The organism is Mycobacterium sp. NGS41 (assembly GCF_059812725.1).
Genome location: NZ_JCALDF010000022.1, coordinates 1 through 85364 on the forward strand (window position 1 = coordinate 1; position 85364 = coordinate 85364).

The 85364-nt window shown below is 65.6% G+C and carries 70 protein-coding genes and 1 pseudogene; 37 read left to right on the forward strand and 34 right to left on the reverse strand.

Annotated features, from left to right (window positions below; translation table 11 throughout):
* Positions 1 to 186: 186 nt before the first annotated feature.
* From AC5Y21_RS18445 to AC5Y21_RS18455, 3 genes are all read left to right on the forward strand, one after another.
* Positions 187 to 486, forward strand: a complete 300-nt coding sequence (locus AC5Y21_RS18445) for a hypothetical protein (RefSeq protein ID WP_499914562.1) — start codon at positions 187 to 189, stop codon at positions 484 to 486.
* A gap of 137 nt (positions 487 to 623) precedes the next feature.
* Positions 624 to 2078, forward strand: a complete 1455-nt coding sequence (locus AC5Y21_RS18450) for a catalase (RefSeq protein ID WP_499914443.1) — start codon at positions 624 to 626, stop codon at positions 2076 to 2078.
* A 347-nt stretch (positions 2079 to 2425) separates the two neighbouring features.
* Positions 2426 to 4189, forward strand: coding sequence for a GMC family oxidoreductase (locus AC5Y21_RS18455; protein ID WP_499914444.1), 1764 nt, complete (start codon positions 2426 to 2428; stop codon positions 4187 to 4189).
* A gap of 54 nt (positions 4190 to 4243) precedes the next feature.
* Here the strand turns inward: AC5Y21_RS18455 and AC5Y21_RS18460 are convergent, their stop codons facing one another.
* A complete protein-coding gene (locus tag AC5Y21_RS18460; protein WP_499914446.1) occupies positions 4244 to 4576 on the reverse strand; it encodes a GNAT family N-acetyltransferase in 333 nt (110 codons plus the stop codon).
* 92 nt (positions 4577 to 4668) lie between these two features.
* A complete protein-coding gene (locus AC5Y21_RS18465) occupies positions 4669 to 5943 on the reverse strand; it encodes a PucR family transcriptional regulator (protein ID WP_499914564.1) in 1275 nt (424 codons plus the stop codon).
* A gap of 193 nt (positions 5944 to 6136) precedes the next feature.
* Here AC5Y21_RS18465 and AC5Y21_RS18470 point away from each other — a divergent pair, with 193 nt between their 5' ends.
* The 8 genes and pseudogenes from AC5Y21_RS18470 to AC5Y21_RS18505 all read left to right on the forward strand — a co-directional run bounded on the left by AC5Y21_RS18470 (position 6137) and on the right by AC5Y21_RS18505 (position 15423).
* Positions 6137 to 6298 carry a hypothetical protein gene (locus tag AC5Y21_RS18470; RefSeq protein ID WP_499914448.1) on the forward strand — a complete coding sequence of 54 codons (162 nt, stop codon included), beginning with the start codon at positions 6137 to 6139 and terminating at the stop codon, positions 6296 to 6298.
* Between the two features lie 98 nt (positions 6299 to 6396).
* On the forward strand, positions 6397 to 7500 hold the full coding sequence (locus tag AC5Y21_RS18475; RefSeq protein WP_499914567.1) for a PucR family transcriptional regulator: 1104 nt from the start codon (positions 6397 to 6399) through the stop codon (positions 7498 to 7500).
* Positions 7501 to 7690: 190 nt separating this feature from the next.
* On the forward strand, positions 7691 to 8584 hold the full coding sequence (locus AC5Y21_RS18480) for a lysophospholipid acyltransferase family protein (protein ID WP_499914568.1): 894 nt from the start codon (positions 7691 to 7693) through the stop codon (positions 8582 to 8584).
* A 14-nt stretch (positions 8585 to 8598) separates the two neighbouring features.
* Positions 8599 to 10091: pseudogene (locus tag AC5Y21_RS18485) on the forward strand (long-chain-fatty-acid--CoA ligase).
* A 227-nt stretch (positions 10092 to 10318) separates the two neighbouring features.
* A complete protein-coding gene (locus AC5Y21_RS18490; RefSeq protein WP_499914450.1) occupies positions 10319 to 11557 on the forward strand; it encodes a cytochrome P450 in 1239 nt (412 codons plus the stop codon).
* Complete coding sequence (locus AC5Y21_RS18495) at positions 11557 to 12561, forward strand: PDR/VanB family oxidoreductase (protein ID WP_499914452.1); 1005 nt, start codon at positions 11557 to 11559, stop codon at positions 12559 to 12561. The genes AC5Y21_RS18490 and AC5Y21_RS18495 overlap by 1 nt, the downstream gene beginning before the upstream one ends.
* The gene (locus tag AC5Y21_RS18500; RefSeq protein WP_499914454.1) at positions 12558 to 13610 is read left to right on the forward strand and encodes a Rieske 2Fe-2S domain-containing protein; all 1053 of its coding nucleotides are present in this window, start codon (positions 12558 to 12560) and stop codon (positions 13608 to 13610) included. The genes AC5Y21_RS18495 and AC5Y21_RS18500 overlap by 4 nt, the downstream gene beginning before the upstream one ends.
* 28 nt (positions 13611 to 13638) lie before the next feature.
* Positions 13639 to 15423 (forward strand): GMC oxidoreductase, encoded by a 1785-nt coding sequence (locus AC5Y21_RS18505; protein ID WP_499914456.1) that lies wholly within the window; start codon positions 13639 to 13641, stop codon positions 15421 to 15423.
* Between the two features lie 20 nt (positions 15424 to 15443).
* Here the strand turns inward: AC5Y21_RS18505 and AC5Y21_RS18510 are convergent, their stop codons facing one another.
* From AC5Y21_RS18510 to AC5Y21_RS18525, 4 genes are all read right to left on the reverse strand, one after another.
* Positions 15444 to 16886 (reverse strand): lipase maturation factor family protein, encoded by a 1443-nt coding sequence (locus tag AC5Y21_RS18510; RefSeq protein ID WP_499914458.1) that lies wholly within the window; start codon positions 16884 to 16886, stop codon positions 15444 to 15446.
* Positions 16887 to 16957: 71 nt separating this feature from the next.
* Entirely contained in the window at positions 16958 to 21202 is a 4245-nt protein-coding gene (locus tag AC5Y21_RS18515; RefSeq protein WP_499914569.1) for a DUF3367 domain-containing protein, read from the reverse strand.
* A gap of 49 nt (positions 21203 to 21251) precedes the next feature.
* Positions 21252 to 21425: a DUF2613 domain-containing protein gene (locus AC5Y21_RS18520; RefSeq protein WP_067239410.1), complete on the reverse strand. Its 174-nt coding sequence runs from the start codon at positions 21423 to 21425 to the stop codon at positions 21252 to 21254.
* Between the two features lie 108 nt (positions 21426 to 21533).
* Positions 21534 to 21752 (reverse strand): hypothetical protein, encoded by a 219-nt coding sequence (locus AC5Y21_RS18525; protein ID WP_499914461.1) that lies wholly within the window; start codon positions 21750 to 21752, stop codon positions 21534 to 21536.
* Between the two features lie 144 nt (positions 21753 to 21896).
* Here AC5Y21_RS18525 and AC5Y21_RS18530 point away from each other — a divergent pair, with 144 nt between their 5' ends.
* Genes AC5Y21_RS18530 through AC5Y21_RS18540 form a run of 3 tightly spaced genes read left to right on the forward strand, consistent with a single transcriptional unit; the run spans position 21897 to position 24992 of the window.
* Positions 21897 to 23057 carry a glycoside hydrolase family 3 N-terminal domain-containing protein gene (locus tag AC5Y21_RS18530; RefSeq protein WP_499914463.1) on the forward strand — a complete coding sequence of 387 codons (1161 nt, stop codon included), beginning with the start codon at positions 21897 to 21899 and terminating at the stop codon, positions 23055 to 23057.
* A 57-nt stretch (positions 23058 to 23114) separates the two neighbouring features.
* On the forward strand, positions 23115 to 23765 hold the full coding sequence (locus AC5Y21_RS18535; RefSeq protein WP_499914465.1) for a TetR/AcrR family transcriptional regulator: 651 nt from the start codon (positions 23115 to 23117) through the stop codon (positions 23763 to 23765).
* The gene (locus tag AC5Y21_RS18540) at positions 23766 to 24992 is read left to right on the forward strand and encodes a chloride channel protein (RefSeq protein WP_499914571.1); all 1227 of its coding nucleotides are present in this window, start codon (positions 23766 to 23768) and stop codon (positions 24990 to 24992) included. It abuts the gene before it with no gap.
* Here AC5Y21_RS18540 and AC5Y21_RS18545 read toward each other — a convergent pair.
* Positions 24987 to 25838, reverse strand: a complete 852-nt coding sequence (locus AC5Y21_RS18545) for a MaoC/PaaZ C-terminal domain-containing protein (RefSeq protein ID WP_499914467.1) — start codon at positions 25836 to 25838, stop codon at positions 24987 to 24989. The two genes, AC5Y21_RS18540 and AC5Y21_RS18545, sit on opposite strands and share 6 nt — an antisense overlap.
* Before the next feature lie 24 nt (positions 25839 to 25862).
* Entirely contained in the window at positions 25863 to 27239 is a 1377-nt protein-coding gene (locus AC5Y21_RS18550; protein WP_499914469.1) for a 3-oxoacyl-ACP reductase, read from the reverse strand.
* A gap of 185 nt (positions 27240 to 27424) precedes the next feature.
* Here AC5Y21_RS18550 and AC5Y21_RS18555 point away from each other — a divergent pair, with 185 nt between their 5' ends.
* On the forward strand, positions 27425 to 28747 hold the full coding sequence (locus AC5Y21_RS18555; RefSeq protein WP_499914470.1) for an acetyl-CoA C-acetyltransferase: 1323 nt from the start codon (positions 27425 to 27427) through the stop codon (positions 28745 to 28747).
* Positions 28748 to 29103: 356 nt separating this feature from the next.
* Here AC5Y21_RS18555 and AC5Y21_RS18560 read toward each other — a convergent pair whose 3' ends face one another.
* The gene (locus AC5Y21_RS18560) at positions 29104 to 30939 is read right to left on the reverse strand and encodes an acyl-CoA dehydrogenase (RefSeq protein WP_499914472.1); all 1836 of its coding nucleotides are present in this window, start codon (positions 30937 to 30939) and stop codon (positions 29104 to 29106) included.
* Positions 30940 to 31123: 184 nt separating this feature from the next.
* On the opposite strand from AC5Y21_RS18560, the gene AC5Y21_RS18565 reads away from it, so the two are divergent.
* Both AC5Y21_RS18565 and AC5Y21_RS18570 read left to right on the forward strand, forming a co-directional pair.
* Complete coding sequence (locus AC5Y21_RS18565) at positions 31124 to 32149, forward strand: isopenicillin N synthase family dioxygenase (protein ID WP_499914474.1); 1026 nt, start codon at positions 31124 to 31126, stop codon at positions 32147 to 32149.
* Positions 32150 to 32155: 6 nt separating this feature from the next.
* Complete coding sequence (locus tag AC5Y21_RS18570; protein WP_499914476.1) at positions 32156 to 32647, forward strand: flavin reductase family protein; 492 nt, start codon at positions 32156 to 32158, stop codon at positions 32645 to 32647.
* A 9-nt stretch (positions 32648 to 32656) separates the two neighbouring features.
* Here AC5Y21_RS18570 and AC5Y21_RS18575 read toward each other — a convergent pair whose 3' ends face one another.
* The 4 genes from AC5Y21_RS18575 to AC5Y21_RS18590 form a co-directional block, all read right to left on the reverse strand.
* Complete coding sequence (locus tag AC5Y21_RS18575) at positions 32657 to 33403, reverse strand: succinate dehydrogenase/fumarate reductase iron-sulfur subunit (protein WP_499914478.1); 747 nt, start codon at positions 33401 to 33403, stop codon at positions 32657 to 32659.
* A complete protein-coding gene (locus AC5Y21_RS18580; RefSeq protein ID WP_499914479.1) occupies positions 33403 to 35331 on the reverse strand; it encodes a fumarate reductase/succinate dehydrogenase flavoprotein subunit in 1929 nt (642 codons plus the stop codon). Before AC5Y21_RS18580 ends, AC5Y21_RS18575 begins: the two co-directional genes overlap by 1 nt.
* 38 nt (positions 35332 to 35369) lie before the next feature.
* Positions 35370 to 36197 carry a succinate dehydrogenase subunit SdhC gene (gene sdhC, locus AC5Y21_RS18585; protein WP_499914481.1) on the reverse strand — a complete coding sequence of 276 codons (828 nt, stop codon included), beginning with the start codon at positions 36195 to 36197 and terminating at the stop codon, positions 35370 to 35372.
* A gap of 78 nt (positions 36198 to 36275) precedes the next feature.
* Positions 36276 to 36572, reverse strand: coding sequence for an Rv0250c family protein (locus AC5Y21_RS18590; protein ID WP_499914482.1), 297 nt, complete (start codon positions 36570 to 36572; stop codon positions 36276 to 36278).
* 118 nt (positions 36573 to 36690) lie between these two features.
* Here AC5Y21_RS18590 and AC5Y21_RS18595 point away from each other — a divergent pair, with 118 nt between their 5' ends.
* Positions 36691 to 37455, forward strand: coding sequence for an isocitrate lyase/PEP mutase family protein (locus AC5Y21_RS18595; protein ID WP_499914484.1), 765 nt, complete (start codon positions 36691 to 36693; stop codon positions 37453 to 37455).
* A 319-nt stretch (positions 37456 to 37774) separates the two neighbouring features.
* Here the strand turns inward: AC5Y21_RS18595 and AC5Y21_RS18600 are convergent, their stop codons facing one another.
* Entirely contained in the window at positions 37775 to 38215 is a 441-nt protein-coding gene (locus tag AC5Y21_RS18600; RefSeq protein ID WP_499914486.1) for an Hsp20/alpha crystallin family protein, read from the reverse strand.
* A 215-nt stretch (positions 38216 to 38430) separates the two neighbouring features.
* On the opposite strand from AC5Y21_RS18600, the gene nirB reads away from it, so the two are divergent.
* Positions 38431 to 40980, forward strand: coding sequence for a nitrite reductase large subunit NirB (nirB, locus tag AC5Y21_RS18605; protein WP_499914488.1), 2550 nt, complete (start codon positions 38431 to 38433; stop codon positions 40978 to 40980).
* A gap of 13 nt (positions 40981 to 40993) precedes the next feature.
* Positions 40994 to 41350: a nitrite reductase small subunit NirD gene (nirD, locus tag AC5Y21_RS18610; RefSeq protein WP_499914489.1), complete on the forward strand. Its 357-nt coding sequence runs from the start codon at positions 40994 to 40996 to the stop codon at positions 41348 to 41350.
* Here nirD and AC5Y21_RS18615 read toward each other — a convergent pair.
* The 10 genes from AC5Y21_RS18615 to AC5Y21_RS18660 all read right to left on the reverse strand — a co-directional run bounded on the left by AC5Y21_RS18615 (position 41347) and on the right by AC5Y21_RS18660 (position 51751).
* Positions 41347 to 41796 carry a TetR/AcrR family transcriptional regulator gene (locus tag AC5Y21_RS18615; protein ID WP_499914491.1) on the reverse strand — a complete coding sequence of 150 codons (450 nt, stop codon included), beginning with the start codon at positions 41794 to 41796 and terminating at the stop codon, positions 41347 to 41349. The two genes, nirD and AC5Y21_RS18615, sit on opposite strands and share 4 nt — an antisense overlap.
* Before the next feature lie 10 nt (positions 41797 to 41806).
* Positions 41807 to 42601, reverse strand: a complete 795-nt coding sequence (locus AC5Y21_RS18620; protein ID WP_499914492.1) for a sirohydrochlorin chelatase — start codon at positions 42599 to 42601, stop codon at positions 41807 to 41809.
* Positions 42598 to 43752, reverse strand: a complete 1155-nt coding sequence (locus tag AC5Y21_RS18625) for a uroporphyrinogen-III synthase (RefSeq protein WP_499914494.1) — start codon at positions 43750 to 43752, stop codon at positions 42598 to 42600. The genes AC5Y21_RS18620 and AC5Y21_RS18625 overlap by 4 nt, the downstream gene beginning before the upstream one ends.
* Positions 43753 to 43841: 89 nt before the next feature.
* Positions 43842 to 45266: a nitrate/nitrite transporter gene (locus AC5Y21_RS18630; RefSeq protein WP_499914496.1), complete on the reverse strand. Its 1425-nt coding sequence runs from the start codon at positions 45264 to 45266 to the stop codon at positions 43842 to 43844.
* A 280-nt stretch (positions 45267 to 45546) separates the two neighbouring features.
* The gene (locus tag AC5Y21_RS18635; RefSeq protein ID WP_499914498.1) at positions 45547 to 46977 is read right to left on the reverse strand and encodes a nitrate/nitrite transporter; all 1431 of its coding nucleotides are present in this window, start codon (positions 46975 to 46977) and stop codon (positions 45547 to 45549) included.
* A gap of 128 nt (positions 46978 to 47105) precedes the next feature.
* Positions 47106 to 47651 carry a GNAT family N-acetyltransferase gene (locus AC5Y21_RS18640; RefSeq protein WP_499914500.1) on the reverse strand — a complete coding sequence of 182 codons (546 nt, stop codon included), beginning with the start codon at positions 47649 to 47651 and terminating at the stop codon, positions 47106 to 47108.
* Positions 47652 to 47681: 30 nt separating this feature from the next.
* Positions 47682 to 48593, reverse strand: coding sequence for a 5-oxoprolinase/urea amidolyase family protein (locus tag AC5Y21_RS18645; protein ID WP_499914502.1), 912 nt, complete (start codon positions 48591 to 48593; stop codon positions 47682 to 47684).
* 40 nt (positions 48594 to 48633) lie between these two features.
* The gene (locus AC5Y21_RS18650) at positions 48634 to 49305 is read right to left on the reverse strand and encodes a 5-oxoprolinase subunit B family protein (protein WP_499914504.1); all 672 of its coding nucleotides are present in this window, start codon (positions 49303 to 49305) and stop codon (positions 48634 to 48636) included.
* 125 nt (positions 49306 to 49430) lie between these two features.
* Positions 49431 to 50435, reverse strand: a complete 1005-nt coding sequence (locus AC5Y21_RS18655; protein WP_499914506.1) for an ABC transporter substrate-binding protein — start codon at positions 50433 to 50435, stop codon at positions 49431 to 49433.
* A gap of 32 nt (positions 50436 to 50467) precedes the next feature.
* Positions 50468 to 51751, reverse strand: coding sequence for a DNA polymerase domain-containing protein (locus AC5Y21_RS18660; protein WP_499914508.1), 1284 nt, complete (start codon positions 51749 to 51751; stop codon positions 50468 to 50470).
* A 66-nt stretch (positions 51752 to 51817) separates the two neighbouring features.
* Here AC5Y21_RS18660 and fadD2 point away from each other — a divergent pair, with 66 nt between their 5' ends.
* The gene (gene fadD2 / locus AC5Y21_RS18665; protein ID WP_499914510.1) at positions 51818 to 53497 is read left to right on the forward strand and encodes a long-chain-fatty-acid--CoA ligase FadD2; all 1680 of its coding nucleotides are present in this window, start codon (positions 51818 to 51820) and stop codon (positions 53495 to 53497) included.
* 369 nt (positions 53498 to 53866) lie between these two features.
* On the opposite strand, the gene AC5Y21_RS18670 is transcribed toward fadD2, so the two are convergent.
* The 6 genes from AC5Y21_RS18670 to AC5Y21_RS18695 all read right to left on the reverse strand — a co-directional run bounded on the left by AC5Y21_RS18670 (position 53867) and on the right by AC5Y21_RS18695 (position 59163).
* The gene (locus AC5Y21_RS18670; protein ID WP_499914512.1) at positions 53867 to 54220 is read right to left on the reverse strand and encodes an ATPase; all 354 of its coding nucleotides are present in this window, start codon (positions 54218 to 54220) and stop codon (positions 53867 to 53869) included.
* 148 nt (positions 54221 to 54368) lie between these two features.
* Positions 54369 to 56570, reverse strand: coding sequence for an acyl-CoA dehydrogenase family protein (locus AC5Y21_RS18675; RefSeq protein WP_499914514.1), 2202 nt, complete (start codon positions 56568 to 56570; stop codon positions 54369 to 54371).
* A 111-nt stretch (positions 56571 to 56681) separates the two neighbouring features.
* Complete coding sequence (locus AC5Y21_RS18680) at positions 56682 to 57083, reverse strand: type II toxin-antitoxin system VapC family toxin (RefSeq protein WP_499914516.1); 402 nt, start codon at positions 57081 to 57083, stop codon at positions 56682 to 56684.
* Entirely contained in the window at positions 57080 to 57349 is a 270-nt protein-coding gene (locus tag AC5Y21_RS18685; RefSeq protein ID WP_499914518.1) for a type II toxin-antitoxin system Phd/YefM family antitoxin, read from the reverse strand. Before AC5Y21_RS18685 ends, AC5Y21_RS18680 begins: the two co-directional genes overlap by 4 nt.
* A 36-nt stretch (positions 57350 to 57385) precedes the next feature.
* Complete coding sequence (locus tag AC5Y21_RS18690) at positions 57386 to 58519, reverse strand: alpha/beta hydrolase family protein (protein WP_499914520.1); 1134 nt, start codon at positions 58517 to 58519, stop codon at positions 57386 to 57388.
* Positions 58516 to 59163 carry a TetR/AcrR family transcriptional regulator gene (locus tag AC5Y21_RS18695; RefSeq protein ID WP_499914522.1) on the reverse strand — a complete coding sequence of 216 codons (648 nt, stop codon included), beginning with the start codon at positions 59161 to 59163 and terminating at the stop codon, positions 58516 to 58518. The genes AC5Y21_RS18690 and AC5Y21_RS18695 overlap by 4 nt, the downstream gene beginning before the upstream one ends.
* Before the next feature lie 89 nt (positions 59164 to 59252).
* Here AC5Y21_RS18695 and AC5Y21_RS18700 point away from each other — a divergent pair, with 89 nt between their 5' ends.
* Together AC5Y21_RS18700 and AC5Y21_RS18705 are read left to right on the forward strand one after the other, a co-directional pair.
* Positions 59253 to 59834: a VOC family protein gene (locus AC5Y21_RS18700; RefSeq protein ID WP_499914524.1), complete on the forward strand. Its 582-nt coding sequence runs from the start codon at positions 59253 to 59255 to the stop codon at positions 59832 to 59834.
* 6 nt (positions 59835 to 59840) lie between these two features.
* A complete protein-coding gene (locus AC5Y21_RS18705) occupies positions 59841 to 60389 on the forward strand; it encodes a hypothetical protein (RefSeq protein ID WP_499914525.1) in 549 nt (182 codons plus the stop codon).
* Here the strand turns inward: AC5Y21_RS18705 and AC5Y21_RS18710 are convergent.
* Positions 60346 to 61011 (reverse strand): TetR/AcrR family transcriptional regulator, encoded by a 666-nt coding sequence (locus AC5Y21_RS18710; RefSeq protein WP_499914527.1) that lies wholly within the window; start codon positions 61009 to 61011, stop codon positions 60346 to 60348. The two genes, AC5Y21_RS18705 and AC5Y21_RS18710, sit on opposite strands and share 44 nt — an antisense overlap.
* A gap of 91 nt (positions 61012 to 61102) precedes the next feature.
* On the opposite strand from AC5Y21_RS18710, the gene AC5Y21_RS18715 reads away from it, so the two are divergent.
* Both AC5Y21_RS18715 and AC5Y21_RS18720 read left to right on the forward strand, forming a co-directional pair.
* Positions 61103 to 62011 carry an oxygenase MpaB family protein gene (locus AC5Y21_RS18715; protein WP_499914528.1) on the forward strand — a complete coding sequence of 303 codons (909 nt, stop codon included), beginning with the start codon at positions 61103 to 61105 and terminating at the stop codon, positions 62009 to 62011.
* A gap of 134 nt (positions 62012 to 62145) precedes the next feature.
* On the forward strand, positions 62146 to 63711 hold the full coding sequence (locus AC5Y21_RS18720; RefSeq protein ID WP_499914530.1) for a PPE family protein: 1566 nt from the start codon (positions 62146 to 62148) through the stop codon (positions 63709 to 63711).
* 2 nt (positions 63712 to 63713) lie between these two features.
* Here AC5Y21_RS18720 and AC5Y21_RS18725 read toward each other — a convergent pair whose 3' ends face one another.
* Positions 63714 to 65195, reverse strand: coding sequence for a PPE family protein (locus AC5Y21_RS18725; RefSeq protein ID WP_499914532.1), 1482 nt, complete (start codon positions 65193 to 65195; stop codon positions 63714 to 63716).
* A gap of 184 nt (positions 65196 to 65379) precedes the next feature.
* On the opposite strand from AC5Y21_RS18725, the gene AC5Y21_RS18730 reads away from it, so the two are divergent.
* The gene (locus AC5Y21_RS18730) at positions 65380 to 67620 is read left to right on the forward strand and encodes a heavy metal translocating P-type ATPase (protein WP_499914534.1); all 2241 of its coding nucleotides are present in this window, start codon (positions 65380 to 65382) and stop codon (positions 67618 to 67620) included.
* A 107-nt stretch (positions 67621 to 67727) separates the two neighbouring features.
* Here the strand turns inward: AC5Y21_RS18730 and AC5Y21_RS18735 are convergent, their stop codons facing one another.
* A complete protein-coding gene (locus AC5Y21_RS18735) occupies positions 67728 to 68450 on the reverse strand; it encodes a DUF2275 domain-containing protein (RefSeq protein ID WP_499914536.1) in 723 nt (240 codons plus the stop codon).
* A 44-nt stretch (positions 68451 to 68494) separates the two neighbouring features.
* Positions 68495 to 69400: a class I SAM-dependent methyltransferase gene (locus AC5Y21_RS18740; RefSeq protein WP_499914538.1), complete on the reverse strand. Its 906-nt coding sequence runs from the start codon at positions 69398 to 69400 to the stop codon at positions 68495 to 68497.
* 320 nt (positions 69401 to 69720) lie between these two features.
* Here AC5Y21_RS18740 and AC5Y21_RS18745 point away from each other — a divergent pair, with 320 nt between their 5' ends.
* The 11 genes from AC5Y21_RS18745 to mycP form a co-directional block, all read left to right on the forward strand.
* Positions 69721 to 71406, forward strand: a complete 1686-nt coding sequence (locus tag AC5Y21_RS18745) for a PPE family protein (RefSeq protein WP_499914540.1) — start codon at positions 69721 to 69723, stop codon at positions 71404 to 71406.
* A gap of 240 nt (positions 71407 to 71646) precedes the next feature.
* Positions 71647 to 73488 carry a type VII secretion AAA-ATPase EccA gene (eccA, locus tag AC5Y21_RS18750; protein WP_499914542.1) on the forward strand — a complete coding sequence of 614 codons (1842 nt, stop codon included), beginning with the start codon at positions 71647 to 71649 and terminating at the stop codon, positions 73486 to 73488.
* On the forward strand, positions 73485 to 75125 hold the full coding sequence (gene eccB, locus AC5Y21_RS18755; protein ID WP_499914544.1) for a type VII secretion protein EccB: 1641 nt from the start codon (positions 73485 to 73487) through the stop codon (positions 75123 to 75125). Before eccA ends, eccB begins: the two co-directional genes overlap by 4 nt.
* The gene (eccCa, locus tag AC5Y21_RS18760; protein WP_499914546.1) at positions 75122 to 79105 is read left to right on the forward strand and encodes a type VII secretion protein EccCa; all 3984 of its coding nucleotides are present in this window, start codon (positions 75122 to 75124) and stop codon (positions 79103 to 79105) included. The genes eccB and eccCa overlap by 4 nt, the downstream gene beginning before the upstream one ends.
* Positions 79106 to 79139: 34 nt before the next feature.
* A complete protein-coding gene (locus tag AC5Y21_RS18765) occupies positions 79140 to 79448 on the forward strand; it encodes a PE family protein (protein ID WP_499914548.1) in 309 nt (102 codons plus the stop codon).
* A 2-nt stretch (positions 79449 to 79450) separates the two neighbouring features.
* A complete protein-coding gene (locus AC5Y21_RS18770) occupies positions 79451 to 80980 on the forward strand; it encodes a PPE family protein (RefSeq protein WP_499914550.1) in 1530 nt (509 codons plus the stop codon).
* Positions 80981 to 81037: 57 nt separating this feature from the next.
* Positions 81038 to 81331, forward strand: a complete 294-nt coding sequence (locus AC5Y21_RS18775) for a WXG100 family type VII secretion target (protein ID WP_499914552.1) — start codon at positions 81038 to 81040, stop codon at positions 81329 to 81331.
* A 38-nt stretch (positions 81332 to 81369) separates the two neighbouring features.
* A complete protein-coding gene (locus tag AC5Y21_RS18780; protein ID WP_499914554.1) occupies positions 81370 to 81660 on the forward strand; it encodes a WXG100 family type VII secretion target in 291 nt (96 codons plus the stop codon).
* A 10-nt stretch (positions 81661 to 81670) separates the two neighbouring features.
* A complete protein-coding gene (locus AC5Y21_RS18785; RefSeq protein ID WP_499914556.1) occupies positions 81671 to 82558 on the forward strand; it encodes an ESX secretion-associated protein EspG in 888 nt (295 codons plus the stop codon).
* 47 nt (positions 82559 to 82605) lie between these two features.
* Positions 82606 to 84057 (forward strand): type VII secretion integral membrane protein EccD, encoded by a 1452-nt coding sequence (eccD, locus tag AC5Y21_RS18790; RefSeq protein ID WP_499914558.1) that lies wholly within the window; start codon positions 82606 to 82608, stop codon positions 84055 to 84057.
* Positions 84054 to 85364: type VII secretion-associated serine protease mycosin (gene mycP / locus AC5Y21_RS18795; protein WP_499914560.1), on the forward strand; the 1311-nt coding region annotated here is incomplete at its 3' end. The genes eccD and mycP, both read left to right, overlap by 4 nt.

The window sequence follows — 85364 nt, forward strand, 5'->3', positions numbered from 1 at the left end:
ACAGTGGAATGCAGGGCGCCAAGCTACAGCAAGGAGGCTGACAGCGATATGCAAGCGAAGGGTGAAATCACGTCACGCGAGCTGGTGCGACGCGGGCTTCTGCTCGACGGACTCGGTCAACCTGTGGACTTGAATGCCGTGGATTGGCACGTCAAACAACGCAATCCGTCGGCAGCACCGTCGGAGGTGCAGAACGAGACCCTGGAGGTCATTCGATCCTTGGTGAACGACGGACTGGTCCGGCTGGGCGCCCAGGTCATGCTGGGTGAACACCTGGGCGGCGTGGCCACCGAAGGCGAACGATTCGTTCCGTGGGACCAGCCGCTGGAGAGATCGATGCACAAGATCTCCCACGTCTACCTCAAGCACTACGACGATCCGGAGAGATGGATGTATGCCGCGTGGATGCAGCTGACGGACAAGGGTGAACAATTCGCGCGGTCACTCGAACAGGCAGATATCGATTCATACCGAAAGTTTGAGTAGCCGCCTTCGATTCCCCTGGACCACCTAGGGTTTGGCGCTACTTCTCCTTCGCGGTCGGCGCGCTGACGTCGACCTCATTCGTCGATTTGCGCGAACTGTGTTGGTTATCTGAAGGTTTCGATCGGGAGAGGATAGTGATGACGGAGAATTTCACAACGACCAATGCGGGAGCTCCGGCGCCCAGTGATGAACTGTCGTTGACGGTGGGTCCCGATGGGCCGATCCTGCTGCAGGATTCCTATCTGATCGAGCAGATGGCCGCGTTCAATCGGGAGCGGGTGCCCGAGCGTCAACCGCACGCCAAGGGGGCTGGTGCGTTCGGTCGGTTTGAGGTCACCAATGATCTGAGCGCCTACACCAAGGCCGCGGTGTTTCAACCTGGGGCGGTGACGGATGTGTTTGTCCGGCTTGCCACCAACGCCGGCGAGCGTGGCAGCGCCGACACTTTGCGCGATACACGCGGATTTTCGGTGAAGTTCTACACCACCGAGGGGAACCTGGACATCGTCGGCAACAATGTGCCGATCTTCTTCATCCGCGACCCGATCAAGTTCCCGCAGATGATCCGCTCGGCCAAGCGCCGCGCCAACAACAATTGCCACGACCACAATATGCAGTGGGATTTTTGGACCCTGTCTCCGGAGACCGCGCATCTGGTGACGCTGGTGATGGGGGATCGCGGTATCCCCAAGACGTTTCGGCACATGAACGGCTATGGGCTGCATACGTTCAGCTTGCTCAACGCTGCCGGGGAGATCTTTTGGGTGAAGTTTCACTTCAAGACGAATCAGGGCATCGAGTGGTTGACCCAGGAAGAGGGAGACCGACTGGCCGGGACGGATCCGGACTGCTGCATGCGGGATCTGCACGACGCCATCGTGCGCGGGGAGTATCCGAGCTGGTCGTTGAAGGTGCAGATCATGCCGTTCGAGGGAGCCAAAACGTACCGCCTGAATCCTTTTGATGTGACCAAGGTGTGGCCGCATGCCGACTATCCACTCATCGATCTGGGCACCATGACACTGGACCGCAACGTCACCGACCACCACACGGAGGTCGAGCAGGCAACCTTCGCGCCGCACGATCTGGTGCCCGGGATCGGATTAAGCCCGGACAAGCTATTGCTGGGACGCAGTTTCGCCTACGCCGATGCGCACCGCTATCGGGTGGGGGCCAACCACAACCAGATTCCGGTCAATGCCCCAAAGTGCCCGGTGCGCAGCTATTCCAAGGATGGGCAGATGCGCTTTGTCAACTCCACCGATCCGGTCTATGCTCCCAACTCCGTCGGGGGGCCGAAGGCCGACCCGGCCCGGGCGTCGGAGATCGGCTGGTCGGCTGACGGACAGATGGTGCGCGCCGCCTACACGCCGCGACCCGATGATGACGACTGGGGCCAGGCCGGCGCCCTGGTGCGCGACGTGATGGACGATGCGCAGCGGGAACGCTTGGTACACAATATCGTTCACCATGTCTCCGACGGCGTGAAAGAGCCCGTGCTGTCCCGCGTCGTCGAATACTGGTACAACATCGACGCCGACATCGGCAAAAAAGTCGAGGACGGCATCCGCGCCGCTAACCTCAAGGGATAACCCGTTGCCGCGGCGCGCTTTTGGTCATCGGCACGACCTCGACGACACGTAAACCACGCACACGACACGCCACGGTTCGCAGTGGCTTAAGTTTCGGTGCAACCGCATCGTCGCTCGGGCTATTCGAGTCTGTTTAAGCACCTTTCAGCTCGCGAGGGCTTTGCCGACGACGCACTTGTAGCGGCCACCAAAGCGCGGCAAGGAATTTGGCCAAATTACGGAGCTGACTCCATGGAGATCCAAGCCGCATACGCACATGCTGCTAACTGCAGAATCCGCATCCCAATAGGAAACGACGGCTAGATGATGCGGCCCTGCTAAACACCCGAGATTTAGAGGAGGAACTCGTGTTAGAGGAAGAACTCAGCGCCCAAGATGGAGGTCGCTTTGACTTTATCGTCGTTGGTGGCGGAACGGCGGGCTGCGTCGTTGCCGGGCGTCTTGCCGAGAACCCCAACGTCAAGGTCCTGATCGTCGAGGCAGGTGTCGGCAACCCCTGGGATCTTGAGGGGGTTACCACTCCTTCATTGGCTATGGGCCTGCGCGGCTCCGAGTATGACTGGAACTACAAGGCCAAGTTCGTCGGCCGTCCCGTCTGGGAGCGCATCGACAAGCAATGCACCCGCGGCAGGATCCTCGGTGGCAGCTCGTCGGCGAATTACTTCAGCTGGGTCCCCGGCTGCAAGCCGACCTATGATCGATGGGCGGAGTACGGCGGCCAGGAATGGACTTGGGAGCCCCTTCTGCCGTATCTGCGCAAAAGCGCTACCTACCACGGTGATCCGAAGGATGCCAAACGCTACCCGGCCGAACTCGAGAAGATCGGCGCCGGAGGCCCCCTCCCGATTTCCCATGCCGACATCCCTGAGTTGGAGAACTTCCGAAAGGCTGTCATCGAGGCTTGGACGTCCCGCGGCTTGCCTCTTACCGAGAACATCTACGACGGTGAGATGAACGGCCTCACCCACTCCATCAACAGCATCTACAACGGCCAGCGCTCCGGCAGCTTCCTGTTCGTGAAGGACAAGTCCAACGTCACGATTGTGCCGCAAGTTCGTTCCAGGCGTCTGATCATCGATTACGCCGATCGCACGTGCAAAGGTGTGACGGTCATCGACGCGTCCGGCAACGAGCACAACTACTACGCCACCCGCGAAGTCATCCTCGCCCAGGGGGCGTTCGAGAGCCCCAAGCTACTCATGCTCAGCGGTATCGGTCCCGCCCGCGAGTTGGCCAAGCACGGTATCCCCGTAGTTGTCGACTCTCGCCATGTCGGCCAGCACCTTTTCGACCACCCCGGCGTCCCCTTCGTCATGCGGATCAAGGACGGCTTCGGCATGGACGACACCCTTATCCGCCAGGGTGCCAACTACCAGGCTGCTGTCGCCGCCTACCAGAAGGACCATTCCGGACCAATCGGCTCAGGTCTCCTCGAGATGATCGGTTTCCCCCGCATCGACGAGTACTTGGAGAACGATCCCATCTACCGCGAGGCCAAGGCGGCTAACGGCGGGCTCGACCCCTTCTCGCCGGAGGGGCAGCCGCACTTCGAACTCGATTTTGTTCCGATGTTCGGCAGTGCGTTCCAGTGGCAGTACCCGACTCCCGAGGAAGGCGACCACCTCACGGTGATGGTTGACCTGGTACGCCCGACGTACGAAGGCGGTGAGGTGACGCTGAATAGTGCCGACCCACTGGTGCAGCCCAACATCAACCTGAATTTCCTTGCCAGCGAGCTGGACATCATCGGGTTACGTGAGGGCATCAGGTTCGTCTACGACATTCTCACCAAAGGCGACGGCTTCAAGGACCTTGTCGTCAGCCAGTACCCCTGGGATATGCCGCTGCACTCGAACGAGCTGATGAGGACGTCGATTCAGGATCGCGTGCAGACGTCATACCACCCGTGCGGCACCAACCGGCTGTCCAAGAACATCGAGCAGGGTGTGGTTGACCCGAAGCTGAAGGTCCACGGCGTCAACAAACTCCGTGTTATCGATGCTTCCGTCTTCCCGATCATTCCCGACTGCCGCATCCAAAACACCGTCTACATGGTTGGCGAGAAGGGCGCGGACATGATCAAAGCCGACCACAACGATCTGTTCAAGTAGTAAGCCAACTTTCGGTTGGCCCGGCAACGGCGCCGGGCCAACCGATGCTCAAGCTCAAGAAGTTTCGGCTTGCACCGCCGCGTGCGACTGCGGAGTGATGGGATCGAGGATGTCGTCGTAGTCCTCGTGTTTGTCGGCGTAGGAGGCGACGAAGGGACACATCGCCACGATCCGTTTGCCCGCGGCGCGGGTATCGTCCAGCGCGAAGGCGATGAGCTTGTTGGCAAGGCCACGACCGGCAAACTTGTCGTCGATTTCGGTGTGGTAGAAGATGCGCTGATTGCGAGTGTCGACGTAGGCGGCTAAGCCGGCGTGCACACCGTCGGCGCTGATCTCGTAACGCTTGTCCTCGCTGGAATTGCTGACGGATACCTCGACGATATCCACATTCTCTGGTCCTCGACGTTTTCGTCGTCCTAGCACGGGACCTCCTATGGCAATCTTGTGCGCTGAAAGCGACGCTACCGCCTTCGAAACCCTCAGGCGAGGACGGCGGTGCCGAACCAGTGGCAGAGCAGCAATGCGACCTCGACATCCAAGCGGTCGTCGTCGATCGGCCGGCCGCGTCGTTCCATCGCCCGGTGCACGCGATATTTGACCGAATTGGAGTGCAGGTGGAGCTCCTCGGCGGCCGCTTTGTGACTGCCGCCGGTGCGCAGAAAAATCCGCAGTGTTTCGCGTAACCGCTCGTCGCCTTCGGTGTCGGACGCGAGCGGCCCAAGCACCTCGGCGATCCACGCCGAAGCGGATTCGACGCTGTCGCCCAACAGCGCCGCTATCTCCAGGCCCGGATCGTTGGGGGCGATGATCCGTCGGCTTGTCATACCTGACGCGATCGCTACCGAACGGCCATGCTGCGCCTGCTGATGTGAACGGCGAAAGCCGTCGATTCCCGGCAGCGGTTTGCCGGCCGCGATGGACGGCGCGTCCGTCACCGTCTCGGCGAACCGGCGCATCTTGGCCAGCACATCGGGCGCCGAGTCGGCCGGTACCGGAATCCATGCCCACGCGGTCACGCGATCCACCGAGATGAACAGCGGACTCTCCTGAGCGCCAACCGATTCAGATAGCTTGTGCACAAAACGCTCCATCGAGTCCAGTTCGCCTGCGTCGTTGGACTCGCAACACCAGGTGACGATCGCGACGTGCAGACGTCGCAGCGGGTACCGGATCGCGATGGTCGCAGCGTCGACGTCGGCGTCGCCACCAGCGAGCAACTCGCGAACATGCAGCGCGCGCAAGGTGTTTCGATTGCTCAGCCAGCGGTCGCGCTCGTCTTGATAGACGGCCACCACCCGCTGCGAGATGAAGTCGATGTAGGCGAACGACACCGCAGCCATTTCCTCGTATACGTCCAGGCTCAGTTGCGGATCGAGATCGGACGCCCGAATCTCATTGAGCACCACGCCTAGTGCCGCCCGATGGCCGAGCCGGTAGGCACGCACCAAAGCGTCCGCAGAGACATCCCGCTGTGCCAGCCGCCGCGAATACTCCAGTGCGGCGGTCGGCGGCTCGATGTGCTCAATAGGAATGCCGTTGCGAATCGCCGAGAAAAAGGTGTCGACGTTGGACGCGACGGTATCGCGCAACAACTGGACCAGCTGCGCGTCCCCGGCCAGGTCGGTGATTTCGGCGATCAGCAGTTGCTGGATTGACCGCGTGGCCGCCTCCAGCTGGTCATCAAGCCTGCTGGCGACCAATGCCGCGGTCTTTTCAACGATCGCGCGGTCGGTGCGACTGCCGTCCGCCCCCATGGTCCGAACGTAGTTGGCGTTGTCCCCGGAAGACAACACACCGCCGATAGTTGGTCCGCGCACGACGTCGACCCGCGGACGCGTACTCCGTAATTTCTTCACCAGCGCAGGGGGGCCTCAAATTCGGCACCGAGCGTTCTGAAAACCAGTAAATCCACATTGTCTCCGCGGCGCGGAGAGAGGAGAGACTTCCATGCTCGGCTTGTTCATCTACCTGATCATGGTTCTGCTGCCGGTGCTCATCCCGCTCGGCTGGACGGCCGGACACAAGCTCAACGAATTGCGGAACGGTAGGACGGCCGGGAAGTCCGCGCCGGCGATGGCCCGTCCGATTGCCGCCGCCGCTCCGGCGTGATGACACGACATCTGGTGTTGACACTGCCGGGCGAGTCGCAGGACGCGCCGCGGATCGGCGACTGCGCCGGCGAGGCCGCCGCGGTGCTCTTCGAGACAATGCTCGGCGAGTACCAAGAGCTTGCCGAGCGCATCCGCGAGGCAATGCAGGCACGGCTTCCCGCGTATCGCTCGATTCCCCGGCAGACGCTCGCCGCAGAAGTGGGACTACAGGTTCGACGGGTGTTGCTGTCCGCCACCGGCGGACATGCGGACGTCAGTTGCGACGAACTTGCGGAGCTTGCCGCTATCGGCGAGGCGCGAGCGCGCGAAGGTATACCCGTCGACGACATGCTCCGCGCCTGGCGGATCGGTGTCGAGGTGGTCTTCGGTTATGCGCGCGAGGTGGTCCAACGGCTCGCCGTCGGAGACGGCCACATACTGGAATTCATCCAGTCGGTCCTGGCGTGGTCGGACGTCGCCATGGTCGCGACCGCCAAGGCGCATCGCCGCGCCGAAGTCGCACAGGCGATCGCCGAAGAAGAGCGGCGCACCGCGTTTGTTCGCGGTGCGCTACTGGGGACGCTCCCCGTCGCCGAAGTTGCTGTGCACGCTGAGGTGTACGGGCTCGATCCGGCAGGCGAATATGTCGCGGTCCGGGCCCGGCTCGGTGACGGGGTGCACCAGCGCACGCTTGAGCGGGCGTTGGGTTTCGGTGACCCGGTGCAGCGCCGCCGCGGACTTTGCGCGGTCGTCGACGGCGACCTGGCAGGTTTCCTAAGCGAGCCGCCGCCCAACACCATCGACGGTGTCGCCGGATTCGGCCCACCCAGATCGCTGAAGCACCTCGCCGAGTCGTATCGCCTCGCCGCGCGTGCGTTGATGACGGTACAGGCGTGCAATCTGCGCGGCGCCTACGACCTCGAGTCGTTGGGTGTGCGGGCAGCCGTAGCAATGGACGTCGATATCGGTGAACTGCTCCGCCGGCGATACCTGGAACCGTTGGCCGCAGGGGGCTCAGGCACCGAATTGACGGCGACGTTACGCGCATACCTGACTTGCGACATGCATGTGGAGCGAACTGCCAAGCGGTTGTTCGTTCATCAGAACACCGTGCGTTACCGGCTGACGCGCTTCGAGGAGTTGACCGGCGCAAGTCTGCACGAGACAGAAGTCCTTGTCGGGCTCTGGTGGGCGCTTGAACTTTCCGGAATGCGGTTGTAATGGCCGCCAAAGTGGGCCGTGAAATCTCGGAATCGGCTCTGAAGACGTCGAATCACAGTGGACGGACACTCGACCGTATGTCTTCGCCGGTCCGCGTCGCTCCCACCCGATCCACTAACTACGTGGATGCAGTAACTACGAAAACGGATGGGACCTGATGGCTACGACAACAGCACCCCCGCCCAACGGGTTGACGGACATGATCCGAACCCCACATAACGGGAAGGCGCGGGCCCCACGAGGATGGCTTGCCCAATTGGTCGCCGGTCGCACCGGCGGCACGGAACCGCTTCGCGGCCCCAATCAGACGTTTATGCGCTACGTCCAAAACCCGGTCTGGAACTTCTTGTGCGACCACTATTTTCGCCTTGAGATCGACGGCTGGCACCGGATCCCGGACGAGCCCTCGCTGCTGATCGGCATCCACTCCGGCGGAGCCCTGACGATGGACGCCTGGACGCTGGTGCACTCCTGGCACCGCCGATTCGAAGGACGCCGAATCCTGCACGGCACCGCCCACGACGTGCTGATGGCCGCTCCGCTATTGGGCGACTATTTCAAGGCGGTCGGCGTGATCCCCGCGTCACGTCAAGGAGTCACCGAAGCATTGGCTGCGGGCCACGACGTGATCGTCTGGCCGGGCGGCGAGCAGGACGCGATGCGGAGCTGGCGTCATCGCGACAAGGCGCTGTTGTTCGGCCGCAAAGGCTTTGTCCGCCAAGCCATTCGCTCAGGAGTCCCGATTGTGCCGGTGGCGACGGTAGGCGGCCACGACACCGTCTTCGTGCTCTCCGAAGGCCGGTTCATCGCCCGCTGGACCGGTCTGGGCAAGCGGCTGCGCGGCGCGACGGCGCCGATCATCGCGGGCGTGCCGTTCCCGCTCGCCATTGAAATCCTGCCTGCCCACCTGCCCCTGCCGGCGAAGATCCGCACCGAGTTCCTGGATCCGATCCATGTCGATACCGACCCCGAGCGCGCCGACGACACCGAATACGTCAACTCGGTGTACGACCAGGTCGAGGCTGCGATCCAGGACGGCATGGATCGCCTCGCCAAACGTCGCGGCTTCCCGATTCTGGGTTGATCGGGGACGACGCGATGACCAACCTGGCGCTGAACCTGACGGTGACCGCTCGTCGCCAGCCCGACAGTGTGGCGCTGCGCCTCGACGAAATCGAAATCCCCTATGCGGGACTAGACGCAGCTAGCGCTTGCCTGGCCGGCTTGCTGGTCGAGGGGGTCTGCGTCCCGGCGACCGGGTCGGCGTCATGTTGCCCAATGTCCCCTACTTTGCCGTGGCCTACTACGGAGTGCTGCGAGCCGGCGGGGTGGTGGTGCCGATGAATGTCCTCCTGAAGGAACGCGAGACAACCTTCTACCTCTCCGACTCGGCGGCCAAGGCCGTGCTCGCCTGGCATGAGTTCCTCCCGGCCGCTCAGGCGGGTGCGGCCGCCGCCGGGGCCGAGTGCATCGCCGTTATCCCCGGAGAGTTCGAAGAACTGATCTGCTCCGCCGCACCCGTCGCCGAACCCGTCCCGCGACGGGGCACCGATACCGCGGTCATCCTCTACACGTCGGGCACCACCGGCACGCCGAAGGGCGCGGAGCTGACCCATGACAACCTGCGGCAGAACGCCGAGACGGTGGCGCGGATGCTGAACCTCTCGTCCGAAGACGTGATTCTGGGCGCCCTTCCGCTGTTTCACGCGTTCGGGCAAACCGCGGGGCTCAACGCCGCGGTCGCGGCGGGAAGCTGCCTGACGCTGACTCCGCGGTTCTCTCCCGAGCGGGCGCTGGAGATCATTGCACGGGACAAGGTCAGCGTATTCGAGGGCGTCCCAACGATGTTCGCCGCCATGCTGCACAGCGGTGCACGCCCCGACACCGGTTCGCTGCGGCTGTGCATCTCCGGTGGGGCCGCGATGCCGGTCGAGGTGATGCGCGCCTTCGAAAGCGCTTTTGACGCTTTGGTGCTCGAAGGCTACGGGCTGAGCGAAACCTCTCCGGTGGCCTCGTTCAACCATCCTGGCCGGCCGCGCAAACCCGGGTCGATCGGTACGCCGGTGGACGGCGTGGAGATGAAACTGGTCGACGCCGGCTGCGACATGGGAGACGGCGTCGGCGAAATCGCCATTCGTGGAAACAATGTCATGAAGGGCTACTGGAACCGGCCCGATGCGACGACCGCGGCCATCGATGGTGACGGCTGGTTCCGCACCGGCGATCTGGCGCGCGTCGACGCCGATGGTTACTTCTTCATCGTCGACCGCTTCAAGGACATGATCATCCGCGGCGGCTACAACATCTACCCCCGCGAGATCGAAGAGGTCCTCCACGAGCATCCCGCCGTCCGCGAAGCCGCGGTGATCGGGGTGCCGGACGAGCTGCTCGGCGAAGAGGTCGGCGCCGCGATCGCATTGCTACCCAAAGCCGAGGCCGACGCGGTGGCGATCCGGGAGTTCGTCAAAGAGCGCGTTGCCTCCTATAAGTACCCGAGGCGGATCTGGTTCGTCGACGAACTGCCGAAGGGCCCGACGGGCAAGATCCTCAAACGCGACATAGCCATTCCGGCCGTCCCGATAGAGGCATGATGGAATCGCTTGTCGCGCACCAATTTTGGTTGCAATCACTCTCACGCCCACGTAACCCGGCGTGGCCGCGACTAATTTCCCTGCCCGCACCGATCTTTGCCCTCAAACCATTTACCGTCAAGGCCCCGCGGCGCAGACTGAACATCATCAGCAGCCCCGCGTCGACGGCAAGTCCTATGCCGTAAGTCGAAACACGAAGTAATTCAACGTAAGTAAAAGGAGCAGCCATGACAGCCATCCACGAACGGGATCTCGACACTGTCGACCTGGCCGACCAGGCAGTGTGGGACGACGGTCCGCCTTATGAGCTGTTCGCCCGGATGCAGCGCGAAGACCCTATCCACTTCAGTCCGCAACGCAACAGGCCGGACGAGGGTGGGTTCTGGGACATCACCCGCTTCGAGGATGTGCGTACCGTGAGCCGCGATCACCGGACGTTCTCCTCCGAAAAGCGCGGCATCTTCCATTGGGATGAGATAGGCAGCATCTCATTGGATCTTCAGCGGCTGCAGCTGATTTCGATGGACCCGCCGCGCCACGACCGGCTCAAGGCCATGGTCATCAAGGAATTCACCCCGGAGGCGGTCGCTGGTCACGAGGGACACGTCAAGCAGATCATCAGCGGCGTGCTCGACAGCGTGGCGGACAAGGAGCGATTCGACCTGGTCGCCGATGTCGCGCGGCCCATCCCAGCCCGTGTGATCGGTTCGCTGCTGGGCACCCCTCCCGAGGACGACGCCACGCTTGTGCACTGGACAAACGTGTTCACCGCGTTCGAAGATCCGGAAATCCGGAAGCAATGGGATGACCCGACGGGAGTGGTCACCGAGATCGTCGAGTACACCCAAGGTCGGATCGCGAAGCGCGACGAGTCTATTGGCGGCAACTTGCTCGACGCGATGGTCAACGCCGAGGTTGACGGCGAGAAGCTCAACGAGCTGGAAATCGCCACGTTTTTCGTGTTGCTCATGTCGGCGGGCAACGACTCGACCCGGGCAACCTACAGCTCGACGATGCTGGAGATCATGCGCAACCCGGAACTGCGCCAGCAGCTGCGTGAACACCCCGAGCTGATCCCCGCGGCGGTGGAAGAGGGGCTGCGCATGTATCCCGCGTTCGCGTTCATGGCGCGCGCCGCCACCAAGGACACCGAGCTGGGCGGCAAGCAGATCAAAGAAAACGATCGGTTGCTGCTGTGGTACATCGCGTCCAACCGGGATGAGTCGGTGTTTCCGAATCCGCACACATTCGACATCACCCGTGAGGGCCTCGCGGACAAACACCAAGCCTTCGGCGGTCGCGGACGCCACTTTTGCCTGGGCACCAACCTCGCCCGGCTGGAGCTGAGGCTGTGGATCCAACAGACGCTGGAACGCTTCCCCGACCTGGAACTCGACGGTGAGCCGAACCGGGTGCGGGCGCTATTTCTCAACCAGTACAACTCAATTCCGGTGCGGAGAACATAATGACGACGACGGAACAGACGACCCGGGCCAAGGCCGCCTACCGCGAAGTCGAGGTCGACGTCGAAGTTTGCCGCCGCGAGACGGTCTCCGACGGCGTCGTCACGCTGACGCTCGCCGATCCGACCGGCGCAGACCTGCCGGAGTGGGCGCCGGGTGCACATATCGATCTGATGATGACACCGTCTCTGGTGCGGCAATACTCGCTGTGCGGCGACACCGCCAACCGCGCCGAATGGCAAGTCGGCGTGCTGCTCGATCCCAATAGTCGCGGCGGATCCCAGTTCGTGCACGACAAGCTGCACGAGGGCGCCACGGTACGAGTCCGCGGTCCGCGCAACCACTTCCCGCTGGTGGGTTCACCGCGGTATCTGTTCGTGGCCGGCGGCATCGGCATCACCCCGATGCTGCCGATGATCGGCGCGGCCGAGGCGGCCGGTGCCGACTGGCGTCTGCTCTACGGCGGCAGGACGCGGTCGTCGATGGCCTTCGTCGACGACTTGCAACGCTACCGTGACCGCGTCACCGTTTGCGCCGGAGATGCCCAGGACCAGGGGAACTTTCGGGAGAACCTCGGCACGGTGCTATCCACCCCTGGAGAGAACACGCTGGTGTACTGCTGCGGACCCGAAGGGCTGCTGAGCGCGGTCGAGGATGCCTGTAAAACTTGGCCAGCGGACAGTCTGCACATCGAGCGGTTCTCGGCCAAGGCGCTCGAGGAACCATCCCCGGACGCGTTGGCGACATTCGAAGTGGAATGTCAGCGCTCTGGCGTGACATTGACTGTGCCACAGGAGAAATCGATCTACGAAGTATGCGAGGAAGCCGGCGTCGACGTGCTCGGCTCCTGCATGGAAGGTGTCTGCGGCACCTGCGAATGCGACATCATCGAAGGCGAGGGCGATCACCGCGACTCCGTGCTCAACGACGCCGAGAAGGCAGCGAACCAAAGCATACTGATCTGCGTTTCGCGCTCCCGCTCAGAAAGGTTGGTGCTCGACCTATGAGGTCCAACTACCCGTTCAATTGTTGGTATGTCGCTGCGATCAGCGACGAGGTTGGGCACGGCCTGCTGGCGCGTCGCCTGCTCGATAGGCCCGTTGTTATGTACCGTCGCGGCTCCGGAGAAGTGGTGGCGATGGAGGACCGCTGCATCCACCGCGCCTATCCGCTTTCGGCCGGGCGCCGAGACGGCGATCGGGTGATCTGCGGCTACCACGGTTTCGGCTACGACCCCGACGGCTGTCTGGTCGACGTGCCCTCGCAGGAGAACGTGCCGCCGGGCGCCCGAGTGCGTACCTACCCCGTATACGAGCAGTCGCCGTTCGTCTGGATCTGGTTGGGTGATCCCGGCGTCGCCGCGCTGCGCCCGCCACCACGTGTGCCGTGGTACGGCGACGGGACGGCCTGGGCGAGCACTACCGAGGTATTGCGTATAGATGCGAATTACCTGCTGCTGCATGAGCATTACCTCGACCTCACCGACGTGTTCGTGATGCATCCCGAGGTGGTCCCGCCGAATGTCGACGTGCTGCCACAACTCGACGAGGTAGAAGTCTCGGAAAGGTCCGTCTCCTACTCCCGGGAGATACCGGCGAGCGGGCTCGCGCCGTGGGAAGCCGAGATCACCGGCCTTTCTGCTGACACGCCCGGCAACCGACGTGAGGAAGCCGCATTCGTCTCACCGGCGCTGCATGTCCAGCATTACGTCATTGCTCCCCAGGATGGGAAAGGCCACGAGCTCTTGCGGATTCAGGGATTCACCCCCGAATCGGCGCAAACGACCCACGTCTTCCTACAGATGGCCCGCAATTTCGCGACGGACGACGCCCGCGTCGGAGAATTTCTGCGCACCATGTTCCGTGAGTGGGCGATGCGGGATGCGGTGGTTCTCGAGACGATTCAGGGTCGTCTGGGTGAGGAGACAGTGCCCAGGCGTGACCTCAACGTGAAGGCCGACCGCGCCGCGGTCCGCGCGCGGCGCATCGCCCTGGAAATGGTCGACGAGGAATCCGGGCGGTTCATGCTGAACCGCATTCTGACGGCATCCGGATAACTGCGGCGGCAAAATAGGAGAACATGCGATGTCAAAGCACTTCGACTACGACGTCGTGGTCATCGGGTCAGGTTTCGGCGGATCGGTTGCAGCCTTGCGACTCACCGAGAAGGGTTATGCCGTAGGAGTCGTCGAGGCCGGACGGCGGTTCGCCGACGACGAGTTCCCTAAAACCAACTGGGAGGTGCGCAAGTTCTTCTGGGCACCGAAGTTGGGCTGCACCGGAATTCAGCGAATTCATCTACTCCCCGATGTGCTGGTTCTCGCTGGTGCCGGCGTCGGCGGTGGTTCGCTGGTATACGCCAATACCCTCTACGAGCCAAAATCCGATGCGTTCTACAAGGATCCGCACTGGGCCGACATCAGCGACTGGAAAGCCGAGCTGGCGCCGTACTACAACCAGGCAAAGCGCATGCTCGGGGTGGTGACCAACCCCACCATGACGCCGTCGGATGAGGTGCTGCTCACCGTCGCCGAGCAGATGGGGGTCAAGGACACGTTCGGCATGACCCCGGTCGGTGTGTTCTTCGGGCCGGATAATTTCAAGGCGCCCGGCGTCGAGGTAGACGACCCGTTTTTCGGCGGCGTGGGCCCGCGTCGGCGGGGTTGTCTCGAAGTCGGCGAATGCATGACCGGTTGCCGGCACAACGCCAAGAACACTCTGCTGAAGAACTATCTCTACCTGGCGGAGCGAGCGGGAGCCCGAATCCACGAGCTGACGACTGTCACGGCTGTTCGGCCGATCGACGGAGGCTACGCGGTAGACACGGTGCGCACCGGTTCCTGGCGAAGTAAAAAGGCTTCGAAAACCATTACCGCCGAACAGGTTGTCTTCGCAGCCGGCACCTGGGGGACTCAGCAGCTGCTGCATCGAATGAAAGCGATGGGCATCTTGCCTGACATTTCGGATCGGCTGGGCGAGCTGACCCGCACGAACTCGGAGGCGCTGTGCACCGCCAGTGTCAAACTTCGTGACCGCAAGCGCGTCGATTTCACCCAGGGCATCGCGATTACGTCGTCGATTCATCCCGACGACAAGACTCACATCGAACCGGTGCGCTACGGCAAAGGCTCCAATTCGATGGCGCTGCTGACCACGGTGATGACCGACGGCGGCGGTAAAGTGCCGCGCTGGTTGAAGTGGCTGGGCCAGATGCTGCGCCACCCCGCCCATGCGGCGTCGCTGTACGCGGGCTTGCGAGACTGGTCGCAACGCACGGTGATCGCGCTAGTGATGCAGACGGAAGACAACTCACTGACCTTGTTTCCCAAGCGAACCCGGTTCGGGCGCATCAAGATGTCCTCACGTCAAGGGCACGGTGTGCCGAATCCGACATGGATACCGGCGGCCAACGAGGCGGTGCGCCGGCTCGCCGGTGAGATCGACGGCGCGCCGTACAGCAGCATCGGTGAGATCCTCGATATCCCTATGACCGCACACTTCCTGGGCGGCTGTGTGATTGGCGACTCTGCCCAACGTGGCGTTATCGACCCCTACCACCGGATGTTCGGGCACCCGGGTCTGCATATCTTCGACGGCGCGGCGATTTCCGCCAACATCGGGGTGAACCCGTCGCTGACGATCACGGCACAGGCCGAGCGGGCCACCTCTTTCTGGCCCAACAAGGGCGAGACCGACACCCGCCCTGCGCTCGGCGCCGGCTATCAGCGGATCCAGCCTGTCGACCCTGTGCAGCCGGTAGTTCCGGCTCATGCGCCGGCAGCGTTGCGGCTGAAGGCGTTTCAAGACGGCGCAGCGCCGAGTCCCACTACCGCATTGCCGTCGGAGGGCAGCGCATCGGCTACGTCCTGAAGCTCCGAACCGCGTAGAGTTCAGCTGTGGCGCGACGCCGTCTTGTGCAACGTCATCGGCGGGGCGTAGACGCTGATCCGGCTGCGATGCCACCAGGCGCGGTCGCTTCGCAATTCGGCCCACGTGGTGAAGCGGTACTGGTAGAGCTCGGCACGCACGTACCGCGGCGGCGATTCGGGGAAGGGATTGTGCCGCAACAGACGTAGCGTGTACCGGTCGTTGCGCAGCAGCCGCTCCATGAACGGCCGTAGCCAGGGCTGTGCGTAGCCCGGCGAGATGGCAGCAAACCACATCAGCCAGTCCAAACGGAGATGGTAGGGCGCCCACTGCCGCGGCAGTCGGCGCACATCACCGGGCTTGCCCTTGAAACCGTATTCCTTCCAGACGGTTTGGCCGGTGATCCGTTGTTCGTCGGTCCCCTCGATCACCACCTCGCGGCGCGTACGGCCGACGCTGCCGAACGCGCCGTAAGTATTGATCAGATGAAATACATTGAAAGACATGTTCATTCGTTGATGGGGCGAAAGCATGTTGCGGGCCGGCCAGTAGCTGAGCACCAGCACCGTTGCCGCGAAGGCGATCACGATGCCGACGAACCAATGCGGAGGTTCCGCCATGGACCGCGCGGGAATCGGCAGCAGCGCCGCCGCGGACTGCTGATCGATGGCACTGCACGCCAGGATGATCGTGATCCAGTTGAGCCAGGCGAAGTTACCCGACGCCACCAGCCACAGTTGCGTGCCGACGATGATAGCCGCGGCCACGCTTGCCACCGGCTGTGGCGCGAATAATCCGAACGGCACAATGAGCTGAGCGAAATGGTTGCCCGCCACTTCGATTCGGTGCAACGGCTTGGGCAGATGATGGAAGAACCAGCTCAACGGCCCCGGCATGGGCTGGGTCTCGTGGTGGTAGTACAGGCAGGTCAGATCGCGCCAGCATCGATCGCCGCGCATCTTGATCAGCCCGGCGCCGAACTCGACCCGGAACAGCAGCCACCGCACCAACCACATCGTCAGCACCGGGGGCGTCGTGCGGTCGTTGCCGACGAAGATCATCAGGAACCCGGTCTCCAGTAGCAACGACTCCCAGCCGAACGAATACCACGTCTGCCCGACGTTGACGATCGATAGATACAGCACCCACAGCGTCAGCCACATGGCCATTGCGGCCCACAACGGCGTCGCATCGGCCACACCGACGACGATGGCTGCCGACAGCCCCGCGCCCAGCCACGCGACGCCTGCGAACAACCGATCCGAATAGCGCAGATGAAAGAGGCTCGGCGTTTTCCAGAACGACTGCCCGGCCAAAAACCGTGGTATCGGCAATATTCCGTGCTCGCCGATCAATGCCCGGAACTGCATCGCGGACGCCACGAACGCGATCAGGTAGATCGCCGCCACGCCACGCTCGAGCACCAGTCTGCTTAGCCAGTATTCAGGTGCCGAAAACCATCCCATGGCCGTAACTCCTCGGACGGTGGTGTATCCAAGTCAATCAGCCATAAACCCGGTAGCCAACACCGCGGAAGCTATTTTTCGCGCGCCGGCCGCTTCCGGTCAGGCAGCGTCACCACGGAGGCGGCGAGCATGGCCAGCGAAATAAAGGCCAGCAGTTGCACATTCGCGGAGTGCCCGGCATAGCCGTCGACCGAGCGCCACGGATGCCGGGACAGCGCAGCCCCGGCCAGAATCAGCCCGCCGGCGCTGAGCCACATCGTCACCCGGTCGCGCCGCTCGCGGCTGCTGAGCATGTACCGCAGGCCGAATACCGCACCCAGCACCACGACTCCGGCCACACCGGAGATCAACGCCCCGGCGGCCATCACCGCGATGGCGGCCCACGCCCCGGGTGCCCAAGGTTGTGCGGGCGGATCGTTCGGGCGCGCCTGTCTGGTGCGCCACAGCGCCAGCAGCGCCAGCAACGGCAGCAAAGCCAGCCCCACTGCCAGGCCGATGCGGTACAGCGAGTTGGAGGCAAACGTCAGCGTGATGGTCCCCGGGTCTCCAGGGGGCACAATCCAGCCCTGCTGCCACCCGTTGACGGCGATCGGCGTCAACCTGACGCCGGCGCTGGTACGTGCCACCCAGCCGGGGTTGATGCTTTCGGGGACGACCAGCACCCGGGTGATGGTCGAGGCGGGGGCCCGCACCTCGCGGCGGTCGGAAGTCCACGTCCCGGTAGCCGCGGAGGTCGCTGTGGCGCTGGGTAATTCATCAGCGCCAGCAACAGGCAGCCGCACGCCGTCCACGACGAACTGCGGGCCGGGGCTGATCAGCAATTCCTGCTTGCCCGCCGGCAGCGCTATCGGGTTGCGGTCACACACCGCCGCGGCGAGCGGCCGGCCGTCCAGCAGCGCGCCCACCGTGGTCCGGATCGAGGTGTGCACAAACCGGCCCGCGACCGCGATGACCGGTCCATGCTCGCAGTCGACGACGATCTCCCGCGACCGGTTGCGGCCGGCGTCGGCAGGCGCGATCGGGCTGCCGTCGGCGCCGAGCACCGCGATCTCGGCCAGCCCCGGCGGCTTGAGCTGGTCGAAGCCCAGCGCGTTGCGGTCGATGACGTCGTCCCAGTCGAGCAGGCTGACGGTGACGGTATCGGTGACCCGGGGCTTGACCGACAGGGTCTGCTGCCCGCCCGAACCGCTGGACGCATCGCCGCTGGGCTTCAATTTCCGGACCTGTGGCCCGTCGCCCAGGTTGACGGCGACCATCGTCGGGTGTGCGGGCAGCGGCGAGCGACTGAGGACCAGGCGCAGGCCGGCGACCTCGGTCGGCCGCGGCAGCTTGAGGGTCAGCGTCGGCGGGGTCTTCTGTTGCACCGCCCGCTGCGGCGCGGTCCACGCGGTGGTCGGATCGCCGTCGGTGGCCGCGTATGACGAGCCGAGGATGTCCACCAGGTCGGAATCACCCCGGGCCAGGGTGGTGTTTGGTTCGGCGACCAGATCGGCCAGCTTGGGACCCTGCCGGGGGCGCACCCATAACGTCGGCGTCACCGAGAGCGGACTGGGCACGGTAAGCGTCCGGCTGAAATTGACCGGCTCCTCGGGTGTCAGCGCCATGGACGCCGCGCAGTGCACGCCGTCGGCCGCCTGGGCGCAGCCCGGCCTGCCCAGCAGTTCCGACCCCAGGTCCCACCCCGCAATAGCCGAACCCGGCGGCGGCCCGGGAACTAGCACGGTGTGGCGCAGGTCGACCGGGTGAGCGAATCCAGACGCGTCGTACTCGGTCACCACCAGGTCGGTGATACCGAACTGCACCCCGGCCGATCCGTCGTCGGTGGCGGTCGCAGTGACCCGCACCCACGGCGTTTCTCCGTAGGGCAGCGCGGCGGTGAGCGGCTTGCCCGGTTCCTTGAACCGCAAAGTGGTAGTGCCGGTGGCGGTTTCGATCTGGATGCGGCGGACCTGGGCACCGACGGCGGTCGCGCTGGGTGTCAGGGTGATGACGGCATTGGCCACCGGGCGATCGAAATCGACTCGCAGCCATTGCCCGACGGCGCTCTGCAGCGAGTTGGACACCCAGGCGGTCGCCGGGTCGCCGTCGATCGCGGCGGCGGGCGAGGCTGCCGGGGCGACATCGGGCAGCGCGGTGGCATCCGACGCCGAGCTCGACACCACGATGCGGCCGCCGTTCCACGCTCCGAAAACGGTGTCGGCGCCCTGGACCGGGTAGTCGGGTACCCGGTTGTAGGTGTGCCGGACGTCGTCAGCCGCCCGGGTCGCCGACGAATGCTGGTCGACCCGGCCATAGTCGGTTTCGCGTGCCACCGGGGTGTCGGTGACGACGACGCCGGCTTTTGCGGGTAGGTCCAGTCCTGCGTTGTGGGCGTCGGCAGTCATCAGCACCGGACCCAACCCCGGCTGACCCAGCCGCTGCCGTCGTTCGTCGAGTCGCAGCAGCACTTCCGGCCCACCGGCGACCCGGGTCAGCCGGTCGACGTCGGCGAAGTACGGTGCGCCAGGGTTACCCGCGGCGTCGACCCGATAGATCTCCACCGCGGGATATCGTGGCCGCAGCCCGCTGTCGGTGACGAAGCCCTCCAGCGTGCCCGTGCCCACCGGTGCACCGAACTCCGCCACCTTCTGCAGCCCCGGCGAGCCCGCGATCGTGCGATGCACCAGGATCGGGCGTGCCGATCGCGATGTCTCCGGGTCCAGATCATTGCGTACCACTATGTAGGAAATACCTTGGCGTGCAAGGGTATTAGTCAGACCGACCGAGGGACGCCCGGCGGCGAACAGGCGTTGTACGGAATCCAGCGCACGGATGGTCTGCGGCGGCGTCAACGGAATCGAGTCGCGCACCCCCCACGGGCTACTGCCCAGCACCTGCAGCGGTTCGTCATGGCTGGTACCCCAGACCTGCGTGGCGAACGGCGTGCCGGGGACCACCAGCACCCGCCCGGGTTGGCGGCCACCAGCCGCAGAAACAGAATTGTGCTCGCTGAGCCAGTCGGCGGCATCGTGCCAGTACTTGGGTATCGCGCTGAACGTGCCCGGCGGGGCGAGCCGGCCCGTCCACGCCAGCGACGTGCTGACGATCAGCGCGGTCAGCACCACGACGCCGACGGCGACTTGCTTGTCCCGCTCGAGGTGGGCGAACGCGCGCACCGACTCCGCCAACGGCGTGCTGCCCGGTAGCGGTATCCGGCCCAGCAGTTGTGCAATGCCCAGCACCACCGGGATCCGGATAACCGAACCCACCTTGTGCACGTTGCGCAGCGGCGCGCCGGCCGCGTCCAGGAAGGCCTGCACCTGTTCGGCCACCGGTGATCCGAGGCCGCCGCTGTAGCCGACGGCCATCAGGACCACTCCGACCAACAGCATCGTCACCAGCCGGCCGCGGGCGGGCATGCGGGGGCTGGCCAGGCCGGCCAGGCCGGCCGCCGCGACCAGGGAAGTGCCCAGGATGGCGGCCGATCCGGTGACCAGCGGCGCCCCCGCCGTCGCGTCCGGTGCCACGAACGGGGTCCAGCTGTCGGTGCCGCGCAGCATCTCGGTCAGCGACGACCACTGCGTCGTCACGCCGGAAGATTCGATGAAGTCCAGAAAAGGCGGACTGACGGTGCGCAACAGGGTCAGCGCCACGATCCACCACGACATCGCCAGGGCGAGAGCCAGCAGCCACCACGCCGTGTAGCGCCACCACAACCGGTTCGGCCGATGACAGGCCCACCAGATCACCGCCGGCAGGCAGCCGGCCAGCGTCGCGATGGCGTTGACGGCGCCCATCAACGCGACCGCCAGACCGGCCTGCGCAGCCAGGGCCCGGACCGACCGTCCCGAAGTCCCGCGCAGCGCCAGAATCGTGGGCAGCAGCACCCAGGGCGCCAGCATCATCGGCAGGGTTTCCGACGAGATCGACCCCAGGGTGGTCAGCACCCGCGGCGACAGCGCGAACGCCGCCGCGCCGATCACCCGCGACGCCGGGCTGCCTATGCCCAGCGCCTCGGCGACCCGCAACAGTCCCCAAAAGCCAACCGTGAGCAGCAGCGCCCACCACAGCCGCTGGGTGATCCATCCGGGCATGCCCAACAGGTGTCCGGCCAGAAAGAAGGTGCCGTGCGGAAAGAGGTAGCCGTAGGCCTGGTTCTGCGCCTGGCCGAACGGCAGCTCGCTGTTCCACAGGTTGGTGGCGCGGGCCAGGAACCGCAGCGGGTTGGCGGTCAGGTCGAGTTTGGTGTCGGGGGAGACCTGCCCCGGCGACTGCGCGAACGTCAAGGCCAGGGCGACCGTCCCGACCAGCAGCAGCCACCGACGGGACAGCGGCAGGGCTGATGCTGTTTCCGCCGATGACGCCGGCGCCGGCGTCAACGCCGGGCTAGCTACGGTTGCCGTACTCGACCCGGTTGAGCACCGACGACGACGGGTCGCCCCCGGGAAGTGGCGGCTTCGTGTCCTGCTGCACCATCAGGGTGACCCCGAATATCGCGGCCGCGCCCAACAACAAACCAACCACCACGCTCGCGGCGGCGGGCGCAATGATCCGGTTCATCGGTTGGCTCCTTGCGGGTTTGCGGTCGCGGCTGGGAATCCATTGGATGTCCAGGGCAGCCTCAGCGCCAACCTAGCAGAACCGTGACGAGTGTCCCTAAGGCCGCAGTCACCGCAACTGCGGCGGCAGTCTGTTCTTACAACTCTGCACGCTGTTGCAGGGCAGTCCGGGCAAGCGCCCGCCGTATTCCACCAGATGCGGCGTACCCGGAGCCGGCGCGCGCTGAGGCGGCATACGGTCATCCGCCGTAGCGCCGATGGTCGCGGCGAGAGCGATCAGCAGCCCCGCCGCGATGCCCGCCAGCGCGCCGCGCGAAAACCGGGTCATCGCTGGCTCCTCCCTGCCAGTCAATAGGAGCTGTGGCAAAGGTAACAGGATTTGACCTGCGGAACGGTGGAACCGACATCTTTCGGCGCGCCCTCGACACGCCCTGATACCGACGATCGGGACCGCCCGTGACAACATGACCCGATGGCTTTTCCGCGCACACAGGCCGTAGCTCTGGCAGTAGGAGTAGCCGTATCGACATTGGTTGCGGCCTGCGGCCATCACAACGCCCGACCGCCGGCCACGTCGACCAAGGCCGGCGCGCCAGCTCCCGCACCTCCGCTGTGCACCGACCCGACGGGTGTCCCGGCCGGGCTGACAGTGCAGGAAAAGCTGGCCCAGCTGCTGATGGTGGGAGTGCAGAACGCCGACGATGCCAAGGCCGTCGTCAGCACGTATCACGTCGGCGGCATCTTCATCGGCAGCTGGACGGACCTGTCGATTTTCGACGGCCCGCTGGCAGAGATCGCGAAAAGCGCCGGCAAGCTGCCGCTGGCCGTGAGTGTGGACGAGGAAGGCGGGCGGGTCTCGCGGCTGAAGAAGCGAATCGGGGAGTCGCCGTCGCCCCGGGAGCTGGCACGGACGCAAACCACCCAATACGTCCACGACTTGGCGCTGGAGCGTGGCCGCAAGATGCGTGGCTTAGGGATCACCATCGACTTCGCGCCGGTGGTCGACGTCACCAGCGCACCGGACGACACGGTGATCGGGGACCGGTCGTTCGGCTCGGATCCGAAGACGGTCACCGACTACGCGGGGGCCTACGCACAGGGGTTGCGTGATGCCGGGCTGCTCCCGGTGCTCAAGCACTTCCCGGGTCACGGGCATGGTTCGGGCGACTCGCACAAGGGCGGGGTTGTCACGCCACCGCTGAGCGACCTACAGAACAACGACCTGGTGCCCTACCGGACGCTGGCGACGGCCAACCCGGTCGCCGTGATGCTCGGTCATCTGCAGGTTCCCGAGCTGACTGGCGACGATCCGGCCACCCTGAGCAAAGCCGCGGTGCAGCTCCTGCGGACCGGGACCGGCTATAACGGCCCTGCCTTCGACGGCCCGATCTTCAGTGACGACCTGTCCAGCATGGCCGCGATCTCCGACAGGTTCGGTGTACCTGAGGCGGTGCTGCGCAGCTTGCAGGCCGGCACCGACATCGCCCTCTGGGTCACCACCAAAGAGGTGCCCGCCGTGCTGGATGCACTGGTGAAGGCATGGAACGAAGGCCAATTGGACAAGGCGGCAATCGACGCCTCGGTAGTGCGAGTGGCCAAGATGAAGCACGTCAACTCCACGTGCGGACGGTAACGGCGCGCCAGAATTGCTTACTCTAGAGTCAGATAGACGGGCTAGAGAGGTATGGCGATGGCAGGTGGCACCAAGCGGCTACCGCGTGCGGTACGAGAACAGCAGATGCTCGACGCGGCCGTACAGATGTTCTCGCTCAACGGCTACCACGAGACCTCGATGGACACCATCGCCGCCGAGGCACAGATCTCCAAACCGATGCTGTACCTGTACTACGGCTCCAAAGAGGATTTGTTCGGCGCCTGCCTGAATCGGGAGATGGGCCGGTTCATCGACGCGGTGCGTGCCGACATCGACTTCGAGCAGACCCCGAAGGACTTGCTGCGCAACACGATTGTGTCGTTTCTGCGCTATATCGACTCCAATCGGGCGTCGTGGATCGTGATGTACACCCAGGCCACCAGCTCGCAGGCGTTCGCCCAGACGGTGCGCGAAGGACGCGAGCAGATCATCGAACTGGTGGCCGCACTGGTGCGCGCCGGCAGCCGTAGCCCGCGGCCCGACGCTGAGCACGAGATGATGGCGGTGGCGCTGGTTGGCGCGGGTGAGGCGATGGCCACCCGGGTCAGCAGCGGCGATATCGGTGTCGACGAGGCCGCCGAGCTGATGATCGAACTGTTCTGGCGCGGCCTCCGGGGCGGACCGGCTGAGCGCGACTTGGGCTTGAATCACGGCTCGAATCAGGGACCCAGCGTCGCCACGGGCTAAATTCAGGCGGTGAGCCGCCGTCGCCCGAACGTCGACTTCTATTGCGCGGTAGTCATCGTCGGCGTGCTGGCCGGGGTCGCCGGGTTGGCGACGACGCTCGTGCTGCGCTTCGTCGAGCACCTTACGTACCACTACACCTTCGGTACCCTGCTCGCCGGAATCGCCGGCAGTAGTCCGGTGCGCCGCGCGCTGGGCCCCATGATCGGCGGCGCGCTGGCAGCGGCGGGGTGGTGGGCGCTTCGGCGCCGCAGCGAGGTGCCGGCACTCGAGCCGACCCTCGCCCATCGTCGCCGGATACCACGCCTGTCGTGGAGCATCGACGCCGTGCTGCAAGTGCTGCTGGTCGGTTCCGGCGCGTCCCTGGGTCGCGAGGGGGCCCCACGTCAATTCGCAGCTGCCCTAAGCGATTTAGCGACCGGATGGCTGAAGCGGCTGACGCCCGGCGACCGCGAGATCTTGTTGGCATGCGCGGCGGGGGCCGGCCTGGGCGCCGTCTACGCGGTACCGACGGCCGGCGCGCTTTTCACCGTGCGGATCATCCTGAACACCTGGCATCCGCGAGCCGTGGGGGCGGCGCTGATCAGCTCCAGCCTGGCCGTCGCAGTCGGCTCGGCCGTGACGCACGATCATCCCAACTTGGCTTGGCCCAGCGCGGAATCCACCTTCGTATTGAGCGGACAGGCGCTGGTATTGGCGCCGCTGACGCTGGTTGTCGGATTGGCGTTCAGCCGGCTGATGGCCGCGGCGCGGCCGGCCAAGCCGATGCGGACCTGGGTGCTGATACCCGCGCTCGCCGGTGCCGGGTTGGTGACGGGCATTTGTTCGCATTGGTGGCCCGAGTTGCCCGGCAACGGCAGGAGCATCCTGACTGTCAGCCTCGCGTCGGGCATGACGCTGTCCGCGGCCGCCGTCATCCTGGTCTTGAAACCGTTACTGACCGCTCTGTTCCTGCGGGCCGGCGGCGCCGGCGGAATGCTCACTCCCTCGCTGGCCACCGGTGCGGCGGCGGGCTCGGTACTGGTACTGACCGTCAACTCCGCGGTGGGGGCGCACCTGCATGCGCCCGTGGTGTCGTTGGCCGGTGCCGCAGGTGTACTCGCGGTAACCCAGGGCTCCCCGATCTGGGCCGCGATCTTCGTCTGGGAACTCGCCCGCCCGCCGGCCTGGTTGTTCGTGGTTTTCCTGGTGACCGCAGTCGGCGCCCACGCTCTGAAGAAAGCGTTATAGCGGCCGGATGCTTCCGGTCAGATAGGGGTATGCCTTGGCGATATTGCGCAACGCGAGATCCCAGCCGGCAGAGCCATTCGCAGCGTCTTCGACGTACAGGCCCGCCGTGCCGGGCAGCAGCAGGGGCTTGCCGAATTTCACCGAATACCGCACCGCGTCCGGAAACCGCCCCTCGATGTTGGCCAATACCGCTGCGGCGCTAAACATCCCGTGTGCAATGGACGTCGAGAACCCGAACAACTTGGCGGCGATGCCGTTGGTGTGGATCGGGTTGAGGTCGCCACCGATCAATGCGTAGCGGCGGATCTGGCTGGGTGTGATCCGCAAAACGGTGCTGGGCGGGGGAAGCTTGGGCTGTTGCTCCGGCGGCGGCTTGGGCTCGTCGGACAAGCTGGTGCGCTGCTGGTGCAGGAACGTGGTCACCTGGTGCCATGCGGTGTCGGTGCCGACGTTGACGTCGGTCACCAGATCGACCAGCAGACCCTTCCGATGTTCCCGCAGGTTTTCGGCATGCACCCGTACCCCGACCGTGTCGGTCGTCGCGATCGGGCGGTGTTGCGTGATGTGGTTCTCCACATGTATCGATCCCATTGCGGCAAAGGGGAAGTCGAACCCGCTCACCAGCGACATGATCGCGGGAAAGGTTAGCGTGAACGGGTACGTCAGTGGCACGGTGTTGCCGTAGCGCAGACCGGTGACCGACGCATACGCGGCCACGTTCGTGTGGTCGATCGGCAGTTCATCCACCGTCACCGTGCGGTTGGGCAAGGTGTCTCCGCGGGGCACGATCGGTAACGCCCCGGCGGCCGCGCGCAGCATGTTTCTCAGGCCGCTTGGTTGGTTCATCGGGCTCTCCTTGAGCTGGATTGGCTAAGCGCCTAACATGGCTTGGCCGCAGACGCGAATGACGTTGCCGGTCACCGCATTTGAAGCGGGGCTGGCGAAGTAGGCGATGGTCTCTGCGACGTCGACGGGCTGGCCGCCCTGCAACAGCGAGTTCAGCCGGCGGCCCACCTCCCGGGTGGCCAGCGGGATGGCCGCCGTCATCTGGGTTTCGATGAAACCCGGTGCGACGGCGTTGATGGTGATGCCCTTTTCGGCGAGTTCGGGTGCCAGCGCCTGCGTGAGGCCGATCATTCCGGCCTTGGTAGTGGCGTAGTTGGTCTGGCCGCGGTTGCCCGCGATGCCGGCCATCGACGAAAGCCCGATCACCCGGCCGCCTTCTCCGATGCTGCCGTTGCCAATCAGGCCTTCGGTAAGCCGTTGAGGGGCAAGCAGATTGACCGCCAACACGGCGTCCCAGCGGGCGTCGTCCATGTTGACCAGCAGCTTGTCGCGAGTGATACCGGCGTTGTTGACCAGAATGTCCGCGTGCCCGCCGTGCTGGTCGCGCAGGTGCTGGGTGATCTGGTCGACGGCGTCGTCGGCGGTGACGTCCAGCCACAGCGGGGTGCCGCCGACCCGACTGGCGGTTTCGGCCAGAGTCTCCTCAGCGGATTCCACATCGATCGCGACGACGCGAGCTCCGTCGCGGGCGAACACCTCGGCGATGGTCGCACCGATACCCCGCGCGGCGCCGGTCACAATGGCGACCTTTCCGTCCAGCGGCCGCTCCCAGTCGGCGGGCGGTGTGGAGTCGGCCGCCCCGACGTAGAAGACCTGGCCGTCGACGTACGCCGACTTCGCCGACAGGATGAACCGCATGGTGGATTCCAGGCCCGTCGCGGCCGGCTTGGCGTCCGGCGCCAGGTAGACCAGCGCGACAGTGGACCCGCGGCGCAGTTCCTTGCCGAGTGAGCGGGTGAAACCTTCCAGCGCGCGCTGGGCGATCCGCTCGTCGCTGTTGGCTGCCGCCTCGGGTGTGGTGCCGACGACCACCACCCGCGCACAGTGGCCCAGATTGCGCAGCAGGGGGGTAAAGAACTCGTGCAACCCTTTCAGCCCGGCCGGTGAGGTGATGCCGGTGGCGTCGAAAACCAGCCCGCCGAACGAGTCGGCCCAGCGTCCGCCCAAATTGTTGGCGACTATGTCGTAGTCGCCGCTCAGCGCGGTGCGCAGCGGCTCGACCACTCTGCCCGGCTGGTCTTGAGGGGCCCCGATCAATAGGGAACCGGCCAGCGGCGGATCACCCCGCCGATAGCGGCGAAGTATTTCGGGCTGCGGAACGCCAAGTTGCTTGGCCAGAAAGGCTCCGGGGCCGGAATTGGCAACCTGGGACAACAGATCGGGGGAACGCTTGGGGGCCACTGAAATGCCTTCCGTGTCGGGCTGCCGTCCGCTTCTTTCTGCGTCGGGCGGGTCGCTATAACCAACCGTATCTGGGGACGAACTTACTTCAGAGTAAGAACAGTGAGTAGTATGGCCCACGATGGCCTATCGGGCCTATCCCGCACTGACTTGCCGGAGACAGACGGAGACAGACGGAGACAATGGTGGCCCCTGCTGCTCAGAACAATTCCCAGACCAGGCGGCGCGTCGCCGTACTGGGAGGCAACCGCATCCCGTTCGGGAGATCGGACCGCGCCTACGCCGAGGCGTCCAACCAGGACATGTTCACCGCGGCGCTTTCTGGGCTGGTAGACCGGTTCGGGCTGGCGGGCCAGCGGCTGGGCGTGGTGGTTGGCGGCGCGGTGCTCAAGCACAGCCGCGACTTCAACCTCATGCGCGAATGCGTGCTGGGATCCGAGCTGTCGTCGTACACACCGGCGTTCGACCTGCAGCAGGCCTGTGGCACGGGTCTGCAGGCCGCGATCGCCGCGGCCGACGGCATCGCCGCGGGCCGCTACGAGGTGGCGGCCGCCGGCGGGGTGGACACCACGTCGGACGCACCCATCGCCCTGGGCAACGAGCTGCGCCGCACCCTGCTGAACGTGCGCCGCTCCAAGTCCAACCTGGAGCGCTTGAAGCTGCTCGGTACGCTGCCCGCCAACCTCGGACTCGACCTGCCGGCCAACAGCGAGCCGCGGACCGGGCTGTCGATGGGGGGGCACGCCGCCATCACGGCCAAGCAGATGGGGATCAAACGCGTCGACCAGGACGAGCTGGCCGTCGCCAGCCATCGCAACATGGCCGACGCCTACGACCGGGGCTTCTTCGACGACCTCGTCACCCCGTTCCTGGGGCTCTACCGCGACGACAACCTGCGACCCGACGCGAGCGTCGAGAAGCTGGCGGCGTTGCGCCCGGTATTCGGCGTGAAGGCCGGGGACGCGACGATGACGGCAGGAAATTCCACTCCACTGACCGACGGCGCCTCGGTCGCCCTGCTGGCCAGCGAGGACTGGGCAGCGGAGCATTCTCTGACGCCGCTGGCCTACTTCGTCGACGCCGAGACGGCCGCTGTCGACTACGTCAACGGAAACGACGGCCTGCTGATGGCGCCGACCTACGCCGTGCCCCGGCTGCTGGCCCGAAACGGGTTGAGCCTGCAGGATTTTGACTTCTACGAAATCCACGAGGCGTTCGCCTCGGTGGTGCTGTGTCACCTGCAGGCCTGGGAGTCCGAAGAGTACTGCAAGCAGCGGCTGGGCCTGGACGCCGCGCTGGGGTCGATCGACCGGGCCAAGCTGAACGTCAACGGCTCGTCATTGGCTGCCGGGCATCCCTTCGCCGCCACCGGCGGGCGGATTCTCGCGCAGGCGGCCAAGCAGATCGCGGAGAAAAAGGCCGAGCAAAAGGGTGACGATCCGGTCCGTGCGCTGATTTCGATCTGCGCCGCGGGCGGCCAGGGTGTGGCCGCGATTTTGCAGGCCTGAGCCAGCCAAACGCGTACCGGCCTCACAGGAAATTCCTCACCAAACCAAACTTTTTTGTTTGGACGCGGTTAGCTACGTGCCTGTGCGGGTATCAGAAGGTTTGGATAGCCCCGTGTTGTGGTCTGACCCCCCGACCCCGACGGCAATACGGGGCTTCCCTACAAGCGACCGCCGGTCAGCGGAGACGGGCGTACGAAAAGGGCCGCCGCTGGAGTGAGGGGATCCAGCGGCGGTCTTTTTGGGCGCATCTCGCGAACACACCCTGAAGACACAGCCTAAGACAAGGTCCCCCGCTTCAGCCTGAAGCGGGGGCCCCTTGACTTGCTGATGACTTTCGCAAGCGAGTATCGCCCGGGTTAGAAGGCGGCCTCGTCGAGTTCCATGATGTCGTTGTCCAGCGTCTCGATGACCTCGCGAGTGCTGGTCAACAGCGGCAGGAAGTTCTTCGCGAAGAACGCCGCCACCGCGACCTTGCCCTCGTAGAAGGACCGCTCGGCACCGCTGGCGCCGGCGTCGAGTGCGGCCACCGCGACCGCCGCCTGACGTTGCAGCAACCAGCCGATAACCAGGTCGCCGACGCTCATCAGGAAGCGGACCGAACCCAGGCCCACCTTGTACAGGCTGGTGACGTCTTCCTGGGCGGCCATCAGGTAGCTGGTCAGCGAGGCAGCCATTGCCTGGACGTCGATCAGCGCCTTGGACAGTAGCTCGCGCTCGGTCTTCAGCCGGCCGTTGCCGGATTCGCTGTCGACGAACTGCTGGATCTCGCCTGCCACGTGGGCCAGCGCCACACCCTTGTCGCGGACAATCTTGCGGAAGAAGAAGTCCTGCGCCTGGATGGCCGTGGTGCCCTCGTAGAGCGAGTCGATCTTGGCGTCGCGGATGTACTGCTCAATCGGGTAGTCCTGCAAAAAGCCCGACCCGCCAAGGGTCTGCAGGCTCTCGGTGAGCTTCGCGTAGGCCTGCTCGGAGCCCACGCCCTTGACCACCGGCAGCAACAAATCGTTGATCTTGGCCGCGAGCTTGGCGTCCACACCCTGTACCGCCTCGGCGACCGCCACATCCTGGAAGGTCGCGGTGTAGAGGTACAGCGCGCGCAGACCCTCGGCGTAGGCCTTCTGCGTCATCAGAGACCGGCGCACGTCGGGGTGGTGCGTGATGGTCACCCGCGGTGCGGCCTTGTCCGTCATCTGCGTCAGGTCAGCGCCCTGAACTCGGGACTTGGCGTACTCGAGAGCGTTGAGGTAACCGGTCGACAGGGTGGCGATCGCCTTGGTGCCGACCATCATCCGGGCCTGCTCGATGACCTCGAACATCTGCGCGATGCCGTTGTGCACCTCGCCGACCAGCCAGCCCTTGGCGGGCACGTCGTGCTGGCCGAGTGACAGCTCACAGGTCGCCGAAACCTTCAGACCCATCTTGTGCTCGACGTTGGTGACGAACACCCCGTTACGTTCGCCCAGTTCGCCGGTCTCGAAGTCGAACAGGAACTTGGGCACGAAGAACAGTGACAGCCCCTTGGTGCCCGGGCCGGCGCCCTCAGGGCGGGCCAGCACCAGGTGGAAGATGTTCTCGAACAAGTCGCCGGAGTCGGCTGAGGTGATGAACCGCTTGACACCGTCGATGTGCCAGGAGCCGTCCTCCTGCTTGACGGCCTTGGTTCGTCCCGCACCCACGTCGGAGCCGGCGTCCGGCTCGGTGAGCACCATGGTCGATCCCCAGCCGCGTTCGGCAGCCATGATCGCCCACTTCTTCTGCTCCTCGGTGCCGAGGTTGTAGAAGATGTTGGCGAAGCCTGCGCCGCCCGCGTACATCCACACCGCCGGGTTGGCGCCCAGGATGTGCTCGTGCAGCGCCCACACCAGTGCCTTGGGCATCGGCATGCCGCCGAGCGCCTCGTCGATGCCGGCTCTGTCCCAGCCGGCCTCGGTTACCGCTCGCACTGATTTCTGAAACGACTCGGGCAGCGTCACCGAGTGTGTCTTCGGGTCGAAAACCGGCGGGTTGCGGTCACCCTCGACGAACGAATCCGCGACCGGTCCCTCGGCCAGCCTGCTGACCTCGGCGAGCATTTCTTGTGCCGTGTCGACGTCGAGGTCGCTGAACTCGCCTTCACCTAACGCCTTGTCAACGCCCAATACCTCGAACAGGTTGAACACCTGGTCACGGACGTTGCTCTTGTAGTGGCTCACTTGGTCCTCCTCGTTGAGAATGCCACTTGTGGTTGGGTACTAGGGCTAAGTTACCCACCAGTAACACCGCTAAACTATATCCCTGGACAGTTCAACGCAAGTGAGTGTGAGCTAAATTTCATAATCTAACTAACCAACCGGTTGGGAAACCGCTAGTAGCCCTTTGAGCTGCGGCGATGGGAGTGTGGTGAGCATCACGGCGTTGCCTGTGGTCGACCTGCGCGCCGATCCCGCCACCTTGCGCGAAGGCCTGCGCGAGGCGGCGCACGAGGTCGGTTTCTTCTATCTGACCGGCCACGAGGTCCCGGTGGCGCTGGCCGACAAAGTGCTCGAAGTGGCCCGCCGGTTGTTCGCGCTGCCGCAGTCGGACAAGGACGCGATCGCGATGGTGCACAGTCCGCATTTCCGCGGCTACACCCGACTCGGTGGCGAGTTGACCCGTGGCGAGGTGGACTGGCGCGAGCAGATCGACGTCGGGCCGCAGCGCCCGCCAATCGGTGGGCCCGGCAGACCTGACTACCTGTGGCTGCAAGGACCCAATCAATGGCCGGCGGCGCTGCCGGAACTTCCCGGAGTCATCGCGGAGTGGGATGCGGCGCTGTCAGGCGTCGCGCGCACGTTGCTGCGGCACTGGGCGGTGTCGCTGGGCAGCCCACCCGACGTGTTCGACGCGGCCTTCGCCGCAGCCCCGGCCACGTTGATCAAGGTAATCCGGTATCCCGCGCGGGCGGCCAGCTCGCAAGGCGTTGGCGCGCATAAAGATTCCGGAGTGCTCACGCTGCTGTTGGCAGAGCCGGGCAGCCGCGGCCTGCAGGTGCGACTGCCTGACTCGCAACAGTGGATCGACGTGCCGCCGCTGGATGGGGCGTTCGTCGTCAACATCGGTGAGCTGCTCGAGGTCGCCACTGGCGGATACCTGCGCGCCACGGAGCACCGGGTGAATCTGCAGTTCCCCGCGGTCGAACGGCTCTCGGTGCCGTATTTCTTCAACCCCCGGCTGGACGCGCGGATACCGGTGCTGTCGCTGCCGGGCGAGCTGGCGGCACGCGCCGTGAAATCCCCGGACCCGTCGGATCCGATCTTCTCGGTCTACGGCCGCAACGCCTGGAAGAGCCGCGTTCGCGCGCACCCGGATGTCGCTGCTGCGCACGGATATGCACCCGGTAGGCTCGAAAGCGAGAATTCCGTTCTCGGGTCAAGGGGCGAATGAAGTCCGGTGAGTTCGAACAGCAATCTGACACCGTCGTCGCTGCGTGAGGCATTCGGCCACTTCCCGTGCGGGGTGGTCGCTATCGCAGCCGAGGTCAACGGCGTCCGGGAAGGCCTGGCGGCCAGCACCTTCGTTCCCGTCTCGCTGGACCCGCCGCTGGTTTCGTTCTGCGTGCAGAACGTTTCGACGACGTGGCCCAAACTCAAGGACCTCCCCATGCTGGGTATCAGTGTTCTGGGCGAATCGCACGACGAGGCCGCACGCACGCTCGCCGCGAAGACCGGGGACCGGTTCGCGGGTTTGGAGACCGTCTCCAATGATTCGGGGGCGGTCTTTATCAAAGGCACCGGACTATGGCTGGAGAGTGCGATCGAGCAGCTGATCCCGGCCGGCGATCACACGATTGTGGTGCTGCGGGTCCGGGAGGTCACGATCGACGCCGAGGTGGCGCCGATCGTGTTCCATCGCAGCGCTTTTCGCCGACTCGTCACCGGCTAGGGCGACGGCTCAGCGGCGGAAGAGCTTGTTGCCCAGCCAGACCACCGGATCGTACTTGCGGTCGGCGACCCGCTCTTTCATCGGGATCAGCGCGTTGTCGGTGATCTTGATGTTCTCCGGACACACCTCGGTGCAGCACTTGGTGATGTTGCAGTAGCCCAGGCCGTGCTCGTCCTGCGCCTGGCTGCGCCGGTCCCGGGTGTCCAGCGGATGCATCTCGAGCTCGGCGATGCGCATCAGGAAGCGCGGGCCGGCGAACGCCTGCTTGTTTTCCTCGTGGTCGCGAACCACGTGGCAGACGTTCTGGCACAGGAAGCACTCGATGCACTTGCGGAACTCCTGTGAGCGCTGTACGTCGACCTGTGCCATCCGGTATTCGCCGGGCTGCAATTCCTTGGGCGGTGCGAAGGACGGGATCTCCCGCGCCTTCTCGTAGTTGAAGGACACGTCCGTCACCAGGTCGCGGATCACCGGGAAGGTCCGCATCGGGGTGACGGTGACGGTCTCGTCCTCGTCGAAGGTCGACATCCGGGTCATGCACATCAGTCGGGGCTTGCCGTTGATCTCCGCCGAGCAGGATCCGCACTTACCCGCCTTGCAGTTCCACCGGACGGCGAGGTCGTGCGTCTGGGTCTGTTGCAGGCGGAGGATGACGTCGAGCACGACCTCGCCCTCGTTGACTTCCACGGTGAAGTCGCGCAGTTCGCCACCGCTTTCGTCGCCGCGCCATACGCGCAGGCTCGCGTCGTAGCTCATTAGCTCTCCGTCCTCGGGTTACGTCCCGGATGCTCGGCCAGCTCCTCGTCGGTGTAGTACTTCTCCAGCTCCGAGATCTCGAAGAGCTCAAGCAAGTCGGACCGCATCGGTACCTGCGGCTCGCGGCTGATGATGATGCGCGAATCGCTCGTGTCGCCGTATCCGACACGGCATACCAGCAGGGTATTGCGCCAACTGGCGTCCATGCTCGGGTGATCGTCGCGGGTGTGGCCGCCGCGGCTTTCGGTGCGCTCCAGGGCCGCCTTGGCCACACACTCGCTGACCAGCAGCATGTTGCGCAGGTCGAGAGCGAGGTTCCAGCCGGGATTGTATTGCCGGTTCCCCTCGACCTGGACGTTCTGGTATCGCGCCCACAACTCGTTCAGCGAGGTCAGCGCCTTGGTGATCTCGTCCTCTTTGCGGATGATGCCGACCAGGTCGTTCATCACTTGCTGCAGGTCGAGTTGCATCGCGTACGGATTCTCCGTCGCCGCGCCTTCGGTCGGTCCCTCGAAGGGCTTCACCGCCACCTTGGCCGCCGCGTCGACGGCTTCCGGCGAAACCGTCGGGCGGCTGCTCAGTGCGCGCACGTAGTCGGCGGCGCCCAGGCCGGCGCGCCGGCCGAAGACCAACAGATCCGACAGCGAGTTGCCGCCCAGCCGGTTGGAGCCGTGCATGCCACCGGAGCACTCACCGGCGGCGAAGAGCCCGGGGACCGTCGCCGCACCGGTGTCCGCGTCGACCTCGACCCCGCCCATCACGTAGTGACAGGTGGGCCCGACTTCCATTGGCTGCGTGGTGATATCGACTTCGGCCAGCTCCATGAACTGGTGGTACATCGACGGCAGCCGCTGCTTGATCTCCGCCGACGTCAAACGCGATGCGATGTCGAGATAGACGCCGCCGTGCGGGGTGCCGCGACCGGCTTTGACTTCGGAGTTGATCGCGCGCGCGACCTCGTCGCGGGGCAGCAGGTCAGGGGTGCGACGGGCCGAGTCGTTGTCCTTGAGCCACTGATCGGCCTCTTGCTCGGTCTCGGCGTACTGGCCCTTGAACACCGGAGGGATGTAGTCGAACATGAACCGCTTACCCTCGGAGTTTTTCAGCACTCCGCCGTCGCCGCGCACACCTTCGGTGACCAGGATCCCTTTCACGCTGGGCGGCCACACCATGCCCGTCGGGTGGAACTGGACGAACTCCATATTGATCAGCGTCGCGCCGGCCCGCAGCGCCAACGCGTGGCCGTCGCCGGTGTACTCCCAGGAATTCGACGTCACCTTGAACGACTTGCCGATTCCGCCGGTGGCCAGCACGACGGCGGGCGCCTCGAACACGATGAACCGGCCGGTTTCGCGCCAGTAGCCGAACGCTCCGGAGATCGCACCGTGGTCCTTGAGCAGCTCGGTGATCGTGCATTCGGCGAACACCTTGATGCGCGCCTCGTAGTCGCCGAGTTCGGCGTAATCCTCCTGCTGCAGCGAGACGATCTTCTGCTGCATAGTGCGGATCAGCTCCAGGCCGGTGCGGTCGCCGACGTGCGCCAGCCGTGGATAGGTGTGCCCACCGAAGTTGCGCTGGCTGATCCGGCCGTCTTTGGTGCGGTCGAACAGCGCGCCGTAGGTTTCCAGTTCCCAGACCCGGTCCGGTGCCTCTTTGGCGTGCAGTTCGGCCATCCGCCAGTTGTTGAGGAACTTCCCACCTCGCATCGTGTCGCCAAAGTGGGTCTTCCAGTTGTCTTTCGGGTTGGTGTTGCCCATCGCGGCCGCACAGCCGCCTTCGGCCATCACCGTGTGGGCCTTGCCGAACAGCGATTTGCACACCACGGCGACCTTCAGGCCGCGTTCGCGCGCCTCGATGACCGCACGCAACCCAGCGCCGCCGGCACCGATCACGACTACGTCGTAGGAGTGCCGTTCGACCTCAACCATGAAACCTCGCTAATTTTGCCGATCAATGAAATGGCTTTTCAGCCAACAAATCTGAAGTCTGTGAGGTGACCGCTTGCCACCATCATGACGTAGAAGTCGGTGAGCGCCAGCGTTCCCAACGTGATCCACGCGAATTGCATGTGGCGCGTGTTCAACTTGCTGATTTGGGTCCACATCCAGTACCGCACGGGGTGTTTCGAGAAATGCTTGAGGCGGCCACCGGTGATGTGCCGGCACGAATGGCATGAGATGGTGTAGCACCACAACAGCAGCACATTGACCACCAAAACGATGTTTCCCACCCCGAATCCGAAACCGCCGGTCTTGGAGGAGTAAAACGCCATGATCGCGTCGTACGTGTTGATCAGCGAGACCACCAACGCGAAGTAGAAGAAGTATCGGTGGCTGTTCTGAATGATCAAGGGGAGCTTGGTTTCACCGGTGTAGTGGACCCGAGGTTCGGGCACCGCGCAGCCGGTCGGGGACTGCCACACCGACCGGTAGTAGGCCTTGCGGTAGTAGTAGCAGGTGATTCGGAAGCCGAGCAAAAACGGTAATACCAGCATTCCCAACGGAATCCACCATGGGAAATGACCGAACCAGACGCCCAGGTGGCTGGCGCCCGGCGCGCAGGATTCGCTCACACACGGGGAATAGAACGGCGTCAAATAGTGGTATCGATCCACCCAGTAGTTGTTGCGCAGCATGGAGCGCGTGCCCGCGTAGACGATGAACGCCAACAGGCCGATGTTGGTGATCAGCGGCGCCTGCCACCACCGGTCGGTGCGCAGCGTCCGTTGCTGAATTTGGGCGCGGCCGGGCGAGAAAACGCCGGACGCAGGACGGTTCGCCGTGGGTGCGCTCATCTAGTGTTCCTCTTCGAACGGGCTGTCTCGACGAAGGGTACACAGAGGAAACCCCACCTTTTTAGGCGGGCTTACGTGTCAGTACCTACTGTGACCTCCGACACCCTCGTCGTCGACGTCACGCCAGAAGTCGCGGTCGTAGTCGGTGTCGGGAATGCCGATCTTTTCGCCGGATTGCTGCACAGTGGCACGGTCCAAGTCCAATTCAGAGATATCGGTGTCGAGCAATTCGACGTCGCTCAGGATTCGGTCGGCGTCGATCACGATGCGACGCATCGCCGGACTGTCGCCGTACCGGATCTTCAACGAGGTCACGCACCGCCGCAGGCCGCCGATTAGGTCGTGCAGTTCGGCGAGTTCAGTCGTGGCGGACAACGGATCTCCTCACAGACGGTGTTACGGATCACAGTACGCTTCTCGATACTATGCACCGCACGGACCTGGCGGTGCCAGGTCGCGTCCGATGGGCCAGGGAGCCTGGAAAGCAAAGGACATGCCGGGTCAAACCACACCAGCCGACCGTGCTTTCGCGCTGCTGGAATTGCACCGCCCGGGCGACCCGGTCGTGCTGCCGACCGTGTGGGACGCCTGGTCGGCCCGTCTTGCCGTGGATGCCGGCTTTGCCGCGCTCACCGTGGGCAGTCATCCGGTGGCCGATTCGGTCGGCAAGCCGGACAACGAGGGCATGTCGTTCGAGGATCTGCTCGCCCGGGTCGCGCAGATCACCGCCGCGGTCGACGTCCCAGTGTCGGTGGACATCGAATCGGGCTACGGGCTGGCGGCGACCCGCCTGATCGAAGGCTTGCTGAGCGTGGGCGCTGTCGGGCTGAACATCGAGGACACCGTGCACTCCGAAGGCGGACGACTGCGATCTTCCGGTGAGCACGCCGAACTGGTGGGTGGGCTGCGGTCGGCGGCCGATGCTGCTGGGGTGCATGTCGTGGTCAACGCCCGCACGGATCTGTTCCTGCGCAAGGACGGTTCAGACGGTGGCGACCGGGTCGAGCAGGCGGTGGCGCGACTGACCGAGGCCGCCGCGGCCGGTGCCGACGTTCTCTATCCCGTCGGCCGCCACGACCCGGATACGTTGCGCCGCTTGACTGCTGAGTTGCCACTGCCAGTGAACGCGATCGCGCTGCCCGACCAGGACGACCCGGCCTCGTTCGGCCCACTGGGTGTGGGCCGGATCAGCTTCGGGCCGTTTCTGCAGTACGCGTTGGCGGCTCGTGCCAAGGAACTGCTGGCCCGCTGGGGCTAATGGCCGCTGCGGCGCTTCGGCGCTCGGCGTTCGGCGCTCGGTGTTCGGCGCTCGGCGTTCGGCGTGAAGCCAGGGCGTTCGGCGTGAAGCCAGGGCGTTCAGTGTGAAGCGTGGGCTTTGGGCGTGATGCCAGGGCTTTCGGTGTGAAGCCACGGCGCCGATCCAGCGATTCTTCCGCCCAGGTTTCACGCCCGAAGCCCACGCTTCACGCCCGAAGCCCAGGTTTCACGCCCGAAGCCCAGGTTTCACAGCCAAAGCCCAACAAGGCGCATCCGGCGAGGCCAGTCAAGATCTCGCCGGATGCAGCCGACTAGCCGCGCTACTTCGCGATGGCGATGCGCTGCGCCTGAGTTCCGGCGTAAGCACCGGTGACCCGGACAGTCAGCACGCCTGCGTCGTACGACGCCGAGATGGCCTCGCCGGTAACGTGCGCGGGTAGCTGGGACGACCGGCGGAACGAGCCGTAGCGGATCTCACGAAGAGTCCGGCCGTTCTCTTCCTCGGCGTGCTCGTCACGGTGTTCGCCGTGGACTACCAAGCGGCCGCGGTCGACCTCGACGTTGACGTCCTTTTCGACGTCAACACCGGGCAGTTCCAGGCGGACTACCGCGTCGTCGCCGTCTCTGACGATCTCGGCGGCAGGGCTGAATCCGCTGGTCACCGGCTTGAACCAGTCCGCCGTCGCAGCGGGACCGAAAAAGTCGCGCAGCCATCGGTCGGTGTCCCAGGCCGGACGCGACCACAATGCGAGGTTGCTCATGGGTATCTCCTTACGCTTCCTTGTGAGTTAGCTGTCTCCGGCGTCTCGATGGCCGGCTATTGATACAAACATGAGTCGACCACGCTTAAGTTCCACCTGCGCGTTCGCCGGAAGCGAACACTGTCACACAGCATCCTGTGAGGTGTGAGGACGCCGTCATATGGGCGTCACATTGAGCGACTTCCGCTTAATTTCGGACCCCTACCCTGCTTTCCATGGCACCGGTCGGAAACTCACCCGCCCGCCACGTGATCGTGGTGGGGCACGGCATGGTGGGCCATCGGATGGTCGAGGCGCTACGGGCTCGTGACACTAGCCGGACCTGGCGGGTCACCGTGCTGGGCGAGGAGTCCGATGCCGCCTACGACCGGGTCGGTCTGACCTCGTACACCGAGACGTGGGACCGTGGTCTGCTGGCCTTGCCCGGGAACGGCTACGCCGGCGACGAGATGGTCAGGTTGCTGCTGAACACGCGCGTGGCCGAAATCGACCGCACGACAAAGTCGGTAATCACCGCCGACGGCCGCCGCCTCAGCTACGACGCCCTGGTGCTGGCCACCGGGTCGTACGCATTCGTTCCGCCGGTGCCCGGCCACGACCTGCCCGCGTGCCACGTCTACCGCACGCTTGACGATCTCGACGCCATCCGCGCCGGCGCCCAGCACGCACTTGCGGGCGGTCGCGCCAAGGCGGGGGTGGTTATCGGCGGCGGTCTGCTGGGACTCGAAGCCGCCAATGCGTTGCGCCAGTTCGGGTTGCACACGCACGTCGTCGAGATGATGCCGCGGTTGATGGCTCAACAGATCGACGAGGCCGGCGGTGCGCTGCTGGCCAGGATGGTCACCGAGCTGGGTATCGCGGTGCACGTCGGAACGGGCACCGAATCGATTGAATCCGTTGAACATTCGGACGATTCCGGGTCGGTGCGGGTGCGCCTGTCCGGCGGTGAGGTCATCGACGCCGGCGTGGTGGTCTTTGCGGCCGGCATCCGGCCACGCGACGAGTTGGCGCGGGCGGCGGGGTTGACGATCGCCGACCGGGGCGGTGTGCTCACCAACTTGTCTTGCCAGACAAGCGATCCCGACATCTACGCGGTCGGCGAGGTCGCGGCGATTGAAGGCCGCTGCTACGGCCTGGTCGGACCCGGTTACACCAGCGCTGAAGTGGTGGCTGACCGGCTGCTGGACGGTGCCGCGGAGTTTCCCGAGGCGGATCTGTCGACGAAGCTCAAACTGCTGGGCGTCGATGTCGCGAGTTTCGGCGACGCGATGGGGGCCACCGAGAACTGTCTCGAGGTCGTCATCAACGACGCGGTCAAGCGCACCTACGCCAAACTGGTGCTGTCCGACGACGCCAAGACCCTGCTAGGCGGTGTCCTGGTCGGCGACGCGTCGTCCTACGGGGTGTTGCGGCCCATGGTCGGCAGCGAGTTGCCGGGGGATCCGCTGGCGTTGATCGCACCCGCCGGGACGGGAGATGGCGCGTCGGCCTTGGGGATTGGGGCACTGCCGGATTCGGCGCAGATCTGCTCCTGCAACAACATCACCAAGGGCGATCTGACGTGCGCGATTGCCGACGGCTGTGCAGATGTTCCGGCGCTCAAAGCGTGCACCGCGGCCGGCACATCGTGCGGCTCGTGTGTGCCGTTGCTCAAGCAGCTGCTGGAAGCCGAAGGCGTGGAACAGTCCAAGGCACTCTGCGAGCACTTCAGCCAATCGCGGGCCGAGCTGTTCCAGATCATTTCGGCCACTGAGATCCGGACGTTCTCTGGGCTGCTGGAGCGCTTCGGCCGCGGAAGGGGTTGCGATATCTGCAAACCCGTGGTCGCGTCCATCCTCGCCTCGACCGGCTCCGACCACATTCTCGACGGCGAGCAGGCGTCGCTGCAGGATTCCAACGACCACTTCCTGGCCAACATTCAGAAGAACGGCAGCTATTCGGTGGTGCCGCGGGTTCCTGGCGGCGACATCAAGCCGGAGCACCTGATTGTGATCGGGCAGATCGCGCAAGATTTCGGCCTCTACACCAAGATCACCGGTGGCCAGCGGATCGACATGTTCGGCGCCCGGGTGGATCAACTTCCGGCTATCTGGAAGCGGCTGGTCGACGCCGGGATGGAATCCGGCCACGCCTACGGCAAGGCGTTGCGCACCGTCAAAAGCTGCGTGGGCAGCGACTGGTGCCGCTACGGCCAGCAGGACTCGGTACAGCTGGCCATCGATTTGGAACTGCGCTACCGCGGATTGCGGGCGCCGCACAAGATCAAGCTGGGTGTCTCGGGCTGTGCGCGGGAATGTGCCGAGGCGCGCAGCAAGGACGTGGGCGTCATCGCCACCGAGAAGGGCTGGAACCTCTACGTCGGCGGCAACGGTGGCATGACGCCCAAGCATGCCCAGTTGTTGGCCAGTGACCTCGACACGGAGACGCTGATCCGCTACATCGACCGGTTTCTCATGTACTACATCCGGACGGCTGACCGGTTGCAGCGCACCGCGCCGTGGGTCGAATCGCTCGAGCTGGATCATGTGCGAGAAGTGGTGTGCGAGGACTCGTTGGGCCTGGCCGCCGAATTCGAGGCCGCAATCGAGCGGCATGTCCACAACTACAAGTGCGAGTGGAAAGGCGTGCTGGAGGATCCGGACAAGCTGTCGCGGTTCGTGTCCTTCGTCAACGCGCCGGACGCCGTCGACTCCACAGTGACATTCACCGAACGCGCCGGGCGTAAAGTCCCTGTGCCCATTGGTATTCCACGAGTCCGCTCGTAGAAAGTGAGGAATCATGACGCTTCTCAACGACATTCAGGTGTGGACCACCGCCTGCGACTATGACCGCCTCATCCCCGGTCGTGGTGTCGGTGTGCTGCTCGACGACGGCAGCCAGGCGGCATTGTTCCGGCTGGACGACGGGACGGTGCACGCGGTCGGCAATGTCGACCCGTTCTCCGGAGCAGCCGTGCTGTCCCGCGGGATCGTCGGCGATCGGGCAGGCCGCGCAACGGTCCAATCGCCCATCCTGAAGCAGGCTTTCGCGCTCGACGACGGCAGTTGCCTGGACGACCCGAGGGTGTCGGTGCCGGTATACCCGGCACGCGTCACGCCGGCGGGCCACATCCAGATCGCGCGGATGGCGGCCTAGTCGATTTTGCCGACGAGGTAGCGCTGCAGCGTTGGGCCGATGGCGTCGACGAGTTGTTCCACCGTCATTGAGTGCAGCGGCTCGGAGCGCACTCCATACCGCATGATGCCCAGACCGACGAGCTGAGAGGCGCACAACGACGCCCGGACCGCGATCTTGTCGGCTCCAAGCATCTTGAGCAGCGGGTTGAAGACCGGTCCGATGAACATGGACTGCACGATTTCGGCGGTCTTGGCCAGCCCGGTGGACGCGATGGCGCTGGCCGCAAAGGGGCCGCCACCGGCCGCATCCCAGGTGGTTATCAACATGTAGAGCGTGCGACGGCCCACTTGGTTGACGCTGCCGGTGACTATACGGTCGATGAACTCCGGTGTGCTGAACGGCAAACGCAGCATTTTCGCCACGTCGTCGAGGAGCCCACGCGAGGGCTCTTCGTTGCGGGCCATGTTGTCAGGATTACCTGGATATCTCCAAAGAGCAAGCGTCGTCGGCTTCGGCGTGGCTGACGGGCAACCCCGTGTGCACCACGCAATTCGACAGGTGTCGCGCTCGGCGACTGCCGGACCGGCGCGTCGCAGCACTAACGAATCGGTCGGCGATCAGCCGGGCCAGCCCGGGGTGGGTGCCCAGCGGTCGGGTCACCAGATCGGCGTCCGACGCCTGCAACCGTTCTTGAAACAGACCGTCGGCCAGCAGATAGGAGGCCACCGCGACGCGCTTCGCACCGCGCCGACGGGCCTCGGTGACGGCCGTGCGGACATCGGGGTCACCGGTTGCCGCAAATCCCAAGTCGACTCGTGATCCGGTCAGCATTGCCAGCAGGGTGGCGGCGGTACGCAGGTCCGCGCGGGCCCTGCAATCGGATGTGCCCGCGGCCGCCAGAACTACCGAATCACCGGGACGCCAACCGGATTGCGTTAGTTGATCGGCGATGAGCTGGGTGATCTGCCGGCCCGGTCCCAAAGCGGGCGTGACCGTGACATCCGGATGCCCGCTGGCCGCGACGTGAGCGGGTAGGTCGGCGCGAACGTGATATCCACGAGACAGAAACGCCGGCACCACGATGGCGGGTCGCACCGCATGCGAAGGCGCGCAGGTCGAAAGCAGCTCGCTGGGTGTAGGTCCCAGCACGTCGACAAACGCCACCTGTACGGTGTCGCCGACCAGCGCGCCCACCTGTGCGGCGAGATCCCCGATCATGGCCACGCCGCCGGGTCGGCGGGTGCCGTGCGCCACCAAAATCAGAGTCATCGCGCACTCGCGTGCGTGTCGACGGCCAGCCGATAGCCACGCTTGACCACCGTTGCGACGATATTCTTGTCGCCCAATGCTGTTCGAAGCCGAAGCACAGCTGTGTCGACCGCATGGGTGTCGTTGCCATTGCCTGGCAGCACGCGTAGCAGCTCGCTGCGCGTGACGACGTCGCCGGGGCGCTTTGCCAGCGCACGCAATATCGCCATGCCAGAAGGCGACAGCGACTTGACCGAACCATCCACCAGCACGCCGGTTCCCCGGACGTCGACCGCGTGGCCGGCGGCCGTCACGGTGCATGACCCCAGCACGGGCAGCTCCTCGGCGATATGCCGGGCCAAGGCCCCCAACCGCATTCGCTCGGGCGATGACGTCGGAATGCCCTTACGGATCAGCGGCCGGGACGTTACCGGCCCGACGCACATCGCGTGCACATCGGTGCGCAGCGCCTCGAGCAGCTGATCCTCGATGTTCAAATCGCGGCTGCGTTCCAGAACGGCTGCAGCGGCGGGTGCCGAGGTGAAGCTGACCGCATCGAATTGCCGGCGTGCTAACCCGGTGACCAGCTGGTCGAAATCTCCGCCCAATGGTGTTGCCTTCCAGCGGTACACCCGGATTGGCACCACTTCGGCCCCCGCGTAGCGCAATCCGCCGACAAACTCGGGGAAAGGATCCCAGGCATCGGCGGCACCGTGCAGCTGGACAGCGATGCGGGTACCGGTCAGATCCGATTTGAGTAGGTATTCCAGCACTTCTTGTGATGACTCCGATTCCGGAGACCACTCCTCGTGCAGTCCGGCGGCGCGCAACGCTCCGGTGGCCTTCGGTCCGCGGGACACGATCCGCACCGACGACAGTGCCTCGATGAGCTGGTTGGCCAGCCCCCATCCCTCGGCTGCGGCAAGCCAACCCCGAAAACCGATACCGGTGTGCGCCACCAAAATGTCGGGTGGCTCGGCGATCAACTCCTCGGTGTTGTGGTGCAGCTCGTCGTCGTCGGGCAGGGCGATCATGTTGATCGCCGGAGCAGCGCAGACCTCGGCGCCCTGGCGGTGCAGTAGCGCGCACAACTCCTCGGCGCGCCGGGCCGACGTCACCGCAATCCGGTAACCCGTCAGTGGTGCAGAGTCTGGCCGGCCATTATGACCCATATGAATGGTGTATGCCTGGTTGATTTCGGTTGCGTTACCACGCAATTGCTGACGCATTGCTCGTGGTGGGGCGTGAATCACACGTGAGCTCAAACACGTGCCAACCCCGGTTCGAGCATCGATCCCGCCAGGCCGGCGACTGAGAACGGCCGACGCACGTACATCATCCAGGTCAGGATCGCAGCAACGACGTAGGCGCTGAGGAACACCCAGTAAGCCGCGGTGCCGCTGCCGCTGCGCAGGTAGGACTCCCGTAGCGCCAAGTTGATCCCGACGCCGCCGAGTGCACCGACAGCTGCGCAGAAACCGATCAGCGATCCCGACATCGCGCGCGACCAACGTCGGCGCTCGGCTTCGCTGATATCGAGCGAGCGGCTGCGGGCCTCGAACAGCGACGGAATCAGTTTGAACACGGACCCATTGCCCATCCCGGACAGAACGAACAGCGCCATGAAGCCGGAGACGTAGCCGAGCATATTAACGGTGTTTGTGGCCGTGCTGTGGTGGGCGAAAGTGCTGATGCCGACCAGCAGTCCAGCGGCCAGGATCATCCCACCGAGGACGCCCAGTGTGACGCGGCTACCGCCCACGCGATCGGCCAGCTTGCCGCCGTAGATCCGCGCCAGCGACCCTAGCAGCGGCCCGATGAAGGCGATCTGCGCGGCGTGCAGCGACGCATGCTTGATGCTTTCTCCGCTGGCCATGAAGTTGACCTGCATCACCTGGCCGAAGGCGAATGCGAACCCGATCCAGGAACCGAAGGTGCAGATGTAGAGCAGGGAGATCACGTAGGTGTGCCGGTCGGAGAGGATCGACCGCATGTGGTTCACCTCGATGCCGTGGTCCAGGTTGTCCATGAACAGCGCCGCTGCGATGCCGACGACTGCCAGCAGGATCAGGTAGATCGCGCAAACCCAATAGGGTGCTTCGTGTCCCGCGGTAGCCAGCACCAGCAGACCGACCAACTGGATCACCGCAACGCCGAGGTTGCCGCCCCCGGCGTTCACTGCCAGTGCGGCCCCCTTGAGCCGCTGCGGGTAGAAGGCGTTGACGTTGGCCAGTGAGGCCGCATAGTTGCCGCCACCTAAGCCGGTCAGCGCCGCGCACAGCACATACGGCCACAGCGGCAGGCCCGGGTTGGCCAGCAACACAATGGTGCCAACGGTGGGGATCAGCAACACGAACGCCGAGAACGTCGTCCAGGCGCGGCCGCCGTACACGGCGATGCCCAAGGTGTAGGGGATGCGCGCACAACCACCCACCAGGGTGGCGACCGCGCCCAGCAGCAGCTTGTCGCCGGCGGACAAGCCGTAGACGGATGCCGGCATGAACAACGCCATCACCGACCACAGGCTCCAGATCGAAAAGGCGACATGGTCGCCCGCCACAGTGCAGATCAGATTGCGTCGCGCGATGCGCTTGTTGCCTGCCTCCCAGGCCGCGGCGTCTTCGGGATTCCAGTCCCGGATGCGATGGTTTCGGCCGACCGTTTGCAAAATGGCATGCACCCCCATAGCCGATAGCCCCTCTCGTCGAGCCGTCCCACTAGATGAATAGAGCCAGGCCGTCTTTGGCCCTGTGGGCGTCGCAACTGAGCTCAACCGAGGACGAACTCGAAATGAAGAGACATGCGCCGCTGGCGGTTTCGATGCTCACATCCGCGATCCAGGGCCGTCAACTCGATATGGCCGGATATCGCCTGAAAGTTGGATCCCAGTTTTCTGGTAAATCACTGCCAGGCCCGGGCGCAGGCATATCAGTGTCCAACGTGTGTGAGCCGGACTACATTTGGGGCTAGGCGCAAGCGAGCTCCGCCGGCGAAGGAGTCCCGGCCACGGCGGGCACGGCGACCGGCAGCGGTCGGCGCACATATATCGCCCAGGTCAGCACCGCGGCAGCCACGTAGAACACCGCGAAAGCCCAGAAAGCCGCTGTCGCACTGCCACTGTCCAGGTAGGACTGCCGCAGAGCCAGATTGACGCCGACCCCGCCGAGCGCGCCGATCGCCCCGGCAAGGCCGATCAGTGCCCCCGACATGGAACGTGACCACTGCCGGCGCTCGGATTCGCTGCCTTGCAATGAGTGGCTGCGTGCCTCGAAGATCGACGGAATCATTTTGTACACCGAGCCGTTGCCGACGCCCGACAGGATGAACAGTGCGACGAAGCCGACCACGTAGCCGACCATGGTCGCGACGGGTATCGGCCCGACGGCGTGGTCACCGAAAGTGCTTGCGCTGATTACTATCCCGGAGGCCATGATCATCGAACAGAAGACGGCGAGGGTGACGCGCCCGCCACCGATGCGGTCGGCGAGCCGACCGCCGTAGACGCGCGACAGCGAGCCCAATAGTGGCCCCAGAAAAGCGATCTGGGCGGCATGCAGCGAAGCTTGAGCCGTACTCTGACCACCGGCGAGGAAGTTGATCTGCAGCACCTGGCCGAAGGCGAACGAGAACCCGATGAACGAGCCGAAGGTACCGATGTAGAGCAGCGCCACCACCCAGGTGTGCGGCTCGGAAAGCACTGCCCGCATGGTGCTCATCTCGATTCGGTACTGCGGCAAGTTGTCCATGTAGAGTGCCGCGCCTATTCCGGCGATCGCCAGTAGCACCAGATAAACGGCGCACACCCAATAGGGCTGCCGGTCGCCGGCCGTCGCGATCACCAGCAGACCGACCAGCTGGACCACCGGGACGCCAAGGTTGCCGCCGCCTGCGTTGAGCGCCAGCGCCGAACCTTTGAGTCGCTGCGGATAGAACGCATTGATGTTCGTCATCGACGAGGCGAAGTTGCCGCCGCCCAAACCGGCCAGTGCCGCGCACACCAGGTACGGCCACAGCGGCAGGCCCGGATTCGCCAGCAGCAGTAAGGTGCCGACGGCGGGAATCAGGAGCACCAGAGCGGAGAAGACGGTCCAGTTGCGGCCGCCGAACTTCGCGGTGGCAAACGTGTAGGGAAATCGCAGACATCCGCCGACCAGGGTCGCGGTGGCACCGAGCAGGAACTTGTCGCCCGCTGAAAGACCGTATACGGATGCCGGCATGAACAGCACCATCACCGACCAGATGGACCAGATCGAGAACCCGACGTGTTCGGCGGCCACCGACCAGATCAGGTTGCGGCGGGCAATGTTCTTATTGCCGGCTTCCCAGGCCGCCACGTCTTCCGGGTCCCAGTCAGGCAACAGATGCGAACGGCGCGTGAAGATATTCAGGACCGGCATGGGGACCACGCTAAAAATCCTTTGTTGCCCAACACGCTGCCGACCGTGACCCGGCCGTGAAATTCCGCTCACCACAGGTAATCCGGTGGTGTGAGCGTCAGTCGATTCGTGTGGCGGTGATCACACGACTACCATGCATCCCCCGCGCGCCAATCGCACATCAGGTCCGCAGCGGTGTCCAGCCTGAATTCGACCGGGAAGACGAATATGGACCCGTCGTCGTCGGGCGTGCGGGTCGGGCCGGTGGGCGCCAGCACCGACGTCGGGCCGCGCCAGGGCAACCAGCCGCGCGACGTGAAGAGCCGGCGAGCACGGTCGGAGGAACTAAGGGCCCCGAGCTGATAGGCGCCGCGCATCACCTGCTCGACGCCGTCCAGCAGCGCGCTCACCAGTCCTCTGCCACGCCAATCCTCGTGTACCGCAACACCTTCGACGTAGCCACAGCGCAACGCGGTATCGCGGTAGAACAAGCGCCGCTGAACCACTGCGGCGTGCGCGATGATCGCACCGTGCCGGCAGACCAGGGCGTGCATACCGCCCAGCGTGTGCTCCCAATCGGTCTCGGTGAAGTCGCCGGCGAACGCGTCGGTGACCATCTGGCGAACGCGCTGGCGCGCCTCCATGTCTAGATCGGCGGTGTGGACCAGGCGCGCGGTGTGTACCGCGGTTGGCACCATGCGTGCTTACCGGCTTTGCACTACGGCCTACGGCCAGCCCGCCGACGCGGCGGTCAGCCGGGTCCCATGCGCCGACCGGGGCCGTGCCCAGTGCAGCCGGACGTGCTGGCCGGGGCGGACCTGCGCGAGTTTGTCGATGTCGTCGGCGACGACCACGCCGACCACCGGATAACCGCCGGTGACCGGGTGATCAGGTCCCAAAATCACCGGCAAACCGTTGGGCGGCACCTGGATCGCACCGCGAGTGACGCCCTCGCTGGGCAGCTGCCGGTCCGGATTGCGGTATTGCATGGGACGGCCCACCAACCGCATTCCCACCCGGTCACTGCGATCGGAGGCCATCCAGATGGTGTGCACCAGAGCGTCGGGATCCACCAGCCAGTCGTCGTGCGGCCCCGGCATCACCAGCAACTCCACTATCTGCTTGGCAATCGCGGCTACCGGTGCTTGTTCGAGTTCGGGGTAGTCGTCAGTGTGCTCGCCGACCGGCACCATGTCTCCGGCCTGTAGCGGTGACGGGCCGATCGCCGACATGACGTCGTAACTGCGCGAACCCAGCACCGGTTTGACGCAGATGCCGCCGCGCACCGCCAGATAGGTCCGCAGCCCGGTTTGGGGGGCGCCCAAGGAGATCACCTGACCGTCGCGGACATGCTGAATGCTGTTGGTGCCGAACTTGACTCCGTCGACCGTCGGGTCGGTGTCGGCGCCTGTCACCGCGATGTCGACGTCGCCGCCGCGGACCCGCGCACAGAACCCGCCGAACGTCACCTCGACGGTGGCGCGGTCGTCGGGATTTGCCACCAGCCGGTTGGCGAGGCGGTGCGAGCCGCGGTCAGCGGCCCCGGAACGGCCGACGCCGAGGTGGGCCAGGCCGGTCCGACCCAGGTCTTGGACCACGGCCAGTGGTCCGGTGCGCACGATCTCCAGAGTTGTCACGGCTTGCTCCTTCTAGGCCTTTACGGCTCCTATCGGCCGCCTACGCGGCCCGGAACTGGACCCACATGCCCGGCGTCAGCAACGCCGGGTTAGCCCGGTCGAGATCCCACAGCACCGCGTCGGTGCGTCCGATGAGCTGCCACCCGCCCGGCGATTGCCGCGGATAGATCGCGCTGAACTCGTCGGCCAGCGCGACCGAGCCGGCCGGCACCGAAGTCCGCGGCTCGGACCGGCGCGGCACCCGCAGTCGGGGGTCGCCGTCGACCAGATACGGGAAACCCGGCGCGAACCCGCAGAATCCCACCCGCCACAGAGTGGCGGTATGCGCGTGGATGACCTGCGCGGCGCTCAGCCCGGTACGGCTGGCGACCTCGGCGAGATCCGGACCGTCGTAGACGACATCGATCACCACATCGGCGTTGCGAGCAGACGAAGCGGGCGGTGCCGAATCGACGGCAACCCGCAACTTGCGCAGCCGAAGGCGGGTGCCTGCCTGGTAGCGCGGGTCGTCCAGCTTCACCAGGACGGTGCGCGACGCCGGAACGATGTCGACCACACCGGGGAGGGCCGCTTCGCGCAACCCAGCCGTCCAGGCCAATACCTCGGCGCTGCTGTCGAATTGCAGCAGCAGCGCTTGGTCGCCGTAATCGGCGACGGCCAGGCTCCTTGTGGGACCGGTCGAGAGGTCCGCTGAGAGATCCGTCACACTCATAAGTTCGACGGTAGCGCCGGAAATGGGTGGTCGGTGAAGTTTTGTCGGGATTTTCGAGCACTGCCAGAGGTGCCTTAGCGAACGCTCAAATGTGCGAACCGTATTCGACGGATGTGCACCTGTTTCTAGCCCAGCACCTTGCCGATCAGCGGGGGCAGTTGATCGGCGACCAGTGGGTAGCTCAGCGGCGACGCGAACGCGATCGCGCCGGCGAGCTCTTTGGGCGTGAAGATGTGACGGTTCTGCGCGGTCGCCTGTGCGCCTGCCACCTCGGGATCGGCCAGCAACGCCTTCTGCTCGTCGGGACTCTCGGTGGACCAGATCACCACGTCGGCGGAATCGAGCACGGACTTGATGTGATCGCGGGGGATCGGGGCGCGATGGTCGTTGCCGAATTCTTTGATGCTGTCGGTGATGACCAGACCCATCTCGTTGAGGAAGTCGGTGCGCCAGCCTGCCAACGTTGCGACCACAGTGCCTTGCTGTAGCCGGCCCTGCATCAGCAACGCCTTCTTGCCCTTCCATTGCGAATTTTTCTGGGCGACGGCGGCGAACTTCTGGTCGACCGCGTCGATCAGCGACTTCATCTGGTCGGCTTGAAACACCGCTTGGCCGATCGCGGTCGCCTGGTCTTTCCACGGCTCGAAGAAGGCGTCCTCACCCGACTGCGGGATGGTGGGGGCGATTGCCGACAGCTTGCGGTAGGTGTCGGCATCCACACCGGCATTCGTGGCGACGATGAGGTCGGGTTTCAGGCCGGCGATCTGGTCCACCGGAATTCCGTTGTCCAGGTTCAGCACCGTCGGTTTGGCGTCGCCGAGCTTGGGCTGCGCCCACGGCCACACCGCGAACGGTTGGTCACCCCACCAGTTGGTCACCGCGACAGGTACGACGCCCACCGCGAGCAGGTCGTCTTGCTCGGTATATCCGGCACTGACGACGCGCGTGGGCGGCTGTTTGATGATGGTCTCGCCGAACAGGTGGGTGATCGTGACCGATCCGCCGTTGGGGGAGCCCGGCGCCGGCTTCGGCGACGAGCAGCCTGACAGCGACTCCGAAGCCCCAGCCGCGAGCAGTCCCGCGGCCCCAGCGAGTTGGAAGAATCCGCGTCGACTCCATCCCTGTCGCACAGCGTGAGAGTATCGCGTGCACAGCTACGGCTTCAGTCACGTGGCCGAGGTTTGGGCTGATACCGCTCCCGTGGGCCCTCGTTTTTCCGCCAAGGGCTGTAGTCGGCGATCAGCTCTTCCTGCGGCGGTCGCTGGTCGGCCGGCACGTGCTGCAGGTTGATCCGGATCCGATACCAGATCGAACTCGGCCCGCGCATGCCGTCGACCAGGACGTCGGCTGGCTGCAGCTCGCCGGCCGCGGCCGGATGGCGATCGCGCCACGTGTCCAGCGCGGCCATCGCCTCATCTTTGGTCTTGGTACGGGCGATCTCGATCAGCGGCATCGACGAGACGCGCCTGCCATCGCTGCGCTTGCCCGTGTTTTTCGCGCCCCGCGGCGCGCGCTCCGGCGGTCCCATCTCTTCGGCCAGCATCAGCAGCCGGTCCAGGTCGCCCATGGCTTGAGCGACGTCCATGCCCGCCCAGGGATCACCCATTTCGGCGAACCGGTCAGGCACGGTAGCGATGGTGAATGTCTCGGGCCGGCAGTCGGCGACTTCTTCCCAATGCAGCGGCGTCGACACCCGCGCATCCGGAGTCGCCCGCACCGAGTACGCCGACGCGACTGTGCGGTCTTTGGCGTTCTGGTTGAAGTCGACGAACACTCCCTCGCGTTCTTCCTTCCACCAGCGGCTGGTGGCCGCGTCGGGAATGCGCCGTTCGACCTCGCGCGCAACGGTCTGGGCGGCCAGGCGTACCTGTTGAAAGGGCCAGCGCGGGGCGATCCGCGCGTAGACATGAAAACCCCGCGACCCGGACGTTTTCGGCCAGGCGACCAGCCCGTAATCCTCGAGCACCTCGCGGGCCACTAGCGCCACATCGACGATCCGCTGCCAGGAGACCCCCGGCATCGGGTCGAGATCCACCCGTAGTTCGTCGGGATGATCGAGATCCCCGGCGAGCACCGGATGCGGGTTGAGGTCGACGCAACCCAGGTTGATCACCCATGCCAGCCCGGCGGCGTCATGGATGACCGCCTCCTTGGCCGATGTGCCCGACGCGTAGCGCAATTCGGCAACGTCCACCCAGTCCGGCCGATTGGCCGGCGCCCGCTTCTGGAACACCGCCTCGACGGAGATGCCTTTGACGAAGCGCTTCAGGATCATCGGCCGGCCGGCCACACCGCGCAGCGCCCCATCGGCGACCGACAGGTAATAACGAACCAGGTCAAGCTTGGTGTGGCCGGGTGCGTCGCCGTGCGGTTCGAAAATAACTTTGTCCGGGTGGGTGATGGTGACCTTGCGGCCGGCCACGTCGAGTGTCGCCGGTTTGGTCATGGGTACAGGGTAGTTATGCGCGAATTTTCCAACCGCGATGCGACCTACGTCACATAGGGTGAGATCATGCCTAACCTCAGCGACCTGCCCGGGCAGATCCCAGCCAAGATTCAGCAATACGCCGAACGCGGCGCCGCCGAACTGCACTACGTGCGCAAGATCTTCGAAGCGGGTGCGTTCCGGCTGGAGTCGCCGCTCAAAACCGCCGCGATGGCAGCCGAGATCGCGAAGTGGGGCGAGTTCGGCATGTTGCCGTCACTCAACGCCAGGCGACATCCCGACCGCGCGGCGTGCATCGATGAAGACGGCGAATTCAGCTACAAGGAGCTCGACGAAGCCGCCCACGCGGTGGCCAACGGCCTGATCGAGAAGGGCATCAAGGCTGGCGACGGTATCGCCATCCTGGCGCGCAACCACCGCTGGTACTTGATCGCCCACTACGGCGCCGCCCGGACGGGCGCCCGCCTCATATTGCTCAACAGCGAATTCTCCGGTCCGCAAGTCAAGGAGGTCTCCGAGCGCGAAGGCGCGAAGCTGATCATCTACGACGACGAATACTGCAAGGTCGTCAGCAAGGCCGAGCCAGAGCTGGGCAGGCTGCGGGCCCTCGCCACCAACCCGGACAGCGACGAGGAGTCCGCCAGCGACGACGAGACGCTGGCCGACCTGATCGAGCGCAGCACCAAGGACCCCGCACCCAGGGCCAGCAAGCACGCGTCGATCATCATCCTGACCAGTGGGACCACCGGCACCCCCAAGGGCGCCAACCGCAGCACCCCGCCCACCCTGGCGCCGGTCGGCGGCATTTTGTCGCACGTGCCGTTCAAGGCCAACGAGATCACCTCGCTGCCCGCGCCGATGTTCCACGCGCTGGGTTATCTGCACGCCACCATCGCCATGTTCCTGGGTTCGACGCTGGTGCTGCGGCGCAAGTTCAAGCCGCCGCTGGTGTTGGAAGACCTGGAAAAGTACAAGGCGACGGCCATGGTCGTGGTACCGGTGATGCTGTCACGGCTGCTCGATGCGATCGAAAAAATGGACAAGAAGCCCGACCTGTCCAGCTTGAAGATCATCTTCGTGTCTGGATCGCAGTTGGGCGCCGAGCTGGCTAACCGCGCGCTCAAGGATTTCGGCCCGGTCATCTACAACATGTACGGCTCGACCGAGATTGCGTTTGCCACCATCGCCGGTCCCAAGGATCTGGAGAAGAACGCGGCGACAGTCGGTCCGGTCGTCAAGGGTGTGAAGGTCAAGATCCTCGACGACAACGGCAAGGAGAAGCCCCAGGGCGAGGTAGGTCGGATCTTCGTCGGCAACGCCTTCCCGTTCGAGGGCTACACCGGCGGCGGGCACAAGCAGATCATCGACGGCTTGATGTCCTCGGGCGATGTCGGCTACTTCGACGAGGATGGATTGCTGTATGTCAGTGGCCGCGACGACGAGATGATCGTCTCCGGCGGCGAGAATGTGTTCCCGGCGGAAGTCGAGGATTGCCTCAGCGGGCATCCCGACGTCGTGGAGGCCACCGCGATCGGCGTCGAAGACAAGGAGTGGGGCCACCGGCTGCGCGCGTTCGTCGTCAAGAAGGAGGGCTCCGACGTCGACGAGGACACCCTCAAGAAGCACGTGAAGGAGGAGTTGGCTCGGTACAAGGTGCCGCGGGAAGTCGTCTTCCTCGACGAGCTGCCGCGCAACCCGACCGGCAAGATCCTCAAGCGCGAATTGCGTGAAATGGACGTCGACTAGGTACGAGATCGGCTGTTGCGTTCGCCAAGGTCCTGGGCGCGCGGTCGGCGCATCGCCAGCCTGCGGACTTCATTGTGAAGCTACGGCTTTCGTTGTGAACCTGCGGCTTTGGGTGTGAACGCAGGGCGGGATCCGGCGCGAATCGACGCCCAGGCTTCACACCGAACGCCCAGCATTCACGCCCAAAACCCAGGTTTCACACCGAAAATGCAACACAACAAAAGTCGCCTCGGACACCTAGACATGCGCATACGCGAGTGAGAACTGCCCGCTTGCGGCCAGCGCCAATTTCGCAACAGCCCAAAAGCCCCTATCCGTGCGGATTTCGGGGGCTTTTGTGTCTGCTCGCCAGGCTGCTCGCCGGGCTCGTCAGCGGCGGGCTTGAATGGCGCGGATGATTTGGGCTGCCAGCTTCGGATCTGCCAGAAGTTGGTCGACGAGTGCCGCGAGGACTTCTTGTCCGGTCACCCGGGCCAGTCCCAATCGGTCGGCGGCATCTCGCTGCCAGATGTCGAGGGCGCGATGGGTGGCGGCCGGCAGGTCCACGGTGCGGCGTGTTCGTTGGCCGCTTCGTCCCGCCTGTTCGCGAGCCTGGCTGACTATCTGCTGCGGCGTTTGGCGGAGGTGGCTGAGGCGCACGGTAGGAACCGCATCCCCGGGGGGCGGGGTCTGTGGGCGATGCGAGCCGACGCCGGGTTCGTTCGAACCTGGGGTGATGCTCACTGCAGCGGCCTCCCTTCGAACGAGTTACTAGTCAGTAAATCAGTATATCAGTAGGCCGGCGAGCAGATGCGAAAACCCCTGAATCGTGCCGGATTTGGGGGCTTTCGCGTCTGGTGGCCGGGCAGGGCCCGGCGAACACCGTCGGAAGTTACGGGTCGCGGGGCAGCCCCAGCAGCCGCTCGGCGATGATGTTGAGCTGCACCTCCGACGTCCCGCCGTAGATGGTGGTGGCCCGGCTGGCCAGCAGGTACTCGCCCCACTCGCCCGGCAGCTGGTTGGTGTCGCCGATCGCTGCGTCGGTGCCGAATGACGACACCGCGAACTCGGCATATCCCTGGCCGGTGCGCATCGACAGCAGCTTGGAGATCGCGGCCGACGGCATCGCCCGATCTTTTGGGCCGCCGGCCAGCGTCAACAGCGTGGAGCGCAGGTTGAGCACCTTGGCGGCGTGGCCCTCGGCGATCAACTGGCCGGCACGGTGCTGTGCGACCTGGTCGAGCTGGCCGTCGCGAACGAACTCGACAAACTGGCTCAGCGTGGCCAGGAAATTCGCCTCGCTGCTGCCGATCGACACCCGCTCCGCGGTCAGGGTATTGCGGCTGACCTCCCAGCCGCGGTTGACCTCACCGAGTACGTGTTCATCCGGTACGAACACGTCGTCGATGTAGACGGTGTTGAACATCTCGTTACCCGTCAGCTCACGCAACGGCTTTACCGTTACGCCTTCGCTTTTCATGTCGAGCAGGAAGTACGTGATTCCGTTGTGCTTAGGCGCCGACGGGTCGGTCCGCGCCAGCAGCGCACCCCATTGCGAGTACTGCGCAGCCGTCGTCCAGATCTTCTGACCGGTGATGCGCCAGCCACCGTCGACTCGGGTGGCCTTGGTTGAAAGCCCGGCCAGGTCAGATCCGGCGCCCGGCTCGGAAAACAGCTGGCACCAGATCATCTCGCCGCGGAACGTCGGTGGCAGAAACCGTTGCTGCTGCTCTTCGGTCCCGAACGCCACGATCGACGGGATGATCCACGCCGCGATGCCGACCTGCGGCCGCTTGACGCGGCCCGAAGTGAACTCCTGGGCGATGATGATCTGCTCGATCGGGCCGGACGCGCGGCCCCACGGCGTGGGCAGATACGGCAGCACCCACCCGCCCTCGGCGATCGCGACCTTGCGTTCCTCGCGATCCATGTCCTTGAAAGCGGCGACCTCGGAACGGATTTCGGCCCTTAGCTTTTCGGTGTCGGGGTCCAGGTCGATGTCGACCGCGCGCATGCCGGTGGTCGTCGCAGTGTCCACCACGCGCTGCGGGTACTCCGAGATGCGGCCGAAGCATGCGGCCAGCATCAGCGCCCGCCGGTAGTAGACGTTGGTGTCGTGCTCCCAGGTGTAGCCGATGCCGCCGTGCACCTGAATGCAATCCTGCGTGCACCGCTGGGCGGCGGTCGGCGCCAGCGTCGCGGCCACCGCGGCGGCGAACTCGACATGCTCGCTGGCCTCGTCGATCGCGCGCGCGGCATCCCACACCGCGGCGGTCGCCCGTTCGGTGTCGGCGATCATTTCGGCGCACTTGTGCTTGACGGCCTGGAATTGCCCGATCGGCCTGCCGAATTGCTCGCGGATCTTGGCGTAATGCGACGCCGTGTCGGTCGCCCAGCGTGCAACCCCGATGGCCTCGGCGGACAGCAGGGTGGACATCAGCGCGTGTGCGGTCGTCATGCTCAGGTTGCTCAGCACGACGTCGTCGCCGATCTCGACGGCGTTGGCACGCACGTGTGCGATGGGTCGCAGCGGGTCGATGCTTTTGACCGGCTCGATCTCGAGCTGGTCGGCGCGAAGTACGACCCACTCTTCGCCACTGTCGATCGCCACTGGCAGCACCAGCACGGATGCCTGCGCCGCGGCGGGGACCGCGCGGACTTCGCCGCGGATCACCAGGGCCTCGTCGTTTTCGCCGTGTCGGGTTGCGGTTAGCCCGGAGTCGCGCGCGTAGGCGGCAATGGCCGCGCCCGACGCCAGCTCAGCGAGCACTTTAGCGTCGGGGTCATGAGCGGAAATCAGCGCACTGGCGATCGCCGACGGCACGAACGGGCCGGGCACCGCGCCGTGGCCGAACTCGGCCAGCACGATGGCCAGTTCCAAGATGCCAAAGCCTTGTCCGCCAACGGATTCGGCCAGATGCACCCCCTGCAGGCCCTGATCGGCCGCCGCCTGCCAATACGAAGGCGGGTTTTCGAGGTCTTTTAGTGGGGTCTCCATGGCGGCGTGCAACACCTCGGACGGCGCTATCCGCGCCACCAGGGATTGCACCGAGTCGGCCAGGTCCTGATGCTCAGGAGTTATCGCGATCGGCATTGGTCGCCTTCTCTGCTTTTCGGATGCGCGTTTGGGGTCTGTTTCGGCCAAGCACCTTCCAAGCTAACAACCAGTCAGTTGGTTGACGACTGCGGCACGCGTTGGCGCTGGTCAGGCTGGCGAACGCGGCGATACGACCGGTAGGTTCAGCAGCTTGGCCGCAGCTATCATTCGCCGGTCATAGGCGCAGAGGGCAACGACGCCCTGACGATGGATATGTGCCGTCGCCAGGTGGATCGCCTCGAGGGTGCGCAACTCGGCCGCCGGAAGCGTTTGAGCCAGCGCCACGATCGCCTCCGTGAGAATAAGGCTGTCCAACATCGTAGTGACGTAGCGCGCCGCCGCCGTGGCGGCGGTACCCGCACGGCCTGCCGCCCGGATCAGTTCGATGTGGCCAATCATGCTGGTAGCCAGATGCTCATCGGCGTGGTCGTTGAGCCAGTCGATCAGTGCCGGTGATTCATCTTCGGCAGTAACGAGTTTCACCAGTGCCGAAGTATCGAGGTATATCACCGGTCAGCGCGCAACTCATCGAGGATTGGAGTCAGCGGCGGGCAGGTGACAAGGCTGTTGACACTGAACTTGGCGCGCGGTGCCGTGGCGGGAATCAATTCGCCATCGGCGATGAGGCGGCTGCGTAGATGTGCATTGGGCGCCAACGGTGTCAGCCGCGCGACCGGCTGTCCTCTATCGGTGATCACGATAGTTACTCCAGCCTTCGCTTTTGCCACCCACTCGCTCGCGCGTTGCCGTAGCTCCCGGATGCCTATCTGCTCCACCAGGCCAATGTAGCACATGATGTGCTACATTGCGGTCTAACGCCACCGCTTGTGGATCCACGTGGCGATGGTGTCGGCCTGCTCGCTGCGTGCGCCCGGGGTGGTGAAGTAGTGATCGGTGTCGATCGATGCTTGCCCTTTGTCGGTGCTGGCCAGCGCGTCGTAAATGCGTTGCGCGTCAGAGGGAAACACACCCGTGTCGGCCTCGGCGTTGATCACCAGCGCAGGGCAGGTGATGCGTGCGAGGTGCGGCTCGGCCCGCGTCTGCGCCACCCGCAGGCTCCACATGCCCAGCCAGTTGCGCAGGGTGCAGGCCGCGGCGATGCCATGCGCGGAGCGGTTCGCCTTGGCCGGGACGCCCGCATAACACAGGTTGGGCTGACGCTTGGTCGGCTCGATGGTGGGATCGACCATGCGCGGATCGGCCCAAGTCCGCATCACGGTGAACGGCCGGTCGGAAAAGCCCGCGGCACGAACACGTTTGAGCTCCGCCTCGGCCCAATTGGAGATGGCGTGGTTGCGCGCCGTTTGCGCCGACCGGTAGCGGGCGACGAAATCCGGCGAATACGGCGGCCCGTTGCGCTCGTCGAACAGATCGAGGTCGGGATTGGTTGCTATTGGGTCGTTTTCGTCGACGACGGCGGCGTCCATCCAGGCCGTGAGCACCTCTGGGCGTCCGGGATGGGCGGCGGTTGCGACATACCCGTCGGCGCGCAGCAATTCGGTCACGCCGGCTGCGGGCCGCATGCCGTCCAGCGGTGTGACATTAGGGTCCACCGCCTGTGACTGGTAGGCGGCCATCAGTGATCCGCCACCCGAATTGCCCAGCAGCACAATATTTTCTATGCTCTGAACCTCACGCAACCAGCGCACCCCCACGCCGATGTCGACCAGTGCGTGGTCGAGCAGAAAGCTGCTCTCGAACCCGCGAAACCTGGTGTTCCAGCCCAGAAAGCCGATCCCGCGGGTGGCCAGGTAATCGGCAATGTAGTGCTCGGAGAAGTCGATCTGGTAGTGCGTGGCGATCATCGCCACCTTCGGCTTGCGGCCCACTCCGCGGTGATACAGCCCTTGGCAGGGATGTCCGCCGGCCCCGGCGCGCGCGGCGGTGGGCGACGGCAGCCCGACGAACTCCCGGATAACCCCTGGCGTGCAGGCGTGACGAGTCAATGTGACCGATCCTCCTGGCTGTAGATGGCTCGGTAGTAGATGTTGGCGAGGGTCTTGATGCAGGCCTCGTCGTCGGCCGGCGCGGCCTCGCGGGCCGGCCCGCTGAGCTGGATATAGCAGAACTGGTTGAACATCGCCACGATCGCCTCGGCGAGCAGACGCGGATCGTCGTCGGGGCAATAACCCTCGGCCTGAGCACGTCGGACCGACTCGGAGATGAATGTGATTGGTATCAAACACATTTCGGCCCAGTATTGCGCGAAGTCATCGTTGATCATGGCCAGCTGCGACACGCTTATCACCTCGGCGAGCCGGTTGCGGTAGGTGTGCCAGTGCGCGGCAGCGGCCTCGTGAGCACGCTCGCGGTTGGACAGCCCGTGCCGGGTGACGGTGAGCGCCCGCTGGTTGGCCTCGTCGCGGAAGCGCAGCGCCCACTGGCGGACCATCGCCTCCTTGGAGTCGTAGTAGTTGTAGAAGGACGCCGCCGAGCGGCCGGCTTCGGCAGCGATGTCGGCGATGGTCGTCGCCAGGATTCCCTTGCGCGCGACGACGGTTCGCGCGGCGGCGTCGATCGCGGCCTGGGTGCGCCGGCCACGGTGGGTCGGGAATTGCGCGGGGGGCCCGCCTTGAAACGCGGTCGACACCTGCACCTCCTGGAGTGAAACTGAATCTGATGTTAGATTCAGTTACGGATCTTGGCCAGCGCCGGAACCGGGGACGATGGAGCCGCAGAATGATCAAGCCGCACAACACCAACACCGAGTTCGAGCTCGGCGGAATCAATCACGTCGCGCTGGTGTGTTCGGACATGGCGCGCACCGTCGACTTCTACACCAACATCCTCGGGATGCCGCTGATCAAGTCGCTTGATCTGCCCGGTGGCCAGGGCCAGCACTTCTTCTTCGACGCCGGTAATGGCGACTGCGTCGCTTTCTTCTGGTTCGCCGACGCGCCCGATCGGGTACCAGGCATCTCGTCACCGGGAGCCATCCCCGGCATCGGTGACATCACCAGCGCGGTGAGCACCATGAACCACCTGGCATTTCACGTACCGGCCGAGAAGTTCGACGCCTACCGGCAGCGGCTCAAAGACAAAGGCGTGCGCGTCGGGCCAGTGCTCAACCACGACGAGAGCGCGATGCAAGTGTCGGCCACGGTGCATCCCGGCGTCTACGTTCGCTCGTTCTACTTCCAGGACCCCGACGGCGTCACACTGGAATTCGCCTGCTGGGTAAAGGAATTCACCGAGAGTGATACGACGACGGTGCCCAAGACGGCCGCCGACCGACGGCCTCCGGTGGCTGTGGGGCGCTAGCCCGTGATGACCGACGGCATCTTGACTGACAGTCAGATCGCGGCGCTGACGGCCGCGCAGCGACGAGAGCTGATTCGCCGGCTGGAGAAGCCGCTCAACGAGCTGGTCGACCCGGAGTTTCTGGTGCGGGTACGGCGAATCCGGTTGGGCCTGCTGGTCGGTGGCTCGATCGCGCTGATTCCCTGGATTGCATATCTGTCCCTAACGCTGCCGCAGAAGTACGTCGCCCACAACTGGGATGTGACCTGGGTCGGCTTCGACGTGCTGTTGGTGGCGTTCATGTTGGCGACGGCCGTGCTGGGCTACCTGCGCCGCCAATTGCTGCTGCTGGCGGCGTTCACTTCCGGCGTTCTGCTGATCTGCGATGCGTGGTTCGACCTCATGACGGCGGGACCTGCTGACCTCTGGTTGTCATTGGTAACCGCGCTGTTGATCGAGGTGCCGATAGCGATCTTCCTGATCACCAGTGCGCAACGCATCATGCGGATCACGATGATGCGTCTCTATCTGCTCAAGCCTGGGATGCGCCTTTGGCAGTTGCCGCTGTTTCCATGACGCGGTACAAGGTCGGCTCGGTGAGTTCTTCGAGCAACGCCGCCAGTAGGTCGACCAGCTGGTCTTCCTCCATGTGCACGTCGTTGGCCAGCCAGGCGCTGATGGTCTGCGCGACGCCGCCGACCGCAAAGTTCGCCGCCGCTTTGACGTGGTCGTTTGCCGGTGCCCGCAGCGAATCGACGGCGTACTGACCGGAGAGCGCCGCGAACAGAGCGCTGGATTCGGCGCGCTTGCGCACCACGACGGCGTTGGCAAGCCGGGTGCTGAACAGCAGGCGCCCGACGCGAGCGTCATTGGTGATGGTCCGCACCACGTTGGCCATCCCGGCACGGGCCTGCTCGTCGGCCGGGACCGCGGCTACCGCGGCCTGGGTGGTAGCGGCCAGGTCGGCGAATACCCAGTCGAAGACACCGCAGACGAATTCGTCCTTATCGGTGAAGCTTTCGTAGAAGTAGCGGGATGCCAGGCCGGCCCGTCGACAGATGCCCCGCACGGTCAGGGCGGCAAGGTCCGGCCGGTCGGAGCCCAACAGGTCCAAGCCCGCGTTCAGCAGCCGGCCGCGGCGCTCGGCCAGCCGCTCGGCGGCGTCGACGCCGCGGTAGGGCCGCGCGCTGGGAGTCACCGACACCACCTTGACACCAGAGCAGGGTACCGCCAAAATCAGGAAACAAGCGTTCTCACAATTAGCGGGGTACCGCGGCAGGAGTGCAGCGATGGCGATGCAAGAGACGGTGCAGCAGCCGATTCCCCATGTCGAGCGCCCGATATCCGACCCACCCCGCCCACAGCGGCCCGGACGTCGGCGACGGATTGCTCGCGACTACGGCTTGATGGGCGTGGCGCTGCTGGCCGGGCCGGCCAACGTGATCATGGAGCTGGCACGTCCCGGCGTCGGCCACGGGGTGGCTGAGAGCCGTGTCGAGAGCGGTCGCATCGACCGTCATCCCATCAAGCGCGCACGCACCACCTTCACCTACATCTCGGTGGCCAATGCCGGCACCGACGCACAGAAGGCTGCCTTCCGTCGCGCCGTGAACCGCGCGCACGCGGAGGTCTACTCCACACCCGATAGCCCGGTGTCCTACAACGCCTTTGACCCAGAACTCCAGCTGTGGGTTGCGGCGTGTATCTACAAGGGCGGCGTCGATATCTACCGCACCTTCGTCGGTGAGCCGGACGACGAGGAAGCCGACCGCATGTACCGCGAGGGCATGTCGATCGGTACCACGTTGCAGGTGCCACCGGAAATGTGGCCGGCGGACCGGGCCGCCTTCGACAAGTACTGGCAGGAGTCGCTGGAAAAGGTGCACATCGACGACACCGTGCGCGAATTCCTCTATCCCATTGCCGTGTCCCGGATCCGGGGCGTGCGCATGCCACGCCGGCTGCGTGAGCTGTCCGAAGGCTTCAATCTGCTGATCACCACCGGCTTTCTGCCTCAGCGATTCCGCGACGAGATGGGGTTGCCTTGGGACGCTGCCAAGCAGCGGCGTTTCGATCGGCTGATGACGGTGATCGGGGCGGTCAACAGCGTGCTGCCGCGCATTCTCCGGGAGTTCCCGTTCAACCTGATGCTCTGGGACTTGGACCGGCGGATCCGCAAGGGCCGCCCGCTGGTCTGACGCCCGCGGCGAGCCAATCGCCGCTCGGCGGCATTGAAAACGACAATCATATTCATTAAGCTTTCGGGCTGGTAAAGCTCTCCAGCCCGAGGAGTATCTGTCGTGACATTGCGCGTCGTGTGCTGTGGTGTCCGGTGACGGCGCCGGTGTGGATGGCCGCGCCGCCCGAGGTGCATTCGGCGCTGCTCAGCAGTGGCCCGGGGCCGGGCCCGTTGCTGTCGGCAGCGGCGGCCTGGTCCTCGCTGAGCACCGAATACACCTCGGTGGCAGACGAGCTGGTCGCGTTGCTGGGTGCCGTGCAAACCGGGGCCTGGGAGGGCCCCACCGCCGGGCAGTACGTGGCCGCGCACGTGCCCTACCTGGCGTGGCTGGTGCAGGCCGCCGCGAACAGCGCAGCAGCCGCGGCCCGGCATGAGACCGTGGCTGCGGCCTACACCGCCGCGCTGGTGGCCATGCCGACATTGCCCGAGCTGGCCGCCAACCACGCCATCCACGGAGTGTTGGTGGCCACCAATTTCTTTGGGATCAATACGATTCCGATAGCGCTCAACGAGGCCGACTATGTGCGGATGTGGATACAGGCGGCCACCACGATGGCCACTTACGAAGCGGTGTCCGACGCGGCCGTGGCCGCCACGCCTAATACCGCTTCGGCGCCGCAGATCCTGAAATCCGACGCGCAAACCCTGGATTCCGGCGACGATCACGACCACGGGTTCGAGAGCCCGTTAAACGACGCCGTCGCCAACCTCCTCCGTTCCATCACCGGCGGGCGGGTGGATTGGAACCCCGCGGAAGGCACCCTCAACGGACTGCCTTTCGACTCGTACACGAACCCGTTAGACCCGATGTGGTGGGTGGCTCGAGCGCTCGAGCTGTTCCAGGACTTGCAGCAGTTCGTCACCTTGTTGCAGGAAAATCCGGCGGCGGCAATCCAGTTCCTCGTCGAACTCATACTGCTCGACTGGCCGACTCACCTCGCCCAACTCGCGCCCTTCCTGGGCCCGCAGTTGCTCGGCGTTGCGCTGGGTATCGCCGCGGCCAACGTGGGCGCGGTGGCCGGCTTCGCAAGCTTGGCCGGCTTGGCCGGCCTCCAGCCCACCCCAGTGCCGGTCGTCGCCCCGGCGCCGGCGCCCGGATCGCCGCCACCGATAGTGGCCCCGACCACCGGGACCGCCCCGGCCGTCGCCGCGTCGGCAACCGCCACCGCGCCGGCCCCGCCCTCCCCGTCCGCCACCGTTGCCTCGGCCCCCGCACCCGCTCCGGCGGCAACCGGCGTCGCGGGCTTTCCGCCCTATCTGATCGGCGGCGGCCCGGGGATCGGCTTCGGTTCGGGGATGTCTACCCGCGCCAAGGCCGAGGAGACGGCCTCCGATTCCGCGGCCGCGGCGGCCGCAGCGGCCGCGGAGGCGGCAGCACGTGCGCAGGCGCGGGCCCGTCGGCGCCGCAGGACGGCGGTCGGGGAACGCGCCCATCGCGACGAGTACATGGACCTGGATTCCGATCTGGGAAGCTCGCCACCCGACTCAGGCGCCTCGGCGTCAGACCAGGGCGCGGGACCGGCGGGGTTTGCGGGCACGATGCGTCGGGACATGGCCCCGCAGCCGGCCGGATTGACCGCGCTGGCCGATGACGGTTTCGGTGGTGGTCCGTCGGTGCCGATGTTGCCCGGCAGCTGGGATCCGGACGCAACCGAATAGCGTCAGTCCGGATCGGGCTCCCACGTGCCCGGCACCATGGGCACCGACGGGCCGCCGCCGAACTCATCGCCGGCCAATGTGGTCAAACCCGCAGCCGCGATGCCGTCGGCCTTGGATGTCGTTCCCGAGAAACCCAGCGTTCCCCCGCTTCGGTCGGATGCCGTCGAAGTGGGTGGCTCGGTTTCGGCATCCGGGTCGAGGTCCATGAACTCGTATCGGTGACCTCGAAGTGGGTGGTGATCGTTCATCGCGGCTCGGCGGCGCCGACGGGCTCTGTCCTTATCCCGCGCCGAGGCGCCGGACTGGGCCGCGGCCGCCGCGATATCGGGCTCGGGCGCCTTTCGCTGTGCGCCGGTGCCCATCCCCGTGCTGGCCCCCATGAACGGACCGCCCACCAAATAGGGATAGGGCGGGAACGGGGGGCCTGCGGCCGGCGGGGCTGCGGTCGCAGCGGTCGTCGTGACGGTTGGTGCCGTACTGGGGGCCGAGGTCGAGGTCGGGGACGTGCCGAGGGACGGGGCCGTCGCCGTGGCCGCGACCGGGGAGGAAGTAGTCACGGGCAGATTGGAAACATCGGGCGCAGGCGGAGCCTCCGCCGTGACCGGGGCGGCCTGTACGGCGGTCAACGCGGTAAGCCCGCCGAAACCGCTAACCAGGAATCCGGGGCTGAACAGGAGTAACGGGCTGAGCGACACGCTCTGTATTCCCGGGGCGAACGCCTGGATAGCTTCGAGCAAATGTCCGGCTTCGTCGGCCATCAACGCCGGGACGTCACTCGTTATGTCCTGTAGCGCCGCCGCTGGGTCTTCCGGGAATTCCTTGATGTCCCTGCCCAGCGTGTTGGTGACCTCGGTGACCCGGTTCACCCACCAACTGGCCTCGTGCGGGTTACCGCCGTCGTTGTCGATGATTCCGCCGTCACCGTCGTCGCTGCCGTCGTCGTCGGCGTGCATGATCTGGGGGGCCGGGCTGGTTTGCGGTGCCGATGCCACCGCGGCGCCGGAGACCGCCTGATAGGTGGTCATCGTGGTGGCCGCCTGAATCCACATCCGCACATAGTCGGCCTCGTTGAGTGCGATCGGGATGGTGTTGACTCCGAAGAAATTGGTGGCCACCAGCACCGTGTGGATGGCGTGGTTGGCGGCCAGCTCGGGCAGCGTCGGCATGGCCGCCAACGCGGTGATATAGGCCGTGGCCGCCGTCTCGTGCTGCACGGCCATACCCGCGCTGTTGACGCTGGCCTGCAACAGCCATGCCAGGTACGGCAGATGGGCGGCGACGTATTGCGCGGCACTAGGCCCTTCCCAGGCCCCCGCTTCCACCGCCTCGAGTAGCGCGGACAGCTCTGCGGCAACAGTGGCGTAGGTGGCGCTCAACGAACTCCACGCGCCGGCCGCGGCCAGCAGGGCGCCCGGCCCCGGACCGCTGCTGAGCAGGGCCGAATGGACCTCAGGCGGCGAAGCCATCCACAGCGGAGCCGTCATAGTGGGCCGCCGGGCTCGAGCCGAAGCGCCAACCAAAACTCCTTAAAAATTCAGAGGATACTCAAAAGTAGTCGCTGACCGGCCGGAAAAGTTCCCGAACAGCGACGAAGCCCAACGAGGTAATTTGGACCCCACGCGCCGGCCCTGACGGCGAATGTCGTCAGCCGCGCGTTGGAGAAGGCCAGTGACGTCAGCTATCGCACACGATCCAGAAAGCTCGCGGGCGCATCCCGTCGAGCTGGAAGTCCTGGGCATGACGTGTGCGGCATGCGCCGGCACGGTGCATCGCGCGCTCAACAACGTCGACGGGGTCCGCGCGTCGGTCAATTTCGCGACCCGCACGGCCACCATCGATACTGCGGACACCGTCAGCGTCGAATCGTTGTGCGCGATCGTGGCACAAGCCGGTTATCGGGCGCGACCACGCCGCCCACAGGCGCCGTCAACCGATGATCCCGCGGCCGAGCGTGCGCGTGACCTGTTGCGCCGGCTCGTGTTCGCCGCGACGTTGTTCACCCCGCTGGCCGGTCTGTCGGTGCTGTTCGCCCTGTCCCCGCACACCCGGTTCGCCGGATGGGGATGGCTGCTTGTCGTCCTGGCCGCTCCGATCGTCGTCTGGGCGGCATGGCCGTTCCACACGGTCGCCGCCAAGAACTTGCGCCACGGCAACGCCAGCATGGAAACGCTGGTCTCCATCGGGATCATCGCGGCCACCCTGTGGTCGCTCTACCGGATTTTCTTCAAGAGCAATGCCCACCCAGACGAGGGTGTCTGGCGGGCGATCATGCGCGGCGACTCGCTCTACTTGGGGGTCGCCGCGGGTGTCACCGTGTTTGTCCTCGCCGGCCGCTACTTCGAAGCACGAGCCGAATCCAAGGCGGGAGAAGCGCTGCGGGCACTGGCGGCCCTGCGCGTCGCGGAGGTCTCGGTACTCCTGCCCGACGGAGCCGAGTTGGTGATCCCCGCCGACGAACTCACCGAGCAGCAGCGGTTCGTGGTGCGTCCGGGGCAGCGCATTGCCGCAGACGGGCTGGTGGTCGAGGGCGAAGCCGCGATCGACATGAGCGCGATGACCGGCGAACCTGGCCCCGTGCAGGCCCGTCCGGGCAGCAGCGTGATCGGCGGCACGGTCGCCCTCAACGGCCGGCTGGTCGTCGAGGCCGCCGCCGTCGGCCCCGACACCCAGTTCGCCGGCATGGTGCGGCTGGTGGCAGAGGCACAGACAGGCCGGGCTGCTGCCCAGCGCTTGGCCGATCGCGTTGCCGGGGTGTTTGTGCCCGCGGTGCTGGCGATCGCGGCGGTCACTGCCGCGGCCTGGCTGATCGCCGGGGGCAGCGCCGATCACACCGTGTCCGCGGCCCTGTCCGTGCTGCTGGTCGCCTGCCCATGCGCCCTGGGACTGGCGACACCAACCGCATTGATGGTGGCCTCCGGCAAGGGAGCCCAACTGGGCATCTTCTTCAAGGGCCAGGCCGCGCTGGAAGCCAGCCGCAGGATCGACACCGTCGCATTCGACAAAACCGGCACGTTGACGACGGGTCGTCTCACCCTGACCTCGGTGACCACCGCGGCGGGCTGGGACCGTGGCGACATACTCACCTGGGCGGCAGCGGTGGAATCCGCGTCGGAACACCCGGTGGGCCTGGCCATCGCCGCCGCTGATCTTGGGTGCAAGGGGACGCTTCCGGTCGCAGACTTCCACGCTGTCCCGGGAAGCGGCGTGCTGGGAACGGTCGACGGACGCCGGGTAAAGGTGGGCAGGCCGGCGTGGGTCGCGAGGGCCGGGACCGTGGGAGCGGAGCTGGTCGCCGCCCGCGTTGCCTGCGAAACACGTGGAGACACAGTGGTTTTCGTCTCGGTCGACGATCAGTTATGCGGCGCCTTCGCGGTTGCCGACGTGGTGAAGGAGTCCGCTGCGGGCGCCGTGGCCACGCTGCACGAACGTGGGCTGAGCGCGGTGCTCCTCACGGGTGGCAACGCCGCCAACGCGCAGACGATCGCGACTCAGGTCGGTATCGACGAGGTGATCGCCGAGCTGCTTCCCGAGGGGAAGGTCGACGTCATCGAACAACTCCGCGACCGCGGGCGCGTGGTCGCGATGGTCGGTGACGGAATCAACGACGGACCGGCATTGGCGTGCGCCGATCTGGGTCTGGCGATCGGCCGCGGCACCGACGTGGCGATAAGCGCGGCCGATGTGGTCTTGGTTCGCGACAGCCTGGACTTGGTCCCACAAGCTCTCGACTTGGCCCACGCGACCATCCGCACCATCTGGGTGAATATGTTCTGGGCGTTCGGCTACAACCTGATCGCCATACCGATCGCCGCATCGGGTCTGCTCAATCCGCTGATCGCCAGCGCTGCGATGGCGTCGTCGTCGCTGTTCGTGGTGTCGAACAGCCTGCGGTTGCGCAAGTTTCAGTAGGCCGACGGTCGTTCGCTCGCTCGCCGAGCGTGAAACTGTCGCGAGGTTTTCGCCGTTTTTTCACGACAGTTTCACTTTGGGCGCAAAGGGGCCGCGGGCCGGTTCGGTCAGGCCGCAGAGTCGTTGGCCGACCGCAGATGCCCGCGTCGCCGTCCCCGAGTCGCGTTGTCCGGCAAGACGATGTCGTCCATCCGGGCGTTCGACGACGGCGTATCCGGCCCGCCGCGACGCCATAGCAACAGGGCCAGCACGGTGGCGACCACCACCGGAAGATGACTCAGCAATCGAACACCGGTGACCTGATCTGACAGGCCATCGCTGATCACATAGCAGGACAACACCACGGTGAAACCGGCCAGGATGCAGGCCAGGCCCGGCAGCGTTGCCCGCCACACCGTCGCAACCACCATTCCGGCGCCCAGCGCCAACGACCACGCGGTGGACTCGTTGAGCAGATGCTCGCCGCTCATGGCGCCGTGCGCGGTCCCGTGGGTCGCCACCATGCCGAAGTCGACGCCGGCGATCTGCGCGACGGCCAGCGCGATTTGAATAACGCCGACCACCGCCAGGGCCGCTCGCGCCCAATGCGACCGGACCCATTTCACCCAGTGGTCGTCGCTTACCGGCCCGCGCGATGTGGCATTGGCGAGACGATGTCCCCGGTCGGCGGCCATGCTGCGCAGTTGCAGCGTCCAACCTTGCGCATCGGCGTACCACGCCCGGCATTGCGGGCACGACGCGAGATGCTCGTCGACACGAGCCGAAGGCACGGGTTCACGCTCACCATCCAGCCGCGCGGACAGCGCCTCGCGGGCGATGTCACAGTCCACAGCCGCCAACATAATTCAGGACACCGCCCAACCAAAAGATCCGATCAGGCTTTGACGGCGCTGACCAGGGTGTTACGCGCGACCATCGGTCCGGCATCGATATCCGGTCCCGGCACCGGCCGGCCGACTGAGTGCAGGTAATCGGCCAACGGAGTACCGACCGCATTCCAACCGTGCTGGGCTAGCCATTCGGTGGCCGGAGCGTGCTGCTCGTTGTAGACCAGCTGAAAGAACACGCGGTCGTCGCCTTCGGCGACGGCGGCGCGCTCCTCTTCTACCTTGGTCTCGAATTCTTCCGGATCGAACGGGGCGCCGTCCTCGACCGCGACGTGACTGCCCGGCGCGGCCAACGTGTCGATGCCGGTGAAAAGCTGCTCCTGCGCCTCGGTGGGGAGATAGATCAGCAGACCCTCGGCGATCCACGCCGACGGCTTGGCTGCGTCAAAACCGTTGTCCCGCAGAGCTTGTGGCCAGTCGTCCCGAAGGTCGACGGCGATCTCGCGGCGCTCGGCGCGCGGTTGTGCGCCGTGTTCGGTGAGCACCTCGCGCTTGAAATCGAGGACCTGGGGGCGGTCCAACTCGAAGATCGTGGTCCCGTCCGGCCACGCGAGCCGGTAGGCGCGGGAATCCAGCCCCGCCGCCAGCAGGACCACCTGTCGTACCCCGGCGTCGGCGGCTCGGCGGAAATAGTCGTCGAAATACTTGGTGCGAGCACCCTGGAAGTTGACGAAATGCTCGCCGAAGTCGGTCGTCTTGAGTTCGTGGTCGTGGACCTTGCCGTCGAGAACGTCGGCGGCCGGACCGCCAACGGCACGACAGAACAGCTCCGCATAAGGATCGACGGCCAGTGGGTCGGGCTTCTGCGCTTCCAGCGCTCGCGCGGTCGCCACGAACAAAGCCGTCGCGCCGACACTCGTCGTGATGTCCCAGGTATCGCCTTCATTACGCACGCAATCGACAGTACGCGCGCGGCCACCGGCGCCGGTGCGAGCAGAGCGGCCCCAGGATCGTCTACCTGCGCAACTGTGAACCATACAAAGGATTAACCGCAAATGCGGAGGTAACTCACAGTTAATTCCGATTATACGGACATTAAACTCCCAAACAGAGGCAGCCGCTGATCAGCCCACTACGCGGCTCAGCCGGATTTGCAGTGCACTGGCCGCGTCACCGCGCGGCGTGACCACCGGCCGGCTCGAACTGGCCCGCCCAAAAGCCTCTGAGGGCGAGCAGGTTTTCCCGGAATGATGTCGCGAACGGGGGCACGACGATGACGGCACCGGTCTGGATGGCGCTTCCGCCTGAGGTCAGTTCGACATTGTTGAGTACCGGACCAGGACCCGGTCCGCTGCTGGCCGCTGCCGCGGCATGGAATTCGCTCGGTATCGAATATGCCGAGGTGGCCGAAGAACTCAGCGCGCTTGTCGCGGCGGTGCAAATCGGCGCGTGGCAGGGACCCAGCGCGGAATCGTATGTCGCCGCCAATACGCCGTATATAGCCTGGCTGTTGCAAAACAGTGCGAACAGCGCCGAAATGGCCGTAAGGCAGGAGGTCGCCGCGACGGCCTATGCAACGGCTCTGGCCGCCATGCCGACCTTGGCTGAGTTGGCCGCCAACCACGCCATCCACGCGGTGCTGGTCGCGACCAATTTCTTCGGGATCAACACCATCCCGATCGCTCTCAATGAGGCTGACTATGTCCGGATGTGGGTTCAGGCGGCCACCACGATGAGCACATATCAGATGGTGTCAACCGCTGCGGTAACTCCGTCGCCGCAGTCGACACAATCCCAAATGGCGCCCCAAATCGTGAAATCGAACATGGATTCCGGTTCGGGCATGAATTCCGGCTCCGGCTCGGGTATGGGCTCCGGCTCGGGCATGGGGTCAGGCGGCATGGGCTCCGGGGGCATGGGAAACATGCCCGGCATGAACACCACCCTGCCTACAACCTGGAGCCAGTTGTTCCAAGACATATTCCCACCGCAATTCAACCCGTTTTCGCCAACTTCCTTTCAAGGGATGCAGCCGAGTCTGGCGACGTTCATCCCGCGCGCTGAAGCCATGCTGGCCAATTACGCGGGAAACCCCGTGCAACTGATCGAGGCGATCATTCTGCTCGGGGTCCAGTTCGTCGTACACCGCACTATGTATTTGATTTGGCTCATCCTTTACAACCCGGCGGGACTGATCGGCTTTGCTCTCAGCAATCCGATCTACACCCTCGGGTTGACCGCGCCCCTGGGACTCGTGCCCGCGGCAGCGGCGGGTGGAACGGCGGCTGTCACGACCTTGGCCGGTCTTGCGGCCATGACGCCGGTGCCCGCGCCGGTTCCGGTCACAACCCCGCCGATTCCCGTCGCCGACGTGCCCAGTGTGCCGACCGCCCCGACGCCCTCCACCGTCAGCCCCGCACCGTCGCCCGCCTCGACTCCCGTGGGATCGACGCCCGCCGCCCCGCCGCCACCGCCCACGCCGTCAGTGCCCCCGACCTTGGGCACCGAAGGCGTGATCGGCGCGCACGGCGTCATCGGCGCGCAAAGCGGCGTCTATCCGTACCTGGTCGGCGCCTTCGGGTCTGAGTCGGAGTTGAGCGCGCGTGGCAAAGCGCGGCGCGCGGCATCCGCGGCAGCCGACGCGCCGGCCGCCGCGGCAGCAACGCCTGCGGAGCAGGAACGGGCGCGGCGAAGCAAACGACCGGCGTCGCAGGTAGATCGGGGTTACCGTTTCGAATTCCTGGATCTGGATTCGGATGCGCAGCCCACGGCCTCTGATCGGGCGGCGGGAACGCTCGGTTTCGCCGGCACGGCGGCCACGGCCGGTGCGCGGAGGCCCGGGGGATTGGCCACGCTGGCCCGCGATACCTTCGACGGCGGCCCGACCGTCCCGATGCTGCCCGGCGGCTGGAACTCGGATGCCGATGAATCCGACTCCTATAGGGGCATGCAAGACTAAACGCAGTTGATACTGAAAATCGTTTTCATTAAGTTGACCGGTTAACGGCCCGTGTGGGCTAGCGAGAGTAGGGGACAAAGGGGAAGCCTGGTGACCGTCCGAAACACCCTGGCCAGCAGGGCAAGCGCGGGAGACGAGCAGTGAGGCGACAGGGACCCCGCGCCTCGACAACCAGCTTAGGTAATGCTAACTTCAGGCGGGTTAGGTTAGGTAACACAACATACGGGAGACGAAGCGGCCGTGGAACGCGGTGACACTGGCGTGCTTGCCGCTCAGCCAGGCATTTCTCGGGTCGACGGCGACGTCGTCAGCAGGTTCGCTACTTGCTGCCGCGCGCTCGGCATAACGATCTATGAACGTCAGCGGCCGGCCGACCTGGACGCCGCTCGGTCGGGTTTCACCGCACTCACCCGTATCGCTCATGAGCAGTGCGATGCGTGGACCGGCCTAGCCGCGTCGGGTGACGTGTCACTGCGAGTGCTGGAAGCCGTTTCGCGGACCGCGCCCACCGCAGGCGTGCTGCAACGCCAAGTGGAATTGGCACCGGGGATCCTGGGCTTCCGCTACGACACCGGAATGTATCTGCAGTTCCGTGCCACCGGACCCGACGATTTTCACCTCGCGTACGCGGCGGCGCTGATATCGGCGGGAGAGTACGCCGAGGCTAACCAGCTGATCAGCGAGGTTACCGAGCGTCGCCCGAGCTGGCGGGAAGCCCGTTGGGCCACGGTCGTGCTCAACTACCGCACCGAGCGCTGGTCGGATGTCGTCAAGCTGCTGACGCCGATCGTCAACGACCCCGCTCTCGACGCGGCTTTTTCACACGCGGCCAAGATCACTCTGGGTACCGCGCTGGCCCGGCTGGGCATGTTTGCCCCGGCGTTGTCGTATCTCGAGGAGCCCGACGGCCCCGTCCCGGTTGCGGCGGTCGATGGCGCGCTGGCGAAAGCGCTGGTGCTGCGTGCGCATGTCGACGAGGAGTCGGCCAGCGAGGTTCTTCAAGACCTGTACGCCGCCCACCCGGAGAACGAGCAGGTCGAGCAGGCCCTGACGGACACCAGCTTCGGGATCGTGACCACCACCGCGGCCCGGATCGACGCCCGCACCGATCCGTGGGATCCCGCCACCGAGCCGAGCGCCGACGACTTCGTCGACCCCGCGGCTCACGAACGCAAGGCCGTACTGCTCCACGAGGCCGAATGCCAGCTCGCGGAATTCATCGGCTTGGAAGAAGTCAAAAACCAGGTGTCGCGGCTGAAGAGTTCGGTGGCCATGGAACTGGTCCGAAAGCAGCGCGGGCTGACGGTTGCCCAGCGCGCCCACCACCTGGTCTTCGCCGGACCGCCCGGGACCGGCAAGACCACCATCGCCCGCGTCGTCGCCAAAATCTATTGCGGCCTGGGCCTGTTGAAGCGAGAGAACATCAGAGAAGTCCATCGCGCCGACCTGATCGGTCAGCACATCGGCGAGACCGAGGCCAAGACCAACGCGATCATCGACAGCGCACTGGACGGGGTGCTGTTCCTCGACGAGGCCTATGCCCTGGTGGCCACCGGAGCCAAGAACGACTTCGGGCTGGTAGCCATCGACACCTTGCTGGCCCGCATGGAAAACGACCGCGACCGCTTGGTAGTCATCATCGCCGGGTATCGCGCCGACCTGGACAAGTTCCTGGACACGAACGAGGGTTTGCGCTCGCGCTTCACCCGCAACATCGACTTTCCGTCGTACTCGTCGCCCGAGTTGGTCGAGATCGCACACAAGATGGCCGAGCAGCGCGACAGCGTCTTCGAAGAGGCCGCGCTGGAGAATATGGAGGCGTTGTTCTCCAAGTTGGCCCAATCGTCGACACCCGACGCGAACGGCATTTCGCGACGCAGCCTCGACATCGCGGGCAACGGCCGGTTCGTCCGGAACATCGTCGAACGCTCGGAAGAAGAACGTGAATACCGGCTGGACCACTCCGAAAATGCCGGAACCGGTGAGTTCAGTGACGAGGAACTGATGACCGTCACCGCCGAGGACGTGGCCAAGTCGGTAGACCCGCTGCTGCGTGGTCTCGGGCTTTCGGTGCCGGCATGACGGGCCGCGAATCGGACCGGGACTGGGATTCGGAAGGCGACGGAGCCCGGCGCTCGTTTGCCTCCCGCACCCCGGTCAACGAAAACCCGGACGCGGTGGTCTACCGCCGCGGCTTCGTCACCCGCCACCAGGTGAGCGGATGGCGGTTCGTGATGCGCCGGATCGCCTCCGGAATCGCTTTGCACGACACCCGGATGCTCGTCGACCCGCTCCGGACCCAGTCGCGTGCGGTGCTGATGGGGGCGCTGATCCTGATCACCGGTCTGGGGGCCTGCTTCGTTTTCTCCCTGATCCGGCCCAACGGTCAGGTGGGCAACAACACCATCCTCGCGGATCGCTCCACCGCAGCGCTCTACGTGCGGGTCGGCGAGCGCCTGCATCCTGTGCTGAATCTGACCTCGGCGCGGCTGATCGCCGGTAAGCCGGACAACCCCACGACGGTGAAAAGCACTGAACTGGACCGCCTTCCGCGCGGCAACCTGATCGGCATCCCGGGAGCACCGGAGCGGATCGTGCAGAGCACCGCACATGACGCGAACTGGACGGTGTGCGACACCATCAGCGGACCCATGCAGGGCGGACGCGCCGGCCACAGCACCGGCGTCACGGTGATCGCCGGCCCACCCGACAGCCAGGGTGCGCGAGCGGGCGCCCTGACCGCCGAGCAGGTGGTGTTGGTCGACAACGGCGACGGCACCTGGCTGCTGTGGGAGGGCAAGCGTAGCCGGATCGACGTGGCCGACCACGCAGTGACCAACGCGCTGGGTCTCGGCACCAACCTGCCCGCACCGCGGCCCATCGCCCCGGGGCTGTTCAACGCCATACCGGAGGCACCGCCGCTGGCCGCCCCGCCCATCCCGAACGCCGGCAATCCGGCAAACTTCCCGGTACCGGCCCCGATCGGCGCGGTGGTCGTCGCCTACAGCTTGGAGCAACACTCCTCCGACACCTACTACGCGGTGTTGCCGGACGGTCTGCAGCCGATCTCGCCGGTGCTCGCCGCGTTCCTGCGTAATGCCAATTCCTATGGCCTGCAGCAGCCACCGCGACTCGGTGCGGACCAGGTCGCGAAGTTGCCGGTGTCGCGGATGCTGGACACCGCACGCTATCCCGCCCAGCGGGTCACGCTGGTCGACGCTGCGCACGATCCGGTCACATGTGCGTACTGGAGCAAACCCGCCGGCGCCGCCACCAGCGCGCTGCGTCTGCTGTCCGGTTCGGTGCTGCCGGTGCCTGAGGGAGTACAGACCGTCCCACTGGTCACCGCCGGCGCGCCCGGTGCCGCGGGTGCCGCGACGCAGGTCGCCCTGGCGCCCGGTACCGGCTACTTCACCCAGACCGTCGGCGGCGGTACCGCCGCACCACCCACCGGCTCACTGTTCTGGGTGTCCGACACGGGGGTGCGCTACGGCATCGACACCGAGGTGGGCAACGGCAGTGGCGGACGATCCAAAACCATTGAGGCCCTTGGCCTGAACAACCCGCCGCTCGGCATCCCATGGTCGATCCTGTCGCTCTTCGCGAACGGGCCGACGCTCTCGCGCGCCGACGCGCTGCTGGCACACGACGGCCTGGCGCCCGATACCAGGCCCGGCCGCGCCGCTGAAGCACAACAGGCCGAGGGGTCGCACCGATGAGCAGACTGATTTTCGAGGCCCGCCGGCGGCTGCCACCTCCGAGCACTCGCAAGGGCACCATCACCATCGAGGCGCCTCCCGAACTGCCGCGAGTGATTCCGCCCTCGTTCCTGCGCCGCGCCATGCCGTATCTGATCGTGATCCTGATCGTCGGCATGATCGTCGCGCTGGTCGCCACCGGGATGCGGCTGATCTCCCCGCAGACCTTGTTCTTTCCGTTCGTGCTGCTGCTGGCCGCCACGGGGTTGTACCGCGGCAACGACAAGAAGATGCGCACCGAAGAGGTCGACGCCGAGCGGGCCGACTATCTGCGGTATCTCTCGGTGGTGCGGGACAACATCCGCACCCAGGCCGCGGAGCAACGCGCGGCGGCGGAGTGGTCCCACCCCGATCCCACGGAACTGGGAGCCGTGCCGGGCTCACGCCGGCAGTGGGAGCGTGATCCGCACGACCCCGACTTTCTGGTGTTGCGGGCCGGACGGCACTCGGCGCCCCTGGCGGCTCCGCTGCGGGTCCAGGACACCGCCGACGAGGTCGACCTGGAACCAGTGGCGCACAGTGCATTACGCAGCCTGCTGGACGCCCAGCGCACCGTCCGCGACGTGCCGACCGGAATCGATTTGACCAAGGTCTCCCGGATCACCGTTCTGGGGGACCCCGCGGAGGTCCGCGCCGCGTTGCGCGCCTGGATAGGCCAAGCGGTGACCTGGCACGATCCGACCGTGCTCGGGGTGGCGCTGGCCACCCGCGGTCTGGAGAGCCGCGACTGGTCCTGGCTGAAGTGGTTGCCGCACGTCGACATTCCCGGCCAGCTGGACGGTGTGGGCCCGGCCCGCTACCTGACGACCGACCCCGACGCGCTGGTCGCTCTGATGGGTCCGGCTCTCCTGGACCGCCCGCCGTACGCCGGCGAGCCGGCCGACGCGCTGCGGCACCTGCTGATCATCGTCGACGATGCCGACTACGACCTGGACGCCTCGACGCTGGCGGTAGGCCGCGCCGGGGTCACCGTGGTGCACTGCTCGGCGAAACCGCCGCACCGCGAACAGTATTCCGACCCGGAACGGCCGATCCTGCGCATCGCGCGCGGCGCGATCGAGCGCTGGCAGACCGGCGGGTGGCAGCCGTATATCGACGCCGCCGACCAACTCGGAATCGACGATGCCGCGCACCTGGCCCGCCGGCTGTCGCGGTGGGACTCCAACCCAACTCACGCCGGGTTGCGTTCGGCAGGTACCCGCGGCGCCAGTTTCACCACCCTGCTTGGCATCCCGGACGCGTCACGACTGGATGTGCCCACGCTGTGGGCACCGCGCCGCCGCGACGACGAACTGCGGGTTCCGATCGGCGTCACCGCGACCGGCGAGCCGCTGTACTTCGACCTCAAGGACGAAGCCGAGGGCGGGATGGGCCCGCACGGCCTGATGATCGGCATGACCGGTTCCGGGAAATCGCAGACCCTCATGTCGATATTGTTGTCGCTATTGACAACTCACTCGGCAGACCGGCTGATCGTCATCTACGCCGACTTCAAGGGCGAGGCCGGAGCCGACAGCTTCCGCAACTTCCCGCAAGTCGTCGCGGTGATCTCCAACATGGCCGAGAAGAAGTCGCTGGCCGACCGCTTCGCCGACACGCTGCGTGGTGAGGTGGCGCGCCGCGAGGTGCTGCTGCGCGAAGCCGGCCGCCGAATTCAGGGCAGCGCTTTCAATTCGGTGACCGAATACGAAAACGCGGCCGCCGCGGGACATGACCTGCCTCCGATTCCCACGCTGTTCGTGGTCGCCGACGAGTTCACCCTGATGCTGGCCGATCACCCCGAGTACGCGGAATTGTTCGACTACGTGGCGCGCAAGGGTCGCTCGTTCCGTATCCACATCTTGTTCGCGTCCCAGACGCTGGACGTCGGCAAGATCAAGGACATCGACAAGAACACCTCGTACCGCATCGGTTTGAAGGTCGCCAGTCCCAGCGTTTCCCGTCAGATCATCGGTGTGGAGGACGCCTACCACATCGAGTCGGGCAAAGAGCACAAGGGAGTGGGCTTCTTGGTACCCGCTCCCGGCGCCACCCCGATCAAATTCCGCAGCACCTATGTCGATGGCATCTACGACCCGCCGCAGGCCGCTAAAGCCCTTGTCGTGCAATCGACTCCGGAGCCCAAACTGTTCACCGCGGGTCTGGTGGAGTCGGATCAGGGCACGGTGATATCCGGCGACGAGGACGACGAATCGGCCGGCCCGCCGCGCAAGTTGATCGCGACCATCGGGGAGCAACTGGCGCGTTACGGGCCGCAGGCGCCGCAGCTGTGGCTGCCGCCGCTCGACGATCCGATCCCGCTGACGACGGTGCTGGCTCGTGCCGGTGTGCCGCAACGGCAGTGGCGCTGGCCACTCGGCGAGATCGACAAGCCGTTCGAGATGCGCCGCGACCCGCTGATCTTCGACGCCACGTCGTCGGCTGGAAACATGGTGATCCACGGCGGTCCGAAATCCGGCAAATCGACTGCGCTGCAGACATTTATCATGTCGGCGGCCAGCCTGCACGCCGCCCATGACGTCACGTTCTACTGCCTGGACTACGGTGGCGGCCAGCTCCGGGCACTGGAGGATCTGGCCCACGTCGGCAGCGTGGCGTCGCCGCTGGAGCCCGAACGTATCCGTCGCACCTTCGGCGAGCTGGAGCAGCTGCTGCTGTCACGCCAGCGGCGAGAGGCGTTCCGCGACCGGCCCGGCAGCGGTCGGGGCAACGGCCACGGCAATGGTTCGGCGCCCGATGACGGGTTCGGCGAGGTGTTCCTGGTCATCGACAACCTCTATGCCTTCGGCCGTGACAACACCGACCAGTTCAACACCCGCAACCCGTTGCTGGCCAAGGTGACTGAGCTAGTAAATGTGGGGATGGCGTACGGCATCCACGTTATTGTCACCACCCCGAGCTGGCTGGAGGTGCCGTTGGCGATGCGGGACGGCCTCGGGCTGCGCCTCGAGCTCAAGCTGCACGACTCGCGCGACAGCAATGTCCGGGTGGTCGGTGCACTGCGCCGTCCGGCGGACGCCGTCCCGCACGACCAGCCGGGCCGCGGGTTGACCATGGCCGCAGAGCATTTCCTGATCGCGACTCCGGGGCTGGACCAGGTTCCCGAGATCAATGCCCGCTACCCCGGGGTGGCCGCGCCGCCGGTGCGGTTGCTGCCCACCAACCTGTCGCCCGACGCCCTCGGTGTGCTGTATCCGGGACCGGAACAGGTGGTCATCGGCCAGCGCGAAGAGGATCTCGCGCCCGTCGCGGTCGATTTCGCGGATAACCCGTTGCTGATGGTCTTCGGCGACAGCAAGTCCGGTAAGACCACTGTGCTGCGGCACATCATCCGGACCATCCGCGAGCACTCTTCGGCTGACCAAGTGGCGTTCACGGTGCTGGATCGTCGGCTGCATCTCGTCGACGAGCCGCTGTTCCCGGACAACGAATACAACGCCAACATCGACCGGATCACCCCGGCGATGATCGGCCTGGCCAACCTCATCGAAGCGCGGCGGCCACCGGCGGGCCTGTCGGCGGCCGAGCTGTCCCGATGGGCGTACCGGGGCCACACGCACTACCTGATCATCGACGACGTCGACCAGATCCCGGATTCGCCGGCGGTGAGTGGTCCGTACATCGGGCAACGGCCGTGGACCCCGCTCATCGGATTGCTCAGCCAGGCCGCCGATTTGGGCCTTCGGGTGATCGTCACCGGGCGCGCCACCGGATCCGGGCACGCCCTGATGACCAACCCGTTGCTGCGCCGCTTCAACGACCTGCAGGCCACCACGTTGATGTTGGCGGGCAACCCGGCCGACAGCGGCAAGATCCGCGGTCAGCGGTTCAGCCGGTTGCCCGCCGGACGGGCGATTTTGTTGGGCGACAGCGATAGTCCGACCTATGTGCAGTTGGTCAATCCCTTGATCAGCGAGGGAATCGAGGGGATGGCCCGGTGATGATCAGTGAAACGCAGGAGAAGGAGGGATTGTCATGACATTGCGAGTGGTTCCCGAGGGGCTGGCCGCGGCCAGTGCGGCGGTCGAGGCGCTGACGGCACGGTTGGCGGCGGCGCATGCGGCCGCGGCCCCGTTGATCACCACGGTGGTGCCGCCTGCGATTGATCCGGTGTCCTTACAGACCGCGGTCGGGTTCAGTGCCCAGGGTGAGGAGCACTCCGTCGTCGCCGCCCAGGGTGTGGAAGAGCTGGGTCGCGCCGGTGCGGGTGTGGGCGAATCCGGTGCCAGCTACCTGGCCGGCGACGCCGCAGCTGCCGCTACCTACGGGATCGCGGCCGGCTGAAGGTGATCGCGCCCATCTGGATTGCTTCGCCGCCGGAGGTGCATTCGGCGATGCTGAGCGCCGGTCCTGGACCGGGGCCGCTGTTGGCGGCCGCCGGGGCATGGACCTCGCTCAGCACCGAATACGCTTCGGCGGCAGCAGAACTCAGTGGGCACCTGGGGGCGGTGCAAGCGGGGGCATGGCAGGGACCGAGTGCCGAGCGGTATGTTGCGGCACACGCGCCGTACCTGGCGTGGTTGACGCAAGCCGGCATCAATGCCGCAGGAGCGGCGGTCCAGCACGAGGTTGCCGCGGCGGCCTACACCGCTGCCTTGGCGGCAATGCCCACGTTGGCGGAGTTGGCCACCAACCACATGGTGCATGGGGTGTTGGTAGCGACGAATTTCTTTGGGGTCAACACCATTCCGATCGCGCTCAACGAGGCCGACTACGTGCGGATGTGGCTGCAGGCCGCGACCACCATGGGTGTCTACCAGGCGGCAGCCGGCGCGGCGCTGGCGTCGGCGCCGCGTACCAGCCCGGCGCCGATGGTGCTGACTCCCGGTGCCGAGGCGGAACCGGCGGCGAATCTGAATCAGTCAGCCGCGACGGCGCAGGCCACGAATTCCGGTTCGGCACTGGACAGTTCGGACACCGGTGCCCAATGGCTGCAATCCCTCATACGGTCGCTCGAGAACTTCCTGTCCAATCCCCTCCAATCGATTCAGCAGATGCTGAGGGATTTCCTGACCAACCCGGCGGGGGCCCTGGTTGCCTGGGGACCGTTGCTTTTGGTGGTCGCGTATCAGGCGTTCTGGCAGCCGGTCGGATGGGGCTTTTGGATCGGCGTCATGAGTCTGCCCATTTTGATACCCGCCATCGTGGTGGGGACGATGGCTTACCTCGGTCTGCTCGACCCCGATGCCTTTCCCGACCTCACTGTTCCGGCGGATGCGACCCCGGTGTCGGGCGGTGCGGGTCAACAGAGTTTCCCGGCCGCCGCGCTCACCTCAACTATCGCGAGCCCTCCTGGCGCTCCGGCGTCAGCGCCGGCGCCGGGTGTTCCCGCGGGCACGGTACCGGCGGGAACTCCGGCGGCGGCGAGTTTCCTCTATGCGGTGGGCGGCATCGACGGCGGGGGACCCGTCGAAGGGCCGACATTAGGCGGTCGCGGCGGGGCCAAAGCACCCGCGGCGACCATCCCCGCGGCCGGCGCGGCAGCGCCGAATCGCGCCGAAGCACGGGCGCGGCGACGCCGGCGCGCCGCGATGCACGACCACGGCGACGAGTATCTGGACATGGACTCCGACATCGGTGTCGTCCCCGATTTCGGTTCGGGCGCTTCGGATCAGGGCGCCGGACCGCTGGGGTTTGCCGACACCGCGCGCAAAGACACCGCTGTGCAGGCTGCGGGATTGACCATGCTGGCCGGCGACGAATTCGGCGGTGGCCCAAAGATGCCCATGGTGCCGGGAACTTGGCAATTGGGCCCGTCGGGTCCCAGTGCGCCCGACGAGGCTGGAGGAGCCGGGGAAGGGGGGACCCGCAGTTAGCGAAAGAGTTCAGAACAAGCTGTTCATTAACCGAAACCCGAAGGGAGAGAAGTCATCATGAGTATGTTGGATGCACATATTCCGCAGTTGGTAGCCGCCGAGTCGGAGTTCGGCACCAAGACGGCCCTGATGCGGCACACCATTGGTCAGGCTGAGCAGGCCGCGTTGTCGGCACAGGCCTTCCACCAGGGCGACTCCGCATTGGCGTTCCAGGCTGCGCACGCCCGCTTCGTCGAGGTGGCGGCCCGGGTCAACACGTTGCTGGATATCGCGCAGACGAATTTGGGCGCTGCCGCCGGTACGTATGTGGCCACCGACGCCGCAGCCGCGTCGACTTACACCGGATTCTGACCCGGACCGACCAACCAAGGACCTGAAAGGACATTTTGATGTCGCAGATCATGTACAACTACCCGGCGATGCTGGGTCATGCCGGGGATATGACGGGCTACGCCGGCACCTTGCAGGGGTTGGGTGCTGACATCGCCAGCGAGCAGGCCATCCTGTCCAACGCCTGGCAAGGCACCACCGGCCTGACCTATCAGGCGTGGCAAGTCCAGTGGAACCAGGCCATGGACGACTTGGTGCGCGCCTACCAGGCGATGGCCGCGACCCACGAGTCCAACACCATGGCCATGATGGCGCGCGATGCCGCCGAAGCCGCCAAATGGGGCGGCTAGCACTCCCTGGATGAGCGTCGAACCAAATGCCGTCGAGCTGACGGTCGATAACGCGTGGTTCATCGCAGAAACCGTTGGAGCGGGCACGTTTCCATGGGTTCTGGCGATCACCTCCCCCTACCGCGATGCTGCGGAGCGGAAAGCGTTTTTCGACCGTCAGCGCGCCGAACTGACCGAGCTGGGTCTGTTGGTGCCGGACGGTCCCGAAGACAGGGTCAACCCGGCGGTCGCCGAGTGGATCCGGGTGGTCTGTTTTCCGGATCGCTGGCTGGACCTGCGTTTCCTGGGGCCTGCCCCGGCAGGCAGCGCGGGCGAGCTGTTGCGCGGCGTGGTCGCGCACCGCGCGACGCATGACGGCACCACCTCCAAGGCGGTGGTCGCGCTGCGCAATGCGCAGTTGATCACGTTCACCGCAATGGATGTGGACGGCCCCAAAGCGCTGGTTCCGGTCCTCGGCGTCGGCCTGGCGCAGCGCCCACCGGCGCGGTTCGACGAGTTCAGCATGCCGACGCGGGTCGGTGCCCGGGCCGACGAGCGGTTGCGGTCGGGCACCCCGCTCGCGGAAGTCATTGATTACCTGGGTATCCCGGAATCGGCCCGACACGTCGTGGAGTCGGTGTTCTCCGGCCCGCGCAGCTACGTCGAGGTCGTCGCCGGCTGTCGGCGCGACGGCCAGCAATGGACCACCGAAGTCGGGATGAGTGTCGTGGACACTACGGCGGGCCGGATCCTGGTGAGCCCGACCCGCGCGTTCGACGACGAGTGGGTCTCGACCTTCAGCCCCGGCACGCCCTTTGCGATCGCCGTCGCGATCGAGCACCTGATCGCCACCTTGCCTGACAGCCAATGGTTCTCCGGCCGGCGGGTGTCCCGAGATTTCTCCGTCCAAACCTCTTAAACCTCGTAACAACACCCAGATAGAGAAGAGAGCACGATGTCCGACGAATGGCCCCAACACTTGCCGAGGGTCCGGTGACGTCCGGCGCCGTCATGCCGATTGTCCGCGTTGCGATCCTCGCGGACAGCAGGTTGACGGAGATGGCCTTGCCCGCGGAGTTGCCGCTGCGGGAAATCCTGCCCGCGGTGCAACGTTTGGCTGTTCCGGTCGTTCCCGATGGTGAGGCCGACGATCCTGCTGACGTCGGTACGACTGCCCACCTGAGCCTGGCTCCCGTCGGTGGTGCGCCATTCAGCCTGGACGCCAGCCTGGACACCGTCGGCGTAGTCGACGGCGATCTGCTTGCGCTGCAGCCGGTGCCGATCGGTCCCGCCGCACCCGGCATTGTCGAGGACATCGCCGACGCCGCGATGATCTTCTCCACCTCCCGGCTAAAGCCTTGGGGCACAGCGCACATCCAGCGCGGTGCGCTTGCGGCGGCGATCGTCGTCGCCCTGCTGGCGACCGGCTTGGCGGTCACCTACCGGGTGGCAACCGGTGCGCTGGCCGGACTGCTGGCGGTCAGTGCCGTCGCGGCGGTCATCGCGGTGACCGGTTTGGTGGTTAGGACGCGTTCAGCGGCGGCGGGTATAGCGCTGTCGATCGCTGCCCTGGCGCCGATCGGTGCCGCATTGGCGTTGGCGGTGCCCGGCAAGTTCGGTCCGGCGCAGTTGATGCTGGCCGCTGCCGGTGTCGCCGCGTGGTCGTTGATCGTGCTGATGGTGCCCGGCCTCGAGCGTGAGCGCACGGTCGCCTTCTTCACCGCGTCGGCGGTCGTCGCATCCGTCGTCCTGCTGGCGGCCGGCGCCGAAATGCTTTGGCAACTGCGAATACTGGCCATCGGCTGCGGCCTGATCGTGGCGGCCCTGCTGATCACCATCCAAGCGGCTCAGCTTTCGGCGCTGTGGGCGCGCTTCCCGTTGCCGGTCATCCCGGCGCCGGGTGACCCCACGCCGTCGGCGCCGTCGTTACGGGTGCTGCAGGATCTGCCGCGGCGGGTGCGCGTCAGCGACGCCCATCAGAACGGCTTCATCGCCGCGGCGGTGCTGCTCAGCGTGCTGGGGTCGGTGGCGATCGCGTTGCGGCCCGAAACCGTAAGTGGTTTCGCCTGGTATGTGGTGGGCGCAACGGCGGCCACCGCCGTGCTCCGGGCCCGGGTGTGGGATTCGGCCGCGTGCAAGGTCTGGCTGCTGGCCCAGCCCTACCTGGTCGCCGGTGTGCTGTTGGTGCTCTACACGGCGACGGGACGCTATGCGGCGGCCCTGGGCGCGGCGGTGGTACTGGTAGCGCTCCTGTTCGTGTGGCTGGTGGTCGCGCTGGACCCGGCTATCGCCTCACCGGAAAGCTATTCGCTGCCGCTGCGTCGGCTGCTGGGCTTTGCCGCCGTTGGTCTGGACGCTTCGCTGATCCCGATCATGGCCTACCTGGTCGGTCTGTTCAGCTGGGTGCTCAATCGATGATCCGAGCCGGATCCGTCCGTCTCACAGCGGCTTTGACCGCTTTCGCGGCAGCCGTAGCGTGGACCTGTCCACCGGCCGTCGCCATCACCAGCCCGAAGGTCGACCCGGCCGTGCCGCCGCCGAGCGGTACCCCGGGACCCGGCCAGCCGATGGACCAGCGCGGCGTGTGCAGCACGTCCGGAGTCATCCCGGGCACCGACGTCGGCGTCGCGACGCAAAGTCAGTCGATGCTGGATCTTCCTGGGGCGTGGCGGTTTTCGCGGGGGGACGGCCAGCTGGTCGCGGTACTGGACACCGGCGTGCGGCCGGGCCCGCGCCTGCCCAACGTCACGGCGGGCGGCGACTATGTGGAGACGACCGACGGCCTGACCGACTGCGACGGGCACGGAACCCTGGTCGCGGGAATCATCGCCGGCCAGCCGGCAGAGGACGGTTTCGCGGGAGTAGCACCCGCGGCGCGGCTGGTGTCGCTGCGGGTGACCTCCGCGAAGTTCTCGCCGAAGATCCCGGGCGGTGATCCACTGCTGGCCCAGGCAACCGCGGACGTCGCGACGCTGGCTCGGGCGATCGTGCATGCGGCCGACCTCGGTGCCCGGGTGATCAACATCTCTTCGATAACCTGCCTGCCCGCCGATCGGCCCATCGACCAGGCGGCCCTGGGCGCGGCGTTGCGGTATGCGGCGGTGGAGAAGGACGCGGTGATCGTGGCCGCCGCGGGAAACACCGGGCCGACCGGATCGGTCGCAGGTGGAACGTCCTGCGATTCCAATCCGCTCACCGATCTGGGGCGGCCGCAGGATCCACGGAACTGGGCGGGCGTCACGTCCGTCTCGATTCCGTCGTGGTGGCAGCCGTACGTGCTGTCGGTGGGTTCCCTGAAACCGGATGGGCAGCCGTCGAAGTTCACCATGGCCGGGCCGTGGGTCGGCATCGCGGCGCCCGGCGAGAACATCGTGTCGGTCAGCAATAGCGACGGCGGCGGCCTCGCCAATGGGCTGCCCAACGAACACCAGCAGCTATTGGCACTCAGCGGCACCAGCTATGCGGCCGGGTATGTTTCGGGCGTCGCGGCGCTGGTGCGCAGCAAGTATCCGGCACTGACCGCGGAGCAGGTGGTGAGCCGTATCACCGCTACTGCGCACAACGGCGCCCGGGCGCCGTCCAACGTCGTCGGCGCCGGCACCGTTGACCCGGTGGCGGCGTTGACCTGGGAACTGCCTGCGAGCCCGACCGGTGCGGCGGGCACCTCCCAGGTCAGGCCGGTCGCTGTTCCGCCTGCACCGGCACCGAAGGACAACACACCGCGG

What these genes read in the sequence shown, in the direction of transcription:
- AC5Y21_RS18450 (WP_499914443.1), top strand. Translation starts at nt 624, where the DNA reads ATGACGGAGAATTTCACAACGACCAATGCGGGAGCTCCGGCGCCCAGT.
- AC5Y21_RS18465 (WP_499914564.1), bottom strand. Translation starts at nt 5,943, where the DNA reads ATGGGGGCGGACGGCAGTCGCACCGACCGCGCGATCGTTGAAAAGACC.
- AC5Y21_RS18470 (WP_499914448.1), top strand. Translation starts at nt 6,137, where the DNA reads ATGCTCGGCTTGTTCATCTACCTGATCATGGTTCTGCTGCCGGTGCTC.
- AC5Y21_RS18475 (WP_499914567.1), top strand. Translation starts at nt 6,397, where the DNA reads ATGCTCGGCGAGTACCAAGAGCTTGCCGAGCGCATCCGCGAGGCAATG.
- AC5Y21_RS18490 (WP_499914450.1), top strand. Translation starts at nt 10,319, where the DNA reads ATGACAGCCATCCACGAACGGGATCTCGACACTGTCGACCTGGCCGAC.
- AC5Y21_RS18495 (WP_499914452.1), top strand. Translation starts at nt 11,557, where the DNA reads ATGACGACGACGGAACAGACGACCCGGGCCAAGGCCGCCTACCGCGAA.
- AC5Y21_RS18500 (WP_499914454.1), top strand. Translation starts at nt 12,558, where the DNA reads ATGAGGTCCAACTACCCGTTCAATTGTTGGTATGTCGCTGCGATCAGC.
- AC5Y21_RS18505 (WP_499914456.1), top strand. Translation starts at nt 13,639, where the DNA reads ATGTCAAAGCACTTCGACTACGACGTCGTGGTCATCGGGTCAGGTTTC.
- AC5Y21_RS18510 (WP_499914458.1), bottom strand. Translation starts at nt 16,886, where the DNA reads ATGGGATGGTTTTCGGCACCTGAATACTGGCTAAGCAGACTGGTGCTC.
- AC5Y21_RS18520 (WP_067239410.1), bottom strand. Translation starts at nt 21,425, where the DNA reads ATGAACCGGATCATTGCGCCCGCCGCCGCGAGCGTGGTGGTTGGTTTG.
- AC5Y21_RS18525 (WP_499914461.1), bottom strand. Translation starts at nt 21,752, where the DNA reads ATGACCCGGTTTTCGCGCGGCGCGCTGGCGGGCATCGCGGCGGGGCTG.
- AC5Y21_RS18530 (WP_499914463.1), top strand. Translation starts at nt 21,897, where the DNA reads ATGGCTTTTCCGCGCACACAGGCCGTAGCTCTGGCAGTAGGAGTAGCC.
- AC5Y21_RS18535 (WP_499914465.1), top strand. Translation starts at nt 23,115, where the DNA reads ATGGCAGGTGGCACCAAGCGGCTACCGCGTGCGGTACGAGAACAGCAG.
- AC5Y21_RS18545 (WP_499914467.1), bottom strand. Translation starts at nt 25,838, where the DNA reads ATGAACCAACCAAGCGGCCTGAGAAACATGCTGCGCGCGGCCGCCGGG.
- AC5Y21_RS18575 (WP_499914478.1), bottom strand. Translation starts at nt 33,403, where the DNA reads ATGAGCTACGACGCGAGCCTGCGCGTATGGCGCGGCGACGAAAGCGGT.
- AC5Y21_RS18580 (WP_499914479.1), bottom strand. Translation starts at nt 35,331, where the DNA reads ATGGTTGAGGTCGAACGGCACTCCTACGACGTAGTCGTGATCGGTGCC.
- sdhC (WP_499914481.1), bottom strand. Translation starts at nt 36,197, where the DNA reads ATGAGCGCACCCACGGCGAACCGTCCTGCGTCCGGCGTTTTCTCGCCC.
- AC5Y21_RS18595 (WP_499914484.1), top strand. Translation starts at nt 36,691, where the DNA reads ATGCCGGGTCAAACCACACCAGCCGACCGTGCTTTCGCGCTGCTGGAA.
- AC5Y21_RS18600 (WP_499914486.1), bottom strand. Translation starts at nt 38,215, where the DNA reads ATGAGCAACCTCGCATTGTGGTCGCGTCCGGCCTGGGACACCGACCGA.
- nirB (WP_499914488.1), top strand. Translation starts at nt 38,431, where the DNA reads ATGGCACCGGTCGGAAACTCACCCGCCCGCCACGTGATCGTGGTGGGG.
- nirD (WP_499914489.1), top strand. Translation starts at nt 40,994, where the DNA reads ATGACGCTTCTCAACGACATTCAGGTGTGGACCACCGCCTGCGACTAT.
- AC5Y21_RS18615 (WP_499914491.1), bottom strand. Translation starts at nt 41,796, where the DNA reads ATGGCCCGCAACGAAGAGCCCTCGCGTGGGCTCCTCGACGACGTGGCG.
- AC5Y21_RS18620 (WP_499914492.1), bottom strand. Translation starts at nt 42,601, where the DNA reads ATGACTCTGATTTTGGTGGCGCACGGCACCCGCCGACCCGGCGGCGTG.
- AC5Y21_RS18625 (WP_499914494.1), bottom strand. Translation starts at nt 43,752, where the DNA reads ATGGGTCATAATGGCCGGCCAGACTCTGCACCACTGACGGGTTACCGG.
- AC5Y21_RS18630 (WP_499914496.1), bottom strand. Translation starts at nt 45,266, where the DNA reads ATGGGGGTGCATGCCATTTTGCAAACGGTCGGCCGAAACCATCGCATC.
- AC5Y21_RS18635 (WP_499914498.1), bottom strand. Translation starts at nt 46,977, where the DNA reads ATGCCGGTCCTGAATATCTTCACGCGCCGTTCGCATCTGTTGCCTGAC.
- AC5Y21_RS18650 (WP_499914504.1), bottom strand. Translation starts at nt 49,305, where the DNA reads ATGAGTGTGACGGATCTCTCAGCGGACCTCTCGACCGGTCCCACAAGG.
- AC5Y21_RS18660 (WP_499914508.1), bottom strand. Translation starts at nt 51,751, where the DNA reads ATGACCAAACCGGCGACACTCGACGTGGCCGGCCGCAAGGTCACCATC.
- fadD2 (WP_499914510.1), top strand. Translation starts at nt 51,818, where the DNA reads ATGCCTAACCTCAGCGACCTGCCCGGGCAGATCCCAGCCAAGATTCAG.
- AC5Y21_RS18675 (WP_499914514.1), bottom strand. Translation starts at nt 56,570, where the DNA reads ATGCCGATCGCGATAACTCCTGAGCATCAGGACCTGGCCGACTCGGTG.
- AC5Y21_RS18700 (WP_499914524.1), top strand. Translation starts at nt 59,253, where the DNA reads ATGATCAAGCCGCACAACACCAACACCGAGTTCGAGCTCGGCGGAATC.
- AC5Y21_RS18705 (WP_499914525.1), top strand. Translation starts at nt 59,841, where the DNA reads ATGACCGACGGCATCTTGACTGACAGTCAGATCGCGGCGCTGACGGCC.
- AC5Y21_RS18715 (WP_499914528.1), top strand. Translation starts at nt 61,103, where the DNA reads ATGGCGATGCAAGAGACGGTGCAGCAGCCGATTCCCCATGTCGAGCGC.
- AC5Y21_RS18725 (WP_499914532.1), bottom strand. Translation starts at nt 65,195, where the DNA reads ATGACGGCTCCGCTGTGGATGGCTTCGCCGCCTGAGGTCCATTCGGCC.
- AC5Y21_RS18745 (WP_499914540.1), top strand. Translation starts at nt 69,721, where the DNA reads ATGACGGCACCGGTCTGGATGGCGCTTCCGCCTGAGGTCAGTTCGACA.
- eccB (WP_499914544.1), top strand. Translation starts at nt 73,485, where the DNA reads ATGACGGGCCGCGAATCGGACCGGGACTGGGATTCGGAAGGCGACGGA.
- eccCa (WP_499914546.1), top strand. Translation starts at nt 75,122, where the DNA reads ATGAGCAGACTGATTTTCGAGGCCCGCCGGCGGCTGCCACCTCCGAGC.
- AC5Y21_RS18765 (WP_499914548.1), top strand. Translation starts at nt 79,140, where the DNA reads ATGACATTGCGAGTGGTTCCCGAGGGGCTGGCCGCGGCCAGTGCGGCG.
- AC5Y21_RS18775 (WP_499914552.1), top strand. Translation starts at nt 81,038, where the DNA reads ATGAGTATGTTGGATGCACATATTCCGCAGTTGGTAGCCGCCGAGTCG.
- AC5Y21_RS18780 (WP_499914554.1), top strand. Translation starts at nt 81,370, where the DNA reads ATGTCGCAGATCATGTACAACTACCCGGCGATGCTGGGTCATGCCGGG.
- AC5Y21_RS18785 (WP_499914556.1), top strand. Translation starts at nt 81,671, where the DNA reads ATGAGCGTCGAACCAAATGCCGTCGAGCTGACGGTCGATAACGCGTGG.
- eccD (WP_499914558.1), top strand. Translation starts at nt 82,606, where the DNA reads ATGGCCCCAACACTTGCCGAGGGTCCGGTGACGTCCGGCGCCGTCATG.